The 95,800-nt window shown below is 63.7% G+C and carries 101 protein-coding genes, 5 tRNA genes and 1 pseudogene (1 of these 107 cut by a window edge); 79 read left to right on the forward strand and 28 right to left on the reverse strand.

The window, feature by feature from the left end; translation table 11 throughout:
- Both purM and KBY73_RS13445 read left to right on the forward strand, forming a co-directional pair.
- A protein-coding gene (purM, locus tag KBY73_RS13440; RefSeq protein ID WP_254937670.1) for a phosphoribosylformylglycinamidine cyclo-ligase crosses the window boundary here: on the forward strand, nt 1-968 show its 3' portion. The gene continues 73 nt to the left of window position 1, outside the view; only the last 968 of its 1,041 coding nucleotides appear in the window; the start codon falls outside the window, past its left edge; its stop codon occupies nt 966-968.
- Between the two features lie 214 nt (nt 969-1,182).
- Complete coding sequence (locus tag KBY73_RS13445; protein ID WP_254937593.1) at nt 1,183-1,824, forward strand: hypothetical protein; 642 nt, start codon at nt 1,183-1,185, stop codon at nt 1,822-1,824.
- On the opposite strand, the pseudogene KBY73_RS13450 reads toward KBY73_RS13445, so the two are convergent.
- Nucleotides 1,821-2,793, reverse strand: a pseudogene (locus KBY73_RS13450) (aldo/keto reductase). The gene KBY73_RS13445 and the pseudogene KBY73_RS13450 sit on opposite strands and share 4 nt — an antisense overlap.
- Nucleotides 2,794-2,828: 35 nt before the next feature.
- Here KBY73_RS13450 and KBY73_RS13455 point away from each other — a divergent pair.
- Together KBY73_RS13455 and KBY73_RS13460 are read left to right on the forward strand one after the other, a co-directional pair.
- The gene (locus KBY73_RS13455; protein WP_254937594.1) at nt 2,829-3,002 is read left to right on the forward strand and encodes a hypothetical protein; all 174 of its coding nucleotides are present in this window, start codon (nt 2,829-2,831) and stop codon (nt 3,000-3,002) included.
- A gap of 8 nt (nt 3,003-3,010) precedes the next feature.
- A complete protein-coding gene (locus tag KBY73_RS13460; RefSeq protein ID WP_254937595.1) occupies nt 3,011-3,514 on the forward strand; it encodes a hypothetical protein in 504 nt (167 codons plus the stop codon).
- 35 nt (nt 3,515-3,549) lie between these two features.
- On the opposite strand, the gene KBY73_RS13465 is transcribed toward KBY73_RS13460, so the two are convergent.
- Nucleotides 3,550-3,620 (reverse strand) — tRNA-Cys (locus KBY73_RS13465).
- A gap of 44 nt (nt 3,621-3,664) precedes the next feature.
- Between KBY73_RS13465 and KBY73_RS13470 the strand changes: the two genes are divergently transcribed.
- A complete protein-coding gene (locus KBY73_RS13470) occupies nt 3,665-4,915 on the forward strand; it encodes a lipid-A-disaccharide synthase-related protein (RefSeq protein ID WP_254937596.1) in 1,251 nt (416 codons plus the stop codon).
- Between the two features lie 28 nt (nt 4,916-4,943).
- The gene (locus KBY73_RS13475) at nt 4,944-5,201 is read left to right on the forward strand and encodes a hypothetical protein (RefSeq protein WP_254937597.1); all 258 of its coding nucleotides are present in this window, start codon (nt 4,944-4,946) and stop codon (nt 5,199-5,201) included.
- Between the two features lie 15 nt (nt 5,202-5,216).
- On the opposite strand, the gene KBY73_RS13480 is transcribed toward KBY73_RS13475, so the two are convergent.
- Nucleotides 5,217-5,894 carry a ribonuclease D gene (locus tag KBY73_RS13480; RefSeq protein ID WP_254937598.1) on the reverse strand — a complete coding sequence of 226 codons (678 nt, stop codon included), beginning with the start codon at nt 5,892-5,894 and terminating at the stop codon, nt 5,217-5,219.
- A gap of 36 nt (nt 5,895-5,930) precedes the next feature.
- Between KBY73_RS13480 and KBY73_RS13485 the strand changes: the two genes are divergently transcribed.
- Both KBY73_RS13485 and KBY73_RS13490 read left to right on the forward strand, forming a co-directional pair.
- Nucleotides 5,931-6,515, forward strand: a complete 585-nt coding sequence (locus tag KBY73_RS13485; protein WP_396097155.1) for a cofactor assembly of complex C subunit B — start codon at nt 5,931-5,933, stop codon at nt 6,513-6,515.
- 16 nt (nt 6,516-6,531) lie between these two features.
- Nucleotides 6,532-7,410 (forward strand): dehydrogenase, encoded by an 879-nt coding sequence (locus KBY73_RS13490; protein WP_254937599.1) that lies wholly within the window; start codon nt 6,532-6,534, stop codon nt 7,408-7,410.
- On the opposite strand, the gene hemF is transcribed toward KBY73_RS13490, so the two are convergent.
- Entirely contained in the window at nt 7,337-8,416 is a 1,080-nt protein-coding gene (gene hemF, locus KBY73_RS13495) for an oxygen-dependent coproporphyrinogen oxidase (RefSeq protein WP_254937600.1), read from the reverse strand. The two genes, KBY73_RS13490 and hemF, sit on opposite strands and share 74 nt — an antisense overlap.
- A 111-nt stretch (nt 8,417-8,527) precedes the next feature.
- Between hemF and KBY73_RS13500 the strand changes: the two genes are divergently transcribed.
- From KBY73_RS13500 to KBY73_RS13535, 8 genes are all read left to right on the forward strand, one after another.
- Nucleotides 8,528-9,622 carry an Mrp/NBP35 family ATP-binding protein gene (locus KBY73_RS13500; protein ID WP_254937601.1) on the forward strand — a complete coding sequence of 365 codons (1,095 nt, stop codon included), beginning with the start codon at nt 8,528-8,530 and terminating at the stop codon, nt 9,620-9,622.
- Between the two features lie 5 nt (nt 9,623-9,627).
- Nucleotides 9,628-10,905 (forward strand): rod shape-determining protein RodA, encoded by a 1,278-nt coding sequence (rodA, locus tag KBY73_RS13505; RefSeq protein ID WP_254937602.1) that lies wholly within the window; start codon nt 9,628-9,630, stop codon nt 10,903-10,905.
- Entirely contained in the window at nt 10,902-12,284 is a 1,383-nt protein-coding gene (locus KBY73_RS13510; RefSeq protein ID WP_254937603.1) for a HAMP domain-containing sensor histidine kinase, read from the forward strand. The genes rodA and KBY73_RS13510 overlap by 4 nt, the downstream gene beginning before the upstream one ends.
- A gap of 94 nt (nt 12,285-12,378) precedes the next feature.
- On the forward strand, nt 12,379-12,810 hold the full coding sequence (locus KBY73_RS13515; protein ID WP_254937604.1) for a photosystem I reaction center subunit II PsaD: 432 nt from the start codon (nt 12,379-12,381) through the stop codon (nt 12,808-12,810).
- A gap of 68 nt (nt 12,811-12,878) precedes the next feature.
- Entirely contained in the window at nt 12,879-14,432 is a 1,554-nt protein-coding gene (locus KBY73_RS13520) for an anthranilate synthase component I family protein (protein ID WP_254937605.1), read from the forward strand.
- Entirely contained in the window at nt 14,429-15,607 is a 1,179-nt protein-coding gene (gene gshA / locus KBY73_RS13525; RefSeq protein ID WP_254937606.1) for a glutamate--cysteine ligase, read from the forward strand. The genes KBY73_RS13520 and gshA overlap by 4 nt, the downstream gene beginning before the upstream one ends.
- A gap of 31 nt (nt 15,608-15,638) precedes the next feature.
- Nucleotides 15,639-18,602 (forward strand): phosphoenolpyruvate carboxylase, encoded by a 2,964-nt coding sequence (ppc, locus tag KBY73_RS13530; RefSeq protein ID WP_254937607.1) that lies wholly within the window; start codon nt 15,639-15,641, stop codon nt 18,600-18,602.
- A gap of 50 nt (nt 18,603-18,652) precedes the next feature.
- Complete coding sequence (locus KBY73_RS13535) at nt 18,653-19,114, forward strand: N-acetyltransferase (RefSeq protein WP_254937608.1); 462 nt, start codon at nt 18,653-18,655, stop codon at nt 19,112-19,114.
- Nucleotides 19,115-19,242: 128 nt separating this feature from the next.
- Here KBY73_RS13535 and KBY73_RS13540 read toward each other — a convergent pair.
- Nucleotides 19,243-19,316 (reverse strand) — tRNA-Arg (locus KBY73_RS13540).
- Nucleotides 19,317-19,365: 49 nt separating this feature from the next.
- Here KBY73_RS13540 and recF point away from each other — a divergent pair.
- Both recF and speD read left to right on the forward strand, forming a co-directional pair.
- Nucleotides 19,366-20,493 (forward strand): DNA replication/repair protein RecF, encoded by a 1,128-nt coding sequence (recF, locus tag KBY73_RS13545; RefSeq protein ID WP_396097187.1) that lies wholly within the window; start codon nt 19,366-19,368, stop codon nt 20,491-20,493.
- Nucleotides 20,494-20,546: 53 nt separating this feature from the next.
- Nucleotides 20,547-21,053, forward strand: coding sequence for an adenosylmethionine decarboxylase (gene speD / locus KBY73_RS13550; RefSeq protein WP_254937609.1), 507 nt, complete (start codon nt 20,547-20,549; stop codon nt 21,051-21,053).
- Nucleotides 21,054-21,067: 14 nt separating this feature from the next.
- Here the strand turns inward: speD and larE are convergent, their stop codons facing one another.
- Nucleotides 21,068-21,928 (reverse strand): ATP-dependent sacrificial sulfur transferase LarE, encoded by an 861-nt coding sequence (larE, locus tag KBY73_RS13555; RefSeq protein ID WP_254937610.1) that lies wholly within the window; start codon nt 21,926-21,928, stop codon nt 21,068-21,070.
- Between the two features lie 64 nt (nt 21,929-21,992).
- Here larE and KBY73_RS13560 point away from each other — a divergent pair, with 64 nt between their 5' ends.
- Complete coding sequence (locus tag KBY73_RS13560; RefSeq protein ID WP_254937611.1) at nt 21,993-23,141, forward strand: cob(I)yrinic acid a,c-diamide adenosyltransferase; 1,149 nt, start codon at nt 21,993-21,995, stop codon at nt 23,139-23,141.
- Between the two features lie 37 nt (nt 23,142-23,178).
- Here KBY73_RS13560 and moeB read toward each other — a convergent pair whose 3' ends face one another.
- Together moeB and KBY73_RS13570 are read right to left on the reverse strand one after the other, a co-directional pair.
- On the reverse strand, nt 23,179-24,351 hold the full coding sequence (gene moeB / locus KBY73_RS13565) for a molybdopterin-synthase adenylyltransferase MoeB (protein WP_254937673.1): 1,173 nt from the start codon (nt 24,349-24,351) through the stop codon (nt 23,179-23,181).
- Nucleotides 24,352-24,362: 11 nt separating this feature from the next.
- Nucleotides 24,363-24,755, reverse strand: a complete 393-nt coding sequence (locus tag KBY73_RS13570; RefSeq protein ID WP_254937612.1) for a M67 family metallopeptidase — start codon at nt 24,753-24,755, stop codon at nt 24,363-24,365.
- A gap of 101 nt (nt 24,756-24,856) precedes the next feature.
- Here KBY73_RS13570 and KBY73_RS13575 point away from each other — a divergent pair, with 101 nt between their 5' ends.
- On the forward strand, nt 24,857-25,243 hold the full coding sequence (locus KBY73_RS13575; protein ID WP_106632368.1) for a CAAD domain-containing protein: 387 nt from the start codon (nt 24,857-24,859) through the stop codon (nt 25,241-25,243).
- Here KBY73_RS13575 and KBY73_RS13580 read toward each other — a convergent pair whose 3' ends face one another.
- On the reverse strand, nt 25,244-26,146 hold the full coding sequence (locus tag KBY73_RS13580; RefSeq protein WP_254937613.1) for a fructosamine kinase family protein: 903 nt from the start codon (nt 26,144-26,146) through the stop codon (nt 25,244-25,246).
- A 20-nt stretch (nt 26,147-26,166) separates the two neighbouring features.
- On the opposite strand from KBY73_RS13580, the gene crtD reads away from it, so the two are divergent.
- Nucleotides 26,167-27,714 carry a C-3',4' desaturase CrtD gene (crtD, locus tag KBY73_RS13585; RefSeq protein ID WP_254937614.1) on the forward strand — a complete coding sequence of 516 codons (1,548 nt, stop codon included), beginning with the start codon at nt 26,167-26,169 and terminating at the stop codon, nt 27,712-27,714.
- A 14-nt stretch (nt 27,715-27,728) separates the two neighbouring features.
- On the opposite strand, the gene KBY73_RS13590 is transcribed toward crtD, so the two are convergent.
- Nucleotides 27,729-28,640 (reverse strand): prephenate/arogenate dehydrogenase, encoded by a 912-nt coding sequence (locus KBY73_RS13590; protein WP_254937615.1) that lies wholly within the window; start codon nt 28,638-28,640, stop codon nt 27,729-27,731.
- A gap of 59 nt (nt 28,641-28,699) precedes the next feature.
- Between KBY73_RS13590 and KBY73_RS13595 the strand changes: the two genes are divergently transcribed.
- The 3 genes from KBY73_RS13595 to KBY73_RS13605 are packed head-to-tail and all read left to right on the forward strand — an operon-like array spanning nt 28,700 to nt 30,865.
- Complete coding sequence (locus KBY73_RS13595; protein WP_254937616.1) at nt 28,700-30,136, forward strand: helicase; 1,437 nt, start codon at nt 28,700-28,702, stop codon at nt 30,134-30,136.
- Between the two features lie 38 nt (nt 30,137-30,174).
- Nucleotides 30,175-30,423, forward strand: coding sequence for a DUF2839 domain-containing protein (locus KBY73_RS13600; RefSeq protein WP_254937617.1), 249 nt, complete (start codon nt 30,175-30,177; stop codon nt 30,421-30,423).
- A gap of 52 nt (nt 30,424-30,475) precedes the next feature.
- The gene (locus tag KBY73_RS13605; protein WP_254937618.1) at nt 30,476-30,865 is read left to right on the forward strand and encodes a DUF1815 family protein; all 390 of its coding nucleotides are present in this window, start codon (nt 30,476-30,478) and stop codon (nt 30,863-30,865) included.
- Nucleotides 30,866-30,880: 15 nt separating this feature from the next.
- Here the strand turns inward: KBY73_RS13605 and recA are convergent, their stop codons facing one another.
- Nucleotides 30,881-31,957, reverse strand: coding sequence for a recombinase RecA (recA, locus tag KBY73_RS13610; RefSeq protein WP_254937619.1), 1,077 nt, complete (start codon nt 31,955-31,957; stop codon nt 30,881-30,883).
- Nucleotides 31,958-31,961: 4 nt separating this feature from the next.
- On the opposite strand from recA, the gene KBY73_RS13615 reads away from it, so the two are divergent.
- Nucleotides 31,962-32,336 (forward strand): hypothetical protein, encoded by a 375-nt coding sequence (locus KBY73_RS13615; protein WP_254937620.1) that lies wholly within the window; start codon nt 31,962-31,964, stop codon nt 32,334-32,336.
- A 1-nt stretch (nt 32,337) separates the two neighbouring features.
- Here the strand turns inward: KBY73_RS13615 and KBY73_RS13620 are convergent, their stop codons facing one another.
- From KBY73_RS13620 to KBY73_RS13640, 5 genes are all read right to left on the reverse strand, one after another.
- Nucleotides 32,338-33,126 (reverse strand): HAD family hydrolase, encoded by a 789-nt coding sequence (locus KBY73_RS13620; protein WP_254937621.1) that lies wholly within the window; start codon nt 33,124-33,126, stop codon nt 32,338-32,340.
- Nucleotides 33,127-33,135: 9 nt separating this feature from the next.
- Nucleotides 33,136-33,207, reverse strand: a tRNA-Gln gene (locus KBY73_RS13625).
- A 122-nt stretch (nt 33,208-33,329) separates the two neighbouring features.
- Nucleotides 33,330-34,973: an AAA family ATPase gene (locus KBY73_RS13630; protein WP_254937674.1), complete on the reverse strand. Its 1,644-nt coding sequence runs from the start codon at nt 34,971-34,973 to the stop codon at nt 33,330-33,332.
- Nucleotides 34,974-35,005: 32 nt separating this feature from the next.
- Nucleotides 35,006-36,037: an LdpA C-terminal domain-containing domain gene (locus tag KBY73_RS13635; protein ID WP_254937622.1), complete on the reverse strand. Its 1,032-nt coding sequence runs from the start codon at nt 36,035-36,037 to the stop codon at nt 35,006-35,008.
- The gene (locus KBY73_RS13640; RefSeq protein ID WP_254937623.1) at nt 36,015-36,476 is read right to left on the reverse strand and encodes an NAD(P)H-quinone oxidoreductase subunit N; all 462 of its coding nucleotides are present in this window, start codon (nt 36,474-36,476) and stop codon (nt 36,015-36,017) included. The genes KBY73_RS13635 and KBY73_RS13640 overlap by 23 nt, the downstream gene beginning before the upstream one ends.
- Nucleotides 36,477-36,930: 454 nt before the next feature.
- Between KBY73_RS13640 and rplC the strand changes: the two genes are divergently transcribed.
- The 30 genes from rplC (at nt 36,931) to prfA (ending at nt 53,702) form a co-directional block, all read left to right on the forward strand.
- Nucleotides 36,931-37,578, forward strand: a complete 648-nt coding sequence (gene rplC / locus KBY73_RS13645; protein WP_106632380.1) for a 50S ribosomal protein L3 — start codon at nt 36,931-36,933, stop codon at nt 37,576-37,578.
- An 11-nt stretch (nt 37,579-37,589) separates the two neighbouring features.
- Nucleotides 37,590-38,225, forward strand: a complete 636-nt coding sequence (rplD, locus tag KBY73_RS13650) for a 50S ribosomal protein L4 (RefSeq protein ID WP_106632381.1) — start codon at nt 37,590-37,592, stop codon at nt 38,223-38,225.
- Nucleotides 38,218-38,520, forward strand: a complete 303-nt coding sequence (locus KBY73_RS13655) for a 50S ribosomal protein L23 (protein WP_094560045.1) — start codon at nt 38,218-38,220, stop codon at nt 38,518-38,520. The genes rplD and KBY73_RS13655 overlap by 8 nt, the downstream gene beginning before the upstream one ends.
- A 15-nt stretch (nt 38,521-38,535) precedes the next feature.
- Entirely contained in the window at nt 38,536-39,399 is an 864-nt protein-coding gene (rplB, locus tag KBY73_RS13660) for a 50S ribosomal protein L2 (RefSeq protein ID WP_254937624.1), read from the forward strand.
- Nucleotides 39,400-39,434: 35 nt separating this feature from the next.
- Nucleotides 39,435-39,710 carry a 30S ribosomal protein S19 gene (gene rpsS, locus KBY73_RS13665; protein WP_106632383.1) on the forward strand — a complete coding sequence of 92 codons (276 nt, stop codon included), beginning with the start codon at nt 39,435-39,437 and terminating at the stop codon, nt 39,708-39,710.
- Nucleotides 39,711-39,714: 4 nt separating this feature from the next.
- Nucleotides 39,715-40,068, forward strand: a complete 354-nt coding sequence (gene rplV, locus KBY73_RS13670) for a 50S ribosomal protein L22 (RefSeq protein ID WP_106632384.1) — start codon at nt 39,715-39,717, stop codon at nt 40,066-40,068.
- 19 nt (nt 40,069-40,087) lie between these two features.
- Nucleotides 40,088-40,816, forward strand: a complete 729-nt coding sequence (rpsC, locus tag KBY73_RS13675) for a 30S ribosomal protein S3 (RefSeq protein WP_106632385.1) — start codon at nt 40,088-40,090, stop codon at nt 40,814-40,816.
- A 16-nt stretch (nt 40,817-40,832) separates the two neighbouring features.
- Nucleotides 40,833-41,276: a 50S ribosomal protein L16 gene (gene rplP / locus KBY73_RS13680; protein WP_254937625.1), complete on the forward strand. Its 444-nt coding sequence runs from the start codon at nt 40,833-40,835 to the stop codon at nt 41,274-41,276.
- Nucleotides 41,277-41,279: 3 nt separating this feature from the next.
- A complete protein-coding gene (gene rpmC, locus KBY73_RS13685) occupies nt 41,280-41,504 on the forward strand; it encodes a 50S ribosomal protein L29 (RefSeq protein WP_254937626.1) in 225 nt (74 codons plus the stop codon).
- Nucleotides 41,505-41,520: 16 nt separating this feature from the next.
- Nucleotides 41,521-41,772 (forward strand): 30S ribosomal protein S17, encoded by a 252-nt coding sequence (rpsQ, locus tag KBY73_RS13690; RefSeq protein WP_094560052.1) that lies wholly within the window; start codon nt 41,521-41,523, stop codon nt 41,770-41,772.
- A gap of 12 nt (nt 41,773-41,784) precedes the next feature.
- Nucleotides 41,785-42,150 (forward strand): 50S ribosomal protein L14, encoded by a 366-nt coding sequence (gene rplN / locus KBY73_RS13695; protein ID WP_106632388.1) that lies wholly within the window; start codon nt 41,785-41,787, stop codon nt 42,148-42,150.
- Between the two features lies 1 nt (nt 42,151).
- On the forward strand, nt 42,152-42,508 hold the full coding sequence (rplX, locus tag KBY73_RS13700; protein WP_254937627.1) for a 50S ribosomal protein L24: 357 nt from the start codon (nt 42,152-42,154) through the stop codon (nt 42,506-42,508).
- A 107-nt stretch (nt 42,509-42,615) separates the two neighbouring features.
- Complete coding sequence (rplE, locus tag KBY73_RS13705) at nt 42,616-43,155, forward strand: 50S ribosomal protein L5 (RefSeq protein WP_254937628.1); 540 nt, start codon at nt 42,616-42,618, stop codon at nt 43,153-43,155.
- A 19-nt stretch (nt 43,156-43,174) separates the two neighbouring features.
- Nucleotides 43,175-43,576, forward strand: coding sequence for a 30S ribosomal protein S8 (gene rpsH, locus KBY73_RS13710; protein ID WP_254937629.1), 402 nt, complete (start codon nt 43,175-43,177; stop codon nt 43,574-43,576).
- 17 nt (nt 43,577-43,593) lie between these two features.
- Nucleotides 43,594-44,133, forward strand: coding sequence for a 50S ribosomal protein L6 (rplF, locus tag KBY73_RS13715; protein ID WP_254937630.1), 540 nt, complete (start codon nt 43,594-43,596; stop codon nt 44,131-44,133).
- Nucleotides 44,134-44,165: 32 nt separating this feature from the next.
- A complete protein-coding gene (gene rplR, locus KBY73_RS13720) occupies nt 44,166-44,531 on the forward strand; it encodes a 50S ribosomal protein L18 (RefSeq protein WP_254937631.1) in 366 nt (121 codons plus the stop codon).
- A 14-nt stretch (nt 44,532-44,545) separates the two neighbouring features.
- The gene (rpsE, locus tag KBY73_RS13725; RefSeq protein ID WP_254937632.1) at nt 44,546-45,199 is read left to right on the forward strand and encodes a 30S ribosomal protein S5; all 654 of its coding nucleotides are present in this window, start codon (nt 44,546-44,548) and stop codon (nt 45,197-45,199) included.
- A 9-nt stretch (nt 45,200-45,208) separates the two neighbouring features.
- The gene (rplO, locus tag KBY73_RS13730; RefSeq protein WP_254937633.1) at nt 45,209-45,658 is read left to right on the forward strand and encodes a 50S ribosomal protein L15; all 450 of its coding nucleotides are present in this window, start codon (nt 45,209-45,211) and stop codon (nt 45,656-45,658) included.
- Nucleotides 45,659-45,760: 102 nt separating this feature from the next.
- Nucleotides 45,761-47,080: a preprotein translocase subunit SecY gene (secY, locus tag KBY73_RS13735; RefSeq protein ID WP_254937634.1), complete on the forward strand. Its 1,320-nt coding sequence runs from the start codon at nt 45,761-45,763 to the stop codon at nt 47,078-47,080.
- A gap of 61 nt (nt 47,081-47,141) precedes the next feature.
- The gene (locus tag KBY73_RS13740; protein WP_254937635.1) at nt 47,142-47,702 is read left to right on the forward strand and encodes an adenylate kinase; all 561 of its coding nucleotides are present in this window, start codon (nt 47,142-47,144) and stop codon (nt 47,700-47,702) included.
- 65 nt (nt 47,703-47,767) lie between these two features.
- On the forward strand, nt 47,768-47,881 hold the full coding sequence (gene rpmJ, locus KBY73_RS13745) for a 50S ribosomal protein L36 (RefSeq protein ID WP_048018126.1): 114 nt from the start codon (nt 47,768-47,770) through the stop codon (nt 47,879-47,881).
- Nucleotides 47,882-47,972: 91 nt separating this feature from the next.
- Nucleotides 47,973-48,338: a 30S ribosomal protein S13 gene (gene rpsM / locus KBY73_RS13750; RefSeq protein ID WP_106632398.1), complete on the forward strand. Its 366-nt coding sequence runs from the start codon at nt 47,973-47,975 to the stop codon at nt 48,336-48,338.
- A 117-nt stretch (nt 48,339-48,455) separates the two neighbouring features.
- Nucleotides 48,456-48,848 (forward strand): 30S ribosomal protein S11, encoded by a 393-nt coding sequence (rpsK, locus tag KBY73_RS13755; protein WP_010311626.1) that lies wholly within the window; start codon nt 48,456-48,458, stop codon nt 48,846-48,848.
- Nucleotides 48,849-48,904: 56 nt separating this feature from the next.
- The gene (locus tag KBY73_RS13760) at nt 48,905-49,843 is read left to right on the forward strand and encodes a DNA-directed RNA polymerase subunit alpha (protein ID WP_254937636.1); all 939 of its coding nucleotides are present in this window, start codon (nt 48,905-48,907) and stop codon (nt 49,841-49,843) included.
- A 44-nt stretch (nt 49,844-49,887) separates the two neighbouring features.
- Nucleotides 49,888-50,238: a 50S ribosomal protein L17 gene (rplQ, locus tag KBY73_RS13765; protein ID WP_106632400.1), complete on the forward strand. Its 351-nt coding sequence runs from the start codon at nt 49,888-49,890 to the stop codon at nt 50,236-50,238.
- Between the two features lie 80 nt (nt 50,239-50,318).
- On the forward strand, nt 50,319-51,161 hold the full coding sequence (truA, locus tag KBY73_RS13770) for a tRNA pseudouridine(38-40) synthase TruA (RefSeq protein WP_396097169.1): 843 nt from the start codon (nt 50,319-50,321) through the stop codon (nt 51,159-51,161).
- Between the two features lie 150 nt (nt 51,162-51,311).
- Nucleotides 51,312-51,764: a 50S ribosomal protein L13 gene (gene rplM / locus KBY73_RS13775; RefSeq protein ID WP_106632402.1), complete on the forward strand. Its 453-nt coding sequence runs from the start codon at nt 51,312-51,314 to the stop codon at nt 51,762-51,764.
- Nucleotides 51,761-52,162 carry a 30S ribosomal protein S9 gene (gene rpsI / locus KBY73_RS13780; RefSeq protein WP_106632403.1) on the forward strand — a complete coding sequence of 134 codons (402 nt, stop codon included), beginning with the start codon at nt 51,761-51,763 and terminating at the stop codon, nt 52,160-52,162. The genes rplM and rpsI overlap by 4 nt, the downstream gene beginning before the upstream one ends.
- Before the next feature lie 33 nt (nt 52,163-52,195).
- Nucleotides 52,196-52,510: a 50S ribosomal protein L31 gene (rpmE, locus tag KBY73_RS13785; protein ID WP_254937638.1), complete on the forward strand. Its 315-nt coding sequence runs from the start codon at nt 52,196-52,198 to the stop codon at nt 52,508-52,510.
- 94 nt (nt 52,511-52,604) lie between these two features.
- Nucleotides 52,605-53,702 carry a peptide chain release factor 1 gene (gene prfA, locus KBY73_RS13790; RefSeq protein ID WP_254937675.1) on the forward strand — a complete coding sequence of 366 codons (1,098 nt, stop codon included), beginning with the start codon at nt 52,605-52,607 and terminating at the stop codon, nt 53,700-53,702.
- Nucleotides 53,703-53,708: 6 nt separating this feature from the next.
- Here prfA and KBY73_RS13795 read toward each other — a convergent pair whose 3' ends face one another.
- On the reverse strand, nt 53,709-54,209 hold the full coding sequence (locus KBY73_RS13795) for an HNH endonuclease (RefSeq protein WP_254937639.1): 501 nt from the start codon (nt 54,207-54,209) through the stop codon (nt 53,709-53,711).
- Nucleotides 54,210-54,259: 50 nt separating this feature from the next.
- Between KBY73_RS13795 and alr the strand changes: the two genes are divergently transcribed.
- Nucleotides 54,260-55,477, forward strand: coding sequence for an alanine racemase (alr, locus tag KBY73_RS13800; protein WP_254937640.1), 1,218 nt, complete (start codon nt 54,260-54,262; stop codon nt 55,475-55,477).
- Nucleotides 55,478-55,496: 19 nt separating this feature from the next.
- A tRNA-Ser gene (locus KBY73_RS13805) sits at nt 55,497-55,585 on the forward strand.
- A gap of 17 nt (nt 55,586-55,602) precedes the next feature.
- Here the strand turns inward: KBY73_RS13805 and KBY73_RS13810 are convergent.
- Nucleotides 55,603-56,550, reverse strand: a complete 948-nt coding sequence (locus KBY73_RS13810) for a serine hydrolase (protein WP_254937641.1) — start codon at nt 56,548-56,550, stop codon at nt 55,603-55,605.
- Nucleotides 56,551-56,582: 32 nt separating this feature from the next.
- Between KBY73_RS13810 and KBY73_RS13815 the strand changes: the two genes are divergently transcribed.
- From KBY73_RS13815 to KBY73_RS13830, 4 genes are all read left to right on the forward strand, one after another.
- Complete coding sequence (locus KBY73_RS13815) at nt 56,583-57,359, forward strand: C40 family peptidase (RefSeq protein WP_396097172.1); 777 nt, start codon at nt 56,583-56,585, stop codon at nt 57,357-57,359.
- 26 nt (nt 57,360-57,385) lie between these two features.
- Nucleotides 57,386-58,360 (forward strand): glycosyltransferase family 2 protein, encoded by a 975-nt coding sequence (locus tag KBY73_RS13820; protein WP_254937642.1) that lies wholly within the window; start codon nt 57,386-57,388, stop codon nt 58,358-58,360.
- A 103-nt stretch (nt 58,361-58,463) separates the two neighbouring features.
- Nucleotides 58,464-58,580 (forward strand): photosystem I reaction center subunit VIII, encoded by a 117-nt coding sequence (locus KBY73_RS13825; protein ID WP_106632445.1) that lies wholly within the window; start codon nt 58,464-58,466, stop codon nt 58,578-58,580.
- Between the two features lie 46 nt (nt 58,581-58,626).
- On the forward strand, nt 58,627-59,118 hold the full coding sequence (locus tag KBY73_RS13830) for a photosystem I reaction center subunit XI (protein WP_254937643.1): 492 nt from the start codon (nt 58,627-58,629) through the stop codon (nt 59,116-59,118).
- A gap of 314 nt (nt 59,119-59,432) precedes the next feature.
- Here the strand turns inward: KBY73_RS13830 and psaB are convergent, their stop codons facing one another.
- Together psaB and psaA are read right to left on the reverse strand one after the other, a co-directional pair.
- Nucleotides 59,433-61,640 carry a photosystem I core protein PsaB gene (gene psaB / locus KBY73_RS13835; protein WP_254937644.1) on the reverse strand — a complete coding sequence of 736 codons (2,208 nt, stop codon included), beginning with the start codon at nt 61,638-61,640 and terminating at the stop codon, nt 59,433-59,435.
- A 19-nt stretch (nt 61,641-61,659) separates the two neighbouring features.
- The gene (gene psaA, locus KBY73_RS13840) at nt 61,660-63,963 is read right to left on the reverse strand and encodes a photosystem I core protein PsaA (protein WP_254937645.1); all 2,304 of its coding nucleotides are present in this window, start codon (nt 63,961-63,963) and stop codon (nt 61,660-61,662) included.
- 480 nt (nt 63,964-64,443) lie between these two features.
- Here psaA and KBY73_RS13845 point away from each other — a divergent pair, with 480 nt between their 5' ends.
- Nucleotides 64,444-65,787 carry a hypothetical protein gene (locus KBY73_RS13845; protein WP_254937646.1) on the forward strand — a complete coding sequence of 448 codons (1,344 nt, stop codon included), beginning with the start codon at nt 64,444-64,446 and terminating at the stop codon, nt 65,785-65,787.
- On the forward strand, nt 65,784-67,619 hold the full coding sequence (cobJ, locus tag KBY73_RS13850; RefSeq protein ID WP_254937647.1) for a precorrin-3B C(17)-methyltransferase: 1,836 nt from the start codon (nt 65,784-65,786) through the stop codon (nt 67,617-67,619). Before KBY73_RS13845 ends, cobJ begins: the two co-directional genes overlap by 4 nt.
- A gap of 5 nt (nt 67,620-67,624) precedes the next feature.
- Here the strand turns inward: cobJ and KBY73_RS13855 are convergent.
- A tRNA-Pro gene (locus KBY73_RS13855) sits at nt 67,625-67,698 on the reverse strand.
- Between the two features lie 107 nt (nt 67,699-67,805).
- Between KBY73_RS13855 and lipA the strand changes: the two genes are divergently transcribed.
- Nucleotides 67,806-68,675 (forward strand): lipoyl synthase, encoded by an 870-nt coding sequence (lipA, locus tag KBY73_RS13860; protein WP_254937648.1) that lies wholly within the window; start codon nt 67,806-67,808, stop codon nt 68,673-68,675.
- On the opposite strand, the gene KBY73_RS13865 is transcribed toward lipA, so the two are convergent.
- Nucleotides 68,672-73,270, reverse strand: coding sequence for a glutamate synthase-related protein (locus tag KBY73_RS13865; RefSeq protein ID WP_254937649.1), 4,599 nt, complete (start codon nt 73,268-73,270; stop codon nt 68,672-68,674). The genes lipA and KBY73_RS13865 overlap by 4 nt on opposite strands.
- Before the next feature lie 163 nt (nt 73,271-73,433).
- Between KBY73_RS13865 and KBY73_RS13870 the strand changes: the two genes are divergently transcribed.
- The 9 genes from KBY73_RS13870 to KBY73_RS13910 all read left to right on the forward strand — a co-directional run bounded on the left by KBY73_RS13870 (nt 73,434) and on the right by KBY73_RS13910 (nt 82,238).
- The gene (locus tag KBY73_RS13870) at nt 73,434-75,176 is read left to right on the forward strand and encodes a phosphodiester glycosidase family protein (protein WP_254937650.1); all 1,743 of its coding nucleotides are present in this window, start codon (nt 73,434-73,436) and stop codon (nt 75,174-75,176) included.
- Nucleotides 75,177-75,219: 43 nt separating this feature from the next.
- Nucleotides 75,220-75,549 (forward strand): AIR synthase, encoded by a 330-nt coding sequence (locus tag KBY73_RS13875; RefSeq protein WP_254937651.1) that lies wholly within the window; start codon nt 75,220-75,222, stop codon nt 75,547-75,549.
- Between the two features lie 92 nt (nt 75,550-75,641).
- Complete coding sequence (rpsL, locus tag KBY73_RS13880; RefSeq protein WP_106632417.1) at nt 75,642-76,016, forward strand: 30S ribosomal protein S12; 375 nt, start codon at nt 75,642-75,644, stop codon at nt 76,014-76,016.
- A 106-nt stretch (nt 76,017-76,122) separates the two neighbouring features.
- Nucleotides 76,123-76,593 (forward strand): 30S ribosomal protein S7, encoded by a 471-nt coding sequence (gene rpsG / locus KBY73_RS13885; RefSeq protein WP_254937652.1) that lies wholly within the window; start codon nt 76,123-76,125, stop codon nt 76,591-76,593.
- 99 nt (nt 76,594-76,692) lie between these two features.
- The gene (gene fusA / locus KBY73_RS13890; RefSeq protein ID WP_254937653.1) at nt 76,693-78,768 is read left to right on the forward strand and encodes an elongation factor G; all 2,076 of its coding nucleotides are present in this window, start codon (nt 76,693-76,695) and stop codon (nt 78,766-78,768) included.
- A 40-nt stretch (nt 78,769-78,808) separates the two neighbouring features.
- Nucleotides 78,809-80,038, forward strand: a complete 1,230-nt coding sequence (tuf, locus tag KBY73_RS13895) for an elongation factor Tu (RefSeq protein WP_254937654.1) — start codon at nt 78,809-78,811, stop codon at nt 80,036-80,038.
- Between the two features lie 123 nt (nt 80,039-80,161).
- Complete coding sequence (gene rpsJ, locus KBY73_RS13900) at nt 80,162-80,482, forward strand: 30S ribosomal protein S10 (protein ID WP_006910513.1); 321 nt, start codon at nt 80,162-80,164, stop codon at nt 80,480-80,482.
- 116 nt (nt 80,483-80,598) lie between these two features.
- A complete protein-coding gene (locus KBY73_RS13905; RefSeq protein ID WP_254937655.1) occupies nt 80,599-81,246 on the forward strand; it encodes an LON peptidase substrate-binding domain-containing protein in 648 nt (215 codons plus the stop codon).
- A gap of 8 nt (nt 81,247-81,254) precedes the next feature.
- Nucleotides 81,255-82,238 carry a methyltransferase domain-containing protein gene (locus KBY73_RS13910; protein ID WP_254937656.1) on the forward strand — a complete coding sequence of 328 codons (984 nt, stop codon included), beginning with the start codon at nt 81,255-81,257 and terminating at the stop codon, nt 82,236-82,238.
- Here the strand turns inward: KBY73_RS13910 and pheA are convergent.
- On the reverse strand, nt 82,235-83,062 hold the full coding sequence (gene pheA / locus KBY73_RS13915; protein WP_254937657.1) for a prephenate dehydratase: 828 nt from the start codon (nt 83,060-83,062) through the stop codon (nt 82,235-82,237). The two genes, KBY73_RS13910 and pheA, sit on opposite strands and share 4 nt — an antisense overlap.
- Before the next feature lie 69 nt (nt 83,063-83,131).
- Here pheA and KBY73_RS13920 point away from each other — a divergent pair, with 69 nt between their 5' ends.
- The gene (locus tag KBY73_RS13920; protein WP_254937658.1) at nt 83,132-83,644 is read left to right on the forward strand and encodes a DUF1997 domain-containing protein; all 513 of its coding nucleotides are present in this window, start codon (nt 83,132-83,134) and stop codon (nt 83,642-83,644) included.
- On the opposite strand, the gene KBY73_RS13925 is transcribed toward KBY73_RS13920, so the two are convergent.
- Both KBY73_RS13925 and KBY73_RS13930 read right to left on the reverse strand, forming a co-directional pair.
- Nucleotides 83,610-84,251, reverse strand: coding sequence for a ribonuclease HII (locus tag KBY73_RS13925; protein WP_254937659.1), 642 nt, complete (start codon nt 84,249-84,251; stop codon nt 83,610-83,612). The genes KBY73_RS13920 and KBY73_RS13925 overlap by 35 nt on opposite strands.
- The gene (locus KBY73_RS13930) at nt 84,252-86,303 is read right to left on the reverse strand and encodes an Rne/Rng family ribonuclease (RefSeq protein ID WP_254937660.1); all 2,052 of its coding nucleotides are present in this window, start codon (nt 86,301-86,303) and stop codon (nt 84,252-84,254) included.
- Nucleotides 86,304-86,364: 61 nt separating this feature from the next.
- Here KBY73_RS13930 and KBY73_RS13935 point away from each other — a divergent pair, with 61 nt between their 5' ends.
- A complete protein-coding gene (locus KBY73_RS13935; RefSeq protein ID WP_254937661.1) occupies nt 86,365-86,535 on the forward strand; it encodes a hypothetical protein in 171 nt (56 codons plus the stop codon).
- A gap of 162 nt (nt 86,536-86,697) precedes the next feature.
- Here KBY73_RS13935 and KBY73_RS13940 read toward each other — a convergent pair whose 3' ends face one another.
- Nucleotides 86,698-89,349, reverse strand: coding sequence for a TIGR03960 family B12-binding radical SAM protein (locus KBY73_RS13940; RefSeq protein WP_254937662.1), 2,652 nt, complete (start codon nt 89,347-89,349; stop codon nt 86,698-86,700).
- 35 nt (nt 89,350-89,384) lie between these two features.
- Between KBY73_RS13940 and KBY73_RS13945 the strand changes: the two genes are divergently transcribed.
- From KBY73_RS13945 to KBY73_RS13960, 4 genes are all read left to right on the forward strand, one after another.
- The gene (locus tag KBY73_RS13945) at nt 89,385-90,590 is read left to right on the forward strand and encodes an ATP-binding protein (RefSeq protein ID WP_254937663.1); all 1,206 of its coding nucleotides are present in this window, start codon (nt 89,385-89,387) and stop codon (nt 90,588-90,590) included.
- A gap of 51 nt (nt 90,591-90,641) precedes the next feature.
- Nucleotides 90,642-91,868: an LL-diaminopimelate aminotransferase gene (locus KBY73_RS13950; protein ID WP_254937664.1), complete on the forward strand. Its 1,227-nt coding sequence runs from the start codon at nt 90,642-90,644 to the stop codon at nt 91,866-91,868.
- A 34-nt stretch (nt 91,869-91,902) separates the two neighbouring features.
- Complete coding sequence (clpS, locus tag KBY73_RS13955) at nt 91,903-92,223, forward strand: ATP-dependent Clp protease adapter ClpS (protein ID WP_254937677.1); 321 nt, start codon at nt 91,903-91,905, stop codon at nt 92,221-92,223.
- Between the two features lie 65 nt (nt 92,224-92,288).
- On the forward strand, nt 92,289-93,077 hold the full coding sequence (locus KBY73_RS13960; RefSeq protein WP_255017109.1) for a CPBP family intramembrane glutamic endopeptidase: 789 nt from the start codon (nt 92,289-92,291) through the stop codon (nt 93,075-93,077).
- Here the strand turns inward: KBY73_RS13960 and KBY73_RS13965 are convergent.
- Nucleotides 93,061-94,641 (reverse strand): photosystem II high light acclimation radical SAM protein, encoded by a 1,581-nt coding sequence (locus KBY73_RS13965; RefSeq protein ID WP_396097182.1) that lies wholly within the window; start codon nt 94,639-94,641, stop codon nt 93,061-93,063. The genes KBY73_RS13960 and KBY73_RS13965 overlap by 17 nt on opposite strands.
- Complete coding sequence (cofG, locus tag KBY73_RS13970) at nt 94,638-95,654, reverse strand: 7,8-didemethyl-8-hydroxy-5-deazariboflavin synthase subunit CofG (protein ID WP_254937667.1); 1,017 nt, start codon at nt 95,652-95,654, stop codon at nt 94,638-94,640. The genes KBY73_RS13965 and cofG overlap by 4 nt, the downstream gene beginning before the upstream one ends.
- Nucleotides 95,655-95,800: the final 146 nt, after the last annotated feature.

The following is a 95,800-nucleotide window of genomic DNA, read 5'->3' on the forward strand; positions in this document are numbered from 1 at the left end:
AAGCCACCCGGCGCCCTGAGGTTGTGGGCGGGCTCGGAGGCTTCGGGGGGCTATGCCGATTGCCCGCCGGGCTGCGGGATCCCCTGCTGGTCTCGGGCACCGACGGGGTTGGCACCAAGCTTGAGCTGGCTCAGGCCTACGGTCGCCACCACGATGTGGGCATCGACTTGGTGGCGATGTGCGTCAACGACGTAATCACCAGCGGGGCCGAGCCGCTTTTCTTCCTTGATTACATCGCCACAGGCAAGCTCAGCCCGGAGGCCATGGCTGAGGTGGTGGAGGGCATCGCCGACGGCTGCCGCCAAAGCGGCTGCGCCCTGCTTGGCGGCGAAACGGCCGAAATGCCTGGCTTTTATGCCCCGGGCCGCTACGACCTGGCCGGTTTCTGCGTGGCCGTGGTCGAGGCAAGCGCCCTGATCGATGGACGGGCCGTTAGCGCCGGGGATCGCATCCTGGCGGTGGCCAGCAGTGGGGTCCATAGCAATGGCTTCAGCCTGGTCCGCCGCATTCTTGAGAGCCAGGCGGTCGATGAACTCACGACCCTGCCCAACAGCAACCAAAACCTGATAGATGCCCTGCTCGCCCCCACCCGTCTGTATGGAACCTTGGTTAAAGCCTTGCTTGCCAGCAAGGTGCCCATAAACGGCATGGCCCACATCACCGGCGGCGGCCTACCTGAAAACCTGCCCCGCTGCCTGCCCTCTGGAGTGCACGGCGTGATCGACCCAACTAGCTGGCAGCGTCCAGCTCTGTTCCACTGGCTGCAGCAAGCCGGCGAGGTGCCGGAGGCCGATCTCTGGAACACCTTCAATTTGGGGGTGGGTTACTGCCTGGTGGTGCCGGCAACAGCAGCTGATCAAGCTCTCGCAATCTGCCAAGACACTGGCTACGAGGCCTGGGAGCTGGGCGCGGTGGCCAACGGCAGTGCTGGTGAGCAACCGCTGGTAGGACTTCCCTTCAGCACTTGATCAGCCCGATTGCCAATGGCCAATTGCATCAGAGTGGGCTGCTGGCCCGGTCGGAAGCCGCTCTCCTGCCTAGGGTGCTTACCTCGAAGTTGATCAACACCTATCGCCCCGGTTCCTGAGCCAGGGCGATGTTCGAGCCATACGTAGTTGTATTAGGAGTGGCGTCATGACGCAATCAATAGGTTCACCACAGCGAATAGCGGCCCCAAGCCCCTTGGGCTCCTCCGCTGCACCTCCCCTTGGCACCGGTCAACGCATCACCCGCCGCCGCAGCTCGGCCGGCCCCGTAGCCCCAACCCGGCCGCAGCGCCCCAGAGAGCTTCAGGCAGCGCCCCAGCGGGGGGGGGTGAGGCCCACCTTTCTCACCCTGCGAGATCACGGCAAGGTCTATGTAGCCGACCTGCCCCGACTCTCAGACGGCCAGCTAGCCCACGTGACCAAAGAAGCGCGGGAGGTGCTTGAAAGCCTGGGCCGCCGGCTTGAGGAGCTTGAGGCTCAGCCTTTCCTATCCCAGGCCGAACAGGACACCCGGATCCGGGCTTCCACCAAGCGGGATGTCACGGAGCGCTTCCTGCGCTCAATCGATGACGAGCTGCAGCTTCGCCACAACAACCCCGCCCTGAGGGCAGCAGCTGGTGAGTCGCTGGCTCGAGCCTTCCTGGAGCTGGCACGCCACCGGCTGCCTGGAGCCACCTTCGATTCCCTGCTGCAGGAAGCCCTGGCAGCCTGCGGCCCCGAAGCGGCCGCCGAAGCTGAAAGCCACGGCGACCACGGTCCCAGCCCCGTGGTACCCCTGGTACGCCCCCAGGCCATGCCGGTGGTGCTCACCCTCGATCCAGCCCCCCAGGCCGGCTAGTCGCTCTGGAAGGGATTGGCAGGCATGCCCACCTCCAACCCCAGCGCCAGATCATCTAAACGACGGCGCTCCTCCTCAGACAGGTTCCAGGCCAGGGCAGCCGCGGCCTGCTCCACCTGCTCCGGCCGGCGCAGACCGGGAATCGGCAACGCGCCGTGGGCCCGGCACCAGTTGAGGGCCACCGCCGCCAGGCTGGCGTCGCGATTGGCGGCGATTCGGGCCATCTCAGCCTGGAGCTCAACCAAGGCGGGAGCTAGCCGGCTGAACAAAGCTCCCCTTGGCCCCCTAGGCAGAGGTCCAGCCGCTATTGATCTGGCCAGCAGCCCCAGGGCCAAGGGGCTGTAGGCGATCAAACGAATACCCAGCTCACGGCAGACCTCCGCCACGCCGCCCGGCTGGATCGGATTGGGTGCCAGCAGCGATAGCTGCACCTGGAGGCTACTGAGCGGCACTCCCCGCTCGGCCAAGCGCCGGTGCACCGCCCGCAGGCGACGGTGTCCCATATTTGAAACGCCAAGGGCCGACACCTCCCCCTGCTGCACCAGATCAGCCAGACCCTCAAGCAGGGGGTCCTCCTGCCAGGGGGGCGTAACGAGCCGTGCTCCAGTGCAGCTGCACCAAATCAATTCGACCGGCCAGGCGCCGTTTCGAAGCCGCAAAAGCCCGGTCATAGCCGCGGCGCCCCATTCGCCATGGGAAGGGGGCAAGCTTGGTAGCCACCAGCAGCTGGTCGCGCTGCGCCGCCGGTAGGGCCGCCGCAAAGCGGCCCAAAAGGGCCTCACTGCGGCCGTTAAACCTGCCAGTGCCGTAGGAGTCCGCGGTATCAAAGGTGTGCAGGCCGCAGGCCACAGCCCGCTGGAAGGTGGCTTCAAGCACCGGATCCTGGCTCGGGTCGTAGCCCCAAAGAAATTGATTTCCCCAGGCCCAAGTGCCAACGCCGATGCCGGGCTGCCCCGCTGGATGCGCCATCGTGGAGTTAGGTGCCAAAGCGGATGCCTCCCAAAATGCCCGATTCCTCCACACCCGGCTACGCCAGCTTGCCCAGGGCCACCAGCTTGACTAAAAACACCAACGAGCCGGAGCCCCCGCTCGAGCCGGTTCTTTGCCAACACTGCGGACGCACCGCCAGCAATGGCATCAGCTGCCAGGGCAGCTGCGTGGCCGACTCGGGCTACTGAGCACTCCCATGGCGCGCATGTTCAGCCTGGGGCTAATGCTGCTGGCCTGGGCCAGCGCCGCCCAAGCAGGGGGTTTCGGGCGCTGGGAGATTGGGCTAAGGGGCTGCTCGCTGAGGCAGGGCCAGATGGGGCAACCCCAGCTACTGCGCGAACATGAGCAGGACTGCGTCCGGTTGCGGCTTGAACAAAACATGGAGGGGCTGCTGAGTGTGCGCCTGATCACGCCCTCCGCCAACCAACTATTCGGCAGCAGAAGCCTGGTCTTCGCCGGTGTGCTCGCCCCCGGGCAAAAGCCGATGCGCTGCGGCGCCGATGGCGAATGCAAACCGCAATGGCCTATCCGACTGGATGTGTCCTCCGTGGCCACCAACGTGGAATTAGACGGATCTCAAGCGCCCACCTTGCCCCGGGCCCTGCTAGCCAAAGGGACATGCCTGCTGGAACGCCATCGCCTGAGGTGCGAGGCAAGTGATTCCAGCGGACAGATGTGGGAGGCTCAGGCCCGCCTCTGAAATGAGGCGGAGCGTTAAGCCGAAGCCATTAATAAAGGCGGCACCCAGATTCGAACTGGGGGTAAAGGATTTGCAATCCTCTGCCTTACCACTTGGCCATGCCGCCGTCCGGGGAGCAAACTCCCTGCAGCGGATCGTATCAGCCACGGCATGTCCTCCAGTCTGCTGGTTCTAAGCAACGGCCACGGAGAGGATCTGATCGCCCAACGGGTTCTGCAGGCCCTACGGGCGCGGCAGCCCAACCTGGAAATTCAGGTACTGCCCCTGGTGGGGCTCGGCGAGGCGTTCAGCGCCGACGCAGCTGCCTGCCACCTGCAGCGGATCGGCCCCCAGCTGCAGCTGCCTAGTGGCGGCTTCAGCAACCAGAGCTTGAGGGGCCTGGCCCGCGACCTCGGGGCCGGCCTGCCCCTGCTGAGCTGGCGCCAACTGCAACTCGTGCGCCACTCGGCCCGTCAAGGCAGCCCGGTGCTCGCAATTGGCGACCTGCTGCCCCTACTGCTGGCCTGGAGCGGCGGCGGCAGCTTCGGCTTCATCGGCACCCCCAAAAGCGACCACACCTGGGCCACTCCGGCCCCAGCGGGCTGGGCGGCGACACTGCTCGCTGATGCTTACCACCGCTGCAAGGGCAGCGAATGGGATCCGTGGGAATGGGCGTTGATGGGCAGCCGGCGCTGCCGGCTCGTGGCCGTGCGCGACCAGCTCACCGCCCAAGGGCTGCAGCGCCACAAGGTGGCAGCCCTGGCTCCTGGCAACCCAATGATGGATGGCTTCCGCCACACCCCTCTGCCGGCCGGGCTGGCAAGCCAGCGGCGCCTAATCCTGCTGGCCGGCAGCCGCCTGCCCGAAGCCCTCGGCAATGCCCGCCGGCTGCTGGGCTGCCTCAGCCTGCAGCAGCCGCGGCAGCCAACCACCGTGCTGGTGGCCTCTGGATCGGCGCCTACGGCCGCCGCCTGGGCCGAGTTGTTGGAGCAAGCGGGCTTTACGCCCCTAGCGGCTGCGGCAGCTAGCGCCGCCAGCGGAGCACTTAGCAGCTGGCAGCTGGGTCGCTGGACCCTGCTGCTTGGCCAAAACCGCTTCGCCAGCTGGGCCAGCTGGGCCGAGCTGGGCCTGGCCACTGCGGGCACTGCCACGGAGCAACTAGCGGGGCTAGGGGTGCCCTGCCTGTCGCTGCCGGGCCCGGGGCCCCAGTTCAAGCCAAGCTTTGCTCGCCGCCAGAGCCGCCTGCTGGGGGGAGCCGTGGTGCCCTGCCATTCCCAACAAGAGCTAGCCCTGAAACTGCACCAACTCCTCGCCGATCCCAGCGAATGCGCCCGGCGGGGCGCCCTGGGCCGGAGGCGGATGGGGCCCGCCGGTGGCAGCGCCCAGCTAGCCGAGCTGGTGGAGCAACAGCTACTGGGATGATGCGGCCACCCCCGCAGCTACGTCGCCCATGGCCGGCATCCCCGATCGGGCCTACAACGCCGCCTGCGGCATGTTGGCCAGCCAATTGAGCATCAGCCTGGCGGCCGCCCGGCGCAAGGTCGACGTGCGCAGCTCCCAGGAGGGACTGAAAGAAACCGCAGCCAAGCTCGCCCTGGCCCAGCAGATGCTTGCTGAAGCCCAGGCCAGCAGTGAAAACCACCATGAGTTGCTCAGCTCCCAGCTGGAGGCCGTCGGCAGCGACGAGAACTTCATGGTGGAGGACTGAGCTGGCCGGGGCCCTTCAGCGGTTGCCGCCGGTGGAGTGCTCAAAGAGCAGGTGAAAGCGCTGGCGATCCAGGTCGGCCAGCACCGGGATGCAGCCAAAGCAACGCTCAGCCAGCTGCCAGCGCTCCTCCCGCTTCAGCATGGTTTCCAACCGATCGCGAGCGGGAAGCAGATAGCGCACATCGCCGGCGGCGTAGGCCAGCTGGACCTCAGAGAGATCTTCCACCCGGCCCCAATCGGAACTCTGGGCCTGCTTGTCGAGCTCAATGCCCACGAGCTCCTGCACCACTTCCTTGAGGCCGTGGCGGGGGCTGTAGGTGCGGCCCAGCCGGCTGGCCACCTTGGTGCAAAAGATCGGATCGACGGCAATTGCCAAGTTTTCAGCCAGGGCAGCCACGTCAAAGCGGGCGAAGTGGAAAACTTTTTCAATCGCCGGGTTTTCCATCAAGACCTGAAGCCGGGGTGCCGAGCTCTGGCCGCGGTGGAGGCGGATGCAGCAAACGTTGTCGTGGTCGTCGCAGATCTGTACCAGGCAGAGCCGGTCGCGGCCATGAATCAGACCCATCGCCTCGGTGTCCACCGCCAGCGCCCTAGCCCCGGCGTAGAGGGCCGCCCACTCGGCATCAAGATCACCGTCAAACACGGCGAAGCGGGCGGGAGCCGGCAGGTTGCTGGGGGCAGACGAAGCGGTCACACGGAAAGGGCGAATGCCTTGCCATGCTGACAAGCCATGCCCCCAAGGGGCAGCTTCACAATGGGATGGATGGCCAACCTCAGCTCCACCCTGCTGCTCACCCTGCTACTAGCCGTAGGCCTGGTTTTTTTCTTGCGCGCCGCCAGCAAAGACCGCACCACCACAGTCGAGGTGCGCTCGTCGCGGCCGCCTCTGGAGGTGTTGAGCCAGCTGAGCGAATGGCTGCTGCAACGCGGTTGGCGCGCCGAATCCACTGACCCCGAGCGCCGCCACCTCTGCTTCCGCGCCGAGGTGGCGGCCAGTCCCTGGTTGGCGGTGCTGCTCTCGGTGCTGGGAGCGGTGGGGGCCGCTTGCCTTGGGCTGGTGCTGCGCCAGCTGCTGCCCCAGCTGGGCTGGTGGCCCCTGCTGCTGGCCTTACTGGGGCCGGCGGCTGGGCTGATTTATCGCAATCGGGCGATGCGGGCCGAAACCCTGGAGCTGCGCCTGATCAGCCATGACAGTGCCACGGGCAGCGCCTTGCGGCTGCGGGCCCACCGCGATGAGCTAATTGCGCTCGAATTGGAGATGGGTCCCAAGCTGGGCCTATTCAGCGACGGCAAGCTGCTCAGCTCCCCCATCTGACCCTTGCCTGCCAGTAATGCAGCGATTCCGTCCCCTGGCTTTCGTCTTGACCGGAGTGCTTGCCATAGCTGGGGGCGCTGCAGCCCAAGCGCCGCCGCTGGCCAACTTTGATCCGCTCACAGGGCCGCGCAGCCGTCTGAGCAGAAACTGGCGAGGCCTGGCTGAGCTGCCCAGCAGCACCGAAATCCTGGTGCTAGCGGGTCATGCCGATTCCCAGGGGATTGGCGGGGCCGGAACGGGGGGAGAGGCCGTCGCTCTCGGCGGAGCCGCGCCGATGCAGCCGGGCATGCGCGACGAGCTCTATTGGAACTTGCTCACCGCCCAGGCGGTGGTGACCCTTGGCCAGCAGCGGGGTCTGGCCATCCGCTTCTACGACCCACCGCTGCGCAGCATTGCTGATGGCGACGATCCACGCACCAACTGGAGCGTGGGCAAAGCCCATGCCCAAGCCGGTGGATATGCCCTGGAAATCCACTACGACGCCTACGGTCCAGATGGTGTCGGTTCGGGCCTGATTCCACCCCTACATCGCCCCCCAACCCGCCTAGACGAAAGCCTGGCGCTGGCCTTTGGCCCCTATCCCCTGCTCTTCCGCGACGGCCTAGGCGCCCCCAGGCGGGGCATCGCCATTCTCGAGATCGGCAAACTTGAGGGCCAGCTAGAAGCATCGCTGCGAGATCCCCGCAGCCGCAATGGCGCTATCCAAGCGATCGCTGAGCGGGTGGTTACAGCTTTGCAACGGGGTCTGGAGCAGGGCTTGCAACCAGCCCCACCAATTCCTGGCCTGGCCGCCACCAAACCAGCGACCATCAACCCAGCACCTAATTCACCGCCTGATGGGGGGCGCAGCGGTCCGCAAGCGAGCCGTCCTCCAGCCAATCCTGGGGACGAGTGAACAGGTCTGTGAGCAGGGCCTCGCGACTGCCAGCCTCCGGCTGATAGCCGTATTCCCAGCGCACCAAGGGCGGCAGAGACATCAGGATCGACTCGGTACGTCCGTTGGTCTGCAAGCCGAAAATCGTGCCCCGGTCAAACACCAAATTGAACTCCACATAGCGGCCCCGCCTGTAGAGCTGAAACTGGCGCTCCCGCTCGCCATAGGGGGTGTGCTGTCGCTTCTCAGCGATCGGCAAGTAGCTGGGCAGGAAGGCGTTGCCGCAGGCACTGGCCAGGGCAAACAGCTGCTCCCAACTCTGCGGCACCGGGGCTAAACGGTCGCTCACAGCCGCGGCAGGCCCATTGGGATCCTGGCCCTTGTAAAGCACCCCGCGGGGATCCTGGTAGTCGTAAAAGATGCCGCCCACACCGCGGGTCTCGTCCCGATGCTTGAGGAAGAAGTACTCGTCGCACCAAGGCTTGAACACCTGATAAAAAGCGGGATTAACGCTGTCGCAGGCTCCTTTGAGCGTGCGGTGGAAATGCTGGGCGTCTTGCAGGAACGGGTAATAGGGAGTGAGATCGGCGCCGCCGCCAAACCACCACACCGGGCCCGCTTCGAAGTAGCGGTAATTGAGATGAACGGTGGGGATATACGGGTTGCGGGGGTGCAGCACCATCGAGGTGCCTGTGGCAAACCAGCGGTGACCCTTGGCTTCCGGCCGCTGGCTGAGGATCGAGGGAGGCAGCTCGGAGCCCTCTACCTCTGAGAAGTTGACGCCGCCCTGCTCGAAGACGCGGCCGCCCTTCATCACCCGGGAGCGACCGCCGCCTCCCTCCGGACGCTCCCAGCTCTCCTCGGCGAAGCAACCTTCGGCATCAAATTCTTCTAGGCCAGTGCAAATGGAGTCCTGCAAGCCCATCAGCAGGGCCTTAGCCCTGGAGCGGGAGTCGGCCGGTGGAGCTTCCAGCAGGGCCTTAGGCATCGACGCTGCGCCACATGGACGCTGGAAAGGTCTAACCATTTCAGCCCAGCCTCCCCCCAGACAAGTAATCGAGAGGGTCTGTCACGGCCATGCTGACGGTCAAAGGCAGCGGCAAGGCCCCTAGGATCGCAGTCTCTGATTGGATTTCCGATGGCATCTGTGGAGCAGGCTCAGGCCGCCCTCAACGCCGTTCAGGATGCCGGCAGCGGGCGCAGCCTGATCGAGCTGGGCTGGATCCAGCAGACGCGACTGGTGGATGATCGGGCCGTATTTCGGCTTGCCCTACCTGGCTTTGCCCAGAGCCAGCGGGATCGCATCGCCGCCGAGGCCAAGACGGCCCTGCTCGCCCTTGAAGGCATCAACGATGTTCAAATTGAGTTGGACCAGCCCAGCGGCGGCGCTCCAATCGGTGCCGCAGGTCATGGTCAAGGGCCAGAACGCGGTCAACTGCCAGAGCGCCAGCCCATCCCTGGGGTGCGCCAGGTCATCGCCGTCAGCAGTGGCAAGGGCGGAGTGGGCAAGAGCACAGTTGCCGTGAACCTGGCCTGTGCCCTGGCGGCTTCAGGCCTGAAGGTGGGCTTGCTCGATGCAGACATCTACGGGCCGAATGCCCCCACCATGCTGGGAGTGGCTGATCGCACGCCTGAAGTGAGCGGCGAAGGCGCCCAGCAAGTGATGAAACCGATCGAAACCTGTGGCATCGCCATGGTGTCGATGGGCCTGCTGATCCAGGAAAACCAGCCCGTGATCTGGCGGGGGCCGATGCTCAACGGCATCATTCGCCAGTTTCTCTACCAAGTCGACTGGGGCGAACGGGATGTGCTGATCGTCGACCTGCCTCCTGGCACCGGTGATGCCCAGCTCACCATCGCCCAGGCTGTGCCGATGGCCGGGGCGATCATCGTCACCACTCCCCAGCTGGTTTCCCTAGCTGATGCCCGCCGGGGCCTGGCGATGTTTCTGCAGATGGGGGTGGACGTGCTGGGTGTGGTGGAAAACATGAGCGTCTTCATCCCCCCTGACGCTCCAGATAAGCGTTATGCCCTATTCGGCAGCGGCGGCGGCGCCCGCCTGGCTGAAGAGGCCGGGGTGCCCCTACTGGCCGAACTTCCTCTGGAGATGCCCGTGCGGGAAGGGGGGGATGCCGGACGGCCGGTAGTGCTCAGCCATCCCGAATCGATCAGCGCCCGGGGCTTTTTGGCTTTGGCCCGCCAGCTCAGCGCCGCCCATCTGGCGCCAGCCTGAAAGCCATGCTGAGCCAGTTGGGGCGGCGAAACCCGCGATTTTTTAGTGGCCGCACCAGCCGGCGCAACCCTCTGGCCGACGTGGATCTGATCCTCTGGGGGGTACCGCTGGCAATGGTGGCGATCGCCGGGATCCTGATTGCCAGCACCCAGCGCCAGGCGAATTACGCCGACTGGTACCAGCACTGGGTAACGGCGGCGGTGGGCATGGTGGTAGCCCTACTGCTGGCGCGAATGCCATTGGATCGGCTGATCCCATTTAAGTGGCCGATTTACATCGCCATGGTCGCCAGCCTGGTGGCAGTACGAGTTGTCGGCACCAGTGCCCTAGGGGCCCAGAGCTGGATCAACATTGGCGGCTTTTACGTGCAGCCCTCGGAATTCGCCAAGGTGGGCGCCATTTTGCTGCTCGCCGGGGTACTAGCCAGACACCCGGTGGATCGTCCTGTTGACCTGATCCGTCCAGTAGGCCTGATCGCCCTGCCCTGGCTACTGGTTTTTGTGCAACCCGACCTAGGCAGCTCGCTTGTGTTTGGGGCCGTACTGCTGGTGATGCTGTTTTGGGCTGGGATGCCTGGGGCCTGGGTGGTGCTGCTGCTCTCCCCTCTTGTGGCGGCGATCGTGGCAGGCACCCTGCCCTGGCTGCTGCTGGGCTGGGTGCCCCTGATGGGCTGGCTGGCCTGGAAGAGCCTGCCCTGGAAGCGGGTGGCCCTGGCGATCAGCCTCGCCGTGCAGGGGATCTTCGCAATCGCCACCCCCTGGCTCTGGGAGCACGGCCTGCGCCCCCACCAGCGAGCCAGGCTCACCCTGTTTCTTGATCCCGCCCAGGATCCCCTCGGCGGCGGCTACCACCTGCTGCAGAGCACCGTGGGCATCGGCTCGGGGCAGATCTGGGGCACCGGCTTGATGCAAGGATCCCTCACCAAGCTGCGGTTTATCCCAGAGCAACACACCGATTTCATCTTCAGCGCCCTTGGGGAGGAAACCGGTTTTCTCGGCTCGGTGCTGGTGGTCGCCGGCTTCGCCCTGCTGATGGGGCGCCTGCTGCAGATCGCTGGACGGGCCCGCAGCGACTACGAGGCCCTGGTGGTGGTGGGAATTGGGGCGATGCTGATGTTCCAGGTGGTGGTGAACATCAACATGACCATTGGACTCGGTCCAATCACCGGCATCCCCTTGCCCTGGCTGAGTTATGGAAGATCCGCCATGTTGGTGAACTTCATCTCCCTTGGGCTGTGCGCCTCGGCCGCCCGCCGGGGCCGCACGGCCCAGGGTCGCTGGTGAGCCTGGCCGACCTGCGACGTTGTTTGGCTGAAGGGGTGCCAAGCGGAGTTGGCAACGAGGACTGCGCGCGGCGGCAGTGGTGGGCAGCCCTGGCCACCCTGCAGGAGGATTTCCTTCTGCCCCAGCAACCCCTCCAGGGGCTATGGCTGGCCGCGCCACTGCCCGCCCTCTATGAACCAGCCTTACTGCAGCAGCTGCAGGGCTGGGTGTGGGCCCCAAGCGACTTAGATGGCCTGCTGCCCAGCCCGGCTCCCCTGCTGCCAGGAGCCGGCAACCCAGCTCCATGCGGCAGCTTTCAGCGCCTAGCCCTGGCGGAGGAGGACGGCACCGACCCCCTCCTGCTGGTGATAACCCCCCAGCTACAGGTAGCCCTTTGCCTCGATGGCCCGGCTGAAGGCCGGCGCCTGATTGTGCGCTTCGACCCAGAGGCCCTGTCCGAGGCCCTGGGCCTTATCCATGGGCGCCTACTCAGCCAGGATCCGGCAGCCTCGGCAGACCTGCGCAGCGCCCTAGAGCGACTGGGGCCCCTGCGCAGCGACGACCAACTGGGCCTGCGCTTCTGGCCGCGGCTGGGGGAACGGCTGGCCGCCATGGCCCCCAGCCTCACCCTGCAGCCCCTGGTGCATGGCGGCAGCGATCGCCCAACCCAGGCCCAGGAGCGCCAGGCCGGCGACACCCCCCGAGCGGTGAGCAGCGAACTCGCCCTGCTCGAGGCCCTCACCCACGAGGTGCGCACACCGCTGGCCACGATCCGCACCCTGATCCGCTCCTTGCTGCGGCGCAGCGACCTGCCGCCGGTGGTGCGCCAGCGCCTCGAGCAGATCGACGGCGAATGCAGTGAGCAAATCGATCGTTTCGGTCTGATCTTCCTGGCGGCCGAGCTGCAACGCCAACCAGGTTGCGAACAGCCCCTTGAAAGCCACGACCTGGCCCGCACCGACCTCAGCGCAGTGCTGCACCAGCAGCAAGAACTGTGGCAGCGGCAACTGGCGCGCCGCGGCCTGGAACTGGAGCTGGCCGTAGCCGCTGGCTTGTCGCCGGTGCTGAGCGATCCGGCCCGGCTCGAAACCATGCTTGGCGGACTAATCGACCGCTTCAGCCGCGGCCTGCCCAGCGGCAGCCGCGTGACCGTAAGCCTGCTGCCGGCCGGCAGCAGGCTGAAGCTGCAGCTCAACAGCGAGGGCCACGACCCCAGCGAGAACGACGGGATGGGGAACGGCGAGCAGCGGGAGCTGGTGGGGCCAGTGCTGAGCTGGAACCCCACCACCGGCAGCCTCCAGTTGAGCCGTCAAGCCACCCAGCGGCTATTCCATCGCCTCGGCGGTCGCCTCACCGAGCGCAATGGCAGCGGCTTGACCGTGTTTTTCCCGGTCTGCTGAAGGGCCGGTTTGTTGACGGGTGTGAAGAGTGGGGCAGAAGCCCCGATCCGGTCAAAAACACGGTGCTAGTTTCCGGCTGAAACGTTCCAAAGCCATGGCAGCGACGGTGCTCAGCGGTCAACTCCCGAAGTACATCGGCAGCACCGGCGGCCTGCTGAACTCTGCTGAAACTGAGGAAAAATACGCCATCACCTGGAGCAGCCCGAAGGAGCAAGTCTTCGAGCTGCCCACCGGTGGCGCGGCCCACATGAATGAGGGCGAAAATCTGATGTACTTCGCCCGCAAGGAGCAGTGCCTCGCCCTGGGTACCCAGCTGCGCACCAAGTTCAAGCCCCGGATCGAGGACTACAAGATCTATCGGATCTTTCCTGGTGGTGACACCGAATTCCTGCACCCCAAGGACGGCGTTTTCCCCGAGAAGGTCAACGAGGGTCGCACCATGGTTGGTCACAACCCCCGCCGCATCGGCGCCAACCAGAACCCCGCCAATCTCAAGTTCACCGGCAAGAACACCTTCGACGCTTGAGCAGCGTTGACCAACCCCTATAAAGGCGGGGCCAGGCGCCCCGTTTTTTTTGCCTGCCCGCTTGTCCGATGCCCAGCCCAGATCGCGATGGCTTAGCCCAAGAGGCTTTTCTCGAGGCAGTCGCGGCTGGCCACAACTTCATCCCCCTCTGGAAGCGCTGGCCTGCTGATCTAGAAACCCCGCTCACCGCCTGGCTGAAGGCCGGAGCGGCCAGCAGTCATGGTGTGCTGCTGGAGTCGGTGGAGGGTGGTGAGCGCATCGGCCGCTGGAGCTTTGTGGTGTCTGACCCGCTCTGGACCCTCACCAGCCGGAGCGACCAGAGTGTGCGCCAGTGGCGCACCGGCTCCGAGGAGCGGCTGCAGGGCAACCCCTTCGACCTGCTGCGCCAGTGCCTAGAGCCCCTATCCAGCCCGCCGATTCCCGGTCTGCCACCGGTGGGCCAGCTATTTGGCTTCTGGGGCTACGAGCTGATCCGCTGGATCGAACCCAGCGTGCCGGTGCATCCGGCCGCCGAGGGTGCACCGCCTGATGGCTGCTGGATGCTGACCGACAGCCTGCTGGTGTTCGACCAGGTAAAGCGCCAGATCACCGCGGTGGCCTACGCCGATCTGAGTGGCGGCCAGGATCCGGAGGCCGCCTACGCCGCGGCCGCAGCCCGGATCTCCGGCCTGGAAGAGCGCATGCACGGCCCCCTGCCAGGAGCCGGCACCCCCCTGAGCTGGCACGACGCCACTGCCGGTGACATCGCTGCCAATTTGCGGACCACCAGCAACGTCGGGCAGGAGGCTTTCGAGGCAGCCGTGAGCCGCGGAGAAGGTCACATCGAAGCTGGCGACGTGTTCCAGCTGGTGCTCAGCCAGCGGCTGGAAACCCGCATTGATCGCGATCCCTTCGAGCTTTACCGCAGCCTGCGGATGGTGAATCCTTCGCCCTACATGGCGTTTTTCAACTTCGGCGGCTGGTATCTGATCGGCTCCAGTCCGGAGGTGATGGTGAAGGCAGAACCAACGGCCGCAGGGGGAATTAAGGCTTCCTTGCGGCCAATCGCAGGCACGCGCCCCCGGGGCGCCGATGAGGCCGAAGACCTGGCCCTAGAGGCGGAGCTGCTGGCTGATCCCAAGGAGCGGGCCGAGCACGTAATGCTGGTGGATCTGGGCCGCAACGACCTGGGCCGCGTCTGCCAGCCGGGCACCGTCAAGGTCAGCGAATTGATGGTGATTGAGCGCTACTCCCACGTGATGCACATCGTGAGCCAGGTGGAGGGCCTGCTGGCCGAGGGGCAAACGGTGTGGGACCTGCTGATGGCCTCCTTCCCCGCCGGTACGGTCAGTGGCGCTCCCAAGATTCGGGCTATGCAGCTGATCCACGCCCTGGAGCCCGACGCCCGAGGCCCATACTCCGGGGTGTACGGCGGGGTCGATCTGGCTGGCGCACTCAACACCGCTATTACCATCCGCACGATGGTGGTGCTGCCCCATCCCGAAGGTGGCTGGCGCGTGCAGGTGCAAGCCGGCGCTGGAGTAGTAGCCGACTCCAAGCCCGAGCTCGAATACCAGGAAACCTTGAATAAAGCCCGCGGCATGCTCAAAGCCCTGGCCTGTCTGCTGCCGGCCCAGCCATGAGAGCCCCTCTTTTGCTTAAGGGTTTTGAGGTGGAGCTCTACACCGGCCGTGCCGATGGCACGGTGGTGGGCTGCAGCGCCGAAGCTGCGGCCGCCCTCGAGGGGTTCGTAACCGAGCCCGATTGCCGCAACCTCGAATACATAACCCCCCCGGATGCCGACTACGCCCGGCAACTGCAACTACTGCTCGAGCCCCGCCAGCGGCTGCGCCGCTGGCTCGCTAGCCGCAATCTCACCCTGCTGCCCGGCAGCACCCTGAGCCTGGGGGACAGCCAGCGTTTTGAGCGCTCAGATCCGGCCAATCCCTATCACGGCTACATCGAGGCCACCTACGGCACCAAGGTGGTTACAGCCAGTGTGCACATCAATCTGGGGTTGACCGCAGACCACGGCCTCGAGCCCATGACCAGCCTGTTTGCGGGCCTGCGCCTGATGCGCTGCGAAGCGTCCCTGCTCCTGGCCCTCAGCGCCAGCTCGCCCTTTCTCGACGGGCGGGTAACCGCTGCCCATTCCCAGCGCTGGCTGCAGTTTCCCCTGACGCCAGCGGAGGTGCCCCTGTTTCTGGATCACCAGCACTACATCAGCTGGATGGGCGAGCAACTGGCCTTGGGCACCATGCAAAACGTGCGCCATCTCTGGACATCGGTACGGCCCAATGGCGACAACCGGCCCCACGACCTCAACCGCCTGGAGATTCGCATTTGCGATCTGGTCACCGATCCACTCGTGCTTTTGGCTATCACGGCCTTCGCCGAACTGCGCCTGCATCAGTTGATGCGAGAACCGGAGCGCTACGACCCCCTCCACGCCAGCAGCCTGAGCCCATCCCAGCTAGCCAGCCTCGCCGATGCCAACGACCGGGCCGCAGCCTGCTCCAGCCTGGATGCCACCGTGATGCACTGGCGCAATGGGGCCCCGATCCTGGTCCGAGACTGGCTGACTCAGGAACTGGCAGATCTGGCTCCACTTGCCGAAGAGCTGGGGCTGAGCCGGGTGCTGGCCCCCCTGCAGGGCGTCCTTGACCACGGCAACCAGGCCATGGGCTGGCTAGCTGGACACCAGGCTGGCCTGTCGATCCCGACCCTGCTCAACCAGACCATCGAGGCGATGGCAAGCCAGGAGGAGGAGCTACTTGAGGCAATCGCCACAGACGGGGTGCCTGGCCCTTTGGGATGATCAAAATCAGTACGCCGCCAATTCAGCTCCCATGCGGCAGTCCATGCCCACTCCCGCTACTGCCATAGAGGCCATACCGGCTTCCCAGCGGGTCACCCGCCTGCTGGGCGAGCGTCTCGAATTGGTCGAGGATCTTTGGGAGACGGTGCTGCGCAGCGAGTGCCCCCCGGAGCAGGCCGAGCGGCTGCTGCGCCTGAAGCAGCTGAGTGACCCAAACGAGGCTGATGTCGCTGGGGCGATCGTGCAGCTAATCCGCGAGATGGACCTGGCCGAGGCAATCGCCGCGGCCAGGGCTTTTTCGCTTTATTTCCAGCTGGTCAACATCCTCGAGCAACACATCGAGGAGGACAGCTACCTCGACAGCCTCAAAAACCAGGAAAACGGCCCCAGCGATCCCTTCCTGCCGGCCCTGGCCAACCAAACCGACCCAGCCACTTTTCGCCAGCTGTTCGCCCGCCTGCGCAGCCTGAATGTGCCGCCAGCCCAGCTGGAGAAGTTGCTGCGCACCCTCGACCTGCGGCTGGTGTTCACCGCCCACCCAACCGAAATTGTGCGCCATACGGTGCGGCACAAGCAGCGGCGCGTGGCCACCTTGATCCAGAAACTGGAGCAGGGCAGCGGCCTCAATTGCCTTGAGCGCCAAGGCCTGCGACTCCAGCTGGAGGAGGAGATCCGGCTCTGGTGGCGCACCGACGAACTGCACCAGTTCAAGCCGACGGTGCTCGACGAGGTCGACTACGCCCTGCACTACTTCCAGCAGGTGCTCTTCGACGCCATGCCCCAGCTGCGCGATCGCATTCGCGCCGCCCTGAAGCTGAGCTATCCAGACGTAGAACCGCCACGGGATTCGTTCTGCACCTTCGGCTCCTGGGTGGGCTCGGACCGGGACGGCAACCCATCGGTGACACCGGACATCACCTGGCGCACCGCCTGCTATCAACGCCAGCTAATGCTGGAGCGCTATCTCAAGGCGGTCACGGAGCTCAGTGACCAGCTCAGCATCTCGATGCAGTGGAGCCAGGTGAGCCCGGCCCTACTGGAATCGCTGGAAATGGACCGGCTGCGCTTCCCAGAGATCTACGAGGAGCGGGCTGCCCGCTACCGCCTCGAGCCCTACCGTCTCAAGCTCAGTTACACCATGGAGCGGCTGCGGCTCACCCACCAACGCAACCAGCAACTAGCCGATGCCGGCTGGGAGTCACCCTGCGATGGCAGCGCCCCACCACCACCGATGGGGGGCAGCATGGCCCCCGCTCCAACCCAGGAGTTGCACTACAGCACGGTTGATGAATTCCGCTACGACCTGGAGCTGATCCAAGACAGCCTCGAGCGCACTGGCCTCAGCTGCGAATCACTGCAGCACCTGATCAGCCAGGCCCAGATCTTCGCCTTCTGCCTGGCCAGCCTGGACATCCGCCAGGAGAGCACCCGCCACAGCGATGCCCTCGACGAACTCAGTCGCTACTTGCAGCTAGCCGTGCCCTACGGCGAGATGGATGAGGCCCAGAGGGTCGAGTGGCTGCTCAGCGAAATCCAAACCCGCCGCCCCCTGCTGCCGCCCACCGCCAAATGGAGCGCCGCCACAGCCGAAACCTTTGCCGTGTTCCGGATGCTGCAGCGGCTGCAGCAGGAATTCGGATCGCGCATCTGCCGCACCTACGTGATCTCGATGAGTCACACGGTGTCCGATTTGCTGGAGGTGCTGCTGCTGGCCAAGGAGGCCGGGCTGGTAGACCCAATTGCCCAGCGCGCCGGCCTGCTGGTGGTGCCGCTGTTTGAAACGGTGGAGGACCTCCAGGGGGCGCCAGCGGTGATGGGCACCCTGTTCCGCCATCCCTTCTACCTAGCCCTGCTGGGCAGTGATGGTGGCCAGCCGCTCCAGGAAGTGATGCTGGGCTACTCCGACAGCAACAAGGACTCCGGCTTTCTCTCCAGCAACTGGGAAATCCACAAGGCCCAGATTGCCCTGCAGCGCTTGGCCATCAAACACGGGGTGGCCCTGCGCATCTTCCACGGCCGGGGCGGCTCGGTGGGCCGCGGCGGTGGTCCCGCCTATCAGGCGATCCTGGCCCAGCCCAGCGGCACCCTCAGCGGCCGCATCAAGATCACCGAGCAGGGAGAGGTGCTGGCCTCCAAATACTCCCTGCCGGAGCTAGCGCTCTACAACCTGGAAACGGTCACCACCGCCGTGCTGCAGAACAGCCTGGTAAGCAGCCCCGTTGACGAAACCCCCAGCTGGAACGAGCTAATGGGCCGGCTGGCGGCCCGCTCCCGCGACCACTACCGGGCCCTGGTGCACGACAACCCCGACCTGGTGGCCTTCTTCCAGCAGGTGACCCCAATCGAAGAGATCAGCAAGCTGCAGATCTCCAGCCGCCCGGCCCGCCGCAAGAGTGGCGCCAAGGACCTCTCAAGCCTGCGGGCCATCCCCTGGGTATTCGGCTGGACCCAGAGCCGCTTCCTGTTACCAAGCTGGTTTGGGGTGGGAGCTGCCCTGCAGGAGGAGCTCGACCAGGATCCCGGCCAGCTGGAGTTACTGCGCCTGCTCTACCAGCGCTGGCCGTTCTTCCGCATGCTGATTTCCAAGGTGGAGATGACCCTCTCCAAGGTGGATCTCGACCTGGCCCACCACTACGTCCAGGCCCTGGGCCGCAGCGAAAACCGCGAGGCCTTTGAAGCAATCTTCCAGTCGATCGCTGCCGAATTTGGCCTTACCCGCGATCTGGTGCTGGCGATCACCGGCCACAGCCGACTGCTGGATGGCGATCCTGCCTTGCAGCTCTCGGTGGATCTACGCAACCGCACGATCATTCCGCTCGGCTTCCTGCAGGTGGCCCTGCTCAGACGCCTGCGCGACCAAAACCGCCAACCACCGATGAGTGAAACGAGCGCCAGCAGCAGCGACGATGGGCGCACCTACAGCCGCAGTGAACTGCTGCGGGGCGCCTTGCTCACCATCAACGGCATCGCAGCGGGCATGCGCAATACCGGCTGAGTCCATTTCCTTCAGCCCCCTCCTCGATCAGCCCAGCTCTGGACTCCCTCTTGATCCCGTTCCGCAGCCAGCCCCAAGCCCCGCGACTGAGGGAGGGCTATCAGCTACTGGCCGATGGCCTGCTGCCCAGTGCCGAAGCCCTCAACCGGCTACTGGTTGCAGCGGGTGATCAGCCCCGACAGCCTGAGCGCTGGCAGCGGGTGCTGGAGCTAAGCGTCTGGCACTTGGGCGTGGCGGGCCCCGATGGCCAGCTGGTGGGTTTTGTCAGGGCTACCAGCGACCTCGCCCTCAATGCCAACCTCTGGGACCTTTGCGCCGATCCTGCCGATCCAGCTGAGGGAGAGATCCTGGCGGTGCTCGTCCATGCCGCCCTGGGCCGGCTGCGCCGGGAGCTGGCGGGGTGCAGTATTTCGCTTTCAGCCCCGCCCCAGGCCCTTGCAGCCCTGGAGCGCTACGGGTTTGCGGTGGATCCGGGGGGCATCCGCGCCATGGGGCTCAAGCTGGAGAGTTGATCTCAAGCCGGTCAGGTGATTTCCAGCTGGGCTTGGCCAGCAAACCACCATCCCAAAGCAAAACCCCTCCGCTTAGGCCTTGAGTGCCTCGGCGGTGGGGAGAGTTGGGGCGGGGTGCGGTGGGGTGACGAGCATGGAGGGACTCGAACCCCCGACCCTCAGAACCGGAATCTGATGCTCTATCCAACTGAGCTACATGCCCTTAAAGGCACCCCGCCTGGCCTACCTTAGCCGCTCACCGCATCAGACCCATCCGGCTGCATCGCCTGGAGCTGCTGCGTTTCCGCAATATCAGTCGGCTGGAGCTGAGCCTGGAGGCTCCCCGGCTGCTGGTGGTCGGGGCCAATGGCGAGGGCAAATCCAACCTGCTGGAAGCGGTGGAATTACTTGGCTGCCTGCGCTCCCACCGCACCAGTAGCGATCGTGATCTGATCCAGCACGGCGAGGCCAGCGGCCAGGTGCGCGCCCTCACCAGCGGCGGGGACCAGCTGCAGCTGGAGCTGCGCCGAAGTGCTGGCAGGCAGGCCCAGCGCAACGGCAAGCAGCTGGAGCGCCAGCTCGACCTGCTGGGTTCGCTGCGCTGCGTGGGCTTCAGCGCCCTCGACCTCGAGCTGGTGCGGGGCGAGCCAGCCGGCCGACGTCAATGGCTCGACCGGGTGGTGCTACAGCTCGAACCTCTATACAGCGACCTGCTGAGTCGCTACGGCCGGCTGCTACGCCAGCGCAGCCAATTGCTGCGGCGCGGCCTGGGGGGAACCAGCTTGCTGGCCCTGCTCGACACCTTTGATCTGCAAATGGCCGTGATCGGCACCCGCTTACACCGGCGTCGCTTCCGGGCGATCCGGCGCCTCGAGCCCCTGGCCGCAGCCTGGCAGGAGCGGCTCAGCGGCGGCCGGGAGATCCTGCAACTGAATTACCAAAGTGGCACCGTCTTGGCGGGCGAGGAGGCTGAGGAGCCTTGGCGTCAATCCCTGCTTGAGCAGCTACAGCTTCAACGCCAGGAGGAACTGCGGCTAGGCCAATGCACGGTGGGGCCCCACCGGGACGAACTAGAGCTCGCCCTGGCCGGCCAACCGGCCCGCCGCTACGGCTCAGCTGGCCAGCAGCGCACATTGGTACTGGCCCTCAAGCTGGCTGAGCTCGAGCTTGTGGGCTCCGTCTTGGGGGAGCCACCCCTGCTGCTCCTCGACGACGTGCTCGCCGAGCTAGATCCGGAGCGGCAACAATTGCTGCTCGAGGCGGTGGGCGAAGGTCACCAGTGCCTGGTGAGTGCCACCCACCTAGGAGCCTTCAGTGGGGGCTGGCAGGCCGAGAGCCAGGTGGTGCGGATGCGCGCCGGCCAGCTCGATCCGAAGATGCCAACTGACTTGGCCAGCTAGGCGCAGCTACCTGGCTGACAGCGTATGGTTGGAAGCTTGTTTGGTCGGATTCGATGACCCAGACCCTGCCCTGCCTCCACCCGAACCCGGGATGGACCGAGGCCCCTGCTGCTACCACCGCAGCCTCTCCCCTGCCTCACCAGATTTCCGAAACAGTCGGAAAACACTGCATCCTTGAGCTTTATGGCTGCGACAGCGCCAAGCTCGACGACGAAGCCTTCCTGAGGGACACCATCACCGCAGCAGCGAAGCGTGCCGGTGCCACCCTCCTCAACCTGATCACCCACCGATTCGAACCCCAAGGGGTTACGGGATTGGCCCTGCTGGCCGAATCCCATATCTCGATTCACACCTGGCCGGAATCGGGCTACGCGGCGGTTGATGTGTTCACCTGCGGTGATCACACGATGCCGGAAAAAGCCTGTGCGGTTCTCGCCGCCGAGCTTTCAGCCAACGACCACAAGCTCACCAGCTTCCGCCGCGAGACGCCGCCGTCGATTGCTGATAGCCCGCGTGATCCTTTGCAAGCTCAGGAGTTCACCGCCGCGGTGACCCTCTGATCTCGGGGGGCTAATCACCGGTTAACTGAGCCCAGTTCCCGGTTGAGCTTGCCGCTCACCAGCCCCTCCAGATCCAGCCCCACGGCGCTAAAACCGATCTCCAGGAAGGCCGCCACCAGCGCCTGCCTCGCTTCGGGCTTTGCCCACAAACCCAGGGCCCGATCCAATTGGAGGGGAGGCAGTTCAATCCGAGCCGTCTGGCCCTGGGAGCGCACGCGCACCTGGGGCCATCCCATTGCCAACAACCAGGCTTCCGCTGCAGCCACCCGCTGCAGCCGCTCCGCCGTGATCGGTTCGCCGTAGGGAAAGCGTGAGGCCAAACAAGGCTGGGCCGGCTTGTCCCACCAGGGCAATCCCAAGGCCCGAGAAATTTGACGTACGCCGGCCTTATCGAGGCCCACCTCGGCCAGGGGTGAGCGCGCTCCGAATTCCTTTGCGGCCCGAATGCCGGGCCGATGATCGCCTAGGTCCTCGGCATTGACGCCATCGAGCACGGTCGCCCCTGCCGCCGCGGCCGCGATCGGTGCCAACAGCCGGTGCAGCTCCCGCTTGCAGGCGTAGCAGCGCTGCTCAGGATTACTGGCGTAGGCAGGATCTGCCAGCTCCGCCGTAGCGATCTCCCGGTGGGCGATCCGCAGCCAACGAGCCTGCTCCGCCGCCTCCGCCCGCAGGTGGGGGGCTAGGGCCGGCGACACACCCGTAATCGCCAAAGCTGCCTCACCGCGTTGCTCTACGGCGATGGCAGCCACCAGGGCGCTATCTACCCCACCGGAATAGGCCAACACCACCCGATCTAGGCACGCCAACTGCTGACGCAACGAAGCCAGCGCCAGCTCCAACGGCGGCGGCAACGGCTCCAACAGGGAAAACAACATCGCCACCAAACTCCTGCCCAGATCTTGGCAACCCCCACCCCAATGACGCCGGTAACATCGCCACATGAGCAGCACCCAGACGCCGCAACGGGGAACGGGCCGAGGTATCGGCATCCGTACGGCGGCCGGCAGCGATGAGCGCGCCCATGGCCAGCTGCACGTCTACGACGGCGATGGCAAGGGCAAAAGCCAGGCGGCACTAGGGGTAGTTCTGCGCACCATCGGCCTGGGTATCTGCGAGCAAAAACGCACACGGGTGCTGCTACTGCGCTTTCTCAAGGGACCCGGCCGGGCCTACGACGAAGACGCCGCCATCGAAGCCCTGCAACAGGGCTTCCCCCATCTAATCGATCAGGTGCGCACCGGCAGGGGAGACTTTTTCAGCGCCGAGGAAGCCACCCGCTTCGACCGGCAGGAGGCCCAGCGGGGCTGGGACATCGCCAAAGGGGCCATCGCCAGCGACCTCTACTCCGTGGTGGTGCTCGACGAGCTCAACCCGGTGCTGGATCTGGGCCTGCTTGATGTCGAAGATGTGGCCCGCACCCTGGCGGCCAAACCCGACGGCATGGAGGTGATCTGCACAGGTCGAGGTGCGCCCCGCCAGCTGGTGCAACTGGCTGACCTGCACTCGGAAATGCGCGCCCACCAGGGCCCCGGCGGCCTTGAAGGCGTCGAGATTTACACCGGTGAAGGCAAGGGGAAATCCACCAGTGCCCTGGGCAAGGGGCTGCAGGCGATCGGCCGTGGCATCAGCCAGGACAAAAGCCACCGGGTGCTGATTCTGCAGTGGCTCAAAGGTGGCGCTGGCTACACCGAAGATGCCGCTATAGCAGCTCTGCGCGAGAGCTATCCCCACCTGGTGGATCACCTGCGCTCCGGGCGCGATGCAATCGTGTGGCGTGGCCAGCAGCAGCCGATCGACTACGTGGAAGCTGAGCGGGCCTGGGAGATCGCCCGGGCCGCCATCTCTAGCGGCCTCTACAAAACGGTGATCCTCGATGAGATCAACCCGACAGTGGATCTGGAGCTGCTGCCGGTGGAGCCGATCGTGCAAACCCTCCTGCGCAAACCCGCTGAAACGGAAGTAATTCTCACCGGCCGCTGTAAAAACCGGCCTGCCTATTTCGACCTGGCTTCGGTGCACTCCGAGATGGTGTGCCACAAGCATTACGCCGAGCGCGGCGTCGATCTCAAACGCGGCGTGGATTACTGATGCTGGACTACTGAGGCTGGACTACTGAGAAGAGGCCTCAGTAGCGCATCACACTCGGATCAACTTCCTGGCTCCAGGCATCAATGCCGCCGGCTACGTTGATGCCCTCGATGCCGTGACGTTTCAGGGCGATCAGGGCCTTGGCACTGCGGCCGCCCAGCTTGCAGTGGGCGTAAAGGCTTTTGCCTGTCGCCAGCTGCTGGATGCGTTCCACGGCCGTGCCGTTCTCGATCTGATCGAGAGGGATCAAAACGGCGCCGGCAATCACGGCGATCTCAGCCTCGGGGGGGTTGCGCACGTCGATCAGCACCAGGCCACTGGTATCACCATCGAGCAGCGTTTTGAGCTCGCCCACGCTGATGCTCTCCACAGCTCCGGATTCTTCCTGGCCAGGTGCGGTGCCGCCAACGCCGCAAAACTCTTGATAATCAATGAGTTTGTCGATCACTGGGCGCTCGGGATTGGGCCGCAGCTTCAGCTCCCTGAATTTCATCGCCAGGGCATCAAACAGCAGCAGCCGGCCGCTGAGGGTGGTGCCGATGCCGGTGATGATCTTCACCGCCTCGGTGGCCTGGATGACACCGATGATTCCGGGTAGCACCCCCACCACTCCGCCCTCGGCGCAGGAGGGCACCATGCCCGGCGGCGGCGGCTCAGGGAAAAGGTCCCGGTAGTTGGGGCTGGCTGCATCCAGGTTGAACACCGTTGCCTGACCTTCAAAGCGGAAGATCGAGCCGTAGACATTTGGCTTGCCCAGCAGCACGCAGGCGTCGTTCACCAGGTAGCGGGTGGGGAAGTTATCCGTGCCGTCGCAGACCAGGTCGTAGCCGGAGATGATCTCCAGGGCGTTTTCGCTGGTGAGAGCGGTCTCGTAGAGATCCACCTGGCAATGGGGATTGATCTCCAGGATGCGGGCCTTGGCCGATTCAATCTTGGGCTTGCCAACCCAGCTGGTGCCATGGATCACCTGGCGCTGGAGGTTGGAGTGGTCGACCACATCGAAATCGACGATGCCGAGCCGGCCTACGCCGGCAGCCGCTAGATAAAGGAGCAAGGGCGAGCCGAGCCCACCGGTGCCCACGCACAGAACAGAAGCCGCCTTGAGCCGCTTTTGCCCCTCCATACCCACCTCTGGCAGGATCAGGTGCCGGGCAAAGCGAGCCACCTCATCGGGGCTGAGCTGGACGCCGCTGGTGTCGGGAGGAAGCATGGCCTCTTGGATCAGGACACCATTCTCCATGGCAGGCGCAGGGGCGCGGCCGGAGCTTCCGGCAGCCACCAGGCAACCAACTCCCCGCCAAGGTTTTCGGCCCCGAGGATCACCATCAAAGTGGATACCCCACAGAGACTGCGATCGGTGTCAGAAGGCGCGGCCCCACTGGTGGGGTGGCTGTGGGCCGAGCCCAGCAGCTCCAGCCCCTGCGCCCTGCCCCACTTCTGCGCCTGCAGCTGCTCCCTTGGATCAATCGCAAAGCGACGGCAGCGTTGCTGAGGCTGGGGCCAGACGTTGCAACACGGCCAGATCAAGCGCAGTTGCCAGTCGCACTCATAGCTTTCGCCCAACAGCAATGCACAACCCTCCTCCGGTTCGGCGCTGGCCAGGATGGGGCGCAAAACGGTGAGCAGGTGCAGATCAGTCCTGATTTGCTCTGGCGCTTGGGAGAACACGCCGATACCTTATGAATCATTCCAAACATTCGCCTTCCAACCGGTCCATGAGCGATACCACCACCGACGCGGTTGAGCAGGGCACTGCCACTGAAGTGGAGACTGACGCCACCTCCGGTGCCGCCGAAGCCAGTTTTAGTGAGCGTTACAGCGAAATACTTGCCAAGGTGAACGGCACCTTGGACCAAGTGGACTGGAGCCAGATGGGCCGGATCGGCAAAGCCAGCGGCGTGATTCTGGCTGTGATCGTCGCTCAGATCTTGATCAAAGGAGTGCTCGACGCAATCAACCTGCTGCCCGTGGTTCCCGGCCTGCTAGAACTGCTGGGCTTGGTAGTTGTAGGCCAGTGGAGTTGGCACAACCTCACCACCAGCGAAAAGCGTGGTGCGGTGGTGGCCAAGGTCCAGAACCTGCGCAAGGAGTATCTGGGCTAATCAGCACCTATTAAGTAGCAGCTGATCAATGCTGGCTTGAGCCTGGCGGCCCCAGCCGCCGCCAAACAGATTGGCGTGATTCAAAAGGTGATACAGGTTGTAGAGGGCGACCCGACCCTTGGCCGCTGGTTCCAGCGGCCAGACATCTTTGTAACCGCTAAAAAAAGCCTTCGGAAAACCGCCGAATAGCTGGGCCATCGCCAGATCCACTTCCCGATCTCCCCAGAAACAGGCGGGATCAAACATTGTGCTGGAGCCATTGGTCAGCAGGCCCGCATTGCCGCACCAAAGATCCCCGTGCACAAGCACCGGCTCACAGTGATGGCTGCTCAGCCATCGCGGCACCAGCTCCAGCAGCTCCCGTGCTCCCCGCAGCGGCTCTCCCCGGCTAGCGGCCCAAGCCAGCTGGGGCGCCAAGCGGCACTCCACAAAAAACACCCCCCAAGCGGAGCGCCAGCCGTTGGGCTGGGGGGCTGATCCAATGAAGTTGTCTGCCGCAGCGCCGTAGCCAGGGGTTGGTGCCGAGCCGGCACTGCTGCGGTGCAGCTGGGCCAAGCCCTGGCCGCATCGAAACCAACCACCTTCAGCTGCGGCGCCAGATGAGCCTGCCAACTGCAACCAGCTGAGCAGCAGCACGGCGCGATCGTCGGCCACTCCCCAGGCCAGGGGCTCTGGAATCACCAGCGCGGCAGGCGCATGGTGTGCCAACTGCTGCAGGCCGTTTAGCTCCGCCTCAAACATGGGCAGTGCTGCGGCCCCGTTGGTCTTGGCAAACACGCTGCGACCATCAGCCAACTCCAGCCGCCAGGCCTGGTGGATACAACCACCCCCCAGCGGCGCTTGGGCCACCACGGCGCAGCCGAGCTGCTGCTCTACCCAGGCCTGCATCGCGCGCTCGCGCACCTGGTTGCCAGCATGGCGCCATGGAGAAGCGCCTCGATGTAGTGGTAGTGGGCGCCGGCATCGCCGGCCTCACCGCCGCAGCCCTTCTGGCCCGAGAGGGCCTGACGGTGGAACTGCTGGAAGCCCACCAGCAGAGCGGCGGCTGCGCCGGCACCTTCCGCCGCGGCCCCTACACCTTTGATGTGGGCGCCACCCAGGTGGCAGGCCTGGAACCGGGCGGCAGCCACCAGCGCCTGCTGGCCCACTTCGGTCTGCCCCTACCGCAGGCCACCCCCCTGGATCCGGCCTGCGTGGTGGATCTGGCCGATGGCCGGCCGCCGGTGCGGATCTGGCGCGATCCTGCGCGCTGGAACGCCGAGCGGGAGCAGCAGTTTCCCGGCAGCGGCCGCTTCTGGCAGCTCTGCGCCACCCTGCATGGTGCCAACTGGGCTTTTGCAAGCCGCGATCCGGTGCTGCCGCCGCGCAGCCTCTGGGACCTGGGCCAGCTGCTGCCGGCCCTGAGACCCTCCAACCTGGCCAGTGGCCTACTGGCTGCCGCCAGTGTGGCTGATCTGCTCACGCTCACGGGCTGTGGCGACGATCCACGCCTGCGCCGCTTCCTGGATCTGCAGCTACGCCTTTACTCCCAGGAGCCAGCAGAGCGCACCGCCGCCCTCTATGGCGCCACCGTGCTGGCCATGGGCCAGGCACCGCTTGGGCTCTGGCACCTGCAGGGCTCAATGCAGGTGCTCAGCCAGCAGCTGGAGCAGGCCCTGGCTGCCGGCGGCGGCCAGCTGCGACTGCGACACCGGGTGAGCAGCCTGGAGCGCAGCAACGAGCCTGGAGGCGGGCCCGGCAGGGCAGGCTGGAGGTTGCAGGGCGAGCAGCTGGGGGGGGCCGGCAAGGGGCAGACGTTCAACTTGAGCGCTACCAATGTGGTACTGGCCATACCGGTACAAAGCCTGCCCGCTCTGCTCGGCCAGCAGCTGCCCGCGGGCTACCGCAGCCGGATAGAAAATTTGAGCGAGCCATCTGGGGCATTGGTTTTTTACGGTGCCATTGAGCGAGCCCTGCTGCCTGCCAACTGTCCCGCCCACCTACAACTCGATTGGGCCGATCCGGGCAGCTTGTTTGTGTCGGTGAGCCACGAGGGCGACGGCCGGGCGCCGGCGGGCCTGGCCACGGTGATCGCCAGCGTGTTCACACCAGCGAAGCCCTGGTTTGGCCTCGAAGCCAGCGCCTACGACCAAGCAAAGGCTGAAGCGCTAGCCGCCATGCAGCGGGGGTTGGAGTCGCTGCTGGGCATCAGCCCAGAACAGTGGCGCCACGCTGAACTAGCCACACCCCGGGGGTTTGAGCGCTGGACCGGGCGGCCCTTTGGCTTTGTGGGCGGCCTGGGACAGCACCCCAGCCGCTTCGGGCCCTTCGGATTAGCCAGCCGCACCCCCCTGCCGGGCCTGTGGCTATGCGGTGATTCGATCCACCCCGGCGAGGGCACCGCCGCCGTAGGCCTTTCTGCCCTGATGGCCTGCCGGCAGCTGCTGGCAGAGCGGGGCCAGACGCTGAGCCTCAGCGGACTGAGCACCTAGCCATGTCGAGGGGATCAGAGAAACTGCGGCCGCAACTCCTGGCTGCGATCGAGCTCCTGCCGCAAATCCTGCCAATTCCCCTGGCTCACCTGCTGCTCGAGGGCTTCCAGCTGCTGCCGGTAGGCCGCCAGCGCCACTAGCAGCGCCTCTCGGTTGCAGCGGGCCATCAGGGTGCCCAACTCCGGATTGCCGCCGCCCACCCGGCTGGTGTCGGCAAAGCCGCTCGAAGCCAAGGCGCGCACTAGGCCGGCTAGATCCCCGGCGCCCGCAGCGCCAGCCCGATCAGCCGTCTGCAGCAGGGCGGCACCCACCAACACCGGCAGGTGGGAGATCAGCGCCACCGCTTGGTCGTGCTCAGCGGCGCCGCAACTGAGCCAGTGGGCCCCCACAGCCTGGGCCAAGCCCTGAACCAACGCCAGCGCCTGCGGATCGGTGGCGGCAGCGGGGGTCGCCACCCAAGGGCGCCCGCGAAACAACCCCTGCTGCCCCGCCTCCACGCCCGCCTCAGCCGTACCGGCCATCGGATGACTGGCGACAAAACGGGGATGCAGGCCCTGCCAGAGCTCCAGCACAGGCGCCTTCACCGAACCCACATCGGTGATCACCGCCTGGGGTGGCAACGCCGCCACCAACTCCTGCGGCGGCTCCAGCAGCCGATCTAGGGGCAGGGCCAGCACTACCAGGCTGCAGCCAGCCAGCACGGCGGGGTTGGTGCCCACCACGGTGGCCAGGAGCCGCTGCCGGGCTCGCTCGGCGGTGGCCTCACGGTGCACTAATGCACGCACCTCCACGCCTTGGTGCTGCAGATCCAGCCCCAAAGAGCCGCCAATCAATCCCAAGCCCACGATCCCCACGGGCCCCTGCCGCCACAGATTGGCAGTGCTGCGAGCAGGAGCCTGGGGGCTGGGCAAGGAATCGGAAGTCATCGGGGCGCAGGAGCCATCCCGCCAGCTTCCTACGCTTTTTATCTGTTGGTTGGCTGGGAATGCTCGAAGCCCACGCCCACCAGCAACTCAAAGCCCTGTTGCGCCAGGAGGGCAGTGCTCCCTGGCCCCACCACCTCAGCCTCAGCCGCTTGGTGGCCCGCAGCCTGCGCCGCGGCGACCACACCCTGGTGCGATTAGCCCCAGGCAGCGAACCCAGCTGGTGGATCAGCCTGCTCGTACCCCTAGCCCTGAGCGAGTGCCCCCTGGCAATAGTGGTGGGCGAGGCCCAACGCCAACGGCTGCTGCAAGTGGAGCTGCCCAGGCTGGCAAAGGCCGAACCAAGCATGGCCCTGCCCTGCTTCGAAGGCGACCAATCACCAGAAGATGCCCGCGTCTGGTTGCTTAATCATCAGCAGCTGGTGGCGGCCTGGCAACAGGGGTGGCTGGGGGAGCGCCAACTGGTGATCCCGGAGGCTGAACAGCTAGACGCCCTGCTGGGCCAAGCCCTGGAGGTGGTGGTCACGCCCCAGCACTGGGACCAACTGCGGCTGGCCCAGCCAGCGGCTGAGTCCAGCCTGCTGAGCCTGCACCAACTGCTCAATCGCCGGGTGCTCAGCGCTCCCCACCGTCCCAACCAGCTGGTGGCCCTGGCCCCAGACGACGAAGCACCCCTGCGCCACCTACTGCAGCTGCTAAGCCCCCTACCCCCGCCATGGCCCGACTGGCTGGCCGCCAAGGGCGACGGCTGGACCAGCTGGGCCCAGCTGAATCCCCAACTGCTGCAATGGCAACTGCACCGCCACCCCCTCGAGCCCCTGGCGCTACTCCGCGGCCTGCTGGAGCGGCGGGGTGCGGTGCTGCTGGGCCAACTTGGGCAGGGGAGTGAATTGGGGCTGCAACCGGTTGTGGAGCTGAATCTCGGCGATGCGCCCCTTGCCGACCCCCTGCCCCTATTTGCACCGCTGCGCCAACCGCTGCCGAATAGCCCGAACTACGGACAGCACCTGCTCGAGCAAAGCCGGCGCCTGATCCTTGGCCAAGCTGGGCTAACGGTCGTACTGATCGATGACGACGCCCTGCGATTAGGACTGGCCAGTGGGCTGGCGGCGGAATTCGGCAGTCGAGTAGTGCACGAGAGCACCGCGCCCGAAGGCAATGGGGTGATTTGTGCCCGCTGGTGCTGGTGGCTCGAGCAGCAGGCCCGGCTGCCGCTGCCAAGCCAGATCGTGATCGCCCTGCTGCCGATCGCCAGCCTCGAAGATCCACTCACCGCTGCGCGAGTAATGGCCCTGCGCCGGGAGGGTCGCGATTGGTTCCGAGAGGGCCTGTTGCCAGATGCCCTCACCCGTTTGCAGCTCGGTGTAGCGGGGCTTAGGCGCGAGGGCGCTGGCCGGCTGGCCGTACTGGATGGGCGGCTGCGGGGGCGGAGCTGGGGCCGCCAGGTGCTTGCGGCCCTGGAACCCTGGATCAACCTCACCCGCCTACTGCCTCACTGACGTGGGATCCTGACTTCACCATCCAAGTAGCGGAGGCCATGGGGGAAGCCAAGCGACGCAGCATTCAGGGTCTGCCACCCAAGCTGGTTAAGCCGAAACGGCCCAAAGAAATTGACACCTCACCACGAATCGCAGCCTGGCTGCCACTAACGCGCAACCAGGCTGATCGCTTCGTCACCCTCACCACGAAAGGGGCCTGGATAGGCATCGGCGCCTTGGTGCTGTTCTGGCTGACGGTTCGTTTTGTCGGCCCCGCAGCCGGATGGTGGAACCTGTCCGACGGCTGACCCGCCAAATCCTGAAGAAAAGATTAGGATCTTGTGAATCCGTCGGATCGTCGTGTTCCCACGCTTAGCCGAGCAGTACAGATCTGTGGTTCACGACCTGGTGATGAGTCTGCAGGCTCTCGCCAAAAGCCTTCAAGACCGAGGCACTGCTGCCACCTGCTACGTCTGCGGTGATGGCCGAGATGGTCACGGAGCCTCCTTCGTCGCCAACCTCGACGCGAACCACATGGTGCGGTTCTTAGTTTCCGATTTCGGCATCAGCTGGGTGGAATCCCGCAATGGCCACGAACTGGTGAAGCTGGAAGGAGCCGAAGCCATTCAGGAGCTGCAGCGAGTCGCCCAAGTGCTCCAAAGCCCCGTGGCAGCCAAGGGACCACGAGCTCAATCCCCAGCCAACCTGCCTAACCCCAACCAGCTCAAGGGAGCATTCACACTCCCTTGAGCTAGGGCAAGCCGCTCAGCTAGCCACCGGCAACTCTTCGAGGCCATCGCCAACTTCAGCGAGGGCTGATGCTGCAACAGCCGCCTTAGCCGCCGCGGCAAGGGGCTTCATGGAATTGGCGGTGACCTCTGAGCCCTCCTTCAGCTTTTGCCGAGTGAGTCGCTCAATCACCTCAGCCTGGGCTGGGTTTTGCTCCAACCAGGTGATCGTGTTGTCCCGGCCCTGACCAATGTTGTCGCCCTCGTAGCTATACCAGGCACCTTTGCGGATTACCACACCGGTCTCCTCTGCCAAGTCGAGCAAACAGCCCAGGGTGCTGATACCACGGCCAAACAGGATGTCAAATTCAGCAATCCGGAAGGGCGGGGCGACTTTGTTTTTTGCCACCTTCACCTTGGCGCGGATGCCGTACTCCTCGGTGCCCCGCTTGAGGGTCTGAATCCGGCGAATGTCCAAGCGCACCGATGCATAAAACTTGAGGGCATTACCGCCGGTGGTGGTTTCCGGATTGCCGTAGGTGACACCGATCTTCTGGCGCAGCTGGTTGAGGAAGATCACGGTGCAGCCGGATTTACCGATATTGCCGGTGATCTTGCGCATGGCCTGGCTCATCAGACGAGCTTGGGCACCCACAGCCAGATCCCCCATTTCACCTTCAATTTCAGCGCGGGGGGTCAAGGCCGCCACCGAGTCGATCACCACAATGTCCACGGCGGCTGAACGCACCAGCTGATCGACGATCTCCAAGGCCATCTCACCGGTATCCGGTTGGGAGACCAGCAGGTTTTCAATGTCAACGCCAAGGGCCGCTGCATAGACGGGGTCGAGAGCATGCTCCGCATCCACAAAAGCGGCCACACCACCTCGCTTCTGCACCTCGGCAATGGCATGCAGCGTGAGGGTGGTCTTACCGGAACTCTCCGGCCCATAGACCTCCACTACTCGGCCTTTGGGATAACCCCCACCCAGGGCCAGATCCAGGGTGAGGGCACCGGTGCCGATGGTTTCCACCCGCATGCGGGAGGCATCCCCCAGGCGCATGATCGAACCCTTGCCGAAATTGCGCTCGATCTGATTCAAGACAAGCCCCAAGGCCTTGTCGCGCTCGGCTGCTGCCCGGCTATCGGCAGTCGAACTATTAGCGGAAGAGGCAGTAGCTGAAGAATTAGTAGCTGACGAGGTGGTCGCAGCAGAAGAGGCAGAAGCCGAAGCAGAGCTGGCTGAGGCGCGGGAAGCAGGGGGCACGGAAGAGCTGGAGGAGGAGTTAGGGGTAGCGGGCATAACAGCAATCAAATGCGAAGGAACAGGCCGCAAAGACGCAAAGCAGGGCGGGGAGCGAGCCGTAAATCGGCATGACCCGCAGGCACGATCTCCAGGCAAACCCGAAGACGGCCATCTTGCGACCTCTAAGCAGCAAGTGCCCCTAAAGCGGGCCGGCGTATCAATTGCTTATAGTACGAGCGTACTCTAGCTCACTGAGGCCATTGCGCCAGGGGGGCAGCAAATAGCTCCGGCGTCAGCCAGGCGATGTCAGCCGGCAAAGCCTCAGCGTCCTGGGGACCCAAGTACCCCCAACTCACCAAAAAACAACGGACCGATGCCAAGCGGGAATCGGTTCGCACCGTTGCCAGCGTGGGGCGTCTGTCTTCGACAAACCAGAGCGGGCGCCCCTGATCCAGCAGCTGGTGCAGCACCTCGGGCTTGCTGCCGTGCTCGTGGCCATAAAGGGCGGAAGGCTCTAGAGCCGCAGCCGCCAACAGCCTGGCCGCAAAAGCGGCGCCCTTGGTGGTAAGCACCACCCAGTCGGCCCCTTCCTGCCCCAAGCGCTGTAATCGCTCCTTCACCCCCGGGTAAAGCCTGTGGCGGGAAAGCCAGGCAGCAGGCGCTTCGGCGATGGCGGCATTGCGGACCTGCTCAAGCTGGCGCTGCAGCCGCTCCGGCCGCCACCCCCAACGAGACAGAGCGGCAGGTAAGGCCCCGTCGTAATCGGCCAGCAACCCCTCCAGATTGAGCTCCGGACGTCCCAGCTCCGCTGCCATCAGCACCATCTCCCAACCCTTGTGAATCAGGGGCCGCAAGCTGATGAAACCTGCCGGTGCCTGCTCGGGGAGCACCAGCTCTGGAGCCAGCTGCAGCGCCGCCGCCCGGGCCGACCACCAGTATTCCGGCATGCCATCCATCAACACCCCGTCGAAATCAAAAACGATCAGGGGGCCAGATCTAGCCAAAAAGCCAGTCGCGGCAGCGGGAGCGAAAGACATGGTTCAAAACTGGGTCGCTAGGATTCGAACCTAGGAATGGCGGTACCAAAAACCGCTGCCTTACCGCTTGGCGACGACCCAATGGGGCTCTGAAAGAGCTTGAACCAAACCTAACGGATTGGCTCTACCGGAATTTCCGGCACCCAGATAGTTACCCATAGCGCCCGGTCCTTCGTCAACCGCCGCCGCCGCCTGCTCCTTGCTCAGACAGGAAATAGCCGCAGTCGCTGCTCCACACCGCGACCAAACACAGCGGTGCGCAGCCGATAGCGATCAGCTAATTCCGCCTGCATCAGCCGCACCCTCTCGCTGCGGGGCAACAGCTCTACGGGCTGGCCGTGGGGCAACACAACCTGTTCAACCGCCAGCCGGCATTCCTCCAGCCCGGCGAGTGCGTCATCGGCCTCGGCGCTGCAGGCAGCCACCGCGACTGGATCCTTTTGCACCTGGCCCTCTCGATGACGCTGGAGCAGCCGCTCTAGGGCGCGCTGCAGCTGGGGCGGGGCCGCCGACTTCAGGACCAAAATCGGCAGGCCCAGCTCCTGAGCCTGACGGCGCACATGGGGATCACGGCCGAGATGTTGGCGCAGGCTGAGTACCGCGTCAGCCAGCTCGACACTGCCCACCAGCTCCACGGGCAACTGACGGGCCCGCACCACCTGCTCCAGCGGCCCCAGGCTGAGCCCCGCTCCATACACCCGCAACATTGCTGCAGCGGCTTCAACCGCTGGTCGCTCTGACGCCGCGTCAGCTTCCTCCAAATCGGGCAAGGGTGCGGCAGCCAGCCGTGGTCGCCCATGGGGCCGCGGCGCCACTGCCTCCCTGGCAGCTAGGGCAGGCCCCGACTCCTGTTGCCGCTGCAGCTGCCCATCAGCGTCGAGTTCCCGGATCTCAGGGCGCCCAACCTGGCCCCGCAGCAGCATGTCCACCGTGCGGGCCACATCCCTGTGCACATGCCAACGATGGCGGCTGTGCATCTCCACCGCCATGGCGAAAGTAGGCTCGGCAGCCCTCTCCAACACGGTTTTCTGCGTGCGACGGCGACGGGCCTCCTCATCGCCGAGCGTCACCGCCTGAATGCCACCCACCAAATCGGAGAGGGTGGGGTTTTTGATCAAGTTTTCAATGGCATTGCCATGGGCCGTGGCCACGAGCATCACGCCACGCTCGGCAATGGTGCGCGCCGCCTGGGCTTCCAGCTCGGTGCCGATCTCGTCAATAACGATTACCTCGGGCATGTGGTTTTCCACGGCCTCGATCATCACTTGGTGCTGAAGCTCCGGCCGGGCTACCTGCATGCGCCGGGCGCCGCCAATGGCGGGATGGGGAATGTCGCCATCCCCGGCGATTTCATTGCTGGTGTCAATCACCACCACCCTCTTGCCCAGGTCATCGGCCAACACCCGGGCGATCTCGCGCAGGGCGGTGGTCTTGCCCACACCAGGGCGCCCCATCAACAGCAGCGACTCGCCAGCATCGAGCAGGTCGCGCACCATGGCCACTGTGCCGAACACTGCTCTGCCCACCCGGCAGGTGAGTCCCACGATCGTGCCGGTGCGGTTGCGGATCGCACTGATGCGATGCAGGGTGCGCTCAATGCCGGCACGGTTGTCGCCGCCGAAGCTGCCTAGTCTCTCCACCACTGCAGCCAGGTCGGCGCGCTCCAGGGGCTGATTGCCCAAGGCGCTTACCTGGCCCGGGTAGCGGGCCTCGGGCACCCGGCCCAGATCGAGCACAACCTCCAGCAACTGCTCACGCGACTCGGCAGTCGCCAGAGCCGCCTGCACCACCTCAGGCAGCAGGGCCAGCAGGCGATCGAGGTCGTCGGTGACGCGCTGGGGGCCGATCAAAGCAGGGCTGGACACCGAATCGCAAGGCACTACGTACGTTCTAGCCAGGGATTAACAAGCTCCCGAGCCAGCCCCAGGGCAAGGGGGAAAAGCTCGGCATCGGCAAGCAAAGAGCGTCCCCGCCCCTGGGCCTCAAGTAGCAGGGGCTGCAACAGCCGGCGAGCCACGCCACCAAAGGCGACGCCAGCGATTCGACGCTGCAAGGGATAGGTGGTCAACTGCGGCAGCGTGTGGGCGTTGGTGCCCCCAGCCAGCTGCACGGGGCCGGGGGGAGCCTGGGGGAGCACGGCCGCAACCAACTTGACGGCGGCACGGGCCGTTCCCGCCCCCACATCACCACTCATCGGCCGGCCGTCTAGCTGCCAAAGGGGACGAAAGCCGGCGCCGCGCAACAAAGTGAAGCGCTGCCATAGATCCGCCACCAGCGCAGCGGGCGACTGGGCTGTGCCCTCAAGACCCGCACTCACCGCCAGCCGCTGCAGCTGCACGCCACTGGCCCTCAGCTGGTCAACCCGCTCTGCAAAGGCCACGCCGCGACCCGGGTGAGTGTGCAGTTCCACCGCATCAGGGCGCAACTGAGCCAGCAGAGGGGGCACATCGGCTCCTGCCAGCACATGACTCCGCTCCTCAATCAGTCCGTAGGGGCAGGCAGGTAGGCAGCGGCCACAGCCGTAGCAGCGCTCCGCCAACACCCCTGGAGCACCAGTAGCGGCAAGCCCGATGGCCAAGGCAGGACAAACCCGCTCACAGGGGCGGGGGCAGGCCGGCGGGCAGCAAGCGGGGTCGAACCAAGCCTTACGGAAATGGGGATCGTCGCCATCGCTGAGGCTCAACATCAACCAGGGGCGGCTGGCTCCACGGGCTTCGGCCCAATCAATCCCGCGACGGATCGCGGCCACCACAGCCGCATCTACCGCTCCATCTATGCAGTGCACCCCAGCCAGAGAAAAAATGCCGCAGAGGTCTTCGATCGCAGCCAGATCCTGGTTGCTAGCCCCGCAGATCAACTTGACCCAGCGACCTGAGGCGAGAGCCTCCTCAGGCGTCAAGCAGCTGCTCAAGGGGCTGCCAGCGCAGTTCCCGGGAACCGCCCATCTCCACAACAAGCTTGAGGCGGGGCTCACGCTGGCAGAGGGCAATCAGGGAGCCCAGTTCAGCTTGAGATAGAACCTGACCCTCCAACAACCACAGCAGAATCGGCTGCGCGCCCTCGAGCAAAGCCCCCAATTGAGGCATCACTCGCTGCACCTCGCCCACGGCTGCGCCCCTGCCCACGCTCTGGTGACCCAGATGGGGCGGACGCACACCGTGCAACTGCAAAAGAAAGGCCTCAGGATCACCAAGCCCCCGCGCCGAGGTGAGCTGGGCGCGATAACCAACAGCCCGCATCCGTCGCATCAAGCGAGTCTCTGCGCCACCCTCAAGGGGTGCAAATAGGGCCAGAGCACCAGCGCGCTCAAGGTCTTGGCGGAAACCGCGACCGGAGAGCAACAGGGGCATTACGGGAAATTGCTAGCTAGACACCACTTTGACAGCCCAGGACGGGTTAGGTGGTGGGTTATGTTCATCAACTGTGCCATTGATATGTGCCCGACCGCTAGCCGGGCCTCCAGATCACGGCACACGATCACCAGTGGTGGTGATCGTCCTCGGCCAGCACGGTCCCAGCAGCTTTAAAAGGTTGCAGGTCACGTCGGGAAACTGCCAGAACGCACTGCTCTCACGTCTGTTGAGTCCAGTCCGGTTCCGATAAGTCCCAGCCGCGCTGATCCGAATCAGATCAGCCTCGCTAGCCCTTGGAAATCGCAATCCGCTGATGGAAGCCCGTGCTTCCGCGGCGAAGAGCGGCCCCTCGGCCGAGCCAGGCAAGATCCTGACCGCTTCAGTTTCACCGTCGTGCATGAGCCCCTTGCTCACTGCACTCGGTGGTCCAGCTGGCGTTGTTTCCCCTCCTATGTCTATCGGCATTCTTGGGAAGAAATTGGGCATGTCCCAGTTCTTCAACGACGAGGGCAAGTCCATCCCGGTCACCTTGATCGAGGCGGGTCCTTGCCGCATCACCCAACTCAAAAGCACCAGCACCGACGGCTACAACGCTGTTCAGCTTGGTTTTGGCGACATTCGCGAAAAGCTCGTGAACAAGCCGGCCAAGGGGCACTTAGCCAAGTCTGGTGATGAGGTCCTGCGCCACCTGAAGGAATATCGGGTCGACAGCGTGGATGGCCTTGAGCTGGGTGGCTCCATCTCCGTGACGGCCTTTGAGCCTGGTCAAAAGGTTGATGTGAGCGGCGACACCATGGGCCGTGGCTTTTCCGGCCTCCAAAAGCGCCACGGCTTCAGCCGGGGGCCCATGACCCACGGTTCCAAGAACCACCGAGAGCCTGGCTCGATCGGCGCCGGCACTACGCCGGGCCGCGTCTACCCCGGCAAGCGCATGGCGGGCCGCTACGGCGGCAAACAAATCACCACCCGCGGCCTCGTCATCCTCAAAGTGGATGTAGAGCGCAACTTGCTGGTAGTGAAGGGTTCGGTGCCCGGCAAGCCTGGCGCCCTGCTCAACATCCGCCCGGCGAACCGGGTGGGCGCGAAAGCCGGGAACTGAGGAGAAAACCAATGGCTAATTGTGTAATTCGCGACTGGCAAGGCAAGGAGGCCGGCAAGGCTGCCCTTGAACTCAAAGTCGCTAAGGAATCGTCTGCCACGGACTTGGTGCATCGCGCCGTGGTGCGTCAGCTGGCCAACGCCCGTCAGGGCACAGCCAGCACGCTTACACGCGCTGAAGTAGCTGGTGGCGGCCGCAAGCCCTACAAGCAAAAGGGCACAGGTCGGGCCCGCCAAGGCTCGATTCGGACCCCCCTCCGCCCCGGCGGTGGTGTGGTGTTTGGTCCCAAGCCCCGCAGCTACACCCTGGCGATGAACCGCAAGGAGCGGCGCCTGGCCCTGCGCACCGCGTTGATGAGTCGCATCAACGACATCACCGTGGTCAAGGGCTTTGGCGTTGGGCTCGATACCCCCAAAACCAAGGAAATCACCGCCGGCCTCGGCCGGCTTGGTATCGAAGCCGGCACCAAGGTGCTGGTGGTGCTCGACGGAGCCTCCGAGGCCGTGCGCCGCTCGGTGCGCAACCTCGAGAAGGTCAAGCTGATCGCTGCGGATCAGCTCAATGTGTTTGATTTGCTCCACGCCAACAAGTTGGTGGTGAGCGAGGAAGCACTCGCGAAGATTCAGGAGGTCTACGGCGATGGCTGAACGTTTTTCGAGCCGGCTTGCGGATGTGATCCGTCGGCCGCTGATCACCGAGAAGGCCACCCGGGCCCTCGAGCAGAACCAGTACACCTTTGAGGTGGACCATCGGGCTGCAAAACCCGACATCAAGGCTGCCGTTGAACAGCTGTTCGACGTCAAAGTCATCGGCATCAGCACCATGAATCCCCCTCGCCGCTCCAGGCGGGTGGGCCGCTTCGCCGGCAAACGTGCCCAAGTGAAGAAAGCAGTGGTGCGCCTCGCCGAAGGCAATGCCATCCAGCTGTTCCCTGAGTCCTGAGGGGTCTGAAAAGAAATGGCTATCCGTAAATACCGACCCATCACCCCCGGCACCCGTACCCGTGTCGCCAGCGACTTCTCCGAAGTAACTGGCCGCGAACGGGAGCGAGGCCTGGTGGTCGCCAAACACCGCCGCAAAGGCCGCAACAACCGCGGCGTGATCACCTGCCGCCACCGCGGCGGTGGTCACAAGCGCCTCTACCGCATCGTCGACTTCCGCCGCGACAAGCTAGGAGTCGTCGCCAAAGTTGCGGCCATCCACTACGACCCGCACCGCAACGCCCGCCTAGCCCTGCTCTTCTACGCCGATGGCGAGAAGCGCTACATCCTTGCTCCGGCTGGCATTGAGATCGGACAGCAGGTGATCTCCGGACCCGAGTCGCCGATTGAAACGGGGAATGCCCTGCCTCTATCTGCCATCCCCCTCGGCTCCAGCGTCCACAACGTTGAGCTCTATGCCGGTCGGGGCGGCCAGATGGTCCGCACTGCTGGTGCCAGTGCCCAGGTGGTTGCCAAAGAGGGCGACTACGTAGCCCTCAAGCTGCCTTCAACCGAAGTACGCCTTGTGCGCCGCGAGTGCTACGCCACCCTCGGTGAAGTTGGCAACTCCGAAGTCCGCAATACCAGCCTGGGCAAGGCTGGTCGCAAGCGCTGGCTTGGTCGCCGGCCTGAAGTGCGTGGTTCGGTGATGAACCCCTGCGACCACCCTCACGGTGGTGGTGAGGGCCGCGCCCCGATCGGACGTTCCGGTCCGGTCACCCCCTGGGGCAAACCTGCCCTTGGCTACAAAACCCGTAAGCGGAACAAACCCAGCAATCGGTTTGTGCTCCGGAAACGTCGCCGTACCTCCAAACGGAGCCGTGGCGGACGCGATTCCTGATGATCAACACCGCTTTGCTGTTCGCTTAATCCACCATGGGACGTTCGCTCAAAAAAGGACCGTTTGTTGCCGACAGCCTGCTCCGCAAGGTTGAAAAGCAAAACGGCGCAGATGACAAGTCCGTGATCAAAACCTGGTCTCGTGCTTCCACCATCCTGCCGATGATGATCGGCCACACCATTGCTGTTCACAACGGCAAATCCCATGTTCCCGTCTACGTGACGGAGCAGATGGTGGGCCACAAACTCGGGGAATTTGCCCCCACCCGCACCTTCCGGGGCCACATCAAGGATAAGAAAGGAGGCCGCTGACGCTATGGCAAACACACCTTCCAACCAGGCTCTCGCCCACGGCCGCTTCATCCGCGGTTCCGTATCCAAGGTGCGACGAGTTCTCGACCAGATCCGTGGCCGCAGCTATCGCGAGGCCCTGATCATGCTCGAGTTCATGCCTTACCGCTCCACCGGCCCCATCACCAAGGTGTTGCGCTCGGCTGTCGCTAACGCCGAAAACAATCTCGGCCTAGACCCCTCGACATTGGTGATCGCTTCAGCGATCGCCGACATGGGTCCCTGCCTGAAGCGCTTCCGCCCCCGCGCCCAGGGTCGTGCCTACGCGATCAAAAAACAAACCTGCCACATCAGCATTGCTGTGGCTCCTTCCACCTAACCCCCGAGGACACCGAAAGATGGGACACAAGATCCATCCAACCGGCCTGCGCCTGGGGATTACCCAGGATCACCGCTCGCGTTGGTACGCCCCCAGCAAGACCTATCCAATCCTGCTTCAAGAAGACGACCGCATTCGCAAGTTCGTCCACAAGAAGTACGGAGCCGCAGGCATCAGCGACGTGCTGATTGCTCGCAAGGCCGATCAACTGGAAGTTGAACTCAAGACCGCCCGCCCCGGCGTGCTCGTTGGCCGTCAGGGCAGCGGCATTGAGGAGCTGCGTACTGGCATTCAGAAAACTCTCGGTGATGCCAACCGTCAGGTTCGCATCAACGTGGTGGAGGTAGAGCGAGTCGATGCCGACTCGTTCTTGCTGGCCGAATACATCGCTCAGCAACTGGAAAAGCGCGTTGCCTTCCGCCGCGTCATCCGCATGGCCGTGCAACGGGCCCAGCGGGCTGGCGTGCTCGGCCTGAAAATCATGGTGGCCGGCCGCCTCAATGGCGCCGAGATCGCCCGGACCGAATGGACCCGGGAAGGTCGCGTGCCCCTGCACACCCTGCGTGCCGACATCGACTACGCAACCAAGCTGGCCAGCACCACCTACGGAGTGCTGGGCATCAAGGTGTGGATTTTCAAAGGCGAGGTGCTGCCTGGCCAGAAAGAGCAGCTGCCCGTGGGTGCTGCGCCCCGCCGCCGGACCAGCCGGCAGCCGCAACAGTTTGAAGACCGCTCTAACAAAGAGTGATCCGGAGCCCTGAATCATGCTGAGTCCAAGACGCGTCAAATTCCGCAAACAACAGCGAGGCCGCATGCGCGGTGTCGCTACCCGGGGCAACACGATTGCCTTCGGAGAGTTTGCACTGCAGGCCCAGGAATGTGGCTGGATCACCTCCCGCCAGATTGAAGCCAGCCGCCGAGCCATGACCCGCCACGTCAAACGCGGCGGCAAAATCTGGATCCGGATCTTCCCTGACAAACCAGTCACGATGCGCGCCGCCGAAACCCGTATGGGTTCCGGTAAGGGCAACCCGGAATTCTGGGTGGCCGTTATCAAACCGGGGCGCATTCTGTTTGAAATGGGTGGTGCTGAAATCACCCCCGAGATCGCCAAGGAAGCCATGCGCCTGGCGCAGTTCAAGCTTCCCCTCAAGACCAAATTCCTGAGCCTGGCGGATCAGGAAAATGCAGCCCCAGTGGAGGCCTGACCGATGGCAAAACCCAACATCGCCGAGGTGCGCAAGCTCACCGGTGAACAGATCAACGAACAGGTCAACGCCACCCGGCGTGAACTGTTTGAGTTGCGCTTCCAGCAAGCCACCCGCCGGCTGGAAAATACTCACCGCTTCAAGCAGGCTCGCATCAAGCTGGCCCACCTGATGACGGTGCAGCAGGAGCAGCAACGCTCCGCCGCCACGGCTGCTTCAGCCTCCTGATACCCCCTCGATCCCCATGGCACTCAAGGAAAGGGTCGGCACCGTCGTCAGCGACAAGATGGACAAAACGGTGGTGGTGGCGGTGGAAAACCGCTTCCCCCATCCCATCTATCAAAAGACGGTCAGCCGCACCACCCGTTACAAAGCCCACGATGAAGCGAACAGCTGCAAAGTGGGTGACCGGGTTCGCATCACCGAGACCCGCCCGCTCAGTCGCACCAAGCGCTGGACCGTGGCCGAAGTTCTCACCAACAGCACCGCCGGTTGAGGAGAACTCCTAATGATCCAACAAGAAACCTATTTAAACGTCGCTGATAACAGCGGCGCCAAGCGCATCCAATGCATCCGGGTGCTCGGCACCAACCGTCGCTACGCCCACGTTGGCGACGTGATCGTGGCAGCCGTCAAAGATGCCATGCCCAATATGGGCGTGAAAAAATCGGATGTGGTCAAGGCCGTAGTGGTGCGCACCAAAGCCACCCTGCGCCGTGACACCGGCAATTCAATCCGGTTTGACGACAACGCAGCCGTGATCTTGGGTAACGACAACAACCCCAAGGGAACCCGAGTCTTCGGCCCGGTTGCCCGTGAACTGCGCGAGCGCAACTTCACCAAGATCGTTTCCCTCGCCCCGGAGGTCATCTGAAATGGCGACCGCAACTCCCAAGGCAAAACCCGCTGAGCGCATCAAGATGCGCCTCAAAAAGGGTGACACCGTCCAGCTGATCTCCGGCAAGGACAAGGGCAAAACCGGAGAGGTGCTACGCACCCTTCCCTATGAAAATCGTGTCGTAGTGCAAGGAGTAAACCTGCGCACCCGCCACGTCAAGCCAACCCAGGAAGGCGAGAGTGGCCGCATCGTCACCGAGGAAGCCTCTGTGCATGCCTCGAATGTGATGCTCTACTCCAGCTCAAAACAGGTGGCAAGCCGCGTCGAAATCGTGGTGGAGAAAGACGGCACTAAAAAGCGTCGCCTCAAGAAGACAGGAGAAATCCTCGATTGAGCTCCAGAAGCGTGCCTTGCGATCGCTCGCACAGGCCCCGCCAACTTCAACTCCAGTCCCTGTCAGCCTTCTGACCCAGACCAGAAGCGCACCCCCCTCTCCCCGTCATGTCACTGAAAAAGCGCTACCGGGAGTCGATTCAGCCCATACTCCTCAAGGACCTGAATCTCTCCAATATTCACGAAGTTCCCAAGGTGGTGAAAGTCACCATCAACAGGGGCCTCGGTGAAGCCGCCCAGAATGCCAAAGCCCTCGAGGCCTCAATCACCGAACTGGCTACAATCACTGGCCAAAAAGTGGTGGTGACTCGAGCCAAAAAGGCAATCGCTGGCTTCAAAATTCGCCAGGGGATGCCAATCGGTGTCGCCGTCACCCTGCGTGGTGAGCGGATGTATGCCTTCCTGGAGCGCCTGATCAATCTTGCTCTGCCCCGCATCCGCGACTTCCGCGGTGTGAGCCCCAAGAGCTTTGACGGCCGGGGGAATTACACCCTGGGGATCCGCGAACAAATCATTTTCCCTGAGATCTCCTTCGACAAAATCGATGCGATCCGGGGGATGGACGTCACGATTGTGACCAACGCCCGTAACGACGAAGAGGGCAGGGCCCTCCTCCGCGAGATGGGAATGCCGTTCCGCAGCAACTGAGCCCTCTTCGGACCCGACCATGGCCAATCACGACCCAATTTCAGACATGCTCACCCGCATTCGCAATGCGAGTGAGAAGCGCCACGAGACCACCAAGATTCCTGCATCCCGACTGGTGCGTAACGTCGCCAATGTGCTGCAGCAGGAAGGCTTCATTGCCGCAATCACCGAAGAAGGTGAAGGCGTCATGAAGCACTTGGTGCTTGAGCTCAAGTACAGCGGCAAGCATCGCCAGCCCACGATTCGCTCTGTACAGCGAGTCAGCAAGCCAGGCCTGCGCATCTACAAGAACAATCGCCAGCTGCCCAAAGTTTTGGGCGGCCTGGGAGTTGCCATCATCTCTACGTCGAAAGGGGTGATGAGCGACCGCGATGCCCGTAAGCAGGGCGTCGGTGGCGAAGTGCTTTGCTACGTCTACTGAATCTGGGAGATTGATCCATGTCTCGTATTGGTAAAGCGCCGATTCCCCTCCCCGACAAGGTGAGTGTCAGCCTCAATGGCTTGGCAGTCACCGTGAAGGGGCCTAAGGGCGAACTCAGCCGCACCCTGCCCGAAGGGGTGCAGATCTCCCAGGACGGCAACACCCTGGTGGTGAGCCCCAGCAGCGAAACCCGTCGCTCCCGCGAGCGCCACGGTCTCTGCCGCACGCTTGTCGCCAACATGGTGGAAGGCGTCAGCCAGGGATACACCCGCAAGCTGGAAATCATTGGCGTGGGCTACCGCGCCGCCGTCCAAGGCACAAAGCTTGTGGTCTCAGCTGGCTACAGCCACCAAGTGGAGATGGTGCCCCCCGAGGGCGTCACCTTCGCCGTAGAGGGAAACACCACCGTGTTTGTCTCAGGTGCCAACAAGGAATTGGTGGGCAACGAAGCTGCCAAGGTGCGTGCCATTCGTCCACCTGAGCCTTACAAGGGCAAGGGCATCAAGTACGAGGGTGAGCGCATCCTGCGCAAGGCCGGTAAGACCGGTAAGAAATGAGGTCTGCCTGAGCGTCGTTACCCTGTATCGCAATGTCATCCATCTCCCGCAAACAGCAGACCCAGAAGCGTCACCGCCGCCTGCGTCGTCAGCTCACTGGCACGTCCTCCCGCCCCCGGTTGGCCGTGTTCCGCTCCAACAACCACATCTACGCCCAAGTCATCGACGACGACGCCCAGAACACCCTCTGTGCGGCTTCGACCCTCGACAAGGACCTGCGCACCAACCTCGACGCCAGCTCTACCTGTGATGCCTCCGTGGCGGTAGGCGAGCTGGTAGCCAAACGGGCGCTCGCCCAGGGCATCCAGCAGGTGGTCTTCGATCGAGGCGGCAACCTGTACCACGGCCGGGTCAAGGCCCTGGCTGACGCCGCCCGGGAAGCGGGCCTTCAGTTCTGATCCCTGCTCTCACCATGACCGAAACCAACGATCAAGTTCAGTCCAACGACATCCCGGCCGCGTCGGATGTACCTGCTGCTGCCGAAGGCCAGCAGGATCGCCGCGGTGGTCGGGCTGAAGGCCGAGGCGGCGATAGCCGTCGCGGTGGCGGCCGCGGGCGCGACAACCGTCGCGGCCAGGAGCGCGACTCCGAATGGCAGGAGCGGGTGGTGCAAATCCGCCGCGTCTCCAAGACCGTTAAAGGCGGCAAGAAGATGAGCTTCCGGGCCATCGTTGTCGTTGGCAACGAGAAGGGCCAAGTAGGTGTGGGCGTCGGCAAGGCCGGCGACGTGATCGGCGCAGTCCGCAAGGGCGTAGCCGATGGCAAGAAGCACCTGGTCAAGGTGCCCCTAACCCGTCACAGTTCCATCCCCACCCTCAGCAACGGCCGCGACGGTGCCGCCAGCGTGCTGATCCGCCCGGCAGCGCCCGGAACCGGGGTGATTGCGGGCGGCTCGATCCGCACGGTGCTTGAACTGGCCGGCATCAAAAATGTGCTGGCCAAGCGCCTCGGATCCAAGACCCCCCTCAACAATGCCCGCGCTGCGATGGAGGCTTTGGCCGGCCTTCGCACCCACAAGGAGACCGCCAAGGAGCGGGGCATCTCCCTTGAGCAGATCTACTCCTAAGGCCTCGCCATGACGTTAAATCTCCAGTCCCTAAAACCCAACGCTGGCGCCCGGCGCCGCAAGCTCCGCAAGGGTCGCGGCATTGCGGCAGGCCAGGGCGCCAGCTGCGGTTTCGGCATGCGCGGCCAGAAGTCCCGCTCGGGTCGTCCGACCCGTCCTGGCTTCGAAGGTGGCCAAATGCCTCTCTACCGCCGCATCCCCAAGCTCAAGCACTTTGAGCTGGTCAACCAAAAGGAGTTCACGATCATCAACGTGGCCAAGCTCGCCGACTGCAAAGCCGGCAGCACTATCAGCCTCGATTCCCTGGTGAAGGAAGGTCTCGTGACCAGCCCCAAGCATCCCCTCAAGGTGCTTGGCAACGGTGAACTCTCCGTCAAGCTCACCGTGCAGGCCGCCGCATTTACTGCCAGCGCCCGCACCAAGATCGAAGCTGCCGGTGGCAGCTGCGAAGTCATCTGATCGCCTTGCGGGCCTCCGCCCTAAGGTCTGAGCCGTCCAGTCGAGCCCCGGGCACGCCACGGGTCTTGATGGGCGGTTTTTTCATGTCCATCACACGCCGCCATGCTTGTTAGCCGGGGTCGCAACCCAAGTGCCGGGGAAATCCTCAGCCAACTGATCCAGTCGAAGGGACTACGCGACCGGGTGCTAACCACCCTCGGCCTGCTGCTGCTGGTCCGGCTGGGCATCTACATCCCGATGCCAGGCATCGACCGGGTGGCCTTTCAGCAGTTCCTCTCCCAGGGCGGTCAGCTGATCGGGTTCCTGGACATCTTCACTGGGGGCGGCCTATCCACCCTCGGCGTTTTTGCTCTGGGCATCCTGCCTTTCATCAACGCCTCGATCATCATTCAGCTGCTGACCGCAGCCCTGCCCCAACTGGAGGACCTCCAGAAGAATGAGGGCGAGGCCGGTCGGCGCAAGATCGCCCAGATCACCCGCTACGTGGCTCTGGGCTGGGGCATCCTGCAGAGCCTGGTCTTTGCCCTGATCCTGCGGCAATACGCCACAGAGGGCCTATCGGAGCCGGTGTTTGTAATCCAGACGGCCCTCGCCCTGGTGACCGGCTCCATGGTGGTGATGTGGATCAGCGAGGTAATCACCGAGCGGGGCATCGGTCAAGGCGCCTCGCTCGTGATCTTCGTCAACATCGTGGCCACCCTGCCCAAGGCCCTGGGATCAACGATCGAGCTGGCCCAAAGCGGTGACCGCAGCACAGTTGGCGGAATCGTAGTCCTGGTGCTGGTTTTCCTGTTGACGATCGTGGGGATCATCTTTGTACAGGAAGGCAACCGCCGCATCCCAATTGTGAGCGCCAAGCGCCAAGTGGGCGGGGCAGGGGTGCTTGCAGCACGTCAGAGCTACCTGCCGCTGAAGCTCAACGCCGGCGGCGTGATGCCGATCATTTTTGCCTCGGCAGTGGTGTTTCTGCCGCTCACCATTGCCAACCTGACCCGCAACCCTTGGCTGATCAAGTTGGCGGGATACCTCAACCCCAACAGCAGCACCCCCTGGCTGTACGCCTTGGTGTTCTTCGGCCTGATCTGCGGCTTCGGCTTCTTCTACGCCTCACTCACCGTGAACCCGGTGGACATCGCCACCAACCTCAAACGCAGTGGGGTTGCGATCCCTGGCGTGCGGCCCGGCTCTGCCACTGCCAGCTATCTGAGCGGCGTGCAAAACCGACTTACCCTGCTCGGCGGCCTGTTCCTCGGCGCCGTTGCGATCATCCCCTCAGCAGTGGAAGGGGCCACCCAGGTGCGCACCTTCCAGGGGCTCGGGGCCACCTCCCTACTGATTCTTGTGGGCGTTGCGATCGACACAGCCAAACAGGTGCAGACCTACGTGATCTCCCAGCGCTACGAGGGCATGGTGCGGCAGTGACCACCAGCCCCTTGCCTGCGGGCCTCGCAGCCACCCCTTCCTCCAACTCGAAAGTTCAGCGATGAAGCAACGTCTCCTCTTCCTTGGCCCCCCCGGCGCTGGTAAGGGCACCCAAGCCCAGCAACTGGCCGCCGATCGCCAGCTGCTGCACCTCTCTACGGGAGACCTGCTGAGGGCTGAGGTAGCTGCTGGCAGCGATCTGGGCAAGGAAGCCGAGGCGGTGATGGCCCGTGGTGAGCTTGTGAGCGATGCGCTGGTGCTGGCGATCGTGCGTGGCCGACTGGAGGCGCTGGCCGCCAGCGGTGGCGGCGGCTGGTTATTGGATGGCTTCCCCCGCAACCTCGCTCAAGCAGAGGCTCTGGGGCTGTTGCTCGATGAGCTGCAGCAACCGATCGAGCTGGTGGTGCTGATGGAGCTCGACGACGCCGTCTTGATCCAAAGGCTCCTGAGCCGTGGGCGCTCTGACGACAACGAAAGCGTGATTCGCCACCGACTAGACGTCTATCGGGAACAGACCGCACCCCTGATTCACCACTATCAGCAGCTTGACTTGCTCCAATCCATTGAGGCCAATGGCAGCGTCGATGCGATCGCCGAACGGATCGCCGCCCTGCTCGGCTGAATCACTGAAGGGTGTTGACCCGTGTGGTAGGTTGTCGGTTTGCAAATTAGGAGAGCACAACTCCCATGAAGGTGCGTGCCTCGGTCAAGAGAATGTGCGACAAATGCCGGGTGATTCGTCGCCACGGCCGGGTGATGGTGATCTGCACCAACCCCAAGCACAAACAGCGCCAAGGCTGACCAGCCCTAGCCCGCCCCCTTGGGGGCCAGCTGTGCATCATTTCCCCGCTCCGCTCAGGCGGAGCCCCTTGCCCCCTCATCGAATTCCTACGTGGCTCGGATTGCCGGCGTTGATATCCCACGCGAAAAGCGCGTTGAGATTGCCCTCACCTACGTGTATGGCATCGGTCTTACCCGTGCCCAGAAGATTCTGGCCAAATCCGGTGTCAGCCCAGACATCCGGGTAAAAGACCTCAGCGACGCCGACGTACAGAAGTTGCGCGGTGCTGCAGAAACCTTCACCCTCGAAGGCGACCTGCGCCGTCAAGAGGGCATGGCCCTCAAGCGCCTCCAAGACATCGGCTGCGTACGCGGTCGCCGCCATCGCATGGGTCTGCCCGTGCGTGGCCAGCGCACACGCACCAATGCGCGCACCCGGCGTGGTGCTCGCAAAACCGTGGCCGGCAAGAAGAAGTAAGGCCTCCCCTTCCTTCACCTGCTCCCACCCTGCCGCCAACTGCGTAAGCGACCGGCGTCACCAGGGTGCCCCCCGACGTTCCCCTGATCACCTCCTGCACCAGCAGGCCTTTCCGCCATGGCAAAGCCAGCCAAAAAATCCGGCGCCAAGAAAACGAAGCGCAACGTCCCCAACGGCGTTGCCCACATTCAGAGCACCTTCAACAACACGATCGTGTCGATCACTGACACGGCCGGAGAGGTCATCTCCTGGAGTTCGGCCGGGGCCAGCGGCTTCAAAGGAGCCCGTAAGGGCACGCCCTTTGCCGCCCAAACCGCAGCTGAAGCCGCCGCCCGTCGGGCCCTCGAGCAGGGCATGCGCCAGATCGAAGTCCTGGTAAGGGGTCCTGGTTCAGGCCGCGAAACCGCAATCCGAGCCCTACAGGTGGCCGGCCTTGAAATCACCCTGATCCGCGACGTGACTCCCCTTCCCCACAACGGTTGCCGTCGCTCCAAGCGCCGTCGCGTCTGAGTCGTCGTTTCGTTCCTGCCCCCTGGGCTTTCTCCAACCTTTCGACCCTTCAGACCGTGTTGCATTACCAAATCGATCGCATTGAGCATCAGGTCGCGGAAGACCGATCCCAGACCGGCACCTTCCTGATCGGCCCGCTCGATCGCGGCCAGGCCACCACGCTTGGCAATGCCCTGCGACGCGTCCTGATCGGCAGCCTCGAAGGCAGTGCCATCACCGCCGTACGCATTTCCGGAGTCAACCACGAGTACGCCACCGTGCCCGGGGTTCGTGAAGACGTGCTCGACATTCTGCTCAACTGCAAGCAAATCTCCGTTAGCAGCCGCAACCGCGAGCTGGAGATCGGCCGCCTAGTGGTGAATGGACCCGCGACGGTTACCGCCGCGGATCTGCAGTTCTCCTCCCAGGTGCAGGTAATCGATGCAGATCGCCTGATCGCCACCGTGGCTGAAGGCCACAGCCTCGAAATGGAGGTACACGTGGAGCGTGGTGTTGGCTATCGCCCTGTCAATCGCCACAGCGAAGACACCAGCGCCATCGACCTGCTTCAGATCGATGCTGTGTTCAAGCCCGTGCGCCGGGTCAACTACACGGTGGATGAAACCGCCGTTGGCGAAGGTGGATCCGCTCGCGAAAGACTGCGCCTGGAGATAGAAACCAATGGCAGCGTCACACCAGACGACGCCATGGCCCAATCAGCCAACCAGCTGATCGGTCTGTTCCAGCCCCTGGCCAGCTTGACCATGGTGGAAGAGCCCGGCCTAGAGCCCGAGCCCTCCGCCGAGGCCCAAATACCCCTCGAAGAACTCAACCTCTCCGTGCGGGCCTACAACTGCCTGAAGCGCGCCCAGGTCAACTCCGTGTCCGACCTGATGGGCTTCAGCTACGAAGATCTGCTGGAGATCAAAAACTTCGGCTCCAAGTCAGCCGACGAGGTGATCGAAGCGCTGGAGCGCATCGGCATCACCCTGCCCCAGAGCCGCACTAGCGCCTGATCGGCGGCCCCTTTACCGACAGCCTTCTCACCTGAGTCAGCCCTATGAGACACCAGTGCCGAGTCCCCATGTTGGGACGCCCCGCCGACCAACGCAAAGCCATGCTGCGGGGTCTCACCACCCAGCTGATCCGCGAAGGTCGAGTTACCACGACCAAAGCCCGTGCCAAAGCGTTGCGCGATGAAGCTGAGCGCATGATCAGCCTGGCCAAGGACGGCAGCCTGTCTGCCCGTCGCCGCGCCATTGGCTACATCTATGACAAGCAGTTGGTTCATGCCCTGTTTGACAAAGCCCAAGACCGCTATGGCGAGCGCCAAGGTGGCTACACCCGCATCATCCGCACCGTTCCCCGCCGCGGCGACAACGCCGAGATGGCCATCATCGAACTGGTCTAAACCTCTCCCCGTCTGGAGAGATCCCAAACTGCCGCGGTGGCGTAAGCCCACCGCGGTTTTTTAATGGCTGCATGGTGCCCGTGCTGACTCCCGCCCCCGCCCTGCGCCGCATCGCTCTTTGCCTGCAATACGACGGCTCCGCGTACTGCGGCTGGCAGCGGCAACGCAATGCCCACAGCGTGCAGCAGACCCTGGAGCAAGCGATAGCTGGGCTTGACCCCCAGGGACCCAACCGCACCATGGCTGCTGGCCGCACCGATACGGGCGTGCATGCTGCTGCCCAGGTGGCACACTTCGAAGCTGCTGGGCCAATTCCGCCGGAGCGCTGGGCCAAGGCCCTCAATGGTCGGCTACCGGCCACGATTCGCATCCGGGCGGCTGTAGAGGTTGAACCCAGCTGGCACGCCCGCTTTAGCGCTAGCTACCGGCGGTATCGCTACACGATCTACAACGCCCGCACCCCCAACCTGTTCCTGGCCCCCTGGAGCTGGCACCGCTATCAGCGCCGGCTAGATGAACAAGCCATGGGCCAGGTCCTGGAGGCCATGCTGGGCGAACACGACTTTTCTGCCTTTCAACGAGCGGGCAGCAGCCGCGCCCACGGCCGAACCACCCTTCAGGAGGTGCGTTTGGAGCGCCAGGGTGACCTGATCAGCGTCGAGTTGCAAGCCAGCGGTTTTCTGTACGGCATGGTGCGTCTGGTGCTGAGCCAACTCGTGGCGGTTGGCGAGGGGCGGCTCAGCGGCGCCGACTTCGAGCGCCGCTGGCGCGAGTGCCAGCGCGTTGAAGTGAAAGAGGCAGCACCACCTCAGGGCCTCTGCCTGCTGCGGGTGGGGTACCCCAAACCAGTATTCCCTCAAGCAGCCTGGTATGATTGCCAACCGCGGTATCAGCTCGAGATTTCCGATTCTCCGGATCTCTAACCTGGTTTAGCCCAGCCTTTCGTCAGTTCAGCGCAGCTACCTCCTGGGGGCGCGCCGGCCAGGCGGTAAGGTCACTGAATCCGGGCGTTGGGTTTCCAACGACCAGCTGTCCTGCCCCACTTCCGGCCTGCCGGTGCCTGATCAGGCGAAATGAACAAGACCCCCCTGCCCTCCATTGATTCCCTCGACCGCCAGTGGTATCTGGTGGATGCAGAGAATCAGACCCTCGGTCGCCTGGCGAGCGAAGTGGCCCAAGTGCTGCGCGGCAAGAACAAGCCCTGCTACACCCCCCACCTCGACACAGGCGACTTTGTCATCGTCATCAACGCCGATAAGGTGAAGGTGAGCGGTAACAAGTCGACCCAGAAGATTTACCGCCGCCACTCTGGCCGGCCCGGTGGCATGAAGACTGAAACCTTCGCCCACCTGCAAGCCCGGATCCCTGAGCGGATCGTGGAGAAGGCCATCAAAGGCATGCTTCCCCACAACGCCCTAGGTCGCCAGCTGTTCCGCAAGCTGAAGGTTTACAAGGGTACCGAGCATCCCCACGCTGCCCAACAACCCCAAGCCCTAGCCCTCGATCCCGCCACTGCCGCCCAATGAGCACTAACAAAGTCGTCTATTGGGGCACGGGTCGTCGTAAGACGGCAGTTGCCCGAGTGCGTGTGGTTCCTGGGAACGGCACCGTAACCATCAATGGTCGCCCTGGCGACAACTATCTCAACTACAACCCCGTTTATCTCGCAGCGGTCAAAGCTCCTTTGCAGACTCTCGGTCTGGCAACTGACTACGACCTGCTGGTGAATGTGCGTGGTGGTGGGCTTACCGGCCAAGCCGACGCCATTAAGCAGGGTGCAGCTCGTGCCCTTTGTGAATTGTCCCCAGACAACCGCAAGCCCCTTAAAACCGAAGGCCACCTCAGCCGCGACCCTCGCGCTAAGGAGCGTCGCAAGTACGGCCTGAAGAAAGCCCGTAAGGCACCTCAGTTCTCCAAGCGCTGATTTCTTCCCCCCGCCATCAGCTCCTTCCCCGTCATGCCCAAGGCCGAAATTCATCCCACCTGGTATCCCGATGCCAAGGTGATTTGCAACGGAGAGGTGGTTATGACCACCGGTTCCACCTCTCCCGAACTCCACGTAGATGTGTGGAGTGGCAACCACCCCTTCTATACCGGCACCCAAAAGATTCTCGACACCGAGGGCCGTGTAGACCGCTTCATGCGCAAGTACGGCATGGGTGGAGCAGATTCCCTCTCCAACGCCGCTGCCAAGCAGGAACCCAAGGCTGGAGCCTCGGCCGAAGCTGCAAGCCAAGTTGAGACCGAGGCCCCCGCTGCGGCCGAAGCCTGATCTCTGCAGGCCTGATTGAACCCCCCAGCCGGGTGCTTACGGGCACCCGGCTTTGTGTTGTCTGGTGCCCATGCGGGCTCCTCCTACCTCGCTGATGGATCCTTCCCTGCTGCATGAGCGCCTGGAGACGGCCCGCCGCACCTTCGAGACCCTGGAACGCCAGTTGGCAGATCCTGCTGTAGCGGCTAATCCCAGCCAGATGCAGGCCATCGCCAGAGAGAGAGCTCGCCTTGAGCCCTTGGTGCAGGACCACCTGAGCCTGCAAAAACTGCAGCAGGAAGAGCGCGAAGCTCGCGCCCTGCTGAAAGAACATCGGGGCGACCTCGCCATGGAGGAACTGGTCACCGAGGAGCTGGCAACCTTGGCGGAAGCCACGGCCAGCCTGCTCGACAAGCTCACGGTGGCCCTGCTGCCCCGAGACCCCCGCGACGAGCGCAGCGTGATGTTGGAGATCCGCGCCGGCGCCGGTGGCGATGAAGCGGCGATCTGGGCCGGCGATCTAGCCCGGATGTATGAGCGCTACGCCCAAGGGGTGGGCTGGCGGGTGGAACCTGTGAGCGCCTCCGAAGCCGAGCTCGGGGGCTACAAAGAACTAATCCTCGCCATCAAGGGGGATGGGGTTTTCAGCCAGCTGAAGTTCGAGGCCGGGGTGCATCGGGTGCAACGGGTGCCGGCCACCGAGTCCCAAGGCCGAGTGCACACCTCAACCGCCACGGTCGCCGTGATGCCGGAGGCCGATCCCGTGGAGGTTCAGATCGAACCCGGCGACATCGAAATCAGTACCGCCCGCTCCGGTGGCGCCGGCGGCCAAAACGTCAACAAAGTGGAAACGGCCGTAGACCTGCTGCACAAGCCCACCGGCATTCGGGTGTTCTGCACCCAGCAGCGCTCCCAGCTGCAGAACCGCGAGCGCGCCATGGAAATCCTGAGGGCCAAGCTCTATGAGCGCCAGCTAGCAGAAGCCAACGCCCAGGAGCGTTCCACCAGGCTGGCCCAGGTAGGCAGCGGCGACCGCAGCGAGAAAATCCGCACCTACAACTTCAAAGACAACCGCACCACCGACCACCGCCTAGGCCGCAACTTCGCGCTTGAGCCGGTTCTCAACGGCCAGCTCCACGACCTGATCAGTGCCTCAATCGCCGCCGATCAGAGCCGCCAGCTCGAAGAGCTGGCCCAACAGGTAGCCAGCTGAGCGCTCTTAGGACCCAATCACGTATTTGGCCCACTCGCCATGCTGACCAGAGGAGATCTGGCGACTGGCTTCAAAGCTGAAGCTGCCCAGGGGCCTATGGGGTGGACGCAGCAGGGGCATCGCGGCCTCCCGCGGCGTGCGGTTGCCCTTGCGAACATTGCAGGGCAGACAGGCTGTGGTGACGTTTTCCCAGGTATCCAGGCCTCCGCGGCTGCGCGGCACCACATGGTCGACAGAGAGATGCTCAGCGCTAGCCCCGCAGTACTGGCAGCGATGGCCATCGCGGTGAAACAGGTTGCGACGGGTCAGGGGCAACGGCTTGTAGGGCACCCGCACGAAATGACGCAGGCGGATCACCGTAGGTAGCAGGGTGTCTTCGCGAATCCTGCGAGCCGGGTCATGCTCAAGCCCCTCCGCCTTCCCCTTCAGCACCATCACCACCGCACGACGCCAGGTAGTGATGTTGAGGGGCTCGTAGGAGGCGTTTAGAACGAGAACGTGGCCCATGCCAGCACCCGTGATCGGCGGCATGCTAGTGGCAATCTTCGCTGTAATCCGTGACCCAGGCGACCGAGACCAGTTGGAGTGCCCCGGCCCATGAGGCCAGCCTGGCTCGGCAACGGGCCTGGGTAGAGGTAAGTACCGGCGCCATAAGTGCTAACGCCCGCAGCCTGAAACGCTGCATAGGCAATGGCACCGAGCTGATGGCTGTGGTCAAGGCCGACGGCTATGGCCATGGATCGATCCCCGTGGCCCGGGCCGCCATCGCTGGTGGAGCCAGTCAGTGCGGTGTCGCCACCCTGAGCGAAGGCATCGAGCTGCGCAGGGCCGGCATCGAAGCGCCCATCCTGGTGCTCGGCAACCTCACCCAGGTGGAGGAGCTGCGCAGCTGTCTGCACTGGCAGCTCATGCCCACCATCAGCGGCATGCGCGAAGCCCTGCTCTGCCAGAACCTCGCCAGCGGCCAAGGCCGCCCGATGGCCCTGCAGCTCAAGCTCGACACTGGCATGGCTCGGCTCGGGGCCGATTGGCAGGAGGGGCCCAGACTCGTGGCCGCGATCACGGAACTGGAAGCCGTGCAGTTGGCCGGTCTCTATTCCCATCTCGCCAGTGCCGATGCATCAGCGGATGCCGATGACGGGCTAACCGATCAACAGCAGCGGCTGTTCGAGACGGTGCTGCAGGCCCTAGAGCACCAGCGCCTGCAGGCTGGCATCCGCCACCTGGCCAACTCGGCCGGCACCCTGCGCAGCCCAGGGCTGCACTACGACCTAGTGCGAGTCGGCCTGGCGCTATACGGGCACAGCCCGGCGGCCCACCTGACTTCTGTCACACCCCTGCAGGGAGCGATGACCCTGCACGCCCGCGTCAGCCTGATTCGGGAGGTCGGCAGCGGGGTGGGGGTGAGCTACGGCCATCGCTTCCGCACCAGCCGCCCCAGCCGCCTGGCCGTTGTTGGCATTGGCTACGCCGATGGCGTGCCCCGCCAGCTCTCCAACCAGCTGGAAGTGCTGTTTGCAGGCCAACGTCTGCCCCAAGTGGGAGCCATCACCATGGACCAACTGGTGCTCGATGCCACCGACTGCCCTGGACTGGAGGTGGGGTCGGTGGTGACTCTGCTGGGCAAGGAGGGAAGCGAACAAATCACCCCCACCGACTGGAGCGATCGCTGCCAGACCATCCCCTGGGAAATCCTCTGCGGCTTTAAGCACCGCCTGCCGCGACTCACCGCCGCCCAGGCCGCCTGGGAAGCCCCAGGCGATAGGGCTCACTGATAAAGTCAGCAAGCCCCCTGGAGAGGTGGCTGAGTGGTTGAAAGCGGCTCCCTGCTAAGGAGTTACAGGAGGCAACTCTTGTCGAGGGTTCGAATCCCTCCCTCTCCGTTGTTAAGTCCGAATGCTTATTTACGGCTGGCTGCGGCCAGCCGGGTAGCTATCTCGGGTAAGAGCTTGGGATCTTGGGCGCAGACCTTGCCCTCGGAAAAAATCACCAGTAGGAAGGGCAGCGCTTTTGGCGTAGAGCCCTCAGCTGACGGCTCCACGTAGGCAGCATCGTGCCGGGCCTGGCTCATCCAGCCCGCCTTGCTCCAGAGGCGAGAGCCAAGAGGCAAACCCTCACCAATGAAGCCATCCACCTGGTTTTCTGGATCCGCAAGCCTCTGGGTTGGATCCAGGCTGCGCGCCAGCAGAGCTGCCATCCGAGCACAAGCCGGTGGCGAGACCAGGGCCGACGCCAGCACGGCCTGCAACAGACGGGCTACCGCATCGGTACTGAGGCGATTGCGGTTTTCAAGCTCACTGCCGTAAAAGTCCCGCTCCCGCCCGTAGGGACCATCTCCCCAGGTTTTTTGGCAAGCATTACAGCCCTGCAGCTCCGGCCAGCCAAGCTCGCTCAGCCAGCCATTGACAAGCTGACGCTGCTCCAGCCAGCGGGCCATGCGCTCGGGGGGCAGAGAAGGGCCGCTAGTGGTGCCACTAAGCAAATCAACCACCAGGGAGGTGGCGTCGTTGCTCGAATCCCGAATCATGTCTGAGAGGGCACGCCGCAGCTCGGGCGTATCCGCAAGCAAATCAGCCTGGCGCCAGGCCTCGGCCGCCACCAAGTACACCAGCTTCACCACGCTGGCTGGGTAGCGAGGACGATCCCCAGCCCAGCTCGCCCCCTGCACCGGCTGGGCCCAGAACTGATCGGGATCCAGATCGGCAGCTCGGCCAACCAAGGGCTGGTCGTAGCGAAGCCAGGTAATGGAGAGGTGCTGGGCTAAACCAGGCCGCCCCTCTAGCTCTAGAGCCCGCACCAGATCGGCCAGGATCTGAGCCATCGCTGGATCGGGGCTGTAAAAAGCCATCACCGCCGGCCAACGTTGTGGCGAGATTAGCTGTGCTGACAGTGAACACCATCAACCCTGCCCAGCTGGCTGCCGGCACCCCAGCCGCGCCGGAATGGCTCCTCGCCGGCACGAACTGGCAGCTCACTGGCAGCGTCAACCTCTACAGCCAGGCCCGCGGTGAGGGGCTAGCCAGCCAGGCCTGGCCTGGACGCCACCTACAAATCCTGTCCAGTCCTGCAGCAACGGGGCCAGGAATGCGGCTGCGGGTACGACTGCTCGACGATGGCTACCCAGGCTGGCTTGAGCCCGATGCCCTGCTGGGGCGAGCAGTGGCGTGCTCCCCGCCCCAGCCGCAACTCCTGCAGCGCTGCAGCATTGCCCGCAGGCTGGAGCAGGTGCTGAGCTTCGCCCAGGCCGCCCAGCGTGTAGCCAACACCTACCTGTGGGGCGGCAGCCTGGGCCCCAACTACGACTGCTCCGGTCTGGTGCAGCGGGCCTATGCCAGCGCTGGCATCTGGATTCCACGCGATGCCTACCTACAGGAGCGGTTCTGTCAGCCAGTCGCGGTGCACCCGGGCCAGGTGCAGTTGCTGGAGCCTGGCGACCTCATCTTTTTTGGCACACCCCAGCGTTGCAGCCACGTGGGGCTGCACCTAGGTGGCGGCCGCTACTTACACAGCTCCGGCATCGCCCACGGCCGCAACGGCATCGGCATCGACGACCTGGCGCCCCAAAACCCAGACCCGGTGGCACGCCACTACCGACTGGAACTGCGGGGAGCGGGGCGGGTAATGCACAGCCATAACGGCAGTCCCCTACCCACCTAGGGTCAACGCCAAGGGCTGACAAAGACATGCAGCAAACGGGGGAAGGCCAGGCAGAGCTTTCCGTAGTGGTGCCCCTCTACAACGAGGAGGAGAGCCTGCCCCAGTTGGTGGAGCAGTTGCTGGCGGCACTGCGACCGCTGCAGCTGGGCTTTGAGTTGGTGCTGGTAGACGACGGATCCCTGGACGGCACAGCGAAGGTGCTCAGCCAGCTGGCCGCCACGGTCCCGGAGCTGGTGGCCGTGCTGCTGCGCCGCAACTACGGCCAGACGGCGGCAATGGCTGCCGGCTTTGACGCCAGCGGCGGGGCGGTGATCGTGACCCTCGATGGCGATCTGCAGAACGACCCAGCCGATATCCCCCTACTGCTATCTGAGCTCGACCAAGGCTTCGACCTGGTGAGTGGCTGGCGCCACCAGCGCCAGGATGCGGCCATGCAACGGCTGCTGCCGAGCCGCATCGCCAACAGCCTGATTGCCCGGGTAACTGGGGTACGACTCCACGACTACGGCTGCTCTCTGAAGGCTTATCGGCGCGAGGTGGTGAGTGATCTCAACCTGTACGGCGAACTACACCGCTTCCTGCCTGCCCTGGCCTTCATCGAAGGTGCCCGGATCAGCGAGGTGAAAGTAAACCACCATCCCCGTCGTTATGGGGAGAGCAAATACGGACTCGACCGCACCTTCCGGGTGTTGATGGACCTGCTGACGGTCTGGTTCATGAAGCGCTTTCTAACCAGGCCGATGCACGTCTTCGGCTTCGGCGGCCTGGCCGCCATGGGCGCAGGGCTCCTGATCGGCCTCTGGCTTGTAGGCGAGAAACTGCTGTTTGGCGCAGACATTGGCGATCGCCCCCTGCTGCTGATGGCCCTACTGAGTTTTCTGACAGGGGTGCAGCTCTTCTGCTTTGGCCTGCTGGCCGAACTGCAGATGCGCACGTACCACGAAAGCCAGGGACGACCGATCTACCGGGTGCGCGGCATCGTGCGCGGATCCGGCGGCTGAGGGGCGTGGCAAAGGGATTGAATTTTTATGTCGCACTTGCCGACCCCGCAGGCTGCCTCGGGAGGTCTTCGTACAGTATTAACGGTTGCTATTGGCCCGCGCCATGACTGGAGAATTTGCTGCCGCTTGGTTGCCCTCGGTGTTAGTCCCACTTGTTGGAATCCTCGGCCCAGCCGTGGCCATGGCCCTGCTTTTCAACGTAATCGAAGCCCGCGACTGAGCACGACCCAAGCCGTCGCTCAGCCTCACCGCCTACCCCCGCCACCATGACCGTGACCCCCGTGGCCGACCCCTGCGTCGGCAATCTGGCAACCCCCGTCAACAGCAGCTATTTCAGCCGGGCCTTCATAAACGCCCTGCCCGCCTACCGCCCGTCCCTATCTCCGAACCGTCGTGGTTTGGAAGTGGGCATGGCCCATGGCTTCTTTCTTTACGGACCCTTCGCCGTCTGTGGGCCCCTGCGGCTCACCGAGTACGCCAGCACCGCTGGTTTACTCGCCAGCATTGGACTGGTGTCGATCTTGACCGTATGTCTCTCGATCTACGGCACCGCTGGCAACGGACCCAACATCCAACCGGCTGACGCCACCATCGACAACCCGCCCGCAGACCTGTTCACCAAGGCTGGCTGGGCAGAATTCGCCAGTGGTTTCTGGCTTGGTGGCTGCGGTGGCGCCGCCTTTGCCTGGTTCCTGGCCGGCACCGCGATCGTTGCCCCGCTGGTCAACATCGCCGGCGGCGTCTGGAGCGTCAACTGAATCCCAAGCGGTTTTCCAATCCCCTGCAAGCTCCGCCAAGGCGGGGCTTTTTTATTGGGTGTTTTTATTGAACCTTTATTGGGCTTTTGATTGGGATGATCTTGTATAGGGCAGCTCGATAGACAGTGACTGCTAGGCCACAAGCCAAGCTCTTGGGAGCAAAGCTCTCACCCTTGGGGGAAAGAGCCGGCGCTGGGCAATGTTGGGCAGTAGTGATCAGTGATGGGCAAGATAACCAACTACCAATGGACAATAAAAAACCCCAGCCTGCGCCGGGGTTAATTCGTCCCTCGAGGGAATCAAGTAGGCCGCGATTAGCCGAACTTACCCGAGGTAGAAGCAATCAGGAAAGCTGCATACGTGAGTATGTAGCCGATAGTGAAGTGAGCAAGACCCACAACACGAGCCTGGACGATCGAAAGAGCGACAGGCTTATCGCGCCAGCCAACGAGGTTGGCGAGCGGGGTGCGCTGATGAGCCCAGACGATGGTCTCGATGAGTTCCTGCCAGTAGCCGCGCCAGGAGATCAGGAACATGAAACCGGTGGCCCAAACCAGGTGACCAAACAGGAACATCCAAGACCAGACGGCAAGGTTGTTGCTGCCAAACGGGTTGTAACCGTTGATCAGCTGAGAGGAGTTAAGCCACAGGTAGTCGCGGAACCAACCCATTAGATAGGTGCTGGATTCGTTGAACTGAGCCACGTTGCCCTGCCAGATGGCGAGGTGCTTCCAGTGCCAGTAGAAGGTGACCCAACCGACGGTATTCAGGGCCCAGAAGACGCTCAGATAGAAAGAGTCCCAGGCACTGATGTCGCAGGTACCACCACGGCCGGGGCCGTCGCAGGGGAAGGAATAGCCGAAGTCCTTTTTGTCGGGCATCAGCTTGGAACCCCGGGCATCCAGGGCACCCTTCACCAGGATCAGAGTCGTGGTGTGCAGACCAAGCGCAATGGCGTGGTGAACAAGGAAATCACCCGGACCGATCTGCAGGAAGAGGTCGTTGCCACCATTGATGGCGTCGATCCAACCGGGCAGATAAACCGCACTAGCGGTGCTAGCTGCGGATGCGGAATTGGATAGCAGCACATCCATGCCGTACATCGCCTTGCCGGAAGCGGCCTGAACGAATTGGGCAAAGACGGGCTCAACCAAGATCTGCTTCTCGGGAGTACCAAATGCCACGACCACGTCGTTGTGGACGTAGAGACCCAGGGTGTGGAAGCCAAGGAACAGGGAGACCCAGCTCAAGTGGCTGATTAGGGCTTCCTTGTGCTCGAGCATCCGGGCCAACACGTTGTCTTTGTTGGCTTCCGGGTCGTAGTCGCGGATGAAGAAGATCGCACCGTGGGCGAAGGCACCGCACATCAGGAAGATGGCGATGTATTGGTGGTGGGTATAAAGCGCAGCCTGCGTTGTGTAGTCCTTAGCGATAAACGCGTAGGACGGCATCGCATACATGTGCTGGGCCACCAGGCTGGTGACCACACCCAGAGCTGCCAAAGCCAGACCAAGCTGGAAGTGGAGCGAGTTATTGATCGTGTCGTAGAGGCCCTTGTGGCCAGCGCCGAGGTCACCAGGGGTGCCCTTGGGTGGGTTGTGGGCTTCCAGAATCTCGCGAATCGAGTGGCCGATACCGAAGTTTGTCCGGTACATGTGGCCAGCGATCACAAAGATGCAACCGATCGCCAGGTGGTGGTGGGCAATGTCCGTGAGCCAAAGAGCTTCTGTTTGGGGGTGGAAGCCACCCAGGAAGGTAAGGATCGCGGTGCCAGAACCCTCAGCAGTTCCGAACTGTTGATAGACGGTGTCAGGGTTCTGGGCGTACACGCCCCAGTTGCCGGTGAAGAACGGAGCCAAACCAGCGGGGTGAGGCAGCACTGAGAGGAAGTTGTCCCACCCAACGTGCTGACCACGGGCCTCAGGGATAGCCACGTGAACCAGGTGACCGGTCCAAGCAATCGAGCTGAAACCAAACAGAACCGCCAAGTGGTGGTTTAGGCGGGATTCAGCATTCTTGAACCAGGCCAGGGAAGGCCGGAACTTGGGCTGAAGGTGGAGCCAGCCTGCGAACAGCGCCCAAGCAGACAGGATCATCATGAAGATGGAACCCTGATAAAGCTCAGCGTTGGTTTTCATCCCGATCGTGTACCACCAGTGGTACAGACCCGAATAAGCAATGTTCACAGGGGAGGTAGCACCAGCCTGGGTAAAGGCGGCGATAGCTCCCTGGCCGAAGTGGGGATCCCAGATCGCGTGAGCGATGGGACGCACATGCAGAGGATCGGCGACCCACTGCTCAAAGTTGCCCTGCCAGGCGATATGGAACAGGTTGCCCGAAACCCAGAGGCCAATGATGGCCAGGTGACCGAAATGGGTGGAGAACAGCTTTTGGTAAAGCCGCTCCTCGGTCATGCCGTCGTGGCTCTCGAAATCGTGAGCCGTGGCAATGCCGTACCAAATCCGGCGGGTTGTCGGGTCCTGTGCCAGACCCTGGCTGAACGAAGGAAATTTCGTTGCCATTGGGAGAGGTCAGAAAAGGTCAGCCGACCGCGACGATGCGGGCCAGGAAGAATGCCCAGGTTGTTGCAATACCGCCCAGCAAATAGTGAGCGACACCGACAGCACGGCCCTGGGTAATGGAAAGCGCCCGCGGTTGGATGGCGGGTGCAACCCTCAGCTTGTTGTGAGCCCAGACGATGGACTCGATCAGCTCTTGCCAGTAGCCGCGGCCACTGAACAGGAACATCAGGCTGAAGGCCCAGATGAAGTGGGCTCCAAGGAACATCAAGCCGTAAGCACTGGAACTCGAGCCGTAGCTGTTGATCACCTGTGCGGCTTGAGCCCAGAGGAAGTCCCGCAGCCAACCATTAATAGTGATGGCGCTTTGGGCAAAGTTGCCGTTGGTGATGTGCTGGACGCTGCCATCAGCGTTGACGGTGCCCCACACGTCGCTCTGCATCTTCCAGGAGAAGTGGAAAATGACGATCGACAGGGAGTTGTACATCCAGAACAGGCCAAGGAACACATGGTCCCAAGCCGACACCTGGCAGGTACCGCCACGGCCAGGGCCGTCGCAGGGGAAGCGGAAGCCAAGATTCGCCTTGTCAGGAACGAGGCGGGAGCTACGCGCATACAACACGCCCTTCAGCAGGATCAGCACGGTGACGTGGATCGTGAAGGCGTGGATGTGGTGGACCATGAAGTCGGCCGTTCCCAAAGGAATCGGACCGGCGGCCACCTTGCCGCCCACCGCTACAACGGTGCCGTTGAACACTTCGCTCACACCCGCGAGGGCGTTGGGCGCAGTGCCACCTGCAGCAGCAGCATGCAGACCCTGAATCCACTGCGCAAAGACAGGCTTCAGGGCAATGGCGGAGTCGCTGAACATGTCTTGGGGACGCCCCAAGGCACGCATCGTGTCGTTGTGGATGTAAAGGCCAAAGCTGTGGAAGCCGAGCCAGATGCACACCCAGTTGAGGTGGCTGATCAGGGCATCACGAGCTTTAAGTACCCGGTCCAGCACGTTATCGACGTGCTTGGCGGGGTCGTAATCGCGAATCATCGCGATAGCGGCGTGCGCACCAGCACCCACAACTAAGAAACCACCGATCCACATGTGATGGGTGAAGATCGACAGCTGGGTGGGGTAATCAATCCCGATATAGGGATAGGGAGGCATCGCATACATGTGCTGGGCCACGATGATGCTCAGAGAGCCGAGCATCGCCAGGTTCACAGCCAGTTGGGCGTGCCAGCTGGTGGTCATGAACTCGAAGAGTCCGTCATGACCATTGGGAGCGGGGAACAGCAGGGGATCGCCCTTCTGGCCCTGGAGAATCTCCTTGATGCTGTGACCAATGCCCCAGTTGGTGCGATACATGTGGCCAGCCACGATGAACAACACCGCGATCGCCAAGTGGTGATGTGCGATGTCGGTCATCCAGAGGCTGCCGGTCACAGGATTCAACCCACCTTTAAAGGTGAGGAAATCGCTATAAGCGGCCCAGTTGCCCGTGAAGAAGGCTGAAACGCCAGCCCCGAAACCGGGGAATATCTGGGCGATCACGTCCTGGTTCAGGAACTCGTGGGGCAGGGGAATGTCGGCGTAAGTGGCGATGGTTTTGCCATTGAGCGCCAGCGGCTGGCCGGCGTCGATGGCGTCCATCAGCGCGGTGGTGGGCAGGGACACATGCAGCAGGTGTCCTGTCCAGGAGAGAGATCCCAGACCGAGCAGGCCGGCCAGATGGTGGTTGAGCATCGACTCAACGTTCTGGAACCACTCGAGCTTGGGAGCCGCCTTGTGGTAATGGAAGACGCCGGCATTGAGCATCAAGCCGGCCATCACCAACGCACCGATGGCCAGGGCCATCAGCTGGGTTTCATTGGTGATGCCCCAGGCCCTCCAGACATGGAAGAGGCCGGAGGTGATCTGAATGCCGTGGAACCCGGCACCCATGTCTCCATTGAGAATTTCCTGGCCGAAAATGGGCCACACCACCTGCGCCGAAGGCTTTACGTGCAGGGGATCGGTCAACCAACCGGTGTAGTTGGAGAAGCGCGCTCCATGGAAGAAGGCGCCACTCAGCCAGATAAAGATGACGGCCAAATGGCCGAAGTGAGCCGAAAAGATCTTGCGAGAGACCTCTTCAAGGTCACTCGTGTGACTGTCGAAATCGTGAGCATTGGCGTGGAGGTTCCAAACCCAGGTGGTGGTTTTGGGACCTTTGGCAAGGCTGCGATCGAAATGGCCGGGCTTGCCGAACAATTCGAAGGTGGCCGGAACTGGGTTCCGGTCGACCATGGCCTTCGCCTTTTCCCCACGCTCTGGTGGGCTGATGGTCATCGAGACGTTCCTCGAGGGACGGGATCGAGGTGGTGGGTCCACCCCTGCAGCAGGCCGGAGAGCCTGCCGTTGGGCCCCATGAACGATCGGCGGCCGAGGCCTCCGATCGTTCATGGGCACCAGCCGGGAAGGGGGTCCACGAAAACGCAAAACCGCTTGCCACAACTGGAGCTTTGGGCCCCAATTAGGGGACCGCTCGCCGAAGTATAGGGGTCGTTTCCGAGAGGTTTTGACTAGCAGTTACAAAGGTTCAATCCCGGCGCTTCCCAGGCCAGCACAGGGCTTTACAGAACAGAAAGAATCATCAACTTCAACCATCTTGCGGGAGATTTTTTATTACTTAGAGAGCGTCAAAAACAGCCGTCTGCCGCATCCCGTTTCCCCGGGGTGGCACCGGCCAGCAGAATGCATCCACTACAAGCTGAGCAACCCAGAGTGGGCGCAGGCAGCGCAACCCATCCAGCCCTCCCGTGTCGCCCCATGCGATGGCGTCAGAGACTGCTAGCGGTCCTGCTAGTGGCAGTGTTGATGTTGTTGGCAGGCTGCAATCGAGTAGCCGCTAGCCGCAGCAGCGGCCTAGCCCCAGCTCCTCTTCCAGTCCAAGGGCCAAGTGGCCGCTTGCAGGAAGTTGCGCCACCTGCCGCCGTACAACAAGTTCAAGCGGCCCTCGCCGAACGCCAGCCCCAGGTAACGATCCAGATCCCGCGAAATGGCAGCGATCTGCCAGGCGGGCCGGTCAAGTTGCAAGTGGAGGTTCGTGATTGGCCTTTAGTTGATGCGGGAGGGCTCGGGCTGGGGCCTCACCTGGTGGTGCAAGTTGATGACCTACCGCCCCAACGCCTCACCGCTTCACGCTCTGGACAATTCCCAACTCGTCTGGACGCCGAACTTCCGCCCCTGGGCCCGGGCAGCCATCGCCTTACCGCCTATGCGGCCAAACCCTGGGGGGAAGTGGTGAAAAGTCCAGGCGCCTGGGACCAGGTGCGGGTAAACCGGGTGGCCGCCAATCCGCTGGCCACTCCCCAGCTGGGCACACCCCAATTGATCGGCGTAAGCACAGCAGATCTGGCCGCTCGCGAACCGGTGCTGCTCGACTGGCTGTTAATAGACGCTCCCCTCCAGGGCCTGCGCGACAACGACGGCAGCTGGCGCCTGCGGGTGACGGTCAACGGGGACAGTTTTTTGGTGGATCAGAACTCGCCTCTGTGGCTCAAGGGCTGGCACAGCGGCAGCAACAGCGTGCTGATGGAGCTGGTTGATGGCCGCGGCGCCCCCCTTAACCCCCCTTTCAACACCTTGGTGAACGAGGTGACGATTAATAGTTCCTTGCCCACGCCCAGTTGGCAGCGGGGGCGCCTGGATGCCAGCGAGTTAGCCCAGCTGCTGGGAGAGCAGCCTGCAACGCCGGCGGCTCCAGAACCAGAACCTGAACCAGTCCCAGAGGCACCAGTAGTAGCAATAGAAATCAATCCGCCGCCGGTCAGCGAGCCCCAAAGCGTGGCTGAACCGTTGCCCGCAACTGAGCCCCAATCCCCACTTGAACCGGAAGCTTCGCCGGAACCAGAATCGCCAGCCGAACCCGAGCCCCTGCCTGAGCCGGAACAACTGCCTGAGCTGGAGCCCGCTGTTGAAGCTGAGTTAGCCGAACCTGCGCAGCAAGATGCCCCACCAGCGGCCGCCAGCTCTACGGCCCCCACTGATCGGATCAGCACCTCCACCAGCCTGGGGGGGTCGGCCCGCAGCCAGCTAAATCCAGATGGTTCCCTGCTCAAGCCCAAGGCGCCCGGTCCCCTGGCCGGGCTGCGTCAGAAGCTAGGTACGTGACTTCACCAAACAACCGCCCCGAGCAGGCCGCGCCGCGCGCCCGCCGCTGGGGCCTGGGCTTCAGCCCTGCCAGCGCCCCCGTGCTGGACCAGCTCCTTCAGGCCGGCCTGATCGACTCCCAGGTGGGACCTGACGACCAGCACGCCGCAGGGGATTGCTTAATTGAGCAGTGGTCAACGGCCAGCGGCTTTGTAGTCGTTGGTGCCTGTGGCCTTGTGACCAGGCTGATTGCGCCGCTGCTCGGGAATAAAACGAGCGATCCTGCCGTGGTGGTGGTGGATCCCCAGGGTCGGTTCGCCATTCCCCTGCTAGGCGGGCACGCGGCCGGGGCCGAGCGACTGAGCCACCAGATTGCCGCCTGCCTGGGCGGCCAGGCTGTGCTCACCGGGGCAACGGCTGCAGCAGGCTTACTGAGCCTCGACAGCTTCGGCAAAGACTGGGGTTGGCAGCGGGGGCAGGGCGATTGGAGCGCCCTGATGCGTAAGGCAGCCCATGTGGATCAACCGCTGCGGCTGGAAGCTCACCACGGCAGCCGCCGCTGGCTAGAGCTCGAGGCCGCCACCTGCCTGCTAGAGCGCGCTGGTGACTCTGGCAGTGGCTCTGGCGAGAACCCAGAGGCAGATCTGGTCGTAGATATCCACACCGGCGCTGGCTGCCGCTGGCATCCGCCGAGCCTTTGGCTTGGTATGGGCTGTGAACGCAACACCAGCCTGAGCCTGCTGGAGCGCTTGCTGGAACAGACCCTGGGCGACCAGCAATTGGCACCTGAATCCGTAGCTGGTTTGGCAAGCATCGACCGCAAGGCCGATGAGCCGGCCCTGCTTGCTCTAGCAGCTAAAAGAGGCTGGCCAGTGCGCTGGTTTGGGGCCGATTCCCTAGCTGCAGTGCCAGTACCCACCCCATCGGCGGCCGTGGCCCAAGAAATGGGCACCGCCAGCGTGGCCGAGGCCGCAGCCCTGCTGGCAGCTGGCCCCGCAGCCCAATTGCTGCAAACCAAGCGCATCGAGCATGCCAACCCAGGCGAGCTCGGGGCAGCCACCCTGGCAGTGGCTCTGGCAGAGAGTCAATGGGCTCCCGAGCGGGGCCAGCTACATCTAGTGGGCAGTGGCCCGGGCAGCCTGGAGCTGCTCACTGCGGATGCCCGCCGCGCCCTAGCGGAAGCCACGGTGTGGGTGGGCTACGGCCTCTACCTCGACCTGCTTGAACCGCTGCGGCGACCTGATCAGCTGCGCTGGAACGGCCAACTCACCGAGGAACGGGCCCGCTGCGCCCTGGCCCTGGAATTAGCGAGCCAGGGGCTGAATGTGGCCCTGGTCTCTTCTGGCGACAGCGGCATCTACGCCATGGCCGGCCTGGCCCTGGAGCTTTGGCTGGCCAGCCCAGCCGATGGCCGGCCCAGCTTCAGCGTGCATCCGGGCATCTCGGCCCTGCAACTCGCCGCTGCAAGGGCCGGAGCTCCCTTGATGCATGATTTCTGCACCATCAGCCTCAGCGACCGACTCACCCCTTGGGAAGTGATCGAAAAGCGGCTGCAAGCAGCGGCTGCGGGAGACTTTGTAGTAGCCCTCTACAACCCCCGCTCCCTTGGCCGCGACTGGCAACTGGCCCGAGCCAGGGAGCTGCTGCTGGAGGGCCGGCCGGCCTCAACACCGGTAGCCCTGGCCCGCCAACTAGGGCGAGCCGATGAGGCCGTCAGCCTGCATAGCCTTGGCGAATTACCGGTGGAGCAAGTGGACATGCTGACCCTGGTGCTGATTGGCAATAGCAGCAGCTACGCCAAAGACGGACGCATGGTGACCCCCAGGGGTTACCCGGGAGCCGAGCTCAGCTGAAAGAATCGGGATGACAGGATTCGAACCTGCGGCCCCTTCGTCCCGAACGAAGTGCGCTACCAAGCTGCGCCACATCCCGATGAGGCGAGTTTAGGGGATCAACTCGGCTGTAGGCCTTGGCCTGCCGCTGGCTTTCTAAAGTTGGTTTTAGCCCTTCTTCTGGCCCCCCGGGGCCCTACTGGCGCCTTGCTCAAACCCGACTGGCTGCGCGTCAAGGCCCCCCAGCGGGAGCGCATTGGTGAGGTGGCAGACCTGCTGCAGGATCTCAAGCTCAACACCGTCTGCCAGGAGGCCAGCTGCCCCAACATTGGCGAGTGCTTTGCCGGCGGCACGGCCACCTTTTTGATCATGGGGCCCGGCTGCACCCGCGCTTGCCCCTATTGCGACATCGATTTCGACAAGAGCGTACGGGAGCTCGATCCCAGCGAACCTGAACGACTCGGCGAAGCCGTAGCCCGCCTGGGCCTGAGCCACGTGGTCATCACCTCGGTTAACCGCGACGACCTGGTAGACGGCGGCGCCAGCCAGTTTGTGGCCTGCATCGCGCAGGTGCGCCAGCGCTCACCACTCACCACGATCGAGCTACTGATCCCCGATTTCTGCGGCAACTGGGAGGCGCTGGCCGCGGTGATGGAAGGCGCCCCTGAGGTGCTCAATCACAACATCGAAACCGTGCCCAGGCTCTACAAAAAAGCTAGGCCCCAGGGCATCTACGAGCGCTCCCTAGAGCTGCTGCAGCGGGTGCGTAGCGGCTGGCCGCGCACCTACACCAAATCCGGCCTGATGACTGGCCTGGGCGAAAGCGACACCGAGGTGCTCGATGTGATGGCCGATCTACGCCGACATCAGGTGGACATCGTCACCATCGGCCAGTACCTCTCGCCAGGCCCCAAACATCTGCCAGTGGATCGCTTCGTGACCCCGGAACAATTTGCGGCGTTCAAGCAGCACGGTGAGCAGGAGCTCGGCTTCCTACAAGTGGTGAGCAGCCCGCTCACCCGCAGCAGCTATCACGCCGGCGAGGTGCAGCGGCTGATGCGGGAGTATCCGCGCTAAGCCGCGACGGCCTGCCGTTCCGCCATACCCACGCTGGCCTTCTCGCTGGGGGGCACCAGGAGCTTGAAACGGCCCCTCCAGCCATCCCAATCGGCCAGAATCGCGGCTGCCTTGCCGCTGCCGGTGGCCTGCAGGTGCGCCTCCAGTAGGGGCTTGAGCAGGGCGTCCTGCTCTGGGGTGGTGAGCTCGCAAATAGCCACGATCTCCGGATTTACCCGCTCGCGCAGACCGCCGTTCTCATCAAGGATGAAGGCCACACCACCGGTCATGCCGGCGGCCACATTGCGACCGGTGCTGCCCAGCACCACCACCACCCCACCGGTCATGTATTCGCAGCAGTGATCGCCGGCGCCCTCGACCACGGTTTTCGCTCCGCTGTTGCGCACGCCAAAGCGCTCACCGGCGCGGCCTAGGGCAAACAGCTCTCCACCGGTAGCGCCATAAAGACAGGTGTTGCCCAGGATCACCTGGTTACCAGGGTCGTTGACGCCGGCAGGGGGCACCACGGTGAGGCGTCCGCCATTGAGGCCCTTACCCACATAGTCGTTGGCTTCACCCACTAGGCGCACGTTCATGCCCTGGAGCACGAAGGCCCCGAAGCTTTGACCCGCGGCACCTTCATAAGTGAGATCGAGCTGGCCTTGGAAGCCGGTGTTGCCATGGCGCGCCGCAATCTCGCCGGAGAGGCGGGCGCCCACGCTGCGATCTGTGTTCACGATCGCCAGGGTGCGGGCCACGCGGCCGTGGCCCTCGATAGCCGCCATCACCTCGGCGTCGGCCAGCAGCTGATCTTCCAGGATCGGGCCATTGCTATGGGCCTGGGCGTCGTGCTGAAGCCAGCTGCGATCAGCAGCGGCGGGGATAGGGTCAATCAGGCAGGAGAGATCAAGGGCGCTGGTTTTAGCGAGAGCAACGGCCCGGGGCTGCAGCAATTCACTGCGGCCGATCAGCTCTTCGAGCCGGGCCACGCCAAGCACGCTCAGCAGCTGACGCACCTCCTCGGCCACAAACAGGAAGAAATTCACCACGTGCTCGGGCACGCCGGGGAAGCGCTTGCGCAGGTTTTCTTTCTGGGTAGCAACGCCCACCGGGCAATTGTTGGTGTGGCAAACGCGGGCCATGATGCAGCCTTCGGCGATCATCGCCACCGAGCCGAAGCCGTATTCCTCAGCGCCCAGCAAGGCCGCGATGATCACGTCCCAGCCTGTTTTGAGACCGCCATCGGCGCGCAGCAACACCCGATCACGCAGGCCGTTCTCGAGCAGCGACCGGTGCACCTCAGTGAGGCCCAGCTCCCAGGGGCTGCCGGCATGTTTGATCGAGCTGAGCGGTGAAGCGCCCGTGCCGCCGTCGTGGCCGGAGATCTGAATCACATCGGCGTTGGCCTTGGCCACACCCGCGGCGATGGTGCCGATGCCGATTTCCGCCACCAGCTTCACGCTCACCTTGGCGGCGGGGTGCACCTGGTGCAGGTCGTGGATCAGCTGGGCCAGATCCTCAATTGAATAGATGTCGTGATGGGGAGGCGGCGAAATCAGCGCCACGCCGGCCTTGCTGTTGCGCAGCCAGGCGATGTAGGGATCAACCTTCGGCCCCGGCAGCTGGCCTCCCTCACCCGGCTTGGCCCCCTGGGCCACCTTGATCTCCAGCTGGCGACCACTGCGCAGATATTCGGGGGTCACACCAAAGCGCCCTGAGGCGATCTGCTTGATGGCGGAGCAGGCGGTATCACCGTTGCGCAAGCAATTGAGGCTGGGCAGGGTCGGCGAATGACCGTCGCCATCCACATCGTTAAGCGTGTGGAAGCGGGCCGGATCCTCGCCGCCCTCCCCACTGTTGCTCTTGCCGCCGATGCGGTTCATGGCGATGGCTAACACCTCGTGGGCCTCGCGGGAGAGGGCCCCCAAGCTCATGCCGCCGGTGCAAAAGCGGCTGCAGATGCTCTCCACGCTCTCCACCTGCTCGATCGGCAGCGGGGCGAGAGCGGGCTTGAGTTCCAGCAGGTCCCGCAGGGCCGTGACTGGCCGGTGCTCCAGCAGGGTTTTGTAGGTGGAGAAGTGGTCGTAGCCGGGGCCCGCCTTAACGGCGGCATGCAGGGCTTTAGCCATCTCCGGGCTATTGAGGTGATACTCGCCGCCAGTGCGGTACTGCACAAAGCCCATGAACTCGAGCTTGGTGCGGTTGAGTTCGGGGAAGGCCTTGGCATGGAAGCTGAGGGTTTCGCTGGCCAGCTCGCCCAAGCTGAGTCCAGCCACCCGGCTGGTGGTGCCACTGAAGGCAAGCTGGATCAGATCGGCGCCAAGGCCGATGGCTTCGAAGATCTGGGCGCCGTGATAACTAGCCAGCAGGGAAATGCCGATCTTGGAGAGAATCTTGCGCAGGCCGTCTTCTAGGGCCTTGCGCACATTTGCCTGCACCTGATCGGGGCTGAGCGCCGGCAGCTTGCCGGTTTCGATCAGCTTCTGCACCCGGGGGTGGGCTAGCCAGTGGCGGCTGGTCTCCCAGGTGAGCCAAGGGCAAACGGCACTGGCGCCATAACCGATCAGGCAGGCCAGGTGGTGAGTGCTCCAGCACTGGGCCGTTTCCACCACCAGGGAAGCCTGCAGGCGCAAGCCCAGATTGAGCAGGTGGTGATGCACCGCGCCCACGGCCAGCAGCGGTGGAATGGTGGCCGTGGTGGCATTGATCCCACCGGCCTCGCCGCCCCGATCGCTCAGCACCAGGATCTGGCTGCCGGCGCGCACGGCCGCCTCGGCCGCGCTGCGCAGGCGCTGCACGGCAGCCTCGAGACCACCAGGACCGTCGGTGACGGCCATCAGCGTGGAAAGGGTGGTGGTGGGCAGGCCCTGCTGGCTCACCGCCGCCAGCTCCGCCTCATTGAGGATCGGGCTGGCCAGGTGCAGCACCGCCGCCGAGGCAGCTTCGGGGCGCAGCGGCGAGCCCCGTTTGCCCAGGTGCATCTCCAGGCTCATCACCAGCTTTTCCCGCAGCGGATCGATCGGCGGGTTGGTGACTTGGGCGAAGCGCTGCTTGAAGTAGTCGTAGAGGAGGTGGGGCTTGTCTGAGAGGACCGCCAGGGGGATGTCGTCGCCCATGCAGTAGGTGGGCTCCTTGGCCGCGCCGGCCATGTCCTCGATCACCAGCTCGAAGTCTTCGGCGGTGAAGCCAAAGGCCGTTTGCTGTTGCAACAGCTCCAGATCTCCCAGCTGACGCTCCTGAGTCCAGGGCTGGGGGACGAGGTTGCGGCGATGCTGCGCCAACCAGTCACCGTAGGGATGGCGGGCGGCCACCTCGGCCTTCACCTCCCAATTGCATAGCAGGCGGCCCTGCTCCAGATCCACTGCCAGCATCTGGCCAGGACCGAGGCGACCCTTTTCGATGATGCGGCTCTCCTCAAGCTCGACCACACCGGTTTCTGAGCCCATCACCACGAAACCGTCGCTGGTAATGCAGTAGCGGGCGGGGCGCAGGCCGTTGCGATCCAGGGTGGCTCCCACGCAGCGGCCATCGGCGAACACCAGCAGGGCCGGACCATCCCAGGGCTCCTGGGTGCAGGCGGAATACTCGTAAAAAGACTGGATATCGGGCTTATCTGCCAGCTCGGGCTGGTCGCGGAAAGCTTCTGGCACCAGGGTGAGCAGGCCCTCGGTGATCGGTCGGCCGCTGCGCACCAGCAGCTCAAGGGTGGCGTCGAGGTTGGCGGAATCGCTGAAGGCGGGGTTCACCACTGGCTTCAGCTCTGCAGCCGCCTCCCCCCAAACCGCATCGAGATTGGCTTCCGAAGCCCTTGCCCAGTTGAGGTTGCCCAACAAAGTATTGATCTCGCCGTTGTGACCCAGCAGCCGCATGGGCTGGGCCAGGGGCCAGCGGGGCAGGGTGTTGGTGCTGAAACGGCGGTGGTAAACCGCAAAGCTCACGGCAAAGCGTGCATCGCGCAGGTCGCCATAGAAAGCAGACAGCACTGCTGAACGCACCATGCCCTTGTAGACAACAGTTCGGCTGCTCAGGGAGGCGAAATAGAGCTCCCCTGGCCCTGGCCCCCAAACGGCGCGAGCCCGATCGCCGCAACGGCGGCGCAGCCGAAACAGCAGCGCTTCCAGGTCATCACCGGCTTGGTCAGCGGCAATTAACCACTGCTCAATCGCCGGAGCGGTCTGGCGGGCCAAGGGGCCGAGAACAGATGCATCCAGAGGGACTGCACGCCAACCAAGACTGGCCAAGCCCAGCTTGGCGGCTTCATCATCACAAAAAAGTTTTGCCTGCTCGCGCTTTGCAGCATCGGCTGGCAAGAAAACCATGCCCAGCCCGCGAGCAGCTTCCTTGGCTGCCGCCGCCTCGGGCCATACCTCTTCTAAGTAGCTCCAGGGGATGCCGCAGAGCACCCCGGCCCCATCGCCGGAATCACCATCGCCACCGCAACCACCGCGGTGCTCCATGCAGTCGAGGCCGCGCAGGGCCTGCTGCAGCACCCAGTGACTGGCATCGCCCTGAAGATTGGCCAGAAAGCCCACACCACAGGCGTCCTTTTCGCCAGCGACAGCGGCCGGAGCAGCGCTATCGCAATGGGGCCAAACAGGGCGAGAGAAATGAGGCATAACCCGAGACGGTCCGGCAGGTGATCTGTCAGGGCAGCGCCGCTGAACACCCGCAGGTGTTAACGGCAGCAGAGCAGCTGATCCTAGGGATGCACATCCCCAAACCCGGGCGTCCTAACTCATAAAGAGGGCTAGCTTTCATGGCTGTCGGCCTGGCTGGCCCATGGCCTCTACTGCATTGCTGGCTACCTGGCTCCTGGTTCTGTGCCTGGCAGGGGTCGGCCGGGCCATGCCGATTACGCCGCCACCACCGCCACCGGTTGTCCCCATCGGTGGCGCCGCCGCAACTGAGCGCCAGGGCAGCAGTATCCGCATCAACGGCCGTCTCCAAAGCGCCCGCTGGCTCTGGGTTGGGGGCTTGGGCAACACGCCCCAACAACTGTGGATACCCCTAGAGGTGCTCGAAAACCAGCTCGGGGTCACCAGCCGCAGCCGCAGCGATGGCGCCCTGGAGCTGGAGTGGTTTGGCCAGGAACTCAAGGTGCCCGCCAGCGCCCAACGCAGCCTTGATGACGAGGTAGCGGTAGAGGTGAGCAGCCTGTTCGGCCGCATCGGCGTGGGCCTAAGCCAGGAGGGCAGCCTGCTCAGCCTGGAGCTGACCAGGCCCCAGCTGCTCCAGGTGCGCAGCTCAAACCCTGGCCCCATCAAGCGCGTCGTGCTCGATCTGGGCGGCCCGGCGGCCATTGGTAGAGACGACGCCGGACTGGTGGTCGACCTGCTCAGCCGCAGCGACCAACAGACCCTGCTGGGGAGCCTGGGCCTGAAGGCCCAGCAGAACAGCGCCGGGCTGAGGCTCAAACCCTCCGCAGCCAAATTGACGCGGGTATTCAGCCTGGGCGAACCCAACCGGGTGGTGATCGAGTGGCCGGATCAGGGGACCGCTAGCCGCACTGACAGTCCAGCCCCGATCGATCCACGCCTGCAGGCCCTGCTTGGCAAAGAACTTCAGTGGGATCGCCTGGTGCGCCAGGGCGTGCGCATTAATGCGATCCGCGTTGATCCATTTAACGCCTCATTGCAGCTCCGGCCCCTGGCCAGACCTGGAGCCATGGAGGGCCTCAGCTCCCTGGTGCAGCTCGCCAACCAGCAGCAGGCCTGGGTAGCGATCAACGGGGGTTACTTCAACCGGGTAAGGCGCTTGCCCTTGGGGGCTCTAAAACAAGACGGACGCTGGCTTTCCGGGCCAATTTTGAACCGGGGAGTCGCCGCCTGGGACGAGCGAACCATGCCCCGCTTTGGCCGGCTACAGCTTTCAGAATGGGTTGTGGGTCCCGGAGCTCTGCGTCTACCGGTCGCCGTTGTCAACAGTGGCTACGTGCAGCGAGGCATCAGCCGCTACACCGCCGACTGGGGGCCCAACTACCGAGCCCTGAGTGGCTCTGAGACTGGCTTATTAATCCAAGGCGGCCTGGTGCGACAGCAGCTTGGCCCCTCGGAACTGGATGCGGGCGTGCCGCTACGGGGCGATGACCTGCTGCTGGTGGGAAGGGGCGGAAGTGAGCTGCCCTGGGGCTTAGGCGAGCGGCTCCAAATCGAAAGCCGCCCCAGCAGCAACCTCGGCCTCGCAACCCACGTGATCGGCGGGGGGCCATTGCTGCTGCAGGCTGGCCGCATCGTGCTCAATGGCGCCGCCGAAAACTTCAGTTCCGCCTTCCTCAGCCAAGGAGCACCCCGCACCGTGCTGGCCAGAGACGACCGCCAGATTTGGCTGATCACCCTGGAGGGGATCCAGGACAGCGGCCCCTCCCTGGGGGAAACCGCCGCGCTGCTGCAACAGCTAGGCCTGCAAGACGCCCTAAATCTCGATGGCGGCAGCTCCACCGGGCTGGTGCTGGGGGGTTCCATGCAGGTGAAAGGTCGTGGTGTGGCCGGATCCGTTCACAACGGTGTCGGCCTGGTGCCATGAGAAAGCTGCCAAAATGAGATCAGTTATGCAGCTCCCCATCCCCATGGCCAAGGCGCACAGCCTGCGCGTGACCGCCGCCGCCGCCGCCGAGCTAGGCCGACACGCAGCGGTGGCGGGCACTCCCGGGATGATGCATCTGGATTTAGTTGATGGGCGCTGTGAGCGCTGGGCGATTCGATTGCGCCCCGGCCACCTGGCGGGCACACCAATTGCCCGCGCCGATGGCATCACCCTTTATGCGCCAGCAGAACAGCTGAACCTTCTAAGCGGCCTGAGCCTGGACTACCGGGGTGACATCAGCGGCGGCGGCTTTTTGGTACGTCCAGGCGAAGGCACGGTGAGTTGCGCCTGCGGCACTGCGTTCAGCCGCTAAGGGGGAGGGCGACAGGCGACCCAGTAAGGTGATGGATTGTCGAAATCGGTCGGACGTCCGACCAATATTCTCCGACCAGACCCCGGTCCTCGATGCCCACCATTCAGCAGCTAATCCGTACTGAGCGCCAGAGTCTTTCCCGGAAGACCAAGTCGCCCGCCCTACGCGCTTGTCCCGAGCGCCGCGGTGTGTGCACACGCGTATACACCTCCACCCCAAAGAAGCCGAATTCGGCCCTGCGCAAGGTGGCTCGGGTGCGTCTCACCTCTGGCTTTGAGGTGACCGCCTACATCCCTGGCATTGGGCACAACCTTCAGGAGCACTCTGTGGTTCTGATCCGAGGTGGACGCGTCAAGGATCTGCCTGGCGTCCGCTACCACATCATCCGCGGCACCTTGGACACCGCGGGCGTCAAGGACCGTCGCCAGTCCCGCTCCAAGTACGGCGCCAAGACGCCAAAGAGCTGAACCCGCCTAGATCAGCGTGACTAGCCGCTGACCAGCAACTTCAGCAAAGGGCTTCACCGATGCCCGCTCAATTCCCTTCCCCTAGTTCTCCCCGCTCCGGTCGACCATGTCTCGCCGCAATGCCGCCGAGAAGCGCCCAGTGCTTCCCGACCCCCAGTTCAATAGCCGCTTGGCCTCCATGATCGTGGCCCGGCTCATGAAGCACGGCAAAAAGTCCACGGCACAGCGCATCCTTTCGGATGCCTTCTCCTTGATCAATGACCGCACTGGTAATGATCCGCTGGAGCTGTTTGAGACAGCTGTACGCAATGCCACTCCGTTGGTTGAGGTTCGTGCCCGCCGGGTTGGCGGTGCCACCTACCAAGTCCCGATGGAAGTTCGCCAGGAGCGCGGTACAGCCATGGCTCTGCGCTGGCTGGTGAATTTCTCCCGCGCCCGCAACGGTCGCAGCATGGCCCAGAAATTGGCTGGTGAGCTGATGGATGCAGCCAACGAAGCCGGTAGCGCGGTTCGCAAGCGGGAAGAGACCCACAAGATGGCTGAAGCTAACAAGGCTTTCGCCCACTACCGCTACTGATCCCGCCTGAACTGCTGAAGCCCAGGGCAACTTCAGCCTCAACAGACCCAGTCTGTAGAGTGACGCCCACGTTTTGTTGACCTTTCGGAGACCTCCCCCGTGGCCCGCGCCTTTCCACTGGAACGCGTTAGAAATATTGGTATTGCAGCCCACATCGATGCGGGCAAAACCACGACTACTGAACGGATTCTGTTCTATTCAGGCGTCGTCCACAAGATGGGCGAGGTGCATGACGGTGCAGCGGTCACCGACTGGATGGAGCAGGAGCGTGAGCGTGGTATCACGATCACCGCGGCTGCCATTTCCACCACTTGGAAAGACAACCGAATCAACATCATCGACACCCCCGGGCACGTCGACTTCACCATCGAGGTGGAACGTTCGATGCGGGTCCTGGACGGCGTGGTTGCTGTCTTCTGCGCCGTTGGTGGCGTACAGCCCCAGTCAGAGACCGTCTGGCGTCAGGCTGACCGCTACAACGTGCCTCGCATCGTGTTCGTCAACAAGATGGACCGGACCGGTGCCGACTTCCTGAAGGTCTACGACCAAATCAAGGATCGGCTCAAAGCCAATGCCGCACCGATCCAGCTGCCGATCGGAGCAGAGGGCGAACTAAAGGGAATTATCGACCTTGTGCGCAACAAGGCGATTATTTACACCAATGATCTCGGCACCGACATCATTGAAGGTGAAATTCCTGAAAATATGATTGAAGAGGCTCAAAAGTGGCGCCTCAAGTTAATGGAAACGGTCGCTGAGTCCGACGAAGACTTAATCGATCCCTTCCTGGAAAATGGCGAGCTCACCGAAGAGCAGTTGATCAAAGGCATCCGTAAGGCCACCATCCACAACGGCTTGGTGCCGATGGTGTGTGGCTCAGCCTTCAAAAACAAGGGCGTGCAGCTGGTATTGGACGCAGTGGTCGACTACCTACCAGCACCAGTTGATGTGCCTCCCATCACTGGCCTCCTGCCAGACGGCAGCGAGTCAAACCGCCCCTGCGATGACAGCGCGCCCTTCAGCGCCTTGGCCTTCAAGGTGATGGCTGACCCCTACGGCAAGCTCACTTTTGTGCGCATGTATTCCGGGGTGCTCAACAAAGGCAGCTATGTGCTCAACTCCACCAAAGACAAGAAGGAGCGCATTTCCCGCTTGATCTTGCTCAAGGCTGTTGACCGTGAAGAGGTTGATGAGCTGCGTGCCGGTGATCTTGGGGCTGTCTTGGGCCTTAAGGACACCACCACTGGAGACACGCTTTGCGTCGAATCTGACCCGATCATTCTCGAATCGCTCTTCATCCCCGAGCCCGTGATCTCGGTGGCTGTTGAGCCGAAAACCAAGGGTGACATGGAGAAGCTTTCCAAAGCTCTTCAGTCACTTTCAGAAGAAGACCCCACTTTCCGGGTCTCCACCGATCCTGAAACCAGCCAGACAGTTATTGCTGGCATGGGAGAACTCCACCTTGAAATCCTGGTGGATCGGATGCTGCGCGAGTTCAAGGTTGAAGCGAACATCGGCGCTCCCCAAGTGTCCTATCGCGAAACCATTCGCACCAGCTCCAAGGGTGAAGGCAAATTTGCCCGTCAGACCGGTGGTAAAGGCCAATACGGTCACGTAGTGATCGAAATGGAGCCCGGCGAGCCAGGCACAGGATTCGAGTTTGTCAACAAAATTGTTGGCGGCATCGTTCCCAAGGAGTACATCGGTCCAGCAGAAGCCGGCATGAAGGAGACCTGCCAATCCGGTGTGATTGCTGGTTTCCCCATGATCGACGTCAGGGCAACCATGGTTGACGGCTCTTACCACGACGTCGACTCCTCGGAGATGGCGTTTAAAATTGCCGGATCCATGGCCTTTAAAGACGCCGTCAAGAAGTGCAATCCCGTACTTCTTGAGCCAATGATGAAGGTGGAAGTCGAGATCCCCGAGGATTTCCTTGGGTCGGTCATCGGCGACCTCTCATCCCGTCGAGGCCAGGTCGAAGGACAGTCCATTGATAATGGTCAGTCCAAGGTCCAAACAAAAGTGCCCCTGGCCGAAATGTTCGGCTACGCCACCCAGCTCCGATCCATGACCCAGGGTCGGGGTATTTTCTCGATGGAGTTCAGCCATTACGAGGAAGTTCCTCGCAATGTGGCTGAGGCCATCATCTCCAAGAATCAGGGCAATTCCTGATCTCTCCTCTACCCACTAACCCCCCCGATTCTTTCTACTCATGGCACGCGAGAAGTTCGAAAGGAACAAACCCCACGTCAACATTGGCACTATCGGCCACGTTGACCACGGCAAAACCACCCTCACGGCTGCCATCACCAACGTGTTGGCGTCCCAAGGCATGGCCAAGGCCCAGGCCTACGACGAGATCGATGGTGCTCCTGAGGAGAAAGAGCGGGGCATCACTATCAACACGGCGCACGTCGAGTACGAGACCACAAAGCGTCACTACGCTCACGTGGACTGCCCCGGCCACGCCGACTACGTCAAGAACATGATCACCGGTGCCGCCCAAATGGACGGCGCGATCCTGGTAGTAGCCGCGACCGACGGGCCGATGGCCCAGACCAAGGAACACATCCTCCTTGCCAAACAGGTGGGTGTTCCCGCCCTAGTGGTGTTCCTCAACAAGAAGGACATGGTCGACGACGAGGAAATCCTCGAGCTTGTCGAACTGGAAATGCGCGAGCTGCTCAGCAGCTACGACTTCCCTGGCGATGACATCCCCGTGGTGGCAGGTTCAGCCCTGAAGGCCCTCGAATTTATCCAAGCTGGCAACAAGGCCGAGCGTGGTGCCAATGAGTGGGTTGACAAAATCCTCGACCTGATGGACGCAGTCGACGAGTCGATTCCTGAGCCTGAGCGCGAAGTAGACAAACCCTTCTTGATGGCCATCGAGGACGTTTTCTCGATCACCGGTCGCGGCACCGTGGCCACCGGCCGTATCGAACGCGGCAAGGTCAAGGTTGGCGAAACCGTTCAAATCGTCGGCATCCGCGACACCCGCGAGACCACTGTCACCGGCGTGGAAATGTTCCGCAAGCTGCTCGAAGAGGGTTTGGCTGGCGACAACTGTGGACTACTGCTGCGCGGTATCCAAAAGGAGGACATCGAGCGCGGCATGGTGCTTGTGAAGCCCAACTCCATCAAGCCCCACACCAAATTCGAAGGTGAGGTCTACGTGCTGAAGAAAGAAGAAGGCGGCCGCCACACCCCCTTCTTTGCTGGCTATCGCCCCCAGTTCTACATCCGTACAACGGACGTAACTGGTCAGATCACCGCCTTCACCTCTGACGACGGTGCCAACGTCGAAATGGTTATGCCCGGCGACCGCATCAAGATGACCGGCGAGCTCATCTGCCCCGTGGCCATTGAGCAGGGCATGCGCTTCGCTATCCGCGAAGGTGGCCGCACCATCGGTGCTGGCGTGGTCTCCAAGATCATCGCCTGATCCTGAGGTAGGTTTTTGGGGTGGGACCTCCAGGGTCTCCACCCCACCTGCCGCTCCTCGACAATCCAGCTCCACCAGCCACCCGGGCGTTTCGCCCAGGAGCTTCCTGACGCCTGATCCGACATGTCCACAGCCATTGCCCAGCAGAAGATCCGCATTCGCCTCAAGGCGTTTGATCGCCGGATGCTTGATCTCTCCTGCGAAAAAATCATCGAAACCGCCGACCACACCGCCGCAACGGCGATCGGCCCCATTCCGCTGCCCACCAAGCGCAAGATTTACTGCGTGCTGCGCTCGCCCCACGTCGACAAAGACTCCCGCGAGCACTTCGAAACCCGCACCCATCGGCGCATCATCGATATCTACAGCCCTTCGGCAAAGACGATCGACGCACTGATGAAGCTTGACCTGCCCAGCGGCGTTGATATTGAAGTCAAGCTCTGAGCCCAATCTCGGGTTATCCTGCCTGCCCAGTCGCTGACCGCAGCCGGAGCCCCTGTCACGCCAACGCGTGGCAGGGGCATTTTTTCTAGGATGGCGTCGCATCTCCTGTTCAAGCCATGGGCGAGCTGGCCGTAAGGGAGCTGCCGCTGTTTCCCTTGCCCGACGTGGTGCTCTTCCCCCAGGAAGTACTGCCACTTCATATTTTTGAGCCCCGCTACAGGATGCTGCTGCGCACGGTGATGGCCGGAGACCAGCGCTTCGGAGTTGTGCGTTGGGACCCCCAAAACCAAACAATGGCCGATGTGGGCTGCTGTGCCGAGATCCTGCACTGTCAGACCCAGGACGACGACCACAGCAACATCGTGACCATGGGGCAACAGCGTTTTCGCGTACTCGACATCGTGCGTGAGGCGCCCTTTCGAGTGGGAATGGTTAGCTGGATTGAAGATGAACCCGAGACAAGCCATGCGGAGCTGGCTGCGTTGGCGGGCGATGTCGGCCAAGCCCTGCGGGATGTGGTGGAACTAACCGGCAAGCTGATTGGCAAACCCACCAGCCTGCCCAACGACCTGCCCGACTTACCCAGGGAGCTGTCGTTCTGGATCGGAGCCCACCTAGGTGGCCCGGTCGCCGACCACCAGCAGGCCCTGCTGGAGATCACTGATACCAGCGAGCGCCTGCGCCAGGAATACGAATTGCTGGACCAGACCAGGAGGCAGTTGGCGGCACGCACCGTGCTCAAAGACACCTTCCAGCCCCAATAACTCCTGCCATGACCGTCCTGAGCTGGCCCCTGGCCGCCACCATCGGGGCCGGAGCCCTTGGCTGCCTTGCCGTCGCCCTATCGGCACGCCTTTGGCTGAAACGCCGGCGGCGTTATGAATCCTCAGCAAGCGTGGCAGACGCCTACGACCGCTGGACCAATGACCAGCTGCTGGAGCGGCTCTGGGGGGACCATATCCACCTGGGCTACTACCGCCAGAGTGGTAGCCCCAGGTCGCGCCACCAGGATTTCCGAGTTGCCAAAGAAACCTTCGTCCATGAACTAGCGCGCTGGAGCGGCCTCGACCAACTGCCCCGCGGCTCCACCGTGCTTGATGTGGGCTGCGGCATTGGCGGCAGCGCCCGCATCCTGGCGAGGGACTATGGACTGAACGTCCTGGGTATCAGCATCAGCCCGGCCCAGATAGCCCGGGCCACTGCCCTAACGCCAGCCGGCCTCAGCTGCCGCTTTGCGGTGATGGATGCCCTAGCCCTGGAAATTGCCGATGCCAGCGTTGATGCCGTCTGGAGTGTGGAGGCCTGTCCCCACATGCCCGACAAGCAGCGCTACGCCGATGAGTTGCTGCGTGTGCTCAAACCAGGCGGCCTGCTGGCTGTAGCCGACTGGAACCGGCGCGATCCGGCCGATGGCGCCATGGATCGGCGAGAGCGCTGGGTGATGCGTCAGTTGCTTGAACAGTGGGCCCACCCTGAATTCGCCAGTATCCGCGGGCTGCAAAAGCACCTGGAATCAAGCGCCCAATCCGGTGGCATCAGCATCGAAACAGGCGACTGGACCAGCGCCACCCTGCCCTCCTGGATCGAATCGATCTTTGAGGGGGTACGCCGGCCCGGCGCCATCCTGGGCCTGGGTCCCGCCGCAGTTTTGCAAGGCCTGCGCGAAACTCCCACGATCCTGCTGATGCGTTGGGCCTTCGCCACCGGACTGATGCAATTTGGCGTCTTTCGCGGCCGCAAGCCCAGCCAGGCCTAAGCGAGGTTGGTGACTGGGTAGGCCCCAAATAGGGCCAGGTGCTCGCAAAGGGGCGCTAGCTCAGCAAGGGCTGCCTCCAGAGGGGTCGATCCATCGGGAAGCTCCAGATCAACGAAAAATATGTACTCGCCCATCTCCCGCTTTGATGGGCGCGACTCGATCCGGCCCATGTTGAGCCCGCGCTGGGCAAAGCAGCCAAGCGCTTCGAGCAGGGCCCCTGGCTGGTTGGAGTGCAGGGAAAAGGCGATGCTTGCCATCGGGCCCTGCGATGAGCGCGGGCCCCGCCGCAGCAACAGGAAGCGGGTGCAGTTGCCCGCCACATCATTGATCGGATAGGCCAGCTCCAGCAGGCCATGCTCCGTGCCGGCCTGCTGGGAGGCGATCGCTGCGCGGAAGCGGCTGCCCGCCACCATGCGGGCCGCCTCCGCCGTGGAGCTGGTGGGCAACTGCAGGGCCTGGGGCAGGTGTTCCGACAGCCACTGGCTGCACTGGGCTAGGGCCTGGGGATGGGACAACACCTCACTCACGCCCGTAATCGGGCCGCTGCCAAGCAGGGCATGGCGGATCGGCAGCACCAAGGCACGGGCGACGCTGAGATCCGGATGCTCCCAGAGCGCGTCCAGGCAGGCCGTCACCCCCCCCTCCACTGAATTCTCTACAGGCACCACTGCCGCATCACAGGTGCCCTGGGCTAGGGCCTGAACAACGGCCCGGATACCTAGCTGAGGCACCAATTCAGGGTTGGCGACACCTTCCAACTCGGCCAGTTGCCGGGTTGCCTGCTCGCCGTAGGTGCCGGCCGGCCCGAGGAAGGCAAAACGCATCGTTTCCGAAACCGAGGAGAGGCCATCGAGTGGTGACCGATAGGATCATGCCGCGCCGGCCCGCAGGCCATGCCCCTGGCCTTCTGCGCCAGTCAGCAACTGCAACTTGACGTGAGCCACCAGCCCGAACGGCTGGCCGCCTACTTGAGCGATCAGGATCGGGTGGTCAAAGCCCTGCTGGATCCCAATCAGCTCGAGCCCCTCGGCCCAGGTCGCTATCGCTACGCGGTGACCCATCTGCAGGTATTTCAATTGCAGATTCAGCCAGTGGTAGATCTGCACATCCGTCTGGCCCAAGACCGGCTGGTACTGGAAGCCACCGAGTGTGAACTGGAGGGTTTGGGGCTAGTGGATGATTTCCAGCTCACCCTGGGATCCTGGTTGGCAGCCGGTGCCAACGGGCTGGAAGGGGAAGCAAGCTTGGCCGTGACGGTGAGCCAGCCCTCGCTGCTCAAACTGATTCCAGCCAAGGTGCTGGAAGCAACCGGGCGCTCTCTGCTGGCAGGCATCCTGCTGGGCATCAAGGGCCGGGTGGGGCAGCAGCTACTCAGCGACTATCGCCTCTGGTGCCAGGAGCACTGAGCTTCAGCCGCCCCAAAAAACTATGACGATGCAGCGGCGTTGTGCCGAGGTTTTGGAGGGCCGCACGATGCAAGGCCGTGCCATAACCAGCATGACGCTCCAGCCCATAGCCCGGATAGCGCTCCGCCAGGGCGATGATCAAGGCGTCCCGGGCCTGCTTGGCCAGCACGCTGGCGGCCGCAATCGCCAGGCAGTGGCTATCGCCTCGCACCATTGTGCGCTGGTCGCCGTGCCAGCCACGCAGGGGCAGCACCCCATCCACAAGCAGCAGCTCAAACGGACACGACAGCTTTTGCAGGGCGCGGGCCATGGCCAGCTCTGTTGCTAGCCGGATGCCCCCGCGATCGATTTCTGCCGCCGAGGCCTGGCCGAGGGCCCAGGAAGCCGCCAGGCGCTGGATAACGGGCACCAGGGCCGCTCGCCGCCGGGCGGTGAGCTTTTTGCTGTCGGTGAGCCCCAGACCAGCCAAGGGGGCTAGCGCTGCTGCCGGCAGCACTACCGCAGCGGCAAAAACAGGGCCGAACAGACAACCGCGACCGACCTCATCAACGCCGGCGCACTCGCCCGGATCCCGGCCCTGCCAGGGATCCGGCTCGGGCGGGCCCACTCAGCTGGAGGCCGAGGAGCGGCGGCGGCGGCGACGTGGTTCGCCTGACTCATCAAGCTCCGGCTCAGCGACTGCCACCGCGGTGTCAGCTTGGAGGGTGCCGGCTTGGGAGGTTTGGGTTTTCGCTGCAGGGGTGTTGGCCGCAGAACTGCGGGTGCGACCGCGGCGAGCTGGAATCTCGACTTCAGGAGGAGCGATGCTGGCAGTGGTCGGCACCGACACCGTGACCACGGTCTCGGGCTCGCTGCGCTCTGGCAGGGGCGTGATTTCCACCGGAGCCGGCATAACCCCAGTCTCTACGCCTGAGGCCGGCATGTCTCCAGCGCCGTACTGAGCGTCAGCGGCGGCTGCAGTACCACCACGACCACCGCGTCCGCGGCGACGACGGGAACCGGCAGCGGCCAGCTGCTGCCTGGCTTGCTCCAGCACTTCTTCCGCCTCCATGCCGGGGCGAACAACCCTGACCACGACGTTGTCGTTGCTGGGGGGCTGCTCTAGCAGCAGGGCGGGATTGAGGCCCATCCAACCAAACACCAATTCCTGGTCCGCATCCATCGGCACGGCCACCAGCTCCTGATCAAAGCGGCGGGGGGCCGGCTCCATGCTGGCGCCGCTGCTTGAGACAGGTGCCTCGATCGGGACGATCTCGACCCCATCAGCGGCCTGCGTGCCAGGCGCATCAAGGAACTCACTGCCATTACGCCCGCCTCGCCCGCCTCGGCGGCGGCGACCGGTAGGGGCCTCGGGGATGGCGGGGCTGAATACCTCAGCGCGAGCCGATGCAGCGGAGCGCACTAGGCCGGTGAGGGTTGCCAGGGGCTGAAGCGTGTCTTTGCCTGGCAGCACGGCCACATGACCCAAGCCCCCACAGCTGGGGCAGGCTCGTCCAAACAGTTCGTAGATGTTCTGCCCCTGGCGCTTGCGGGTGAGCTCCACTAGGCCGAGCTCGGTGAGCTGGGCTATCTGGGGACGGGCGGCATCGTCTCGAACCGCCTGGGTGAAATGTTCGAGCAGCTGCAGCTGATCACGACGGGACTCCATATCAATGAAGTCAATGATCACCACGCCGCCGATGTTGCGCAGCTTCAGCTGGCGGCCGATCTCCACCGCCGCTTCGCAGTTGGTCCAGAGCACCGTCTCGCGGGAGTTGGCCGAGCGGGTGAAGGAGCCGGAGTTGACATCAATGACAGTGAGCGCCTCGGTGGGCTCAATAATCACGTAGCCGCCGGAAGGCAGATCAACTCGCGGCTTCAAGGCATCGCGAATGGCGGCATTGACCTTGAAGTGCTCAAGAATCTCCGCCGATTCGGTGTGGGCTTCCACCAGCACCGTGGTGTGATCAGAGCCCAGAAAGGCATTGGCCCGGGCAACCGCTTCCGGGGTATCAACCACCACCCGCACTAGCTCTGGGCTGTAGAGATCGCGCAAAACGCGATGCACAAAGTCTTCGTCGCGGTTGAGCAGCACGGGTGGGCTGGCGGTTTCGGCGGCGGTTTGGATGCCCTCCCACTGGCGCAGCAGGGCTTCAAGGTCGTCGATTAGCAGCTCTTCGCTAACAGCTTCGGCCTCGGTGCGGATCAACAGGCCGGCGCCTGGGGGCTTGATCAGCACACCGAGGGCCCGCAGCCGGTTGCGCTCGTTCTCACCGTTGATGCGGCGGGAGATGTTCACTCCCTGGCCGTGGGGCTGCAACACCAAAAACCGCCCCGGCAAAGCCAGGTTGCCGGTGAGGCGGGGGCCCTTGGTACCGGTGGGCTCCTTCATCACCTGCACCAACACCTTCTGGCGCGGCTCCAGTAGCTCGGTAATGCCGGCAGCTCCCTTGCGCAGCCGCAGGGGACCCAGATCGGTGACGTGTATGAAGCCGTTCTTTTCGCTTTCGCCGATATTCACAAAAGCGGCGTCGATGCCAGGCAACACATTTTCAACGGTGCCTAGATAGACGTCTCCGATCTGATAGCGGCCTTGGGCCACAACCAATTCATCAACACGTTCGTCGTTGAGAACTGCGGCGATTCGCAGTTGCTCGGCTATGACGATCTGCTGGGGCATGGGGAATGGGATGGGCCCGACGGGGGCCCGGCCAGGGATAAAACGATGGATATGGGCGGACTTGAAGGCTGAAACCTGGCTCAAGCCCTACGGGGCCAGGCCAGAAAAACATCAACAAGTCAAAGAACTTGGACTATCGGAAGCCCAAAAAATGATCGGAACGCCGGCAAATCCGGATCGTTCTGGCGGCAATACTGCAAAAAATGCTGTTCTGAATCTTTCGCGCATCTAAGGCCGCGAAACAGCTTTCAAGAATCGAGCTTCCCGAAAGCGGTGGGGCGAAGAATGGGACAGAGGTGTCCTGAGGCGGTTAAACCAGCGAACCTGGTTACCGGCAACCGGTGGAACTCGATCAATGAACCAAGTCCAATCGGCTATTCGCCTTAATGGAAAATTAGCACGGCTTCAGGACCAAGTCTTTCCGCCGCAAGCCACTCAGGGCAAGGGATTGACCGAGCCGTTCAGCGAGCCAGTGCTGCACCTGCTCAGGGCGGAGACTGCGGCCAGCAGCATCGATCGCAGCCCATAGGGTGCACCGCAAGGAGCCATCCGACTGCGGCTCACCCCATTGCAAATCGAGCAGAAACGGCCGGCAATCCCGGCTGCGGGGACGTCCCTTTTTATCTGTGTCGTTCCACATCAGCGTCTCGGCGGCGAGCAAGCTGGCGCGGGCCTGCTGCCACTGCTCCGAGGTCGGCGGCGCTCCGTCTTGGGGCTGCAAAACAAACTGCCAATGGGCAGAAGCCAGCTCTTGGGAAAGGCTGACGCCAAACACCTCAACCCGAATAGCCGAGAGCAGCTGAAAGCCAGGTGGAAGCTCAGGCTGCAACCGAGAGCGCACCAGGTCTGGATCCACCTGTTCGGTGAACTCCAAATCCAGCCACTCACCACTGCCCTCTACCCCTAAGGGCAGCGGCAGGGCTAGCTGCAGGCGAGGCAGAGGATGGAATCCACCGGTGAAACTCACCGGCAAGCCGGAGCGGCGCAAGGCCCGCTCCAGCATCCGCAAGGTGTCTAGATGGCTAATCAAAGCCAGGGAGCCAGTTTTGGCAAAGCCAATGCGAAGCCGGTCGACCCGGTCGCTGGCAGGGGCCCGCTGGGGAAGCGTCGCCGGAATGGCAGGCGGCGGAATCACCACGTTGTGGCCAAGCTCCGGGCCGCACACGCCACAGCTGCTGCAGCCATCAAAGGAGCAATCGGGCACCACGGTGGCGGCTAGGGCGCGCTGCAGGTCCTCAGCAAGCCAGCGCTTATCCAGGCCGGAATCGATGTGGTCCCAGGGCAGGCTCTGGTGGCAAAAGGTCTCCAGGTCAGCAGTATCCATAGCCTCAACCGCGCTCCAAGCGCCTAGCTCCAGCTGGCGATAGCGGCCGCCTAGGCCCGCCGCCTCAATCGCACCGGTCCAGGCGGCGTAGCTGCGCTCGGCCGACTCAAACCAGGCATCCAATCCCGCCCCGGCCCGCCAAGCCGCCTCAATCACCGCTGAGAGGCGGCGGTCGCCGCGGCCGACAAAGTCTTCCACCGCGGATAGGCGCACATCGCTGAAATTAGTTTTGAGGCCCCGCAACTGGCGCAGGGCCCGGCGCAACAGCTCCTGACGCCGCCGAAATTCATCGGTGCTGACGCTGTGCCACTGGAATGGCGTGTGGGGCTTGGGCGTGAAATTACTGATCGTGAGGTTGAGCTCCAGCCGGCCGAGATCGGAGCACTGCCGTTGCAGGGCCTGGCAGGTATCGGCGATGCCGAGCACGTCGGCGTCAGTTTCACCCGGAAGACCGATCATGAAATAGAGCTTCAACTTGCGATAGCCGTTCTCCATCGCCGTACGCACGCCGGCCAGCAGCTCTGCGTCGGTGAGCCCCTTATTGACGATGTCGCGCAGACGCTGGCTGCCAGCCTCCGGCGCAAAGGTGAGGCCGGCCTTGCGGGTACCCCCCAGGATGTGGGCGATGTTTTGATCAAAACGATCCACTCGCTGGCTAGGCAGGGTGAGGCTCACGTTTTTGTCAGCCAGGCGGTTGCGCAGCTCCACCCCCACCGCAGGCAGAGCCAGATAATCCGAGCAGCTCAGTGAAAGCAGCGAGAAATCGCTGTAGCCGGTGCGGCCCATGCCCTCCTCAACGGCTTCAATGACCGCTTCTGGCTCCACATCGCGGGCAGGGCGAGTCAGCATCCCCGGCTGACAGAAGCGGCAACCGCGGGTGCAGCCGCGGCGAATTTCAACCGTGAGCCGGTCGTGCACGGTTTCGATATGGGGCACCAACCCCATGGCGTAGTGGGGCATCGGCGTTGCCGTTCGCCGCTGAACCCGAGCAGGGGCGCCTGGCTCGAGCGGCTCGATGCTCACCCCATCGACGCCGGGGCCATACAACGAGGGCACGTACACGCCAGGCACCTGAGCCAGATCGCGCAGCAGCTGCCGGCGCGTGTAGCCAGCGGCGCGAGCCTCAGCCACCACCAGGCCAATCTCCGGCAGCAGCTCCTCGCCATCGCCGAGGGCCACGAAGTCGAAGAAGGCAGCAAAGGGCTCCGGGTTGCTGGTGGCGGTGGGGCCGCCGGCAAAGATCAGCGGTGGCGCATCCGGGTGAGCCAGGGGCAGGTTGCCGCGGTCGGCCGCCCGGATCGGGATGCCGGCCAGCTCCAGCATCTCGAGGATGTTGGTGCCGCCCAGTTCGTAGCTGAGCGAGAAGCCCAGGATGTCGAAGGCGGCTAGGGGCCGCCGGCTCTCGACCGCAAACAGGGGCGCGCCGCGCTCGCGCAGGCGTGCCGACAGATCAGGCGCCGGCAGGTAGCTGCGGTCGCACAGCTGGCCGGGAACGGCGTTGAGAATTGAATAGAGAATGATGTGGCCGCTGTTGCTTGCCCCCACCTCGTAGACCTCGGGGTAGGTGAGCGCCCAACGCACCCCTACTTGCTTCCAATCGGCCTCCCAGTCGCGCGGCTTCACCCCCAGCTCATTGCCCAGGTAGCGCGCGGGCTTGCTGATGCCCAGATCAATCAGGGCGTCGAAGTCGACCGGCGCATCAGCCGAGGTGGCAACGGTCACAGGTGCCGACGGCAGGGACGGCCTTGATCGTATGCATGCCCGCAACACTGGCAATAACCGTGCAATTTGGCACCTATACTGCAGAAATGCACGGTTATTTGCCCAGACAGGTCCAGCTGGCGCTCCGCAAGGCCCTGAACCGGGCGCCGGCGGCGCTGCTGCTGGGACCCCGGCAGTGCGGCAAATCAACGCTGGCGCGCCAACTACTGGCCGAGCGCGGTGATGCCGTATTGCTCGACTTGCAGGACCGGAGCGATCGCGCCCGCCTACAGGAGCCGGAGCTGTTCTTCGAGGCCCACCGCCACGACCTGGTGTGCCTCGACGAAATCCAGCTACTGCCAGAATTTTTTAGTCTGCTGCGCGCCGAGATCGACCGGGATCGCCGGCCCGGGCGGTTCCTACTGCTGGGCTCGGCCTCCGGCCCGCTGCTGCACCAGAGCCAGGAAAGCCTGGCTGGCCGCATCGCCCAGGTGGAGCTCACCCCGTTTCTGCTGAGCGAAGTGGCCCCGGCCATCCGCTGGCAGCAGCTGTGGCTGCGCGGTGGCTTCCCCGAGAGCCTGCTGGCTAGTGCAGACGACGACAGCATCGACTGGCGCGAGGATTTCATCCGCACCTTCCTGGGCCGCGACATCGCCGCCCTGGAGCTCGGGCTGCCGCTGCCGTTAATGGAGCGGCTGTGGCGGTTGCTGGCCCACCTCCAGGGGCAAACCCTCAATGCCAGCCGGCTAGCGGGCCTGCTTGATCTCAGCAGCGCCCGGTTGCAGAAGCTGCTGGCGGCGCTGGAGCACACCTTCATGCTGCGGCGTCTACCGCCCCTGGAGGCCAACCTGAGCAAGAGGCTGGTGCGCTCGCCCAAGCTCTACCTGCGCGACAGCGGCCTGCTGCACAACCTGCTCGGCATCGAGAGCTACGACGATCTGCTGGCCCACCCGCAGGCCGGTGAGAGCTGGGAGGGTTTCGTGATCGAGCAGCTGATCGCCGCCCATCCGCGCTGGCGTCCCCATTTCCTGCGCACCGGCCACGGCGCCGAACTCGACCTAGTGCTGGAGCGGGGCCAGCGCCGGCGGGTTTATGAAATCAAGCTCTCCAAGGCACCGAAGCTCTCCCGCGGCTTCCATGAGCTGGTGGAGCAGCTCCAACCGGAGCAGGCCTCACTGATCGCCCCGGTGGAAACGAGCTTCGAGATCCGCCCGGGCATCTGGGTGCAACCGCCCCTGGAGGTGGGCCAGCAACCCGCATAGGACAATCGTCCCATCAATCACCCGGGCCCGGCGGCGGCCCATCCCGCAGCGATGGCCCAGGTCAACGGCAACTACCTCAAGCTCAAAGCGGGCTACCTCTTCCCTGAGATCGGACGGCGGGTCAAGGCCTTCACAGAAGCCCACCCGGAGGCACCGATCATTCGTCTGGGCATCGGCGATGTGACCGAACCGCTGCCAGAAGCCTGCCGCACCGCCATGAAAGCGGCCATCGATGAGATGGGCACCCGTGAGGGCTTCCACGGCTATGGCCCCGAGCAGGGCTACTTATGGCTGCGGGAAGCGATCGCCAAAAACGATTTTCAGGCCCGCGGCTGCCAGATCAGCGCCGAGGAGATCTTCGTCTCCGACGGCTCGAAATGCGACAGCAGCAACATCCTCGACATCCTCTGCGAGGGCAACCGCATCGCCGTGACAGACCCGGTTTACCCAGTTTATGTAGACAGCAATGTGATGGCAGGCCGCACCGGCGACGCCGACGACGTTGGGCGCTACGGCGGCTTGACCTACCTGCCGATCACCGCAGCCAACGGCTTCACCGCCGAGATCCCCACGGAAAAGGTGGATCTGATTTACCTGTGCTTTCCAAATAACCCCACCGGCGCTGTAGCCACCAAGGCGCAGCTGCAGGCCTGGGTCGATTACGCCCGCGCCAACGATGCCCTGATCCTGTTTGACGCCGCCTACGAGGCCTTCATCCAGGACCCCGAGCTACCCCACTCGATCTACGAGATCGAAGGCGCCCGGGAGTGCGCCATTGAGTTTCGCTCCTTTTCTAAAAACGCCGGCTTCACCGGCACCCGCTGCGCCCTCACCGTGGTGCCCCGCGGCCTGATGGGCACTGCCGCCAATGGCGAACGGGTGGAGCTTTGGGCCCTATGGAACAGGCGCCAGTGCACGAAGTTCAACGGCGTCAGCTACATCGTGCAGCGCGGCGCCGAGGCGGTGTATTCGCCCGAAGGCCAGGCCCAAGTGAAGGCCCTGGTGGCCTTTTACATGGAGAACGCTGCGATAATCCGCCGCGAGCTCAGCGCCGCGGGCATCCAGGTGTATGGCGGCGAGCAGGCCCCCTATGTGTGGCTGAAAACTCCCGAAAACTTGGATTCCTGGGCCTTCTTCGACCACCTACTTGGCAAGGCCCATGTGGTGGGCACCCCCGGCAGCGGCTTCGGAGCCGCCGGGGAGGGCTACTTCCGCCTTTCGGCCTTCAACAGCCGAGAGAACGTGGAGGAAGCCATGGGGCGCATCCGGGCCCTTTAATAGGGCAAACGTCATGTCTGTTGCCATGACTCCTATGCCAATCGCCACCCAAAGTCCCGGCCGCGAGAGCGGCGGGGCAGCCGTAATGGAGAAGGCCCCGGAGCGGGTGCGCAAGCCATCGCCTCGCTACAAGGTGCTGCTGCACAACGATCCCGTCAACTCGATGGAATACGTGGTGACCACCCTGCGCCAAGTGGTGCCCTCGCTCAGTGAACAGGACGCCATTGCCGTCATGCTGGAGGCCCACAACACCGGCGTAGGCCTGGTGATCGTCTGCGATCTAGAGCCCGCTGAGTTTTATTGCGAAACCCTGAAGGGCAAGGGCCTGAGCAGCAGCCTCGAGCCCGAAAGCTGATAAAGCCGCCTGCTGCGGCAGCTAACGCGCCAGTGCGACCGCACTGGTGGGGCACTTTGTTGTACGTGCCCTTGCTCTACCTAGCCGGCTGGTTGGTGGCCAGGCCGCTTGCCCTGCTTGCCCCCAACTGGCGCTCCGACCAGGTGGATCTGGCGGGTCTGGTAGTAGCTCTGGTTTTGTTGCTTACAAGCCTGCCTTTGAGACTGAGTCGGGTTTGGCAGGAGTCCAATCCCTGGCGGCGCCTGGGCTTGGCTGTGCCAGCTGCCCTTGCCCTACGCAGCGGCGTGCGGGGGCTGCTGAAGGCGCTGCTGTTGCTTGCTCTAGTAGCCGCGGGCTTAATACTCGCGGGCCAAGCCCAATGGCTTGGGGAGCTCAATGGGGCCCTGCTGCTCAACGGCCTGCTGCTGCTAGCCGGGGTGGGATTTGCCGAAGAGCTGCTATTTCGCGGCTGGCTATGGGGCGAACTGGAGCTCCAGCTGGGGGCCCGCCGGGCGCTGGTGGTGCAGGCGCTGATCTTTGCCCTGCTGCACCCTTGGTATCGGGCCCCTGGGCTCGAGGCCTTGGGGCTGCTGGGGGGACTATTTCTGTTGGGTCTGGTGCTGGCTCTACAGCGGCGAGCCGACGCAGGCTCCCTATGGGGAGCAATAGGCCTGCATGGCGGCCTGGTGGGGGGTTGGTTTCTAGTGCAGAAGGGCCTGCTGCAGATTTCCCCGGCAGCGCCTGGCTGGCTGGTAGGGCCCGGTGGCGCCGACATCAACCCGATCGGCGGACTGATTGGCTGGATAGGCCTAGGCGCCCTGCTCTGGATTCGCCGCCGCTGGTGGAGCAAAGACGGGGCTAGCGGGTCGCCGTAGCTAGGGCCTTGCGACCTTCGACTGGAGCATGCAGGGCCTCTTCCAGTGGGGCGAGGCCGTAATCACGCTCCAGTAGGTCCATCACGGTGCGACCGAAATCCCCGGGGTTGCGCTCGAAGGCCTCAAGACAGATGCGGCCGAAGGTGCTGCCCATGGGCTCAGGGTTCCAGAGCAGCTGACGAGCAGTCCAAGGCAGCATGCTCATCGGGTTGTAGCCAGGCTTGATCAAGCCCTGATCAAAGCCGTACTGCTCCAGGTGGGTGTGGGGCTGCAGGCCGATGAAAAAGATCGCCGGCTCCACCTTGTCGGCACCGAAGATGCGCTCCAGCTCGCGGTGATAAGCCACGGTCTGGCGGATTGTTTCTGGCCGCTCGTCGATCACGTTGAACGAGTAATTCACCGACACGTGCTCACGGAACCCTGCCCGGGCCAGCAGGCGGCAGTTTTCGAGCACCGTGCGCAGGTTGTAGCCCATGCGCATCTTGCGCACGAGCTCCTGGGAGCCCGAGGTGATGCCGATCTCGAAGTAATCCATGCCGGTGGCCACCATCAGCTCAGCCAGCTCGGCGTCGAGGTTGTCGGCGCGGATGTAAGCGGCCCAGCGGATATCGCTCCAACCCTGGGCCTGAATCGCCCGCAGCAGCTCCTTGGCATCATCGATGTAGCGCCTGGCCGGGATGAACTGGGCATCGGTGAACCAAAAACCTCTCACGCCCTTGGCATAGAGCTGGCCCATCTCAGCGATCACCTCCTCCACAGGATTGACGCGCACCGCCTTGCCCTCCACCACGGTGTACACGCAGTAGCAGCAGTTGTGGGGGCAGCCACGCTTGGTCTGGACGCCCACGTAGAAGTCGCCGCCGTCGAGATACCAGTCGAGCTGGGGCCAAATATCGGCGATGTAGGCGTAGTTGCAGGCGGTTTTATCCATGCCCACCGGCTGCTCGTGGATCAGCCCGGGCCGGGGTGCCTCACCCGCCAAAAAGCAGCGCTCGGCAGCCAGAGATTCGCCGCGGATCAGTTTCTCCAGCAGGGGCTCCCCTTCTCCCACCGACACCACAGTGCCCTTGGGCAGCTTGCGGCCCAGCTGCTCATAAAACACACTCACGGCACCCCCTCCCAGCACAGCGGTGGCCTGGGGCTCGAAGCGGCGGGCCCGACGCAAGCCGCGGCGCACGAGCCGCAAATTGCGCCATAGCTCACCGTAAAAGGAAGCCATCAACCCCAGGCCACCCAAAGCACCGCGCAGGCGTCTCAGGGGATTGCGGGCATAAAACACCTCAAAGGAGTTCTGCAGGGGATTGCCGCCACGACCATCCACGGGCGCATAAATCTGGATGTCGCGCCAGGAGAACACCAGCAGTGTGGGCCTAAACGCCTCAACTCCCCGCAGCAGCACCTGCTCCACATCAAGCAGGGGCACTGCCGCCAGATCAAGAATCTGCTGAGGCAGCTGCGGGAACTGCTTATGCAGGTGATCAGCCAAGTAGATCGGGCCGATCGGAAAAATTGGATTGCAGGGAAGCCGCACCAGCAGCACCCGTTGGTCGCTCGCGGCGCTCACGGCCATGGACTTCTAAGTCCGGAAGGTTCGGACGCTAACAACCTTGATTCGGCGCGGAGAGCCTGACGCCGTACAGCCAGCGGCAAACAGCGGCGCCAGGCTTGATGCACACACAGCCGGGGAGTCAGTCCGTAGCCAGCCTGGGCAAGCACTTCTGTCAACTGACTTGGCCTGGGCTGGGGATAGGCGCGGTTGATCACGTCACTGCTATCGATGCCGCCGAGATCATCGATGCCCGCCGCCAGGGCAGCAGGCAGCTCTTGCAAGGGCCAAAGATTTGGTGGCAACTGCAGGTGCACTTCCGGCGGCAGGATTGTCCGGGCGGCGGCAATGGTGCCAAGCAGGTCGGCCTGCTCACTGGCATTGAGCAACAGCGCAGCAGCGGCATCGGGGCGAAAGGGCTGGAGGATCACCTCCTGCAAGTGACCCCAGCGGCGCTGCAGCTGGGCCAGCAGCTCCAGCGCCGCGAGCCTGTCGCCCTGAGACTCCCCCACTCCCAGCAACAGCCCCGTGGTGAATGGAATCCCCAAACGACCGGCCTGCTCCAATTGGCCCAGTCGCACCGCCAAGCTTTTGCTCGGAGAATGGCGATGCAGGGAGTCGTAGGCCGGGCCGAGACCTTCCAGCATCAGCCCCATGGAGCCATTAAGCCGGCCCAGGGCGGCCATCTCGGCAATTGAGAGGGGGCCAGCGTTTGTGTGCGGCAACCGGCCTTCTATCCAGGCCAGACGACTAAGGGCCAATAGCCGGCCGAACCAGGCGCGGCGCTGGGGAGAACCAGGCGACACCTCGCCGCTAAGCAACAGCACCTCAGCAGCCCCAGCGCGCAGCCTCAATGCCGCTTGCGCCTGGGCATCACTGAGCCCATCAGCCAACGGATCCAAGCCATCTGGGGGGCGCCGAAAGCTGCAGTAGCCGCAGAAGTTGAAACAGAAGCGGGTGGGGACGAGGGTGACGCTGGGGCTCCAGGTGATCCGCCGCACCCCAACATCAGCGGTACTTATGGGCTTCATCAGCAGGGCTTTGGCGCCTCCTGACCAGCCTTCTCACCAAAGCCGCAATCTTCCGTTACAGTTGTGTTGCGCAATGTTCTTGCGCTCGACGGGATTCCGTCTGGTGGCTTGCCACCTTCCATACCCGTTCCTCTGGAACACCCTCT

Origin of the sequence: Cyanobium sp. Tous-M-B4, from assembly GCF_024345395.1 — a bacterium.
GTDB lineage: Bacteria > Cyanobacteriota > Cyanobacteriia > PCC-6307 > Cyanobiaceae > Cyanobium_A.

Excerpts from the sequence above, each read along its gene's own strand:
- rpsJ (WP_006910513.1), top strand. The coding sequence starts at position 80,162 with ATGTCCACAGCCATTGCCCAGCAGAAGATCCGCATTCGCCTCAAGGCG.
- KBY73_RS13620 (WP_254937621.1), bottom strand. The coding sequence starts at position 33,126 with ATGTCTTTCGCTCCCGCTGCCGCGACTGGCTTTTTGGCTAGATCTGGC.
- KBY73_RS13930 (WP_254937660.1), bottom strand. The coding sequence starts at position 86,303 with ATGCCCCAGCAGATCGTCATAGCCGAGCAACTGCGAATCGCCGCAGTT.
- rplN (WP_106632388.1), top strand. The coding sequence starts at position 41,785 with ATGATCCAACAAGAAACCTATTTAAACGTCGCTGATAACAGCGGCGCC.
- rpsG (WP_254937652.1), top strand. The coding sequence starts at position 76,123 with ATGTCTCGCCGCAATGCCGCCGAGAAGCGCCCAGTGCTTCCCGACCCC.
- KBY73_RS13485 (WP_396097155.1), top strand. The coding sequence starts at position 5,931 with ATGCCCCCAAGGGGCAGCTTCACAATGGGATGGATGGCCAACCTCAGC.
- KBY73_RS13910 (WP_254937656.1), top strand. The coding sequence starts at position 81,255 with ATGACCGTCCTGAGCTGGCCCCTGGCCGCCACCATCGGGGCCGGAGCC.
- KBY73_RS13905 (WP_254937655.1), top strand. The coding sequence starts at position 80,599 with ATGGGCGAGCTGGCCGTAAGGGAGCTGCCGCTGTTTCCCTTGCCCGAC.
- tuf (WP_254937654.1), top strand. The coding sequence starts at position 78,809 with ATGGCACGCGAGAAGTTCGAAAGGAACAAACCCCACGTCAACATTGGC.
- crtD (WP_254937614.1), top strand. The coding sequence starts at position 26,167 with ATGGAGAAGCGCCTCGATGTAGTGGTAGTGGGCGCCGGCATCGCCGGC.
- ppc (WP_254937607.1), top strand. The coding sequence starts at position 15,639 with ATGCGGCAGTCCATGCCCACTCCCGCTACTGCCATAGAGGCCATACCG.
- KBY73_RS13870 (WP_254937650.1), top strand. The coding sequence starts at position 73,434 with ATGGCCTCTACTGCATTGCTGGCTACCTGGCTCCTGGTTCTGTGCCTG.
- KBY73_RS13825 (WP_106632445.1), top strand. The coding sequence starts at position 58,464 with ATGACTGGAGAATTTGCTGCCGCTTGGTTGCCCTCGGTGTTAGTCCCA.
- clpS (WP_254937677.1), top strand. The coding sequence starts at position 91,903 with ATGCCAATCGCCACCCAAAGTCCCGGCCGCGAGAGCGGCGGGGCAGCC.
- KBY73_RS13460 (WP_254937595.1), top strand. The coding sequence starts at position 3,011 with ATGGCGCGCATGTTCAGCCTGGGGCTAATGCTGCTGGCCTGGGCCAGC.
- KBY73_RS13810 (WP_254937641.1), bottom strand. The coding sequence starts at position 56,550 with ATGGCTTTTTACAGCCCCGATCCAGCGATGGCTCAGATCCTGGCCGAT.
- psaA (WP_254937645.1), bottom strand. The coding sequence starts at position 63,963 with ATGACCATCAGCCCACCAGAGCGTGGGGAAAAGGCGAAGGCCATGGTC.
- rpmE (WP_254937638.1), top strand. The coding sequence starts at position 52,196 with ATGCCCAAGGCCGAAATTCATCCCACCTGGTATCCCGATGCCAAGGTG.
- rplC (WP_106632380.1), top strand. The coding sequence starts at position 36,931 with ATGTCTATCGGCATTCTTGGGAAGAAATTGGGCATGTCCCAGTTCTTC.
- rplR (WP_254937631.1), top strand. The coding sequence starts at position 44,166 with ATGTCATCCATCTCCCGCAAACAGCAGACCCAGAAGCGTCACCGCCGC.
- secY (WP_254937634.1), top strand. The coding sequence starts at position 45,761 with ATGCTTGTTAGCCGGGGTCGCAACCCAAGTGCCGGGGAAATCCTCAGC.
- KBY73_RS13560 (WP_254937611.1), top strand. The coding sequence starts at position 21,993 with ATGAGCAGCACCCAGACGCCGCAACGGGGAACGGGCCGAGGTATCGGC.
- KBY73_RS13830 (WP_254937643.1), top strand. The coding sequence starts at position 58,627 with ATGACCGTGACCCCCGTGGCCGACCCCTGCGTCGGCAATCTGGCAACC.
- rpsS (WP_106632383.1), top strand. The coding sequence starts at position 39,435 with ATGGGACGTTCGCTCAAAAAAGGACCGTTTGTTGCCGACAGCCTGCTC.
- rpmJ (WP_048018126.1), top strand. The coding sequence starts at position 47,768 with ATGAAGGTGCGTGCCTCGGTCAAGAGAATGTGCGACAAATGCCGGGTG.
- KBY73_RS13865 (WP_254937649.1), bottom strand. The coding sequence starts at position 73,270 with ATGCCTCATTTCTCTCGCCCTGTTTGGCCCCATTGCGATAGCGCTGCT.
- KBY73_RS13515 (WP_254937604.1), top strand. The coding sequence starts at position 12,379 with ATGGCAGCGACGGTGCTCAGCGGTCAACTCCCGAAGTACATCGGCAGC.
- KBY73_RS13945 (WP_254937663.1), top strand. The coding sequence starts at position 89,385 with ATGCCCGCAACACTGGCAATAACCGTGCAATTTGGCACCTATACTGCA.
- speD (WP_254937609.1), top strand. The coding sequence starts at position 20,547 with ATGACCCAGACCCTGCCCTGCCTCCACCCGAACCCGGGATGGACCGAG.
- KBY73_RS13500 (WP_254937601.1), top strand. The coding sequence starts at position 8,528 with ATGGCATCTGTGGAGCAGGCTCAGGCCGCCCTCAACGCCGTTCAGGAT.
- rplV (WP_106632384.1), top strand. The coding sequence starts at position 39,715 with ATGGCAAACACACCTTCCAACCAGGCTCTCGCCCACGGCCGCTTCATC.
- KBY73_RS13520 (WP_254937605.1), top strand. The coding sequence starts at position 12,879 with ATGCCCAGCCCAGATCGCGATGGCTTAGCCCAAGAGGCTTTTCTCGAG.
- KBY73_RS13595 (WP_254937616.1), top strand. The coding sequence starts at position 28,700 with ATGCTCGAAGCCCACGCCCACCAGCAACTCAAAGCCCTGTTGCGCCAG.
- KBY73_RS13575 (WP_106632368.1), top strand. The coding sequence starts at position 24,857 with ATGAGCGATACCACCACCGACGCGGTTGAGCAGGGCACTGCCACTGAA.
- KBY73_RS13600 (WP_254937617.1), top strand. The coding sequence starts at position 30,175 with ATGGGGGAAGCCAAGCGACGCAGCATTCAGGGTCTGCCACCCAAGCTG.
- rplF (WP_254937630.1), top strand. The coding sequence starts at position 43,594 with ATGTCTCGTATTGGTAAAGCGCCGATTCCCCTCCCCGACAAGGTGAGT.
- KBY73_RS13845 (WP_254937646.1), top strand. The coding sequence starts at position 64,444 with ATGCGATGGCGTCAGAGACTGCTAGCGGTCCTGCTAGTGGCAGTGTTG.
- KBY73_RS13920 (WP_254937658.1), top strand. The coding sequence starts at position 83,132 with ATGCCCCTGGCCTTCTGCGCCAGTCAGCAACTGCAACTTGACGTGAGC.
- rplX (WP_254937627.1), top strand. The coding sequence starts at position 42,152 with ATGGCGACCGCAACTCCCAAGGCAAAACCCGCTGAGCGCATCAAGATG.
- KBY73_RS13470 (WP_254937596.1), top strand. The coding sequence starts at position 3,665 with ATGTCCTCCAGTCTGCTGGTTCTAAGCAACGGCCACGGAGAGGATCTG.
- KBY73_RS13950 (WP_254937664.1), top strand. The coding sequence starts at position 90,642 with ATGGCCCAGGTCAACGGCAACTACCTCAAGCTCAAAGCGGGCTACCTC.
- rpsL (WP_106632417.1), top strand. The coding sequence starts at position 75,642 with ATGCCCACCATTCAGCAGCTAATCCGTACTGAGCGCCAGAGTCTTTCC.
- moeB (WP_254937673.1), bottom strand. The coding sequence starts at position 24,351 with ATGCTTCCTCCCGACACCAGCGGCGTCCAGCTCAGCCCCGATGAGGTG.
- rplQ (WP_106632400.1), top strand. The coding sequence starts at position 49,888 with ATGAGACACCAGTGCCGAGTCCCCATGTTGGGACGCCCCGCCGACCAA.
- gshA (WP_254937606.1), top strand. The coding sequence starts at position 14,429 with ATGAGAGCCCCTCTTTTGCTTAAGGGTTTTGAGGTGGAGCTCTACACC.
- psaB (WP_254937644.1), bottom strand. The coding sequence starts at position 61,640 with ATGGCAACGAAATTTCCTTCGTTCAGCCAGGGTCTGGCACAGGACCCG.
- rplO (WP_254937633.1), top strand. The coding sequence starts at position 45,209 with ATGACGTTAAATCTCCAGTCCCTAAAACCCAACGCTGGCGCCCGGCGC.
- prfA (WP_254937675.1), top strand. The coding sequence starts at position 52,605 with ATGGATCCTTCCCTGCTGCATGAGCGCCTGGAGACGGCCCGCCGCACC.
- rplM (WP_106632402.1), top strand. The coding sequence starts at position 51,312 with ATGAACAAGACCCCCCTGCCCTCCATTGATTCCCTCGACCGCCAGTGG.
- rpsE (WP_254937632.1), top strand. The coding sequence starts at position 44,546 with ATGACCGAAACCAACGATCAAGTTCAGTCCAACGACATCCCGGCCGCG.
- rpsC (WP_106632385.1), top strand. The coding sequence starts at position 40,088 with ATGGGACACAAGATCCATCCAACCGGCCTGCGCCTGGGGATTACCCAG.
- rplP (WP_254937625.1), top strand. The coding sequence starts at position 40,833 with ATGCTGAGTCCAAGACGCGTCAAATTCCGCAAACAACAGCGAGGCCGC.
- KBY73_RS13875 (WP_254937651.1), top strand. The coding sequence starts at position 75,220 with ATGGCCAAGGCGCACAGCCTGCGCGTGACCGCCGCCGCCGCCGCCGAG.
- KBY73_RS13655 (WP_094560045.1), top strand. The coding sequence starts at position 38,218 with ATGGCTGAACGTTTTTCGAGCCGGCTTGCGGATGTGATCCGTCGGCCG.
- rodA (WP_254937602.1), top strand. The coding sequence starts at position 9,628 with ATGCTGAGCCAGTTGGGGCGGCGAAACCCGCGATTTTTTAGTGGCCGC.
- rpsI (WP_106632403.1), top strand. The coding sequence starts at position 51,761 with ATGAGCACTAACAAAGTCGTCTATTGGGGCACGGGTCGTCGTAAGACG.
- KBY73_RS13455 (WP_254937594.1), top strand. The coding sequence starts at position 2,829 with ATGCCCGATTCCTCCACACCCGGCTACGCCAGCTTGCCCAGGGCCACC.
- rpsH (WP_254937629.1), top strand. The coding sequence starts at position 43,175 with ATGGCCAATCACGACCCAATTTCAGACATGCTCACCCGCATTCGCAAT.
- KBY73_RS13795 (WP_254937639.1), bottom strand. The coding sequence starts at position 54,209 with ATGGGCCACGTTCTCGTTCTAAACGCCTCCTACGAGCCCCTCAACATC.
- KBY73_RS13490 (WP_254937599.1), top strand. The coding sequence starts at position 6,532 with ATGCAGCGATTCCGTCCCCTGGCTTTCGTCTTGACCGGAGTGCTTGCC.
- rpmC (WP_254937626.1), top strand. The coding sequence starts at position 41,280 with ATGGCAAAACCCAACATCGCCGAGGTGCGCAAGCTCACCGGTGAACAG.
- rplB (WP_254937624.1), top strand. The coding sequence starts at position 38,536 with ATGGCTATCCGTAAATACCGACCCATCACCCCCGGCACCCGTACCCGT.
- pheA (WP_254937657.1), bottom strand. The coding sequence starts at position 83,062 with ATGCGTTTTGCCTTCCTCGGGCCGGCCGGCACCTACGGCGAGCAGGCA.
- larE (WP_254937610.1), bottom strand. The coding sequence starts at position 21,928 with ATGTTGTTTTCCCTGTTGGAGCCGTTGCCGCCGCCGTTGGAGCTGGCG.
- rpsK (WP_010311626.1), top strand. The coding sequence starts at position 48,456 with ATGGCAAAGCCAGCCAAAAAATCCGGCGCCAAGAAAACGAAGCGCAAC.
- rplD (WP_106632381.1), top strand. The coding sequence starts at position 37,590 with ATGGCTAATTGTGTAATTCGCGACTGGCAAGGCAAGGAGGCCGGCAAG.
- KBY73_RS13640 (WP_254937623.1), bottom strand. The coding sequence starts at position 36,476 with ATGCCCCTGTTGCTCTCCGGTCGCGGTTTCCGCCAAGACCTTGAGCGC.
- hemF (WP_254937600.1), bottom strand. The coding sequence starts at position 8,416 with ATGGTTAGACCTTTCCAGCGTCCATGTGGCGCAGCGTCGATGCCTAAG.
- KBY73_RS13740 (WP_254937635.1), top strand. The coding sequence starts at position 47,142 with ATGAAGCAACGTCTCCTCTTCCTTGGCCCCCCCGGCGCTGGTAAGGGC.
- KBY73_RS13820 (WP_254937642.1), top strand. The coding sequence starts at position 57,386 with ATGCAGCAAACGGGGGAAGGCCAGGCAGAGCTTTCCGTAGTGGTGCCC.
- KBY73_RS13475 (WP_254937597.1), top strand. The coding sequence starts at position 4,944 with ATGGCCGGCATCCCCGATCGGGCCTACAACGCCGCCTGCGGCATGTTG.
- cofG (WP_254937667.1), bottom strand. The coding sequence starts at position 95,654 with ATGAAGCCCATAAGTACCGCTGATGTTGGGGTGCGGCGGATCACCTGG.
- rplE (WP_254937628.1), top strand. The coding sequence starts at position 42,616 with ATGTCACTGAAAAAGCGCTACCGGGAGTCGATTCAGCCCATACTCCTC.
- rpsQ (WP_094560052.1), top strand. The coding sequence starts at position 41,521 with ATGGCACTCAAGGAAAGGGTCGGCACCGTCGTCAGCGACAAGATGGAC.
- KBY73_RS13590 (WP_254937615.1), bottom strand. The coding sequence starts at position 28,640 with ATGACTTCCGATTCCTTGCCCAGCCCCCAGGCTCCTGCTCGCAGCACT.